This is a genomic window from Corynebacterium sp. HMSC062A03, assembly GCF_001811145.1.
GTDB classification, from domain to species: Bacteria; Actinomycetota; Actinomycetes; order Mycobacteriales; family Mycobacteriaceae; genus Corynebacterium; species Corynebacterium aurimucosum.
Window position 1 is genome coordinate 113,677 of record NZ_KV803647.1, and the last position, 89,581, is coordinate 203,257.

83 protein-coding genes and 1 riboswitch (1 of these 84 cut by a window edge) are annotated in these 89,581 nt (G+C 61.0%); of the genes, 57 read left to right on the forward strand and 26 right to left on the reverse strand.

Going from position 1 to position 89,581, the window contains the following annotated elements; genetic code table 11:
- The 13 genes from HMPREF2781_RS01515 to ffh all read left to right on the forward strand — a co-directional run.
- Positions 1-901: the 3' portion of an alanine/glycine:cation symporter family protein gene (locus HMPREF2781_RS01515; RefSeq protein ID WP_070562754.1), read on the forward strand. Its footprint begins 626 nt before the window's first position; 901 of the gene's 1,527 nt are visible here — the last part of the coding sequence; the start codon falls outside the window, past its left edge; its stop codon occupies positions 899-901.
- Positions 902-1,210, forward strand: a complete 309-nt coding sequence (locus HMPREF2781_RS01520; RefSeq protein ID WP_070445466.1) for an acylphosphatase — start codon at positions 902-904, stop codon at positions 1,208-1,210.
- A gap of 10 nt (positions 1,211-1,220) precedes the next feature.
- Positions 1,221-4,724 (forward strand): chromosome segregation protein SMC, encoded by a 3,504-nt coding sequence (gene smc / locus HMPREF2781_RS01525; protein ID WP_070643789.1) that lies wholly within the window; start codon positions 1,221-1,223, stop codon positions 4,722-4,724.
- Positions 4,725-4,798: 74 nt separating this feature from the next.
- A complete protein-coding gene (gene ftsY, locus HMPREF2781_RS01530; protein WP_070643905.1) occupies positions 4,799-6,661 on the forward strand; it encodes a signal recognition particle-docking protein FtsY in 1,863 nt (620 codons plus the stop codon).
- A 188-nt stretch (positions 6,662-6,849) separates the two neighbouring features.
- Entirely contained in the window at positions 6,850-9,831 is a 2,982-nt protein-coding gene (locus HMPREF2781_RS01535; RefSeq protein WP_070643792.1) for a DUF4040 family protein, read from the forward strand.
- Positions 9,828-10,265: a cation:proton antiporter subunit C gene (locus HMPREF2781_RS01540; protein ID WP_010190439.1), complete on the forward strand. Its 438-nt coding sequence runs from the start codon at positions 9,828-9,830 to the stop codon at positions 10,263-10,265. The genes HMPREF2781_RS01535 and HMPREF2781_RS01540 overlap by 4 nt, the downstream gene beginning before the upstream one ends.
- The gene (locus HMPREF2781_RS01545) at positions 10,266-11,807 is read left to right on the forward strand and encodes a monovalent cation/H+ antiporter subunit D family protein (protein WP_070445477.1); all 1,542 of its coding nucleotides are present in this window, start codon (positions 10,266-10,268) and stop codon (positions 11,805-11,807) included.
- Complete coding sequence (locus tag HMPREF2781_RS01550) at positions 11,808-12,362, forward strand: monovalent cation/H+ antiporter subunit E (protein WP_070643795.1); 555 nt, start codon at positions 11,808-11,810, stop codon at positions 12,360-12,362. It begins immediately after the preceding gene.
- A complete protein-coding gene (locus HMPREF2781_RS01555) occupies positions 12,359-12,649 on the forward strand; it encodes a cation:proton antiporter (protein WP_070445483.1) in 291 nt (96 codons plus the stop codon). The genes HMPREF2781_RS01550 and HMPREF2781_RS01555 overlap by 4 nt, the downstream gene beginning before the upstream one ends.
- Positions 12,650-12,653: 4 nt before the next feature.
- Positions 12,654-13,022 carry a Na+/H+ antiporter subunit G gene (locus HMPREF2781_RS01560; protein WP_070445486.1) on the forward strand — a complete coding sequence of 123 codons (369 nt, stop codon included), beginning with the start codon at positions 12,654-12,656 and terminating at the stop codon, positions 13,020-13,022.
- A 127-nt stretch (positions 13,023-13,149) separates the two neighbouring features.
- Complete coding sequence (locus tag HMPREF2781_RS01565) at positions 13,150-13,488, forward strand: P-II family nitrogen regulator (RefSeq protein WP_070445489.1); 339 nt, start codon at positions 13,150-13,152, stop codon at positions 13,486-13,488.
- 2 nt (positions 13,489-13,490) lie between these two features.
- A complete protein-coding gene (locus tag HMPREF2781_RS01570; protein ID WP_070643798.1) occupies positions 13,491-15,590 on the forward strand; it encodes a [protein-PII] uridylyltransferase in 2,100 nt (699 codons plus the stop codon).
- 50 nt (positions 15,591-15,640) lie between these two features.
- Positions 15,641-17,245: a signal recognition particle protein gene (ffh, locus tag HMPREF2781_RS01575; RefSeq protein ID WP_070445495.1), complete on the forward strand. Its 1,605-nt coding sequence runs from the start codon at positions 15,641-15,643 to the stop codon at positions 17,243-17,245.
- A 65-nt stretch (positions 17,246-17,310) separates the two neighbouring features.
- On the opposite strand, the gene HMPREF2781_RS01580 is transcribed toward ffh, so the two are convergent.
- Positions 17,311-19,563: an acyltransferase family protein gene (locus tag HMPREF2781_RS01580; protein ID WP_070643801.1), complete on the reverse strand. Its 2,253-nt coding sequence runs from the start codon at positions 19,561-19,563 to the stop codon at positions 17,311-17,313.
- Between the two features lie 294 nt (positions 19,564-19,857).
- Here HMPREF2781_RS01580 and rpsP point away from each other — a divergent pair, with 294 nt between their 5' ends.
- Positions 19,858-20,382, forward strand: a complete 525-nt coding sequence (rpsP, locus tag HMPREF2781_RS01585) for a 30S ribosomal protein S16 (RefSeq protein WP_070445501.1) — start codon at positions 19,858-19,860, stop codon at positions 20,380-20,382.
- A 59-nt stretch (positions 20,383-20,441) separates the two neighbouring features.
- Here rpsP and HMPREF2781_RS01590 read toward each other — a convergent pair whose 3' ends face one another.
- Positions 20,442-21,107 (reverse strand): TetR/AcrR family transcriptional regulator, encoded by a 666-nt coding sequence (locus tag HMPREF2781_RS01590; RefSeq protein WP_070643804.1) that lies wholly within the window; start codon positions 21,105-21,107, stop codon positions 20,442-20,444.
- 23 nt (positions 21,108-21,130) lie between these two features.
- A complete protein-coding gene (locus tag HMPREF2781_RS01595) occupies positions 21,131-21,529 on the reverse strand; it encodes a cupin domain-containing protein (RefSeq protein ID WP_070445506.1) in 399 nt (132 codons plus the stop codon).
- A 33-nt stretch (positions 21,530-21,562) separates the two neighbouring features.
- Here HMPREF2781_RS01595 and rimM point away from each other — a divergent pair, with 33 nt between their 5' ends.
- From rimM to HMPREF2781_RS01615, 4 genes are read left to right on the forward strand one after another with little or no spacing between them, the layout of a single operon-like run.
- The gene (gene rimM / locus HMPREF2781_RS01600; RefSeq protein WP_070643806.1) at positions 21,563-22,063 is read left to right on the forward strand and encodes a ribosome maturation factor RimM; all 501 of its coding nucleotides are present in this window, start codon (positions 21,563-21,565) and stop codon (positions 22,061-22,063) included.
- Positions 22,060-22,902: a tRNA (guanosine(37)-N1)-methyltransferase TrmD gene (gene trmD / locus HMPREF2781_RS01605; RefSeq protein WP_070643809.1), complete on the forward strand. Its 843-nt coding sequence runs from the start codon at positions 22,060-22,062 to the stop codon at positions 22,900-22,902. The genes rimM and trmD overlap by 4 nt, the downstream gene beginning before the upstream one ends.
- Position 22,903: 1 nt before the next feature.
- Complete coding sequence (locus HMPREF2781_RS01610; RefSeq protein ID WP_070445512.1) at positions 22,904-23,272, forward strand: hypothetical protein; 369 nt, start codon at positions 22,904-22,906, stop codon at positions 23,270-23,272.
- 40 nt (positions 23,273-23,312) lie between these two features.
- Positions 23,313-25,604, forward strand: coding sequence for a Tex family protein (locus tag HMPREF2781_RS01615; RefSeq protein ID WP_070643810.1), 2,292 nt, complete (start codon positions 23,313-23,315; stop codon positions 25,602-25,604).
- 258 nt (positions 25,605-25,862) lie between these two features.
- On the opposite strand, the gene HMPREF2781_RS01620 is transcribed toward HMPREF2781_RS01615, so the two are convergent.
- Positions 25,863-27,002 carry an HNH endonuclease signature motif containing protein gene (locus HMPREF2781_RS01620; RefSeq protein WP_070445519.1) on the reverse strand — a complete coding sequence of 380 codons (1,140 nt, stop codon included), beginning with the start codon at positions 27,000-27,002 and terminating at the stop codon, positions 25,863-25,865.
- A 329-nt stretch (positions 27,003-27,331) separates the two neighbouring features.
- Between HMPREF2781_RS01620 and HMPREF2781_RS01625 the strand changes: the two genes are divergently transcribed.
- A complete protein-coding gene (locus HMPREF2781_RS01625) occupies positions 27,332-29,497 on the forward strand; it encodes a YhgE/Pip domain-containing protein (RefSeq protein WP_070643813.1) in 2,166 nt (721 codons plus the stop codon).
- Here HMPREF2781_RS01625 and HMPREF2781_RS01630 read toward each other — a convergent pair.
- The 6 genes from HMPREF2781_RS01630 to thiC form a co-directional block, all read right to left on the reverse strand.
- Positions 29,494-30,552: a ThiF family adenylyltransferase gene (locus HMPREF2781_RS01630; protein WP_070643815.1), complete on the reverse strand. Its 1,059-nt coding sequence runs from the start codon at positions 30,550-30,552 to the stop codon at positions 29,494-29,496. The two genes, HMPREF2781_RS01625 and HMPREF2781_RS01630, sit on opposite strands and share 4 nt — an antisense overlap.
- A 35-nt stretch (positions 30,553-30,587) precedes the next feature.
- Positions 30,588-31,367, reverse strand: coding sequence for a thiazole synthase (locus HMPREF2781_RS01635; protein WP_070643818.1), 780 nt, complete (start codon positions 31,365-31,367; stop codon positions 30,588-30,590).
- Positions 31,368-31,565 (reverse strand): sulfur carrier protein ThiS, encoded by a 198-nt coding sequence (gene thiS / locus HMPREF2781_RS01640; protein ID WP_070445530.1) that lies wholly within the window; start codon positions 31,563-31,565, stop codon positions 31,368-31,370. It lies immediately after the preceding gene.
- A complete protein-coding gene (thiO, locus tag HMPREF2781_RS01645; protein WP_070643820.1) occupies positions 31,562-32,707 on the reverse strand; it encodes a glycine oxidase ThiO in 1,146 nt (381 codons plus the stop codon). The genes thiS and thiO overlap by 4 nt, the downstream gene beginning before the upstream one ends.
- Complete coding sequence (locus HMPREF2781_RS01650) at positions 32,704-33,354, reverse strand: thiamine phosphate synthase (protein ID WP_070445538.1); 651 nt, start codon at positions 33,352-33,354, stop codon at positions 32,704-32,706. The genes thiO and HMPREF2781_RS01650 overlap by 4 nt, the downstream gene beginning before the upstream one ends.
- A complete protein-coding gene (gene thiC / locus HMPREF2781_RS01655; RefSeq protein WP_070445541.1) occupies positions 33,347-35,149 on the reverse strand; it encodes a phosphomethylpyrimidine synthase ThiC in 1,803 nt (600 codons plus the stop codon). Before thiC ends, HMPREF2781_RS01650 begins: the two co-directional genes overlap by 8 nt.
- A riboswitch (TPP riboswitch) is annotated at positions 35,145-35,259 on the reverse strand. Its footprint overlaps the gene before it by 5 nt.
- 173 nt (positions 35,260-35,432) lie before the next feature.
- Between thiC and rplS the strand changes: the two genes are divergently transcribed.
- From rplS to HMPREF2781_RS01700, 9 genes are all read left to right on the forward strand, one after another.
- Positions 35,433-35,777, forward strand: a complete 345-nt coding sequence (gene rplS, locus HMPREF2781_RS01660; protein ID WP_010190405.1) for a 50S ribosomal protein L19 — start codon at positions 35,433-35,435, stop codon at positions 35,775-35,777.
- A 234-nt stretch (positions 35,778-36,011) separates the two neighbouring features.
- A complete protein-coding gene (gene lepB / locus HMPREF2781_RS01665; RefSeq protein ID WP_236659254.1) occupies positions 36,012-36,707 on the forward strand; it encodes a signal peptidase I in 696 nt (231 codons plus the stop codon).
- Entirely contained in the window at positions 36,685-37,386 is a 702-nt protein-coding gene (lepB, locus tag HMPREF2781_RS01670; RefSeq protein WP_070520044.1) for a signal peptidase I, read from the forward strand. The genes lepB (HMPREF2781_RS01665) and lepB (HMPREF2781_RS01670) overlap by 23 nt, the downstream gene beginning before the upstream one ends.
- Positions 37,387-37,391: 5 nt before the next feature.
- A complete protein-coding gene (locus HMPREF2781_RS01675) occupies positions 37,392-38,033 on the forward strand; it encodes a ribonuclease HII (protein WP_070643822.1) in 642 nt (213 codons plus the stop codon).
- Between the two features lie 87 nt (positions 38,034-38,120).
- Complete coding sequence (locus HMPREF2781_RS01680) at positions 38,121-38,426, forward strand: DUF2469 domain-containing protein (protein ID WP_005528899.1); 306 nt, start codon at positions 38,121-38,123, stop codon at positions 38,424-38,426.
- Between the two features lie 209 nt (positions 38,427-38,635).
- Positions 38,636-39,073 carry a YraN family protein gene (locus HMPREF2781_RS01685; RefSeq protein ID WP_070643825.1) on the forward strand — a complete coding sequence of 146 codons (438 nt, stop codon included), beginning with the start codon at positions 38,636-38,638 and terminating at the stop codon, positions 39,071-39,073.
- Positions 39,060-40,583 (forward strand): YifB family Mg chelatase-like AAA ATPase, encoded by a 1,524-nt coding sequence (locus HMPREF2781_RS01690; protein WP_070643828.1) that lies wholly within the window; start codon positions 39,060-39,062, stop codon positions 40,581-40,583. Before HMPREF2781_RS01685 ends, HMPREF2781_RS01690 begins: the two co-directional genes overlap by 14 nt.
- Positions 40,580-41,758 (forward strand): DNA-processing protein DprA, encoded by a 1,179-nt coding sequence (gene dprA, locus HMPREF2781_RS01695; protein ID WP_070445558.1) that lies wholly within the window; start codon positions 40,580-40,582, stop codon positions 41,756-41,758. The genes HMPREF2781_RS01690 and dprA overlap by 4 nt, the downstream gene beginning before the upstream one ends.
- A gap of 15 nt (positions 41,759-41,773) precedes the next feature.
- Positions 41,774-42,685: a tyrosine recombinase XerC gene (locus HMPREF2781_RS01700; protein WP_070445561.1), complete on the forward strand. Its 912-nt coding sequence runs from the start codon at positions 41,774-41,776 to the stop codon at positions 42,683-42,685.
- Here HMPREF2781_RS01700 and HMPREF2781_RS01705 read toward each other — a convergent pair.
- Entirely contained in the window at positions 42,648-43,154 is a 507-nt protein-coding gene (locus HMPREF2781_RS01705; RefSeq protein ID WP_070445564.1) for a M23 family metallopeptidase, read from the reverse strand. The genes HMPREF2781_RS01700 and HMPREF2781_RS01705 overlap by 38 nt on opposite strands.
- Positions 43,155-43,548: 394 nt before the next feature.
- Between HMPREF2781_RS01705 and rpsB the strand changes: the two genes are divergently transcribed.
- From rpsB to HMPREF2781_RS01730, 5 genes are all read left to right on the forward strand, one after another.
- Entirely contained in the window at positions 43,549-44,376 is an 828-nt protein-coding gene (gene rpsB / locus HMPREF2781_RS01710) for a 30S ribosomal protein S2 (RefSeq protein WP_010190382.1), read from the forward strand.
- 248 nt (positions 44,377-44,624) lie between these two features.
- Positions 44,625-45,437 (forward strand): translation elongation factor Ts, encoded by an 813-nt coding sequence (tsf, locus tag HMPREF2781_RS01715; RefSeq protein WP_070643830.1) that lies wholly within the window; start codon positions 44,625-44,627, stop codon positions 45,435-45,437.
- A 243-nt stretch (positions 45,438-45,680) separates the two neighbouring features.
- Complete coding sequence (pyrH, locus tag HMPREF2781_RS01720; protein ID WP_010190380.1) at positions 45,681-46,418, forward strand: UMP kinase; 738 nt, start codon at positions 45,681-45,683, stop codon at positions 46,416-46,418.
- A 70-nt stretch (positions 46,419-46,488) separates the two neighbouring features.
- Positions 46,489-47,046, forward strand: coding sequence for a ribosome recycling factor (frr, locus tag HMPREF2781_RS01725; RefSeq protein ID WP_010190379.1), 558 nt, complete (start codon positions 46,489-46,491; stop codon positions 47,044-47,046).
- Positions 47,047-47,176: 130 nt separating this feature from the next.
- A complete protein-coding gene (locus HMPREF2781_RS01730) occupies positions 47,177-48,031 on the forward strand; it encodes a phosphatidate cytidylyltransferase (RefSeq protein WP_174878629.1) in 855 nt (284 codons plus the stop codon).
- A 2-nt stretch (positions 48,032-48,033) separates the two neighbouring features.
- On the opposite strand, the gene HMPREF2781_RS01735 is transcribed toward HMPREF2781_RS01730, so the two are convergent.
- Positions 48,034-48,438, reverse strand: a complete 405-nt coding sequence (locus HMPREF2781_RS01735) for a LapA family protein (RefSeq protein WP_070643833.1) — start codon at positions 48,436-48,438, stop codon at positions 48,034-48,036.
- A 93-nt stretch (positions 48,439-48,531) separates the two neighbouring features.
- On the opposite strand from HMPREF2781_RS01735, the gene rlmN reads away from it, so the two are divergent.
- From rlmN to HMPREF2781_RS01750, 3 genes are all read left to right on the forward strand, one after another.
- A complete protein-coding gene (rlmN, locus tag HMPREF2781_RS01740; protein WP_070643908.1) occupies positions 48,532-49,638 on the forward strand; it encodes a dual-specificity RNA methyltransferase RlmN in 1,107 nt (368 codons plus the stop codon).
- A gap of 71 nt (positions 49,639-49,709) precedes the next feature.
- Positions 49,710-50,531 carry an ABC transporter ATP-binding protein gene (locus tag HMPREF2781_RS01745; protein ID WP_070643836.1) on the forward strand — a complete coding sequence of 274 codons (822 nt, stop codon included), beginning with the start codon at positions 49,710-49,712 and terminating at the stop codon, positions 50,529-50,531.
- Positions 50,528-52,117, forward strand: coding sequence for an ABC transporter permease (locus tag HMPREF2781_RS01750; RefSeq protein ID WP_070643838.1), 1,590 nt, complete (start codon positions 50,528-50,530; stop codon positions 52,115-52,117). The genes HMPREF2781_RS01745 and HMPREF2781_RS01750 overlap by 4 nt, the downstream gene beginning before the upstream one ends.
- 89 nt (positions 52,118-52,206) lie before the next feature.
- Here the strand turns inward: HMPREF2781_RS01750 and HMPREF2781_RS01755 are convergent, their stop codons facing one another.
- A complete protein-coding gene (locus HMPREF2781_RS01755) occupies positions 52,207-52,656 on the reverse strand; it encodes a DUF2631 domain-containing protein (RefSeq protein WP_070520063.1) in 450 nt (149 codons plus the stop codon).
- A gap of 192 nt (positions 52,657-52,848) precedes the next feature.
- Here HMPREF2781_RS01755 and dxr point away from each other — a divergent pair, with 192 nt between their 5' ends.
- The 5 genes from dxr (at position 52,849) to map (ending at position 59,327) form a co-directional block, all read left to right on the forward strand.
- The gene (dxr, locus tag HMPREF2781_RS01760; protein WP_070643841.1) at positions 52,849-54,015 is read left to right on the forward strand and encodes a 1-deoxy-D-xylulose-5-phosphate reductoisomerase; all 1,167 of its coding nucleotides are present in this window, start codon (positions 52,849-52,851) and stop codon (positions 54,013-54,015) included.
- Positions 54,016-54,030: 15 nt separating this feature from the next.
- A complete protein-coding gene (locus tag HMPREF2781_RS01765; RefSeq protein ID WP_070643843.1) occupies positions 54,031-55,239 on the forward strand; it encodes a M50 family metallopeptidase in 1,209 nt (402 codons plus the stop codon).
- Positions 55,240-55,316: 77 nt separating this feature from the next.
- Positions 55,317-56,480, forward strand: coding sequence for a flavodoxin-dependent (E)-4-hydroxy-3-methylbut-2-enyl-diphosphate synthase (gene ispG, locus HMPREF2781_RS01770; protein ID WP_070445607.1), 1,164 nt, complete (start codon positions 55,317-55,319; stop codon positions 56,478-56,480).
- A gap of 57 nt (positions 56,481-56,537) precedes the next feature.
- Positions 56,538-58,388: a penicillin-binding transpeptidase domain-containing protein gene (locus HMPREF2781_RS01775; RefSeq protein ID WP_070643846.1), complete on the forward strand. Its 1,851-nt coding sequence runs from the start codon at positions 56,538-56,540 to the stop codon at positions 58,386-58,388.
- 69 nt (positions 58,389-58,457) lie between these two features.
- Positions 58,458-59,327 carry a type I methionyl aminopeptidase gene (gene map, locus HMPREF2781_RS01780; RefSeq protein ID WP_070527034.1) on the forward strand — a complete coding sequence of 290 codons (870 nt, stop codon included), beginning with the start codon at positions 58,458-58,460 and terminating at the stop codon, positions 59,325-59,327.
- Between the two features lie 122 nt (positions 59,328-59,449).
- Here map and HMPREF2781_RS12680 read toward each other — a convergent pair whose 3' ends face one another.
- The 6 genes from HMPREF2781_RS12680 to HMPREF2781_RS01810 form a co-directional block, all read right to left on the reverse strand.
- Positions 59,450-59,884, reverse strand: coding sequence for a hypothetical protein (locus HMPREF2781_RS12680; protein WP_236659257.1), 435 nt, complete (start codon positions 59,882-59,884; stop codon positions 59,450-59,452).
- A 48-nt stretch (positions 59,885-59,932) separates the two neighbouring features.
- Positions 59,933-60,286 (reverse strand): hypothetical protein, encoded by a 354-nt coding sequence (locus HMPREF2781_RS01790; RefSeq protein ID WP_070643849.1) that lies wholly within the window; start codon positions 60,284-60,286, stop codon positions 59,933-59,935.
- Positions 60,287-60,590: 304 nt separating this feature from the next.
- The gene (locus HMPREF2781_RS01795; protein WP_070445619.1) at positions 60,591-60,989 is read right to left on the reverse strand and encodes a hypothetical protein; all 399 of its coding nucleotides are present in this window, start codon (positions 60,987-60,989) and stop codon (positions 60,591-60,593) included.
- A gap of 41 nt (positions 60,990-61,030) precedes the next feature.
- Positions 61,031-61,468: a hypothetical protein gene (locus HMPREF2781_RS01800; RefSeq protein ID WP_070445621.1), complete on the reverse strand. Its 438-nt coding sequence runs from the start codon at positions 61,466-61,468 to the stop codon at positions 61,031-61,033.
- Between the two features lie 341 nt (positions 61,469-61,809).
- Positions 61,810-63,195: a mycothione reductase gene (gene mtr, locus HMPREF2781_RS01805; protein ID WP_070643852.1), complete on the reverse strand. Its 1,386-nt coding sequence runs from the start codon at positions 63,193-63,195 to the stop codon at positions 61,810-61,812.
- 56 nt (positions 63,196-63,251) lie between these two features.
- Positions 63,252-64,253 carry an alpha/beta hydrolase gene (locus HMPREF2781_RS01810; protein ID WP_070643855.1) on the reverse strand — a complete coding sequence of 334 codons (1,002 nt, stop codon included), beginning with the start codon at positions 64,251-64,253 and terminating at the stop codon, positions 63,252-63,254.
- A 301-nt stretch (positions 64,254-64,554) separates the two neighbouring features.
- On the opposite strand from HMPREF2781_RS01810, the gene mqo reads away from it, so the two are divergent.
- The gene (gene mqo / locus HMPREF2781_RS01815) at positions 64,555-66,057 is read left to right on the forward strand and encodes a malate dehydrogenase (quinone) (RefSeq protein WP_070643858.1); all 1,503 of its coding nucleotides are present in this window, start codon (positions 64,555-64,557) and stop codon (positions 66,055-66,057) included.
- A 299-nt stretch (positions 66,058-66,356) separates the two neighbouring features.
- Here mqo and HMPREF2781_RS01820 read toward each other — a convergent pair whose 3' ends face one another.
- Both HMPREF2781_RS01820 and HMPREF2781_RS01825 read right to left on the reverse strand, forming a co-directional pair.
- Positions 66,357-67,745: a protein adenylyltransferase SelO family protein gene (locus HMPREF2781_RS01820; protein ID WP_070643860.1), complete on the reverse strand. Its 1,389-nt coding sequence runs from the start codon at positions 67,743-67,745 to the stop codon at positions 66,357-66,359.
- Positions 67,738-68,553, reverse strand: a complete 816-nt coding sequence (locus HMPREF2781_RS01825; protein ID WP_070643863.1) for a PhzF family phenazine biosynthesis protein — start codon at positions 68,551-68,553, stop codon at positions 67,738-67,740. Before HMPREF2781_RS01825 ends, HMPREF2781_RS01820 begins: the two co-directional genes overlap by 8 nt.
- A gap of 51 nt (positions 68,554-68,604) precedes the next feature.
- Between HMPREF2781_RS01825 and HMPREF2781_RS01830 the strand changes: the two genes are divergently transcribed.
- A complete protein-coding gene (locus tag HMPREF2781_RS01830; protein ID WP_210385988.1) occupies positions 68,605-69,918 on the forward strand; it encodes a DUF4921 family protein in 1,314 nt (437 codons plus the stop codon).
- A gap of 79 nt (positions 69,919-69,997) precedes the next feature.
- Here HMPREF2781_RS01830 and yaaA read toward each other — a convergent pair whose 3' ends face one another.
- A complete protein-coding gene (gene yaaA / locus HMPREF2781_RS01835) occupies positions 69,998-70,720 on the reverse strand; it encodes a peroxide stress protein YaaA (protein ID WP_070643866.1) in 723 nt (240 codons plus the stop codon).
- A gap of 32 nt (positions 70,721-70,752) precedes the next feature.
- On the opposite strand from yaaA, the gene HMPREF2781_RS01840 reads away from it, so the two are divergent.
- Positions 70,753-72,522, forward strand: a complete 1,770-nt coding sequence (locus HMPREF2781_RS01840; RefSeq protein WP_070445637.1) for a proline--tRNA ligase — start codon at positions 70,753-70,755, stop codon at positions 72,520-72,522.
- Here HMPREF2781_RS01840 and HMPREF2781_RS01845 read toward each other — a convergent pair.
- Positions 72,519-73,358: a hypothetical protein gene (locus HMPREF2781_RS01845; protein WP_070643869.1), complete on the reverse strand. Its 840-nt coding sequence runs from the start codon at positions 73,356-73,358 to the stop codon at positions 72,519-72,521. The genes HMPREF2781_RS01840 and HMPREF2781_RS01845 overlap by 4 nt on opposite strands.
- A gap of 37 nt (positions 73,359-73,395) precedes the next feature.
- On the opposite strand from HMPREF2781_RS01845, the gene rimP reads away from it, so the two are divergent.
- The 9 genes from rimP to HMPREF2781_RS01885 all read left to right on the forward strand — a co-directional run bounded on the left by rimP (position 73,396) and on the right by HMPREF2781_RS01885 (position 82,616).
- Entirely contained in the window at positions 73,396-73,962 is a 567-nt protein-coding gene (gene rimP, locus HMPREF2781_RS01850) for a ribosome maturation factor RimP (protein ID WP_070445646.1), read from the forward strand.
- Between the two features lie 3 nt (positions 73,963-73,965).
- On the forward strand, positions 73,966-74,982 hold the full coding sequence (nusA, locus tag HMPREF2781_RS01855) for a transcription termination factor NusA (RefSeq protein WP_070445649.1): 1,017 nt from the start codon (positions 73,966-73,968) through the stop codon (positions 74,980-74,982).
- A 120-nt stretch (positions 74,983-75,102) separates the two neighbouring features.
- Positions 75,103-75,438 carry a YlxR family protein gene (locus HMPREF2781_RS12105; protein ID WP_083276446.1) on the forward strand — a complete coding sequence of 112 codons (336 nt, stop codon included), beginning with the start codon at positions 75,103-75,105 and terminating at the stop codon, positions 75,436-75,438.
- Positions 75,439-75,547: 109 nt separating this feature from the next.
- Positions 75,548-78,247 (forward strand): translation initiation factor IF-2, encoded by a 2,700-nt coding sequence (gene infB / locus HMPREF2781_RS01860; protein ID WP_070643871.1) that lies wholly within the window; start codon positions 75,548-75,550, stop codon positions 78,245-78,247.
- A 130-nt stretch (positions 78,248-78,377) separates the two neighbouring features.
- A complete protein-coding gene (gene rbfA / locus HMPREF2781_RS01865; protein ID WP_070527081.1) occupies positions 78,378-78,821 on the forward strand; it encodes a 30S ribosome-binding factor RbfA in 444 nt (147 codons plus the stop codon).
- The gene (locus HMPREF2781_RS01870; RefSeq protein WP_070643874.1) at positions 78,822-79,784 is read left to right on the forward strand and encodes a DHH family phosphoesterase; all 963 of its coding nucleotides are present in this window, start codon (positions 78,822-78,824) and stop codon (positions 79,782-79,784) included.
- Positions 79,785-81,083, forward strand: a complete 1,299-nt coding sequence (locus HMPREF2781_RS01875; RefSeq protein ID WP_070643877.1) for an MATE family efflux transporter — start codon at positions 79,785-79,787, stop codon at positions 81,081-81,083.
- A gap of 44 nt (positions 81,084-81,127) precedes the next feature.
- Positions 81,128-81,949, forward strand: coding sequence for a metallophosphoesterase family protein (locus HMPREF2781_RS01880; protein WP_070643879.1), 822 nt, complete (start codon positions 81,128-81,130; stop codon positions 81,947-81,949).
- Positions 81,942-82,616 carry a 4'-phosphopantetheinyl transferase family protein gene (locus tag HMPREF2781_RS01885; RefSeq protein ID WP_070643882.1) on the forward strand — a complete coding sequence of 225 codons (675 nt, stop codon included), beginning with the start codon at positions 81,942-81,944 and terminating at the stop codon, positions 82,614-82,616. Before HMPREF2781_RS01880 ends, HMPREF2781_RS01885 begins: the two co-directional genes overlap by 8 nt.
- A gap of 9 nt (positions 82,617-82,625) precedes the next feature.
- On the opposite strand, the gene truB is transcribed toward HMPREF2781_RS01885, so the two are convergent.
- Positions 82,626-83,519: a tRNA pseudouridine(55) synthase TruB gene (gene truB / locus HMPREF2781_RS01890; protein WP_070445674.1), complete on the reverse strand. Its 894-nt coding sequence runs from the start codon at positions 83,517-83,519 to the stop codon at positions 82,626-82,628.
- Positions 83,520-83,556: 37 nt separating this feature from the next.
- Between truB and HMPREF2781_RS01895 the strand changes: the two genes are divergently transcribed.
- The 4 genes from HMPREF2781_RS01895 (at position 83,557) to HMPREF2781_RS01910 (ending at position 88,215) form a co-directional block, all read left to right on the forward strand.
- Entirely contained in the window at positions 83,557-84,537 is a 981-nt protein-coding gene (locus HMPREF2781_RS01895) for a bifunctional riboflavin kinase/FAD synthetase (protein ID WP_070643885.1), read from the forward strand.
- A complete protein-coding gene (locus tag HMPREF2781_RS01900) occupies positions 84,538-85,455 on the forward strand; it encodes a nucleoside hydrolase (protein WP_070643887.1) in 918 nt (305 codons plus the stop codon).
- Positions 85,456-85,534: 79 nt separating this feature from the next.
- The gene (gene rpsO / locus HMPREF2781_RS01905) at positions 85,535-85,804 is read left to right on the forward strand and encodes a 30S ribosomal protein S15 (protein ID WP_010190317.1); all 270 of its coding nucleotides are present in this window, start codon (positions 85,535-85,537) and stop codon (positions 85,802-85,804) included.
- A gap of 140 nt (positions 85,805-85,944) precedes the next feature.
- A complete protein-coding gene (locus tag HMPREF2781_RS01910; RefSeq protein ID WP_070643891.1) occupies positions 85,945-88,215 on the forward strand; it encodes a polyribonucleotide nucleotidyltransferase in 2,271 nt (756 codons plus the stop codon).
- Between the two features lie 96 nt (positions 88,216-88,311).
- Here the strand turns inward: HMPREF2781_RS01910 and HMPREF2781_RS01915 are convergent, their stop codons facing one another.
- Positions 88,312-88,914, reverse strand: coding sequence for an AMIN domain-containing protein (locus tag HMPREF2781_RS01915; RefSeq protein ID WP_246821747.1), 603 nt, complete (start codon positions 88,912-88,914; stop codon positions 88,312-88,314).
- A gap of 67 nt (positions 88,915-88,981) precedes the next feature.
- The gene (locus HMPREF2781_RS01920) at positions 88,982-89,371 is read right to left on the reverse strand and encodes a VOC family protein (RefSeq protein WP_070445691.1); all 390 of its coding nucleotides are present in this window, start codon (positions 89,369-89,371) and stop codon (positions 88,982-88,984) included.
- Positions 89,372-89,581 lie beyond the last annotated feature (210 nt).

Below are 89,581 nucleotides of genomic sequence, written 5' to 3' on the forward strand. Positions count from 1 at the left end.
TGGCGTGCAGCGCATCGCCTCGATGACCCAGTTTATCGTGCCGTTTATGGCGGGCGCCTATCTCATCTTGGGTCTCATCGTCGTTATTGTGAACTTTGACAAGGTGCCAGACATGGTCGTCTCGATCGTGGGCTCTGCCTTTGGCTTCCGGGAAGCTGCCGGTGCCACCGTGGGCATGGCGATGCTGAAAGGTATCCAGCGTGGTTTGTTCTCCAACGAAGCGGGCGAAGGTTCGGCGCCGAACGCTGCAGCGACGGCGACGGTGTCCCACCCCGTTAAGCAGGGCCTGGTGCAGACCCTCGGCGTGTACTTCGACACCCTGGTGGTGTGTACAATTACCGCCTTCATCATTCTCTTGGGCACCGATTTCGAGCGTTTCGGCTCTGATGCGATTGAGGGCGTGACGCTGACCCAGAATGCGCTCTCCGGCGTGGTGGGTGAGTGGGGCATCCACTTCGTCACCTTCATCCTGTTCTTCCTGGCTTTCTCCTCGATTCTGGGCAACTACTACCTTGCCGAGTCCAACGTGGAGTACCTCTCCGGGAAGAAGTGGGTGCTGTGGACTTTCCGTCTCATCGTTCTGGCCTTTGTTTTCTACGGTGCGGTGGCCCCGCTAGGTACCGTGTTCGACCTGGCCGATACCGGCGCTGCCATCATGGTTCTGCTCAACGTGTGCGCCATCGTGCCGCTGTCTGGCGTGGCTATCAAGCTGCTGAAGAACTACAACGAGCAGCGCCGCAAGGGCCTGGATCCCGTCTTCCACCGTGATATGCTGCCGGAACTGCACAACGTCGAGTGCTGGGATGGTACGGATCCGGTCACGCGCCGCAGCGCGGAGGACCGTCGCCGTCTCGATCACGAATTTGACTTGAGCGACCGCACAAACTTGAGGGAGTATTAGATGGCAGACACGGCAGCAGCCTCTGCAGGCCATGAACGCCTCACAGCTTTCGTTCTTGGACACGTCCAAGGCGTGGGCTTTCGCTGGTGGACGCGTTCCCGCGCCCTCGAACTAGGGCTGGCTGGGCACGCGACGAACCTCCAGGACGGACGCGTCCAGGTGGTTGCTGAAGGCCCGCGTGCTGACTGCGAGAAGTTGCTGGCCTTGCTGCGTGAAGAACCGTCGACCACCCACCGTCCAGGCGTGGTGAACGCCGTGGTGGAGCAGTGGGCCGCCCCGCGCGGTGAGTCGGGCTTCATCGAGCGCTAAACTTATTCGAATGCACCTCAAATCGCTCACGCTCAAAGGATTCAAGTCCTTCGCGTCCGCGACGAACCTGAAATTCGAGCCCGGTATCTGCGCCGTGGTGGGCCCGAATGGCTCGGGTAAATCAAACGTCGTCGATGCGCTCGCGTGGGTCATGGGTGAAGGCAGCGCCAAGACACTGCGCGGCGGCAAGATGCAGGACGTCATTTTTGCCGGTGCCGGGGACCGCAAGGCCCTCGGCCGCGCAGAGGTCACACTGACGATTGACAATTCCGATGGTGCCTTGCCCATCGAGTATTCAGAGGTTTCCGTCACCCGCCGCATGTTCCGGGATGGCGCGAGCGAATATGAGATCAATGGGGCGAAAGCGCGCCTCATGGATATCCAAGAGCTGCTGTCTGATTCCGGCATTGGCCGGGAGATGCACATTATCGTGGGCCAGGGAAAATTGGCGGAGATTCTGGAATCCCGCCCGGAAGATCGCCGCGCCTATATCGAAGAAGCCGCGGGCGTGCTCAAACACCGCCGCCGCAAAGAAAAAGCGCAGCGCAAGCTGACGGGCATGCAGGCCAATCTGGATCGCCTGCAGGACTTGACCGATGAGCTGGGCAAACAGCTCAAGCCGCTGGCGCGCCAAGCGGAGGCCGCCCAACGTGCAGCCACTGTGCAAGCGGATTTGCGCGATGCCCGCCTGCGCCTTGCTGGTGACCGTGTGGTGCGGTTGCGCGCGACATTCGATGACGCTGAGAAACGCGCGGCGGTGCTCGCCGAGCAGGTCGAGGAAGTGACAGCCCAGCTGGAAGAGGCGACCGAGATCCAGCTTGAGGTAGAGGCCGAGTTGGGGGATGTCACGCCGCGCGCGGAGGCCGCGCAGAAGCTGTGGTTCGAGTTATCGACCCTCAGCGAGCGAATCTCTGCCACGCAGCGCATCGCGGCCGAGCGCGCCAGCAACGTTGGCTCACAGGTGGCCTACGCGGGCCAGGATCCGGAGGAGCTCGAGGCACGTGCCCAGCGAGCCGATGAGGAGCACGAAGAGTTGCTGGCCGTGGCCGAAGAGGCTGCAGAGCGCTTGGAATCTATCCGGGAGGAAGTGGCCGAGCGCCGGGAAGCCTTCGAGGCTGCTGATAAAGAACACATGGCGCAACTGCGCGCCATTGCGGATCGCCGTGAAGGCGTGGTTCGCCTCATCGCCGCCGAGGAGAACTTGGCGGGTCAGGTCAGCTCCGCGGAGTCTGAGTTAGCGCGTCAGGAAGAGACTTTAGCGAATACGAAGTCGCGCACTAGGGGAGCGCAGGCGGAAGCCGATGAGGTGGCGGACAAGCTGGAGCACTTGGCTGCCGAGCGTGAGCCGCTGGAGGAAGCGCATGTGCGCGCGGCCAGCGAATCTGCCGCGGCCGATAAACGCTTGGAGCAGCTGCGTGATGCCCAGCGGGAGCACGAGCGTAGCGTCTATAGTTTGCGCGCTCGGATCGATACCCTTGGCCAGACCGTTCCGGAAGCACTCGAGCTGGGGGAGGGATTCAAACCTCTCGCAGAGTTCATTTCTACTCGCTATGAGACAGCCGTCGCGGCAGCACTCGGTTCCTTTGCAGAGGCCCAAGCCGGCGCGGTGAGCGGGGACATCGTGCGCGATTTGGCGCAGGCGAGCCGCACGCCGCTGATCGACGTCGCTGCGGAACCCACCGGTTCAGCCTGGCGCCTTGACGCGGACTTGCCCTCCGGGGCGAGCTGGCTGCTGGATCACATGGTCTTGGTGCCGGAAGTATCGGCGGCGGTGACGCGGTTGCTCTCCGACGTGGTCCTGGTTGATGACTATGGCGCGGCCCGTGAACTTATTGCGGAGGATCCGCGCTTGCGTGCTGTGACCTCTGAGGGCCTACTCGTCGGCGAAGGCTGGGTGGAGGCAGGAACAGGCGCCGTCTCCACCGTTGAGGTAAGCGGCCAGATTGCGGAGGCCGAGCAACAACTGGAATTAGCCACTCATGAGTTGGAGGAGCTATCCGGCACCCTAGAAGGCGCGAAGCTAGCGGCGGACGATGCACGCGTGGGTGCGGCGAGCGCCAAGGCCGCACTGCGGGAGCACGATCACGAACTCGAAGCGTGGAAGCGCGATCACCAGCGCTTGCTCAAGCAGTACGAGGCAAACAAGGCTGAGCATGAAAAAGCCGCCGCCCGTGCCACGGATATCGAGGTGCAGTTGGCCCGCCTGCGCGAAGAATTGGCGGAGGCGCGTGACCGCTTGTCGCGCGTGGACGCTGAAGAGCAGGCTGATGAACCCTCCTCGGTGGAACGCGATGCTGCCTCGACGGCTCTGGAACAGGTCAAGGCCATGGAGGTAGAGGCCCAGATGGCGGCCCGCAGTGCGGAGGAAAAGGTCGGCCAAGCAGCGGGCAGGAGAGAGGCCCTGCGGCGCCAAGCCCAGCACGAACGCCAGGCCAAAGCCCGCCACGACCAGGCGATGGCCCGCCGGCAAGCACAGGCGCGGTTGGCGGAGGCTGTCGACAAGCATGCCCAAGATTTGGCTGCCCGGACCGCGCAGGCACTCGAGCGGGCCGCCGAGGAACGCGATGAGCTGGTCACCCAGCGCGGTGTACTGCAGGGGCGTGCGCAATCGGCGAAGCAAGCGGTCTCGTCGACCCGCCAGCAGCTTGATCGCCTGACCGACTCCGCGCATAACTCTGAGATTGCCCGCAGCCAGGCCCAAGTGCGGGTGGATGAGGCCGAGGGCAAGATCGTGGAGCAGCTCGGCATTGCTATTCCCGACCTGCTCAAGGAGTACACACCGGGTGAGGACTTCGATCGCTCCGCCGAAACCAAGCGGTTGAAGCAAGCCGAGAAGGACCTCAACTCCTTGGGCAAGGTCAACCCGCTGGCCTTGGAGGAGTACAAGGCTCTGGAGGAGCGCTATAGTTTCCTGTCCACGCAATTAGATGACGTGATTCAGGCCCGCAAGGATCTGACTGGCGTTATCGAAGATGTGGATGCGCAAATCTTGCAGCTGTTCACGGATGCCTGGCATGACGTGGAAGCGGAGTTTCCCAAGGTCTTCCAGACGCTGTTCCCGGGCGGCGAGGGTCGTCTCATCCTCACGGAGCCGGATGACATGCTGGCCACCGGCATCGAGGTGGAGGCCCGCCCGCCGGGTAAGAAGGTGAAGCGCTTGTCACTGCTCTCAGGCGGAGAGAAGTCCTTGACGGCCCTAGCCATGCTCGTGGCGATTTTCCGTGCGCGTCCCTCACCGTTCTACGTCATGGATGAGGTGGAAGCCGCGCTTGACGACGTCAACCTGCGCCGCCTCATCGCACTTTTCGAGGAGCTGCGTAAGGATTCTCAGCTCATCGTCATTACCCACCAGAAGCCGACGATGGACGTGGCCAACGTGCTCTATGGAGTGACGATGCGCGGCGATGGCGTGACGCGCGTGATTTCGCAGCGCATGTCCCGTGCTGGTGAGGCGCCGGGCACAGCACAGGCGGCGGAGGACGCCACACGTCTCGGCGTGGATGCCCCGCGCTAGGGTGGGGTTTGCGCCCAGCACTTTTCACCCTCCTTATCGTGCCGGATGTGGACAACCCTGGCACTATGGAGGGCATGAATACTACTTTTATGTGGATTGCGATAGCAGTCATCGTCCTGATTCTGCTCGTGGTCTTGTTCGTTGTCTTGGGCAAGAAGCGCGGCGAGTCAAAGAAGGTTTCCTTTGATAAGCCCGTGGAGGAGCCTAAGGAGCTGACCCAGCAACAGAAGTCCGGCAACTACCAGGCCAAGTCTGGTTTTAATTTTGCCCCTGCTGGCGGCGGCGCTACCAAGGAACCTGTGCCTGCAGCTAAGACTGAGGAGCCCGCACCGGCTGAGCCCAAAGCTCAGCCGCAAGCGGAGAAGAAGTCTGAGCAGCGTGATGCCACCGAGTTAGCGAACGCTCAGCTCAAGGATGAAGAGGAGACACCGAAGGCAGCGAAGCCTGCGGCGGAACCGACGCCTGAGGCAGAGCCGAAGTCTCAGGCAGAGCCGAAGCCGGAACCCGTCGCAGACGCGAAGCCGGTGAGCGCGCCGGAACCGGCTGCACAGAAGGAGCCGGCAAAGGTAGAAGAAGAGAAAGATTCTTCCGCTGGCGTTGTCGCGGCAGGTGCCGCGGGCGCTGCAGCCGCTGGTGCTGCCGTATCCGGTGCCGCTGCTGTTGATAAGGATGAAGCGGACACGGAGGAAACTGTCCCGGCCAGCGAACCGGAGACTGCTGAACCGGAGCCGGTAGCCGAAGCCCCGAAGGTAAAGGAGGAGACTCCGGAGGAACCTGAGGTTCCGGCTGAGGAGGAGCCTTCCGTCCAGTCTGAGGCCGACGAAGAAACAGCGGCAGAGGCAGAAGAAGTAGAAGCCGATGCCGATGCAGAGGCAGAGGAGGCTGCCGCGGCGGCGGGGGCCCAGGCGGCGTCGGCAAGCGCGGCACTTGAAGCTGAGCCGGAGGAGCTAGAGGTATCCGACGACGCTGAGGTGGTTGAGGCTCCGGCAGCCCAGCCGCAGGAGGATATTGCGCCGGCTGCCGGCCGCTTGGGCAAGCTGCGCGGGCGTCTGTCGCGCTCGCAAAACGCCATCGGCCAGGGCCTCATGGGTATTCTCTCCGCTGGTGATCTGGATGATGATGCATGGGAGGACATCGAAGACACCCTCATCATGGCGGATTTGGGTACGAAGTCCACGATGCAGGTCACTGATTCTCTGCGTGAGAAGATTGCGGAGCGCGGAGTGAGCTCTGAGGCGGAAGCGCGGGCGATGCTGCGCGAAGCCCTCATCGAGGTGGGCCACCCGGAGATGGACCGCTCCATCAAGGCCATGCCGAACGATGGCAAGCCAGCCGTCATCATGGTCGTCGGCGTCAATGGCACCGGCAAGACCACCACGACCGGCAAGCTGGCCCGCGTGCTCGTTTCGATGGGCCACAACGTCTTGCTCGGCGCGGCGGATACCTTCCGTGCAGCGGCTGCTGACCAGCTGGAGACCTGGGGCCGCCGCGTGGGCGCTACCACCGTGCGCGGCAAGGAAGGCGCGGACCCGGCTTCCGTGGCCTTCGACGCAGTGGCCGCTGGCGTTGACCAAGGCGTGGACGTCGTTCTCGTTGACACCGCTGGCCGTTTGCACACCTCCGTGGACCTCATGGACCAGTTGGGCAAGGTCAAGCGCGTAGTAGAGAAGAAGACGGACGTCGATGAGGTCCTGCTCGTCTTGGACGCGACAGTGGGGCAGAACGGCCTGACCCAGGCCCGCATCTTCCGCGATGTCGTCGACATCACCGGCGTTGTCCTGACCAAGCTCGATGGCACAGCTAAGGGAGGCATCGTCTTCCAGGTACAGGAGGAACTCGGCGTGCCGGTCAAGCTCGTGGGCCTCGGCGAGGGCGCAGATGACCTCGCACCGTTTGAGGTTGAAGGCTTCGTTGATGCCTTGCTGGGGGAGAAGTAGGACCTTATAGATCCCTGGGCTAGACCTAAGTTCTTTCGAGACGCAGCGCCTCCTTTGCGGGGCGCTTTCGTCATCTTCGTCCCATTAAAAATGTGCTTTGGGGGAGGTCACAATGGTAGTCTAGGACAGTCCTGTCTATGTGAGGCTGATTAAACAGCCCTAACAACGGTTCGTGAGGCTACTCTTTCGTGACACTCTTGTATGTCGTCCTCCTCGCAGCTGTCGCAGTGGCGCTAGCACCAGTAGCCGTCAAGGTTGCTGATCGCGCAGCCGGCTACCCGCTAGTCGGCATTTTTATTATCGCCGCGGCACTGTTGGCTAAAGAATTTCCGGCACTGGCCCGTGGCGAAGAACTGTCCTATTCCGTGACGTGGGTGCGTGATGTCATCACGCCAGGCGTCGACGTTAATCTCGCCTTCCGGGGCGATGCGCTGGGCATCTTCTTTGCCATGTTGGCTCTCGTCATCGGCGCAGTGGTGTTCACCTACTCTGCGGCCTACCTGCCCAAAGGCAAAGGCAACGTCAGTTTTTATGTGCTGATGACAGCGTTTACACTGTCGATTCTCCTGCTCGTGCTGGCTAACGACGTCGTGGTGCTCTTCCTGGCTTGGGAGCTGGTATCGCTGGCGTCCTTCATGCTCATCGCGCGCAGCGGTAAGTCCGGCGAGGCCGGTTCGCAGCGCACGCTGATCCTCACCTTCATCGGCGGCCTTACCTTGCTCACGGGCGTGGCGATTGCCGCAACCGCAGCGGGGACGACGAACCTTGAGGGTATCTTGGCCTCTGATGTGTGGGCTGAGCGCCCGGGCTTAACCACCGGGGTTGCCATTCTCATAGCGGCCTCGGCGTTTACCAAGTCCGCGCAGTTCCCCTTCCACTTCTGGCTGCCGGAGGCCATGGCGGCTGCCACGCCGGTCTCGGCCTTCCTGCATGCGGCAGCAGTGGTTAAGGCCGGCGTTTACTTGTTGATTCGTTTCTCCACCATCTTCCATGATGTTGCGGCGTGGAACTGGCTGCTTATCGTCGCCGGTATGGGTACCGCCGTGATGTCGGCGGTCTTTGCCGTGCAGAAGACGGACCTGAAGAAGCTGACCGCTTATTCCACCGTGTCCCACCTGGGATGGATTGTGGCCACGATTGGCGTTGGCACCCCCTTCGCCATCGCGGCGGCGCTCGTGCACACGCTGGCGCACGCGCTGTTTAAGTCCTCCATCTTCATGCTCATTGGCGTCATCGACCACGAGGCCGGTTCCCGCGATATCCGCCGCCTCGGTGTGTTGTGGAACAAGATGCCGTGGACCTTTGGCTCCATGCTCATTGGTGCCGCCTCCATGGCGGCGGTCCCGCCGCTGTTCGGCTTCGTGTCGAAGGAAGGAATGCTCACCGCCTTCGAGGAAGCTCCAATCGGTTCAACTGGCCAGGTGCTGCTGCTCATCATCGCCGGTGTGGGTGCGTTCTTCACGTTTACCTACTCCGCCAAGATCGTCTTCGGTGCCTTCTTCGATGGCCCGCGCAACATGTCGCATGTTCATGAGGCGCCGGTGAGGCTGTGGCTGCCCGCGGCGTTGCCCGGTGTGATGTCGGTGCCAATTATCTTCGTCATGGGAGTGCTCAATAAGCCACTCGATAACATCGTGGCGGCCATCGGCATGGAGGGCCATTCCCACCTCGCGCTGTGGCACGGCCTGAACGTCCCGCTGCTTATTTCTGTGGTGGTGCTTATCGCTGGCATCATCGCGTTGTTCTTCCGCGGGCCGCTGTGGACCGCGATGGAGGAGCGCCAGCTCCTACCGCGCACCGGTAACCAAATCCTGAAGTGGATTCAGGACGTGTGCGCAGCTTTCGGCCGTTTCGTTGGCCGCATGTCCGATACCCACAACCCGTCGAAGCTGATCCTGCCGATCATCCTCCTAGTCATCATCCTTGCGGGCTCCGCTCTGGTGTCCACGGGTGTCGATGGTGTGGCTCTCAACCCGCGTGTGGACGGCCTTGATAATCCGTGGGACCTGCTGCCGCTGGGAATCGTGGCGCTGTCCATGTTTGGTTTGGTGCGTACACGCAACCGCCTCACAGGTGCAGTAATGATTGGTACCGCGGGAACCGGCGTGACTTTACAGATGTTCCTTCTCGGCGCACCCGACGTGGCCCTGACCCAGTTCACGGTGGAGGCGCTGTCCGTCATCGTCATGATGATGGTCCTGCGCTACCTGCCGGAGAAGTTCCACCCCGTGCAGGACACCAACCGCAAGGTGGGCTCCATCGTCGTAGCCGTGCTCGCCGGGCTCACCGCATTCCTGGGCGTGTGGGCACTGATGGGGCGCCACGAACGCTCGGACCTGGCCATGTGGTACCTCAACAACGCTCCGGATATTACTGGTGGCGACAACGTAGTGGCCACCATCATCGTGGAGTTCCGTGCACTCGATACCCTGGGCGAGCTGTCAGTGCTGGGCATGGCCGCTGTGGTTATCGCTGCGGTCACCTCGACGCTGCCGCGCTTCCCGTTCACCTCCGGCACACGCCCGGCTCCGTTCGGCCAGTCGCAGCTCAACTCGGTGCCGCTGCGCAAGGGTATTGCTGTGGCCATCCCGATCTTGGTGGTCATGTCCTTCATCGTCTTCTACCGCGGCCACCAGGCTTCCGGCGGCGGCTTCCCGGCGGCACTCATCATGGGTGCGGCCATCGGCTTGACCTACCTCTCGCGCGGTACCGATGAGATTGTCTTTGGTCGCATGACCCCGATTCACCTCACCGGCGTGGGCATCATTGTGGCGCTGGTGGCTGGCTTCATCGGCTACATCCCGACGTCGCATAGCTCCGGTGGTTTCCTCACTGCCATCCATGGCCACGCCCTGGGGCAGCACTGGACGACGTCGCTCATCTTCGACCTGGGCATCTACCTCGCGGTGCTGGGCATGCTCACCATGGCCATCAATGCTTTGGGTGGCTACCTGCGTCCAGGCACTGAGCGGGACTTCTTGCCGTGGGTTCACGATGATGATTCCGCGTTGCCGAATACCCCGCGCGTGGTGCTGGAGGATGTCGACGACCCGTACCCCGAATCCATCAACCCGTCTTCGGACCCACTGGCGCTGCTCAATGACTCCGAGGCACGCCGCCGCGCGTCCTCGCCTCACTACACTCCGGCTAAAGAGGAGAAGAACTCATGATCCTCGCACTGACCATTGCTTTGCTCATCGGTAGCGCCGTCTACCTCATCCAGCAGCGCGGCCTCGTGCACATCGTGCTGGGCATGATGGCCTTCGGCCACGGAGCTAACCTCATGCTCTTGGCCACCGGCGTGTACTCCTATCGCGGAGAGTCCTTTCCATCGCAGGTGGGCATGGACCAGATGGCGGACCCGCTGCCGCAGGCCTTTGTGCTTACCGCCGTGGTGATTTCCATGGCTACCTCGACCATCCTGCTGACCATGGCGGCGATGGGCGCGAACGACGACACGGACGTCGTTGAGCCGGTGGATGACAACACCATTGACCACGCTTTCTCCACGCTGGGACGAGACACCCAGAACCGGGAGATTCTGGAGCGCTCGGCCAACAAGATGGATCGTTTGAAAGAACTCGAACAAGAGGAGGACAACTAGATGTATGACACCGTAAGCGCCCTCCTCCCGCTCTTCCCGGCGGTTCCCCTCGTATCGGCGGCGCTGGCGCTTCTTGCGCCATGGCACCGCGTGCGCGATGCCATCATGCTCATCGTTCCGGGCGTGGGTATCTTCGCTTCCTTTGCACTGTTGCTTTACACCATGAACAACGGTGTGGTGGCGCACAGCGTGGGCAACTACGTGGGCAACGCAGGTATTGCCTTCGCGGCCGATACCTTCTCAGCACTGATGCTCATCACGACGATGATCGTGGCCTTCGGCGCCAACTGGTTCGCCATCGTGGGCGGTGAGACCAAGTCGCGCTACTACCCATCGCTGACGCTTATCTTGATCACCGGCGTGTGCGGCGCCCTGCTCACCGCTGATCTCTTTAACTTCTTCGTGTTCATCGAGGTCATGCTGCTGCCCTCCTATGGCCTCATCACCATGTCCGGTACCTGGTCACGCTTGGCTGCCGGCCGCGCCTTCGTGTTGGTGAACTTGTTCGCCTCCACGCTTTTGGTGGTTGGCGTGGGCTATATCTACTCAGTGGCTGGCGTAGTTAACTTGGCGGCGCTGACAGGTGCTGCCGCCGGTAGCGGTCCGGTGACGGTGGCTTCCGGCATCATCGTTATCGCCATCGCCGCGAAGGCTGGCGTGTTCCCCGTGCAATCCTGGCTGCCGCGTACCTACCCGGGCACGTCGGCTGCGGTCATGGGACTCTTCTCGGGCCTGCACACCAAGGTCGCGGTGTACATGCTCTACCGCCTGTGGGTGCAGCTGTTCGATATGGACCAGCGCTGGGGAACGCTCATCATCGTCATCATGATCATCTCCATGGTGGTGGGCTCCTTCGGTGGTTTGGCTGAGAACTCCATCCGCCGCGTGCTGGGCTACCAGATGCTCAACGGTATGCCCTTCATCCTGGTGATGATGGCCTTCACCACCCACGATGCCCAGCGCGCGCTGGCCGCCGGAATCCTGTACACGATTCACCACATGCTCACGGTAGGCTCCCTCATCTTGGCTTCTGGTGCTATCGAGGAGACGTACGGTACGGGCAGGCTCAACAAGCTTTCTGGCTTGGCGCGCCGTGATCCCATCATCGCGTGGATCTTCGCCGCAGGTGCCTTCTCCGTCGTGGGCTTCCCACCCTTCTCCGGCATGTGGGGCAAAGTCCTCATCGTCGCGGAAGTCGCGCGCACCGGCGGGGCATGGGCATGGACCGTCATCGCGGTGATTATCATCGCCTCCTTCGCCGCGTTCCTAGCCATGCTGCGCGTGTGGCGCCGCGTCTTCTGGGGCAAGGATTTGCCCAAGGAGAAGGTGCCCGATGAGCTGGTGATCCGTAAGAAGCTGATGGCGCCCTCGGCAGCGTTGATCCTGGGTTCGCTGACCATGTTCATTCTCTCCGGTCCGGTCATCAGCGTCACGATGGAAGCCTCAGCGGACTTGTTGGATACGGAGGCTTATGCAGACGCAGTGCTTGGCGACGACCCCGTAGCCTTACCCGACATCGATTCCCTTCAGGAGGGCCGTTAAATGAAGTCTGCAGTGCATGCCGTTGTCTACGCGCTATGGCTGATCAAGGAAATCTTTGTCGCGGGTTTCTCGCTCGCCGCGGAATCCTTCAAGCCGCAGAATAGCTACCGCCCGGTAGTGGTGCGGTACCCCTTGCGCGTGACCAGCGCGTGGGAGATCTTCTGGTTCACCTCGTCCATTACCGCGACCCCAGGTACCTTGTCCTTGGGCTTGCGCGAGCCGATTGCAGAAGGCCTGCCGCGTATCGTGCTGGTTCAAGCGGTCATGGGGGATGACCCAGCCAGCATTATGGAAGATCTGGCGGATATGGAGGAGCGCCTCGCCCCGCAGGTGAAAGGGATTGACTATGGCGTTCCTGGGCAGGGTCCCACCAAGGAGCTCGCCTCTACGTTCTACGAGTATCCGCTGGATACACTGGGCCGCCATATGCGCGCACCCGATATCGCGAAGGCGGACGATACCCCGCTTGCCGCGCACGATGTGGAGAAGTATTCCGTGTGGCCCCTGCGCCAGGTTGCGCAGAACAAGGATGCCCGAAAGGATGATAAGAAATGATTGATTTTTCCTCGATGAGCGCCTTTCAATGGGTAGTCTTTGTCTGTATTTTCCTCATCGGCGCATCGGTGTGCGCGGCGTTGGTTTTGGCCTTGCGCTCCCGTGATGAGCTCACCCGCACCGTGATGAGTGACATGGTCTTCTACGGCATGTTGTGCATGTATATTTCGTGGTCCATGACTAATCACGCGTCCATCGTCTATGACATCGCCATGCTCGCGGCTATTGCGGCCGGCGTGCTGCCGACGTTGTCGATGGCCCGCATCATCTCGAAGGGCAGGAGGTAAGACCATGACTATCCCGGAGATTATCGCCTCGATTCTGTTGGTCGTGGCCACGGTCTTGGTCATTGCGACCGCTATTGCCTTGTGGCGTGCGCCTGATGCATTGACCCGCGTTAACCTGTTGGGGCCGACGGTCGGCTTGGCCGTCCCGCTGCTGCTTGTGGCGAAGGTAGTCGTGGATTTTGCCGAGAACGGGTTTTCCCTGTGGTCGCTGATCAAGGTCATGATCGCGTGTTTCGGCGTGTGGATCATCGCCTCGGTGGGCTCCTTCTACATGGGACGCTCCATCTACGGTGTGACCGTCACTGACGTGAAGTACGCCAAGCGTATGCGCAAGAGTGCACAGACCGTTGAGGCCTCTGAGGAGGAGGTTTAGCGCGAACTTTGGAAGTTCGTCTATGGCGCATGGGGCTTCGCACCGCCGCCACACCCACGACGCTAGGATGAATCCTGCACCAACCGTCCAGCCGCGGGTCGACACCGCCGGAGCTAAGGAGTAACAGATGAAGCTCATCACTGCCATCGTCAAACCGTTCACGCTGCCGGACATCCGTGAGGCCTTGGAGCAGCACGACGTGCACGGCCTGACCGTGACCGAGACCCAGGGTTTCGGCCAGCAGCGCGGCCACAGCGAGGTCTACCGTGGCGCCGAGTATGCCACCGACTTCGTGCCCAAGGTCAAGCTGGAGGTAGTCACTTCCGACGAGCAGGTGGAGGATATCCTTTCTGCCATCGTTGACGCCGCCTATACCGGAAAGATCGGTGACGGCAAGATCTGGATTACTCCTGTTGAGGATGTCATCCGCGTGCGCACCGGCGAGCGCGGCGAGGCAGCCCTGTAGAAGTGTCTACGGCCGCTCAACTGCGTGAGGACGCCTATACCTCGGCGATAGAGCTCACGCAGTCTTTGCAGCTTCCGTCCGGCTGTGCGCTTGCCGCTACGGGTTCTTTCGCCCGCCGGGCGATGACCCCTTTTTCGGATCTTGACCTCATCCTCCTTCACCCGGATGATACGGAGCTGCCCGAAGATGTGGTCGCTGAAATCTGGTACCCCATCTGGGATGCCAAATACCGGCTCGATTATGCGGTGCGGACCCCCAGCGAATTTGGCGCTATCGCTGGTTCCGATCCCGCCGCCGGCTTCGCGCAGCTGGATCTGGCCTTCGTTGCCGGCGACAAGCAGCTCGTGGACTCCACCCGCGCCCAGGTCTATGCCTCGTGGCGACGCCTACTGCAGAGCAACTTCGACGCTTTCGTCGACCTCGCCATTACTCGCTGGCGCCGTTCTGGCACCCTGGCCACGATGACCCATCCGGATATTAAAAATGGGCGCGGCGGCCTGCGCGATATCCAATTCCTGCGGGCGCTCGCCCTTGGCAACCTCGCGGATGCCCCAGCACTTGAGGAGGAGCAGGCCTTGCTTCTCGACGTCCGCACGCTCCTTCACGTCACCGCCCGGCGGCACCGCGATGTTCTCGACCCTGAGTTCGCCGCGGAGATCGCCCACGAGCTTGGTTTCGCCGACCGCTATGACTTGTCCGCGGCCGTGGTCACCGCGGCTACCGCGGTAGATAGAGCCGTGGAGAGGGCATTGGCGACTGCCCGGGGAGTCGTATCCAAACGCAGCCACAACCGCACACGTAAGCCCCTCGATATTGGGGTGGTTGATGCCGGAGGCGAGATCCGCCTCGCTCGTACCGCGGACTTGGATGAGCCGTGGCTGCTCTTGCGCGTGGCCGCCGCAGCAGCACGCTCGGGCAGAAGCGTTCCGCCCCATGTCTGGGAGCAGCTGCGCGAGTTACCGGAGCTGCCCGAACGCTGGCCCGCCGCTGCGACGGATGCATTCTTTAGTTTATTGTCCTCGCCGCTCAATACCCCGCGCCTCATTCAGGAGATGGATGCTCACGGCTTGTGGGAGCGGCTCGTCCCAGAGTGGGAACACATCCGAGGGCTGCTGCCGCGCGAGCGCACGCACGCTCATACCGTGGACTACCATTCCATCCTTACCGTCGCGCGCTGTGCAGAAGCACGCACCTCCGTAGCGAGGCCCGATCTGCTGCTCTTGGTGGGGCTCTACCACGATATCGGGAAAGGATATGGTCGCCCGCACGAGCTGGTGGGGGCGGAGATGGTGGCGCGTGCCGCGGCCAAGCTTGGCCTCGACCTGGCGGATCGCTCCCGCGTGCAAACCGTGGTCGCTGAGCACACCACTCTGGCGCGCATCGTCTCCCGTACCGATCCTGTATCCGATGAAGCCCGTGACGAGCTCCTCGAAGCCGTGCGCTATGACTACCTGACTCTAGCGCTCCTCGTCGTACTCGCCCGCACCGATGCTGAATCCACCGGTCCCGGCGTGTGGAACCGCAGGCTGGAGAAAGGAATCGATGCGGTCAGCGGCCGCGCTTTTGCACAGCTAGAAGCTCTGCATCCAGTTCGGCCTCTGGTGGCTGCCGACCGCGACATTGGACTGCGCCACAACCCCGAGGATGACAGCTTTACCGTCCTGTGGCGTGGCAGCTATCAGAGGGAGGCCGTGCGTGCGTTGGCACTTATCGCCGCGTTGGGCTGGAACATCCTCTCCTCGCGCCTCGTGCGCACTGAGGAGGGCTACGCCGGTGAATTTGATATTCGCGCGCTTCACGGTGCCATTGACCTCGCGACGGTAGAGGAGCGCCTCGTGCAGTCCTATAAATCAGGGACCTATACCGTGCTGCCTGATTTCGTACCGGGACCGGCGACGGCGATGTGGACTGGGGGAGTCTTCGAGGTTCGCATCGATGACTACCCGGGTACCCTCGGCCACGTGCTCGCGCTGCTTCCGGAGTGCGAGTGGCTATCTACCACCACGCCGGGTGCCACGATGGTGCTTCATGCCGTGCCGCTTGGCGACATCCTCCGCGCGACGCTAGTCCGGAATGTGACCCAAGCACTGGTCAACGGCTAAGCTGGGGAAGTTATAAATTTATCCACGATAGTTGAGGGAGCACTTTTAACGTGTTTGAGTCTTTGTCTGACCGCTTGCAATCAGCCCTGTCCGGCCTGCGCGGCAAGGGCAAGCTGACCGAGGCGGACATCAATGCCACAGCACGCGAAATCCGTCTGGCGTTGCTGGAGGCGGACGTCTCGCTCAACGTCGTGCGCGGCTTTATTAAGCGCATTAAGGAACGCGCAGCAGGCGCCGAGGTCTCCGAGGCACTGAACCCGGCGCAGCAGGTAGTCAAGATCGTCAACGAGGAGCTCATCGAGATTCTCGGCGGCGAGACCCGTCGCCTAAACCTGGCGAAGAACCCGCCGACGGTCATCATGCTCGCCGGCCTCCAGGGTGCTGGTAAGACCACCTTGGCGGGCAAGCTTTCTAAGCATCTGGCCTCCAAGGGACACACCCCGATGCTGGTGGCCTGTGACCTTCAGCGCCCGGGCGCGGTGCAGCAGCTGCAGATCGTTGGCGAGCGCGCGGGAGTCGATGTCTACGCTCCGGATCCGGGTACCTCCCTGGATTCCCACGAGCATGAGATGGGAACCTCCCATGGGGATCCGGTGGACGTCGCCAAGCGCGGTATCGAAGAGGCCAAGCGCACCCAGCACGATATCGTCATCATCGATACCGCCGGCCGTCTCGGCATCGATGAGACCCTGATGACGCAGGCGCGCAACATCCGCGATGCCGTCAATCCGGACGAAGTCCTCTTCGTCATTGACTCGATGATCGGTCAAGACGCCGTGCAGACCGCCGAGGCCTTCCGCGATGGCGTGGACTTCACCGGTGTCGTCCTGACCAAGCTGGACGGTGACGCCCGCGGTGGTGCGGCACTGTCCATTCGTGAGGTCACGGGCAAGCCCATCATGTTCGCCTCCACCGGTGAGAAACTCGAGGATTTCGATGTCTTCCACCCGGAGCGCATGTCCTCGCGCATTCTGGGCATGGGTGACCTGCTGACACTTATTGAGCAGGCGGAGTCCAAGCTGGATCAGTCTAAGGCGGAGGAAGCCGCCAAGAAGATGGGCTCCGGCGAGATGACGCTCAATGACTTCTTGGACATGATGCTCATGGTGCGCAACCTGGGCCCGATGGGCAACCTGCTCAAGATGATGCCCGGCGGCAACAAGATGAACCAGATCGCCGATATGGTCGACGAAAAGCAGCTTGACCGCATCCAAGCCATTATCCGCGGTATGACGCCGGAGGAGCGGGAAAACCCGAAAATTCTCAACGCTTCACGTCGTAAGCGCATTGCCCTCGGTTCTGGCGTGAGCGTGTCTGACGTCAACCAGCTCATTGAGCGCTTCACCGAAGCCAAGAAGATGATGTCGCAGATGGCCGGCCGTTTTGGCATGCCAGGCATGGGCGGTGGGCGTTCCGCTACCAAGAAGAAGCCGAAGGGCCGCAAGGGCAAGAACGGCAAGCGTAAGCCGCCGAAGCGTCGTGGTGGCGGCGGTATGCCGGGGATGGGCGGCGGAATGCCGTCGATGCAAGAACTGCAGAAGATGCAGGAACAGCTCGGCGGCGGCATGCCCGGGCTGGGAGATATCAAGATGCCGAAGGGCATGGAGAATATCGATCTCAACAACCTGGACTTTGGGCAGGGCAAAAAGAAATAACCGAAGAATGCTGCTGCATTCTTCGCTAGTAAGGGCCGGCGCTAAAAGCGCCGGCCCTTGTCGTTCTAAATGGCTTTATCTGCCGGATATGCAGGATAGGGGATAGGCTCCGCCGGTGTGGTCGGAGGCGTCTCAGCGGACTGAGGCACTATGGGGCTGTCCGTCGGGATCTGCGGGGGCTGCTGCTGCACCGTCTCGCCCTTGAGGAAGGGGGTGATGGCTTCACGGATGAGCGGGATGGCCGAATCCGCGAAAGCCTTGGTGAAGTGGTGCATATCGCGGTACACCATGATATTGCCGATGATGACCGGGCAATCGCCGTTGGCATCGCAGAACCACGTCGAGGTGTCCACGGCCAGCATGTTCTTGTACTGGGAGAGGACTTCGGCGCCGGGGTCATAGGGAGCGTAGACCTCTTCGAAGCGCATGCCGCATCCGAGAGAATCCTGGGTGGCTACGTAGCACTCATCAAACTGGAGGCCATTGCCGTGCTCATCGAATCCCCACGGGTTATCACGGAAACCCAAGAAGGGAATATCGTGCTTGGCCAATTCGTCCCAGAAGGCCTTATAGCCGGGCGGGACGGCGTCTGGGCCGTGACCCAAGGGCTGGCCGGGTCGCGTTGAATTAGAGACCACGAGGGCCGGGTCCGCATCGATAATGCGCTTGACCACTTCCTTGCTCCACTCGGCACAGGAAGGCTTCACACTCAGTTCATCGCCGAGCTCGATGGGGCAACCCACGCGGGTGAGCGGAACCAGCTTGAAACCCATCTCGCGGCCCAAGTGATCCAAGGCCGAAGAATACTGCTCCGCGTGCGAACCGCCCACCAGGTAGACCTCGACATCGGAGTTGACATCACCGAAGATGCACGGCGTCACGCCGTCCTTCTGGGTCTCGATGAAGTAGTCCGTTGGCTCTTGCTCCGGGATGAAGCACCAGTTGTCGGCGACTGGCGGCTGAATGCCGCGCGCGAGAATCGGGTCAGGCTTGATCTCTACGTTCTCAGGCGGCGTGATGTTCTCGACGAAGGTCGTCGCTCCTGGGTAGAGCTTCGGGTCGAGCATTTCGTGGTTCGCTTCCTGCAGGCTGCGCAGCCACAGCGGTTGAACGGCCACGAGCGCAACGGTGCAGGCGGCAACGAGGACTCCGCCAACGCCCCGCAGAGCGCCGGTGCGAGTGCGAAGGTCGGCGAGGCCGCGGTGGACGGGGAGGTCGTCGGCAAGCGGGCGTTTGCGGTGCTGGCGCAGGGGCTTCTCGACGAAACGATGCGTCAGGTCCGCCAAGCCCAGCGACACCATGATGATGATGGCCCCGAGCCACCACGGAGGGGTGTCAAGGCCGAGGGCAGCGATGGAAATGATGAGCAGCGGCCAATGCCACAGGTAGAGCGGGTAGGCGATATCACCGAGCCAGCGAGAAACCCGGGTGGTGAGCACCCGTGAGAAAGACCCGCCGGAACCAATGATGATGAGTACTGCACCGCCGATGGGCAGAAGAGACAGCGGCCCAGGGAAGGCCAAGCTATCGGAAATAAGCAGGCCGGTACCAGCCAGAGCCGCCAAGCCGAGAGCCGTGGCGAGGTTGGACAGGCGCTGCGGCATGCGCAGGTGCGAACCATAGATGACGAGCACCGCGCCCAAAGTTAGCTCCCAGGCGCGCGACCATGTGGAATAGTAGTTTTCCGGGGTGCCAAAGAGGCCGTCGCGGGATGCATAGGCAAAAGAAACGACGGTGACTACGAGGAGAATCGGGCCAGCGATGGAATTAATGGAAGAGAAATGCTGTTCTCGTAGGCCCGTGTTCTTGGGGCGCAGGCGCATGAAAGCGGCCAGGCCGAGAGCGAAGAAGATACCCAGCAGGTAGAACTGGCCCTGCACAGCCATGGACCACATGTGCTGCAGTGGTGACGTTGTTGCTGAAGCGGCGGCGTAGTCAGCGTTCTGCCGTGCTAATTCCCAGTTCTGGTAGTAGAAGACCGTCGCAGTGATCTGCTTGGTGAGCTCCGTGTTTAAAAGCTTCGGGGCGAAGAGCCGGACAAGCACATAGCTCACGCCGATGACGAGCACGAGGGAAGGCACCAGCCGGCGGAGCGTGCGCCAGATGGGCCACCACGGGTTCAAGGAGGCATTCGGCCGTGCGGCATAGCGCAGCTGCGAGCCTAAGAAGAAGTATCCAGAAAGCAGGAGGAAGACATCGACGCCACCTGAGACACGACCAACGAAGACGTGGTACAGAACAACCAAGGCGATCGCGATGCCGCGGAGGCCGTCAAGGTCGTAACGGTAGCGGAATGTAGAGGGGGCTTGTTTATTCATAAAAAGAGGAGTGTGTGGCGTCGAAATAACCGCATTACAGACTACCCCCTTCGCGGGGTAAGGCCTAACTCTGCAAGAGCTAAGGGGGATTTCCTATCTTGTGTGGGTTCCGCTAAAGTTGGTGGGGTTGTTCACGCACAGCGTGGAGGACACATAAAACTTCATCTCTGCGTAACGCCGGTACCGCCTACGGACGGCCGGCACGTCACGCGCAGGATAAATCCAAGGGTTGAACCGGCGCGCCACCAAGCGGCGCGTGTCTGAACTGCCCGGTGACTAGAAAAGGAGCCAATCATGGCCGTTAAGATCAAGCTGCAGCGTATGGGCAAGATCCGCAACGCTGAGTACCGCGTTATCGTCGCTGATGCACGCACCCGCCGCTCCGGCAAGGCTATCGAGAACATCGGTATCTACCAGCCGAAGCAGGAGCCGTCCCTGATCCAGATCGATTCCGAGCGCGCTCAGTACTGGCTGGGTGTCGGCGCGCAGCCGACCGAGCCGGTTCTCGCACTGCTCAAGGTGACCGGTGACTGGCAGAAGTTCAAGGGTCTGCCGGGCGCAGAGGGCACCCTGAAGGTTGCTGAGGAGAAGCCGTCCAAGCTGGACCTCTTCAACGCTGCTCTGGCTGAGGCCAACAACGGCCCGACCATCGAGGCCATCACCGAGAAGAAGCGCAAGGCCAAGGAAGAGGCTGAGGCTAAGGCTGCCGCCGAGAAGGCTGCTGAGGAAGCCGCTGCCGCTGAGGCTGCTAAGGCCGAGGAAGAGGCCGCTAAGGCTGAAGAGGCCGACTCCGCTGAGGCTGAGGAGTCCGCAGAGTAATTTCTACTCGGCTAAAAGATTATCCCCGCTGACCTGTCGGTCGCGGGGATTTTTAGTGCTTAGGATCGCCTGGGGTGGTGCGCTTCCAAGGGATTGTCGAAGTCCAAGCCGCGGACAGCGGAGGCTATGACCGATTGCGCCAAGGTTTCCACCTTTTCCTCCGGTAGCGACCTCAAATGACCGCTGAGGCACAAGACTGTGAAACCGTGCACAGTGGACCAGCCGGCCAGGCAATTCTGCATCATGTGTTGCTTACTGGGTTCCTGTCCGATGGAGCGCGCATACTGCTCCATGTAGCCGTAAAAATTGAATGTGGCCTGCACGCGTAGGTCCTCGCCGGGGCCCTCGGCCGCGGCCGCGAGTCCAGCTGGAATATCAAAACCGCTCGTGGCCATCATGCACTCGAAGAAGTTCTGCTCCTCCAAGGCGTAGTGGTAGTAGGCAAAACCAGCCGCCATCATCTTGTCGACGATGGTGCCTTCCGTCTCTTCGAAGGCCTCGCTGAGCTTGGTAATGAGTTCGTAGGTGGCGACGTCCGCGACGGCATCGAGAAGCGCGGCTTGATCCTTGAAGTGGCGGTAGGCGGCAGTAGGGGAGACACCGACCGCGCGCGTTGCGGCGCGAATCGTCACCGCCTCCGGTCCTCCCTCTCGGCCAAGCTTGATGGCCTCCTGGAGGATCTCTTCATGCAAATTTCCATGGTGATACGGCTTCGAACTACTCACACTATAAGAATAGTACTAAAAGTCTATACATTCGCGCTAGTGTGTGGTGTCAACATGGTGAGCAGCATGAGTGCAGGTTCCTCGCTACATGTCACCGCATGCGGCACGTACGCCGGAAGGTGCACTATGCGTCCGGGAGCGAGCACCTCATCCTGTTCCTCGCAACTAAAAATCACCGATCCCCGGAGCACCTGCACGGTGATGGGGTGTGCGGCCTTGTGATCAGGTAGGTCTTGTCCCGGCAGGAATGAAAAGAGGATGAGGTTTGCGCCGTCGGCACTGAGGACCCTCTTAACGGCTGGTCTGGGGCGTGTGGGGTGCGGCTCGGGGGCCTCATCGAGCAGATTCAGCGTTGCGAGGGCGGCGCTGTTGTGGGAGGCGTCGCCAAAGGTGGTTGCATCATTGATGGGAAGCTCAGTCATGCCGCCCCAGCGTAGCCCGTTAAGCTAGCAGGCATGGAACTACTCATTGGTCGCGTGGTGAAATCCCACGGCATTAAAGGCGAGGTCTCCGTCGAGGTGACCACCGATTCCCCTGAGACCCGATTCGCCGTCGGCGAGGTCCTTCACGGTAAGCAAGGTAAGAAGGAACATGAGCTCACCATTGCAGCGGTGCGCGCCCACAAGGGACGCCTGCTCATCACGTTTAAGGAAATCCCAGACCGCACGGCCGCGGATTCCCTGCGTGGCACCCAGTTCTTCGCCGAACCCCTGGATGACCCAGAAGACGACGGCTTCTATGACCACGAGTTGGAAGGCCTGCGCGTCCTCCTTGATGGCAAAGAGGTAGGTGAGGTGACCGGCGTGACGCACGGCCCCACGCAGTCCCTGCTGGAAGTCACGCTCACCGAAGGCAAAGAAGCGCTCGTGCCCTTCGTGGAGGAGATCGTGCCGGAGATCGATCTGGAGGCGGGGACCTGTACCATCACCCCGCCGGAAGGGTTGCTCGACCTATGAGGATTGACGTTCTCACCATTTTTCCGGAGTATCTCGACCCGCTGCGCCATGCATTGCTGGGCAAGGCCATCGAGCAGGGCAAGCTCGCGGTGGGCGTGCATGACCTGCGCCAGTGGGCCACCGACGTGCATAAATCCGTTGACGATTCCCCTTATGGGGGCGGCCCTGGCATGGTGATGAAGCCTGAGGTGTGGGGGCCGGCGCTTGACGACGTCTCCTCCGGCATCGCCTCCACCCAGGACCTGCAGAGCGCCCTGCCACACCTGGGCAAACCGCGCCACGACGATATCCATGGCGTTGAGGCGCGCTCCTATGGCGAAAGCGAGAATTCGGACAAACCTCTGCTTATCGTGCCGACGCCCGCGGGAGAGCCTTTTACTCAGGCCGATGCGCAAGCTTGGTCCGCGGAGGAGCATATTGTGTTTGCGTGCGGGCGCTACGAGGGCATCGACCAGCGCGTCGTCGACGATGCGCAGCACCGTTACCGCGTACGTGAGGTCTCCATTGGCGACTACGTGCTCATCGGCGGCGAGGTAGCTGTTCTCGTCATTGCTGAAGCCGTCGTGCGCCTCATTCCTGGTGTGTTGGGGAACCGGCGCTCGCACGAAGAAGATTCCTTCTCCGATGGCCTGCTGGAGGGGCCCAGCTACACCAAGCCGCGCGAGTGGCGCGGCCTTCAGGTTCCGGACGTGCTGACCTCCGGTGACCACGCCCGTGTGGACCGGTGGCGCCGCGAGCAGTCGCTGGCGCGGACGTGGCAGCGCCGCCCAGAGTTGCTGGATGCAGCGGAGCTAAGTGACGCCGATCGCGCCTACCTGGAAACCTTAAAGGAGGATTGAGATGGACGTGAGCACTGACTTGTCAATACTTATGACCGAAGCTGAATGGAACAAGGTCCTCGAAGGTATGCCGCAGCGTTTGCGTGAAGGCGGAGTCGAGCCACAGGACATCAACGCCGAGGTCGTGTCATTTACCTGCGAACCCGACAACATTCTGGTCAACGAGTACATGGATAAGCACGGTCAGCCACCGGTGGGTGAGCACGTGTGGAGGGTCATCGTCAACGGCTCTTCAGATTTACCGCTGACGAAGGTCACCGCGGCCGTCGCGGACTGTTTGCCGCCGCACACATTGTGGTACGGGACCTCAGAGATTGGTCACACCGAGTTTGGGCTGGGCACTTCCTGCGCGTGGCAGGGCGGGGTATAGGGTGAGAAGGTCTTAAGTCCCCGACCCATAAAGAGGTTTTGTGAATATCGCAGCCACCATCGCTGGAGAGCTAGGCGTCAAAGAGCAGTTTGTCGAAGCCGCCCTCAAGCTCATGGCGGAGGGTAACACCGTTCCGTTCATCGCCCGTTACCGCAAGGAAGCCACCGGCGGGCTGGATGACTCGCAGCTGCGTATCATCGAGGAACGCTCGACCTACCTGCGGGAACTGGAGGAGCGCAAGGAAACGGTGCTCGCCGCGATTGAGGAGCAAGGCAAGCTGACCGACGAGTTGCGTGCCCTCATTCAAGGCTGCGAGACCAAGGCGCGCCTGGAGGATCTGTACCTGCCGTATAAGAAGCGCCGCAAGACCAAGGCGGATATCGCGCGCGAGGCAGGACTTGAGCCGCTGACGGACAAACTCATTGAGAATCCTTCGGCGGATCCGGCCGAGCTGGCAGGGGAGTACCTCACTGAAGGCTTCGAGGAAGCGAAGAAAGCCCTCGAGGGTGCTCGCGCTATCTTGGTGGACCGTTTTGCACTGGACGCGGACCTCGTCGGCGAAGTGCGCGAGCGCATGTACACCAGCGGTTCCATGAATGCCGGTGTGGTGGAAGGCAAGGAAACCGAGGGCGCGAAGTTCAAGGACTACTTCGAGTTCTCTGAGCCTTTCGACAAGCTTCCCTCGCACCGCATCCTGGCGCTGTTGCGTGGTGAGAACGAAGGCGTGCTGCAGCTCAACCTCGATGCCGGCGATGACGCCATGTATGAGGGCATGATTGCGGAGCGCTTCGACTTGGACGTTGCCACCTCACGCTGGCTTGCCGACGCCGTCCACTGGGGCTGGCGCACCAAACTCTCCATCTCCTCGGGCCTCGACGTGCGCATGCGTCTCAAGGAGAAGGCCGAGGAAGGAGCGCTCAAGGTCTTCGCTACCAACTTGCGCGATGTTCTGCTGGCCGCCCCGGCGGGCCAGCGCGCGACGCTGGGCTTGGACCCGGGTTACCGTAATGGCGTCAAGTGCGCGGTCGTCGACCCGACGGGCAAGGTCCTTGCCACCACCATCGTCTACCCGCACCAGCCGCAGCAGAAGTGGGCTGAGGCGGTGAGGGAGTTGGCGTCGTTAAGCGCGGCTCATTCGGTGGACCTCATGGCGATTGGTAATGGCACCGCTTCGCGTGAGACGGAGAAGCTCGCCGGTGAAGTCGCGGACCTCATCGCGCAGGCGGGTGGGAAGCGGCCGAACCCGGTCGTGGTCTCGGAAGCCGGTGCATCGGTGTATTCGGCTTCGCAGCTGGCGGCCGATGAGTTCCCCGACATAGACGTCTCCCTGCGCGGCGCGGTGTCCATCGCGCGCCGCCTGCAGGACCCGCTGGCGGAGCTGGTGAAGATTGACCCGAAGGCCATCGGCGTGGGGCAGTACCAACACGATGTCAACCAGGTGGCGCTCGCCCGCACCCTCGATGGTGTGGTGGAGGATGCCGTGAATGGCGTCGGCGTGGACCTTAATACCGCCTCGGCTCCGTTGCTGGAGCGCGTGGCCGGAGTGAACTCCACGATTGCGGCCAACATCGTGGCCTATCGCGATGAGAATGGCACGTTTGCTTCACGCAAGGAGCTGAAGAAGGTGCCGCGCTTGGGGCCGAAGGCCTTCGAACAGGCGGCTGGCTTCTTGCGCATCAATGGAGGTAAGGACCCGCTCGATGCCTCGGCCGTGCACCCGGAGGCTTACCCGGTGGTGGCGCGCATCGCGGAGAAGACCGGGCTGGGGGTTTCGGAGCTCATCGGCAATTCGCGCGTGTTGACGAAGCTGTCGCCGGCGGACTTTGCTGACGATACCTTCGGTGTGCCGACGGTGACGGATATCATTGCGGAGCTGGACAAACCTGGCCGCGACCCGCGCCCAGAATTCAAGACGGCTACCTTCAAGGAAGGCGTAGACAAGGTCTCGGACTTGAAACCGGGCATGATTCTGGAGGGCACCGTGACCAACGTTGCGGCCTTTGGTGCCTTCATCGACGTTGGCGTGCACCAGGACGGGCTTGTGCATGTGTCCGCGATGAGCCACAAGTTCGTCTCTGACCCGCATGATGTGGTCCGTTCGGGCCAAGTGGTGAAGGTCAAGGTCATGGAGGTCGACGTGGAGCGCCAGCGCATTGGTTTGTCGCTGCGGCTTGACGACGAACCCGGCCAGCCCGCCCCCAAGCGCCGCAACGGCGGCGGGCGTTCCGAGGGGCGAGGCGGCCGTTCCGGCCGGCGCAACGGAGGGCGTGGCCGCGCGGACCGCGGCGGCGGTGGCTCGATGGCCGATGCCCTCAAGAAAGCCGGCTTTTAAAGCTCATCTAGTCACGCGCCACAAACCCCTGACCGTTCAAACGGTTGGGAGTTTGTGAGTTTTTCGGCGGGCTGTTCTGCACGGACGGTGCATTGGACACGCCCGTGGGATGGAGCGATCGCCAAAGACGCGGAAGGCCTCAAGAAATCTGAGGTTTCCGCGTGGCGCAGGGCTGAGTCCGCCGTGTTAAGAGGACATTCCGTGCTGGTGGGGAGCCGGTTCGGGGTGTGGACGTGTGCGGCTAAGCTGCCGCGAAGACTATCCGGGCGGCGACACAGTGCTGGGTGGTGATGGGTGTGGGTCCGGCGGATCGGGTGGTTGGCCTGGAGGAGTGCGCGTCGGGCTCGTGGCCTGCCGGTTTATGGCTTCTTGGTAGGCCGGCTGCCCGGTAATCGGTGTTCCCCAGGGCGGGATATAGTCAACGGGTCCTCTCAGCCGAAAGACATAGCCTCGGCCGGTTGGGCTGGTGGGGTCATCGTCGTTAATACCGTTGTGATAAGCGCACAACATGGTCAGGTTGGGTGGGTTGGTTTCTCCGCCCGCCTGCCAAGGGATGATGTGGTGGACCTGGCAGTAGTCCGCCGGTTTATTGCAGTCTTCGATAGCACAGGTGGGGTGCTCCGCGCTGGCCATGATACGTTGCTCGAGGCTGGCAAAGCGCGAAAGTCGGTGCAGCCACACCGGGCCGATAGTGGGGTGGACCAGTGTGGCGTAGCCAGTTTCGGCGAACTTGTAGGTGAGAAACTCCGCGCCGCTCATGCGCCCGCCGTTGGTGAGCTCGAGTTCGATGTCATCGCCGTCATGACGGACGATTTTGTCGAGCTCATCGAGTGTTATCACGACGTTCGTTCCCACCGCCGGCCGAGAGCCCACACCTTCTTTAAAGAAGACTTGACGGGTGGCGTCCAGGAGGTCAGTGGGGTTAATGGACTCCAAGGTGCTACGCATGGTGGAGATGTTCAGCGCGGAGTCGGTAACCGTGAGTGAGTGCGGGCCGTTCTTGCGGTAGGTAAGGCGCACCCCAGGCGACGGCACGCGTTTCGGTTTGAGTTCCTTCAAACGTTCCGCCGCCACTGAAGGAATCCGTTCTGAAGGCGTGGATGCAAGTGTTACGCGCACATTCCAGACGTCGAGTTGCTTCTTCAGTTTGGCGGCGTAGGACTCAATGAGGCTTAGTGTGGCCAGGTCGTGGCCTTGGCGTCGGGCTGCTTGGCGGGCGGTGCGCTGCTTGCCGGTGAAGCGGGTATCGCCGAAATAGATGGCATGAAGTGACGCCAGCTCTGCCGCATCGCCGCGTGAGGCGCCCAGCGCGCGCAAGCTTTCGGGTGTGCTGGTTGCTGCTTCCACCAGCGCAATCCCCGAGTTACGAAGGCGGATGTAGGTCTCAATATCCCCCATGGGCACAGAGCCTAAAACAGGCCTTAAGGCCTCGCAACCGGAGGGGGGGAAACGCCCTGTTCATGTGCCTTGTAACTCGGAGCTCACACGGGAGTAACTAGCACCCACACGGCCAAACGCAGTCACCAGGTCGTGATTCGGAGCTCGCACGGGAGTAACGGCATGGGGTGCAATGACACGAATAGCCATAAGTTTACAGAGCCAACATATTAGGTGGTATGTTTGGTGAAACAAATGAACTAGTGGTCCCGCTTATCGTTGTACTTCCTCTGAAAGTCCTGGGCAGAAGGCTATAAGCGGGCCAGAGCTAAAACCATGAGGAGGCGGGAATGCGCCGTGAGACGGAAGAAAGCCGGAAGAATACTTCTTCGCCTGGCAAGGCAGCTAAGGGGAGCGCAGCAGGCCACGACAGTGAGGCGATGGGGTGGCACCGCGTCCTCGATTGGCGCCCCACGAGTACCTTGTCGCGCGTGCTCATCGTTTTCCTTCTCGTAGCACCCATCGTCATCGCGGGCACCATGATGTGGGCCATGTGGGACCCCTCTAAGTACATGCGCAACATTGATTTGGCGGTGGTGAATGAGGACGCGGGCGTCGAGAAGCAGGGCACCTACACTAACTACGGCGATCAGGTTGTGGAAGGCCTAATGGAGACGCAGTACCTGAACTTTGCCGAAGTCAGCAAGGGCGACGGGGATGAGGGGCTGCTCAAGGGCATATATCTCATGGTCGTGACCATCCCGAAGAACTTCTCCGAGCAGGCCGTCACCATCATCAGCGATAAACCGGTCAAGCCGGAGATTCACTTCGCCACCAATGATTACTACGGCACGAATGGCTCGGTGATTTCTTCCAGCCTCATCCCGCAGGTGCAGACCAGCGTGGAGAATGCGATTTCCAAGAAATACGCCGACCAGGTTATTGAGGGGCTGAATAAACTCAGCGATGGTCTGGGAACCGCGGCCGAGGGCGCCGGCCGTCTCGATGAGGGTGCGGGCAAATTGCAGGAAGGCGGCGGGCGCGCGGTCGAGGGAATCGCCAAGTTGGACGCCGGCGCGGGCGATCTCAACAACGGTACGGGCCAGCTGCTGGACGGCACGAACCGCCTGAATGACGGAGTAGGGCGCCTCAGCGATGGTGCCGCGCAGCTCGATGATGGCGCCGCGCAGCTTGCCGACGGCTCCGACAAACTGCTCGCCGGAACCGGCCGCCTAGCGGATGGCGCGGGCCAGATCGATGGCGGCGTCAACCAACTGACGGGCATGCTCATCCCGGTGCTCAAGCAGGCGCAGGCCGTAGCTCCAGCGCTGCTGCAACTTGTCGACGTCCTCCGTGGCCTCGGCATGCACCAGCAAGCCGACCAACTCTATTCCCTGGTCTCGAAGCTGGACCCGGCCGCCAGTGGAAACATGGTGGCGCAACTGGAAAAGCTCTCTGACGGCACCGGTCAGCTCTACTACAACCTGTCCGATCCCAACTCGGAGTACCTCGGCGGCATGATGGCCCTCAATGACGGTGCGCACCGCTTGTCCGATGGCTCGCAGCAGTTGCGCGCGGGTGTTGGCGAGCTGGGCGACGGTGCCGCCCAGCTGCAGGATGGTGCTTCCCGCTTGCATGAGGGCACCGGTACGTTGAAGGACGGCACGAGCCAGCTGGCAGCCGGTGGTACGGAGCTGAAGGATGGCATGGACCAGCTCAAGGCGGGCTCCAATGAGTTGGCTACCAAGCTTGCCGACGGTGCCGCCAAAGCCCCCTCCATTAGCCAGCCGGATACGTCCGCACAGAACATGGCCGTGCCCATCAACTTCACCTCCTCCAACCTTCACCCCGTACAGACGGTGGTCAGCCCGGTTGACCCGACCGAGAAGAACATCACGGGTGGCGCCTCGCTGCTTTTCGTGCTGGTCTTCGGCTTCCTTGTGATGCTGCTTCTGGCGATGACGCTGCCGTATTACCTGGGCCGTCGCGGCGAGTCAGTCACGAGCCCGGTACGTGGCATCCTCGCGGCCTTCGGCGTGGTGGCGGGCCTGAACTTCTTGGTCTTGGCCTTCATGGGCTTGATGTCCTCCACCATGGGCTGGAGTCCTGCCAGCTGGCCGATGATGTTGTTAGTCATCGCCGCCATCGCGGCCGTGGGTGCGGCGACCTACCAGTTCTTCCTCGTAACCTTCGGCCGCAAGATTGGTGCCGTCTTCGCAGTCGGTGCTTTTGCCCTAGGCGTCATGGTCTTCGGCGGCGTGTGGCCCGTGGCCGCCATTCCACGCCCGCTGAGTTTGCTGCATCCTTTCCACCCGATGTCCTATGCGAAAAACGCCTTTACCCGCGCTACCGACGGCATCCACGATGGGACGTTCTGGGCCGGTATCGCGGTGCTGTTCATCGTGACTGCTTTGGCACTGGTGGCCTCTTGCGTGATTTTCCGGGCCCGCCACCATGGCACTGCGCGCATCCTCGACGAGCATCTCTTCCACAGGCCGGCGGTGGCTGGTGCCTAGAAATCGTGTGCTGCGAGCCCACCGGGCAGGTTGCGCAATTCGATGCCCATGTCCGCGGCGAGATCGGCGTAGCGCAGGACAAAGCCAGCACTGCGCCCACCGGAGGCGCAGGCCACGTAGACCAGTTCGGATGCGCAGGCGGATAGTGCTCGGCGCACGGAATCATCATCGGTGACGGTATGCCAGGGCAGTGTCACCGCGGCATAAGGAAAGTTGGGCTCCTCGGAGATATCGAGGAGGGCAGCGCGGCCGGTGACAAGCTCCGGCGGCGGGGTGTGCCGGCCAGGTAGGGCAGTAACGAGGGGGCGGTCGGGATCGGCGCCCACCCGCAGTGTGCGGAAGCTACCGGGGAGCGCGTCGTAGGAGGTTACGCGCCCGACCATGTCCCGATGATCTGGGAGTGCGCCGAGTATGGCGACCGCCGCGGTGGCCATGAGCCCCGCGATGACCGATGTCGTAGCCCCCAGGACCCCCGCTGTGGAGCACTCGAGCGCCTCGCCACTAGGCGGGGCGGGGAAGAGATCGCGAAAGCCCACCCCGCGCCCGTCAGCACATGCATTCCCGGAGTGCCACAGCGCGGCTTGCCCGCCGTAGCGCAGCACGGTTCCCCAGGCCAGTGGGGTAGAGGTGAGCTCGCAGGCATCAGCGACGAGATACTTCGTATCGAAGGTATCTGAGCCGTCGAGGACGAGGTCGGCCTCGGAACACAGGTCGAGGACGGTGGAGGAGCCGAGGCGTTCTTTAAGCGCGGTGATGGTGAGCTCGGGGGCAAGCTCGCGGGCGCGCGCGGCGGCTACCTCGGCCTTGGGCTTGCCGAGGTCCCCTACACCAAACAGCACCTGCCTGTGCAGGTTGCTGATATCGACGGTATCGGAATCAATAATCGTGATTCGCCCGATGCCAGCCGCCGCCAGCTGCTGGAGGGCCGGGCAGCCCAGCCCACCGGCGCCCACGACGAGCACGTGCGCGGCATTGAGGCGCTCCTGGGCCGCGTCACCGAATCCGGGGAGAAGGCGTTGGCGCGCGGTGCGGGCGAGTTCATCTTTGCTGAGCATAGGTTCCTTTTGCGGCGGCGATCAATGCCACAGGTCTAGAGAACGTGGTCGGCCCAGGAGGCCAGGCCCTCAAAGGTGGAGGAAGCCTGGGCGTGCTCGCGCTGCGGGATGCGCCCTGCACTCCGGGCTAGGCGGCCGGCTTCGACGGCGTGGCGCATGGCGGTGGCCATGGCCTCGGGATCCTGGCAGCGGTTGACCGCGCTGGCGAGAAGCACGCCGGAGCAGCCCAGCTCCATGGCGAGGGTGGCGTCGGAGGCGGTGCCGATGCCGGCGTCGACAAGCACGGGCACCGAGGCACGTGAGCAGATGAGCTCGAGGTTGTGGGGATTGAGGATTCCCAGACCAGTGCCGATGGGGGCTCCGAGAGGCATGACGGCTGCCGCTCCGGCGTCTTCGAGGCGCTGGGCGGCTACGGGATCGTCGCTGGTGTAGGCCAGGACGGTGAACCCTTCGGCGCTCAGCAGCTCGGTGGCGTCGAGGGTTTCCACGACATCGGGCAGCAGCGTATGTTCGTCGGCGATGACCTCGACCTTGACCCAGGAGGTCCCCAGCGCCTCGCGGGCCATGCGGGCGGTGAGCACGGCCTCGCGCGCGGTGCGACACCCGGCGGTGTTGGGGAGTGGGGCGATGTCCAACCGGCGCAGCAGATCGAAGACACTCTCACCATCACGGGTACCAGCGTGGCGGCGCATGGCCACGGTAGTCAGCTCGGTTCCGGAGGCGACGAGCGCGCGCTCCAGGGCGTCGTGGCTCGTGGCCCCACCGGTGCCCATGATGAGGTGGGAAGAAAAGGTGGTCTCGGCGATGGTGAGCATTTAACCTCCTTGGACTGCGGTGAGGATTTCCACGGTTGCGCCTTCAGTGAGTGGGGTGGACTCCCACTGCGAGCGGGGTACGACTTGTTCGGACACGGCCACGGCGGTGCCGTCGGCGGCGATGTTCTGCTCGTCCAACAATTCGGTGATGGTCGTCGCTGAGGTGTCAGTGGGCTGGCCGTTGAGGATGAGGATCATGGCTGCTCCTTGAGGTGACGTAGAGGATCACAAGCGGTGAGATCGATGCTGGATTCGGTGCCTTCGATGAGCTCGCGTGTACAGCGCGCGGCCAGGGCCGTGAGCAGAATGCCGTGGCGGAAATAGCCGGTGGAGATGACGAGCTTGTCGCTGACGCGGCCGAGGTACGGCAAATCGTCTGGCGTGCCGGGGCGGGCACCCGCGCTGGCCTCGAGGAATTCGCACTCTTCGACGGCGGGCAGCACACGGATGGCGTCGCGAAGCAGCGCGTAGACACCGCCGGCCTGGGCCGTAGCAAGAGTGTCCTCGCGGGTTGTAGCGCCAACCGCCAAGGTGCCGTCGCCGCGGGGGATGAGGTAGATGGGGCGGTCCTCCACGAAGCCGCGCACCACGCGGGTGAGCAGAGGCTGGAGCTCGTCCGGTACGCGCAGGCGCAGGATATCGCCGTATACCGGGCGCAGGTGTAGCGGAGATTCTTCGAGCCCGGCTGATGCAGCCCACTCGATGTCGCGTGCTCCCAGGCCTGCAGCGAGTACCACCTGTTCAGCTTCGAACTCGCCGACGGCCGTGGTGACCATGCCCGTGTCAGCATTGATCGACTGTGCTGCCGTGCGGAAGAAACGCACACCGAGTGCTTGGGCTGCGCTGAGCAGTGCAGCTGTCCACTGGCGGGGGAAAACCTGCGTGTCACCCGGAATACTCACCGCAGCAGCCAGACGTGGCGAGAGCAAAGGTTCGGCGCGCCGGGCTTCGCGCACGGTGATGCGCTCGACCTCCATGCCGTGGAGGGATTGATAGTCAGCCAGCTCGGTGAGGTGCTGAGCATCCGCACGGTCAGCGGCGACGACGAGGGTACCTTCGGCGCGGTAGCCAGTTGGGACCTCGGTGTGCTGAGCCACGAGATCGATAAGCTTCGGGTACCACGCGCCGGAGGCACGCATCAGTGGGAAGAGTGGATCCTGTTGGTAGACCACCTCCGCGGCGGGGGCGAGCATGCCCCCGGCATAGTGCGAAGCCCCAGAGGCCGGTGCCGGGTCCAAGACAGTGACCTTAAAGCCCCGCGCGGCCAACTCCACGGCGGTGGCCAGACCGATGACGCCCGCGCCGACGACGATGACTGAAGAATCAGAGCTAGTACTCATCGCGCACCTTCGTCAAAACCGGACAGCAGCGCGCGGCAATAAGCTTCTGGGTCCTCGGCATTCATGATGCCGCGCACGACGGCTAGTCCGGCCACACCAGTTGCCGCAAGATCGGCTGCATCCTCAGCGGTGACATCCCCGATGGCTACGAGTGGCACGCGGGAGAGCTTCACCAATTCCGGGTAGGCGTGAAGTCCTAAAGGCGTGCGGCCGGAGTCCTTCGTCGGAGTCGCGCGGAACGGGCCGCAACCGATGTAGTCAATGACATCTGCGACGTCATTGGCGGCCTCGACCAATTCGCGGGTGCCGGTGGTCAGACCGATAATCGCGTCCGGACCCAACAACGCGCGGGCAGCGGCGACGGGTAGATCATCTTGGCCGACATGCACGCCATGCACCGGCTCGCCGGCGTGGCGTAGGGCGGCGGCGACGTCTACGCGGTCGTCGATAAGCACGCGTGTTTCTGGGTTAGCCTTCGCCACCGCGCGGGCCACGTCGCGGCCTAAATAGAAAAGGTCGCGGGCAGAAATTGGCTTGGAGCGCACCTGCACGACCCCGGCACCGCCTCGCGCTGCTGCCGCAGCGATGCGCACGATCTCCGCAGGCGTGCCCGCGCCCGTGACGAAGTAGCAGCGAAGATCAGGCATGCGCGGTTTCTTCCTCCTGATAGAGCTGCGAACCTTGGGCCTTGAACTCTTCCGACATCTGTTTCTCACCGGCACGGGCAGCTGCCACGACCTCCGGATCAACGGCGTCCTTACCCGGAAAACTTGGCATACCAAGGGAGTCGGAGAAGGTATCCCGGATGTCCTGGCTGATGCGCATAGAGCAGAACTTCGGGCCGCACATGGAACAGAAGTGGGCGGTCTTCGCCGGCTCCGCAGGCAGGGTCTCATCGTGGTAGGCCTGCGCGGTGTCTGGGTCGAGGGAGAGCGCGAACTGGTCGTGCCAGCGGAATTCGAAGCGGGCCTTACTCATCGCATCATCCCAAGCGCGCGCACCTGGGTGGCCCTTGGCCACGTCGGCTGCATGGGCCGCAAGCTTGTAGGTAATCACGCCGGTCTTCACATCATCGCGGTTGGGAAGCCCCAAGTGTTCCTTCGGCGTGACGTAGCACAGCATGGCCGTACCACCCATGGCGATGTGTGCCGCACCAATGGCGGAGGTGATGTGGTCATAGCCCGGTGCGATATCCGTAACCAGCGGGCCCAGCGTGTAGAAGGGAGCATCCGAGGCCCAGTCCTGCTCGAGCTCGTTGTTTTCCTGAATCATGTTGAGCGGGACGTGTCCTGGGCCTTCCACCATGACCTGGACGTCATACTCCCAGGCGCGCCGGGTGAGCTCACCGATGGTTTTGAGTTCAGCGAATTGGGCGGTGTCGTTAGCATCCGCCAAGGAGCCGGGGCGCAGACCATCGCCGAGGGAGAAAGCGACGTCGTAGCGCGCGAAAATCTCACAGAGTTCGTCGAAGTTCTCGTAGAGGAAGGACTCCTTGTGGTGCGCCAGGCACCAGCCTGCCATGATGGAGCCGCCGCGGGAAACAATGCCGGTGACGCGGTTCGTGGTCAGCGGCACGTAGGGCAAAAGCACGCCGGCGTGCACGGTCATGTAGTCCACGCCCTGCTCGCACTGTTCGATGACGGTATCGCGGAAAATCTCCCATGTCAGGTCTTCCGCGACACCATTGACCTTCTCCAGCGCCTGGTAGATGGGCACGGTGCCGATAGGAACCGGAGAGTTGCGCAGGATCCACTCGCGGGTGGTGTGGATGTCGTCACCGGTGGAGAGGTCCATGACGGTATCCGCGCCCCAGCGGGTGGCCCAGCGTAGCTTGGATACCTCCTCGGCGATGGAGGAGGTCACCGCGGAGTTGCCAATATTGGCGTTGATTTTGGTGAGGAACTTCCGACCGATGATCATCGGCTCCGACTCGGGGTGGTTGACGTTATTAGGCAGGATGGCGCGGCCACGGGCGATTTCGGAGCGCACGAACTCTGGGTCGCAGTGCTCGCGTAGGGCCACGAACTCCATCTCCTTGGTGATGATGCCCTGGCGCGCATAGTGCATCTGGGTAACGCGTTTGCCTTCCTTAGAACGCAGCGGTTGGCGACGCTCCCCCTTCCACTCCTGGGAAGCCGCACCGCGGCGCTCGGCCGAGCGGCCATCGTCAGCGAGGTTGCGTGCGCGGCCCTCATATTCCTCAACGTCCCCGCGCTCCGCAATCCATTCGGCGCGCAGTGCCGGCAGACCGACTTCGGGCTCACACTCCGGGCCACGTGTGCGGTAGATACGGAAGGGCTCATTGGGGCCGGTAGGGGAATCATCCAGCTGGATCTCGGTCTCCGGTACCTCCAGGCCATTCTCCCGGATGGGGGAGTAGGAGTGCTTGGGGTGGATCTCGCCGGAGTTGGTGGACTGGATGGGGTTATGGGTAGCCGTCATGGCTGCTCCTCTCTTCCTTCGCTGGTGCTAACCAGACAGGTTCGAACGGTGCAGGCGCGGTATCAGCGCCACTCTCAGCCCACTTCCCGTGGGCACCCGTGGGGTATCAGTGCGCCACCCACCTTAGAGCCCGCAATGAGGAGATGTCAGGCGTTTGACGGAATTTGTTCTTCCGGGGTGGGGTGTGGAAAGATGACGATGTTCTGTGTAATAGGCACGAACCGGTCAGCTGCCGCGAGGTGGCGCTAGGGTCCTCTGTCTTAAACTGAAAAGGAAAACACCAATGGCAAACCTCATTGACAAGGTTGATGCAGCTTCGCTGCGCGACGATATCCCGTCCTTCCGCCCGGGCGATACCCTCGACGTCAACGTCAAGGTCATCGAGGGCACCACCGAGCGTACCCAGCTCTTCAAGGGTGTCTGCATCCGCCGTCAGGGCGACGGCATCCGCGAGACCTTCACCGTGCGTAAGGTCTCCTTCGGCATCGGCGTTGAGCGTACCTTCCCGGTTCACTCCCCGAACATTGCCTCCATCGAGGTAGTCCGCCGCGGCCGTGTCCGCCGCGCCAAGCTGTACTACCTGCGCGACCTGCGCGGCAAGAAGGCCCGCATCAAGGAGCGCCGCTAATTTACAGCGCATCACAGCCCTTCGCCTTTATCCTCACCGCGAGGAAAGGCGAAGGGCTTTCCTTTTGCCTTCTCCTTTTAGCGTGCGCCGCGCGGGGCCACAAGGCCCGTGAGGGCAAGACACATTGCTAGGATTTAGCCCGTGGAAAAAGAAAACGACATTACTGAAAGTTCCCAGGGGGTTGGGAGAGAGGCGTCGGAAAGCGCGGCGCCCCCAGCTGAAGAAAAGAAGCAGATGCCCTGGTTGCTGGAGACTGCCCTCGTAGTGGTCTCCGTGCTCGCAGTCGTCGGCATTTTCCAGAACTTTGTAGGCCGGCAGTACGTGATCCCCTCCGGCTCCATGGAGCCGACATTGCATGGTTGCGAAGGCTGCAATAACGACCGGATCTTTACCGAAAAGGTTTCCTACTACGGCGATAAGAGCCCGGAACCCGGTGATGTCGTGGTATTCAAGGGCACCCCGGACTGGGATAGCAACTGGGTGTCCCCGCGTTCCGATAACCCAGTGATCCACCGCATTCAGGATGCCCTGAGCTATGTGTCGCTCACCCCGCCCGATGAGAACACTCTGGTCAAGCGCGTTGTTGCCACCGGTGGCCAGACGGTGTCCTGCCAAGAAGGGGATCCGGCAGTCATGGTGGACGGCAAGCCCATTGAACAGGATTATGTGCAGGATCCACCGACCTATCGCGTTGATGAAACCACCGGTTCCTATGCCTGCGGCGGCGCGTACTTTGGCCCCGTGACCGTGCCGGAGGGCAATATCTGGGTGATGGGAGATAATCGCACGGCCTCCGCGGACTCGCGCTATCACATGCAGGATGAGTACCAAGGAACAATCCCCCTGGAGAATGTTCGCGGCAAGGTCATGTTCATCTTCTTCCCCTTCAACCGTATTGGTGGAGTCGATGACCCGGACATCCAGTCCTAGAGTTCGCGATGTTCTTTCGGCGCTGGCTGTCACCTTCGTGGCGCTGGCGTTGATTCAGGCCTTCGTGGGAAGGCTATATCTCATCCCGTCTTCTTCCATGGAGCCCACCCTGCATGGCTGCCCGGGGTGTACGAATGACCGCATTGCGGTGCAGAAGGTGAGCTATTACTTCAGCGATCCGCGCCCGGGAGAGGTTGTGGTCTTTGCCGGTCCGGAATCGTGGAACACGTCTTTTGAGGTCAAGCGTTCCCACAATGTGTTTCTCCGCGGCATCCAAAATATGGCGGCTGTTGTGGGGCTGGCTCCCAACGGCGATAACATTCTGGTCAAACGGGTCATTGCCACCGGGGGTCAGACCGTGTCGTGCCAGGAGGGCGATCCGGCCGTCATGGTGGACGGCCAACCCACCAACCAGGACTTTGTCCTCGATCCGCCGGAGATACCCGTCGATGAGCGGGTGGGATCGCAGGCCTGTGGCGGCGCGTACTTTGGGCCCGTCACCGTTCCCGAGGGGCACCTGTGGGTGATGGGGGACAACCGCACAAACTCTTTGGATTCGCGCGCGCACCTAGGCGATAAGCTCCAGGGCACCGTTCCAGTGGAGAACGTGCGCGGGAAGGTCGCTGCCGTGGTGGTTCCGATTAGCCGTGCGCACACTATCGAGGACATGCCCCTCTAACCGCTATGCGCCGTCTAAAACAGAAGAGAACCTATGAGGTCGCGCTCTCCAAAGCAGGGTTGGGGCCTGTTGCCGGGGTGGATGAAGCTGGGCGCGGAGCTTGCTGCGGGCCAATAACCATCGCCGCGTGTATTTTGCCGGATCGCATCCTGCCCGGCTTGGAGCGGCTTGATGATTCGAAGAAGCTCACGCCGGCGGCCCGGGAAAAGTTGGAGCCGGTGATCAAACGCCGTGCGCTGGCCTGGTCAGTGGTGCACATAGGCGCGAAGGATATCGATGCCTTTGGCATTCAGCATGCCAACCTGTCAGGAATGCGCCGTGCGGTGGCGCAGCTGGGGATCCGCCCGGGCTATGTGCTGAGCGACGCCCTCTTCGTCCCCGGCCTGCCCACCCCGCAGCTGCCGATCATCGCCGGCGATACCGCCGCACGTTGCATCGCTGCGGCTAGTGTTTTGGCCAAAGTTTCCCGGGACCGTCTCATGGTGGATGTGGCGAAGCACTACCCAGGCTATGCTCTGGAAACCCATAAGGGCTATGGCACAGCTGTGCATCAGGAGGCCATCGCCCAGCTGGGGGCGACGCCTGAGCACCGTATGAGCTATCGCAATGTTGCTGAAGCTCATGCACGATTCCTCGCGCGCGCCTGAAGGCTTAGGCAGCAAGTGCGAACTAAGCTTGTGCTCAATCTGTGACACCGTGACCCCGGGTAATTGTGAGCGAAGGAGAAGCACACCGTGAGCGCTGAGGAACTCGATAACTACGAGGCTGAAGTCGAGCTGTCGCTGTACCGCGAATATCGCGATGTGGTCAGCCAATTCTCCTATGTGGTAGAAACCGAACGCAGGTTTTACCTGGCCAATGCGGTGGAGCTTATCCCGCATACCTCCGGCCCGGATGTCTACTATGAGGTCCGCATGTCGGATGCCTGGGTGTGGGACATGTACCGCTCGGCGCGCTTTGTGCGCTATGTCCGTGTGATCACCTACAAGGACGTCAATATTGAGGAGCTGGACAAGCCGGACTTTGTTCTCCCTGAATAGAGTTCTAGGTAAAGGAGTGCGGGGAAACACTATCGAGGTGACCCCGGACTAGTTATCCACAGATTTGCGGTGGCGAGGGAAGAAGCCCTCGCCACCGGACTGTTGTGTGGGGTGTTCTGGAAGTGCCGTAAGGGGTGTGCGGCACGGGGATTTTCTTGTGTCGTGCTTACGGCGTGTTGTGTACACGTTCAATTCCAAGGAGCACCATAGTGACAAGAAATCTAGCAGCCTCTCTGCATTCACCGACCGTGGGGCAGACCATTCGCCCCGCGGATGCACTAGGAAAAGCAGGGGAGAAATTCGCTGCTGACTTTTACCGCGCACGCGGGGCGCAGGTTATCGCCGCAAACGTTCACTACCGCGTGGGCGAGCTCGATCTCGTTGTGCGCGAGAGCGATGGGACCATTGTCTTTTGCGAAGTTAAGACTCGGGCTACCCGCAACTTTGGAGTCGCAGAGGCGGTAACCCCACGCAAGCTAAAGCGCCTGCGCAAAGCAGCCGCGCAGTGGCTGAGTACTGTGCGGAGCGAAAACCAGACATTAAGCAAGGTTCGTTTTGATGTGCTTGGACTCGTGGCCAACGGGGCACACTCTGGGGAAGCCTTCGAAGTGGAATATTTCCAGGGAGTTGATCATGGCTCTCGGTAGATGCGACACGATAGCGCTAGATGGAGTCCTGGCCCGGGTGGTCACAGTGGAGGCCAACGTTGGCCCCGGACTTCCCGGAGTTCACGTTGTGGGCCTGGGGGATGCAGCGATCTCCGAGTCGCGAGACCGCATCCGCACCGCGGTGAGCAATTCGCATTTGCCATGGCCTAAGACGAAGGTTGTGGTGTCCATGTCACCGGCGTCGCTTCCTAAAGCCGGGGCGCACTTTGACCTCCCGATGGCCTTGGCAATCTTAGCGGCCGGGCAGAGTGAGAAGTGTCGGCTCAGCGGGGCGCTCGTCCTCGGCGAGCTGGGATTGGACGGGCACGTGCGCCCAGTTTCTGGCATCATCCCGGCGATCCTGGCCGCGCGCTCGCAAGGCTATGACACCCTCATCATTCCTGTGGGAAATGCGGCCGAGGCGGCATTGGTGCCCGGAATGACAGTCCTCGTGGCCGAAACCCTGTGGGATGCTTTTGCCTGGGCGTGCGGGAGGGATTGTCTGCCGGATGCACATCTCATCGCACACGCGGCAGCGCCTGCCCGCGAACAGGTCGCAGACTTCAGCGAAGTCGCTGGCCAGAAAGAAGCCAAGTGGGCGGCGGAAGTCGCTGCCGCCGGGGGTCACCACGTGATGATGGTGGGACCGCCCGGCTCTGGAAAGTCGATGATTGCCTCGCGCTTGCCGGGCATTCTGCCGCGCTTGAGCATGGAGCAGGCGGTAGAAGCCACAGCCATCCACTCGGTGGCCGGGGACGTTGGTACCGCCGTTTCTCGCGCTCCCTTCATCGCACCGCATGCTTCGGTAACAAGGGCCGCGCTGATCGGTGGCGGCTCGGGGCGCCCGCGGCCAGGCGCGGTGAGCCTAGCCCACCATGGTGTGCTCTTCCTCGATGAAGTCAGTGAGGTTCCAGCGCAGGTTCTCGATAGTCTGCGCGCCCCTTTAGAAGAAGGACAGGTGCGCCTGACGCGAGCGAGCAGAGAAGTCATCTTCCCCGCACAATTCCAACTGGTACTAGCCGCGAACCCCTGCCGGTGTGGTGCCGAAGAACCAGCGCGCTGCGAGTGCCGTGCGGCAGACAGAATGAATTATCTGTCGAACCTTTCAGGGCCGCTGCGGGACCGCCTCGACATCATCGTGTCGCTATCGGGGCAATCCGCAGTGCTTCATGCCGAAGGGGAGGAAAGCTCAGCGGATATAGCGCAGCGCGTGGCTGCCGCCCGGGAACGGATGAAAGCGCGCTGGGAGGCTGACGGGTTGGGGAGCGTGGTCAATGGTGCCGTGTCCGCTTCCTATTTGAGGCGCCACCGCCCGGCGGCGGAGTCTGCGATGATTATGCTTGCTGCCTATCTAGCGGAAGGTGAGCTGAGCCAACGCGGAGTAGATCGGGTACTGCGTCTGGCATGGACCTTGGCAGACCTCGACGGCTCCGCACGCCCCGAGCTGGACCATGTCAGTCGGGCGTTGGATCTCCGCGGCGCCGGAACCATCGAAAGGCTGGCAGCATGAGCGAGCTCAATCTATCGAGTACCCGGCACACGTGGGCCTACCTTAACCGCGTTGTGGAGGGCCCCTCACCAACCCTCCACGGGCTGCTGAGTCAGTACCCGGCTGAGGAGATCGCCCGGGGAATCTACAAGGGCGAGGAATGGATCGGCCCCTTGCGGCAGGCGACGGCTTCGCGGCGCGATTGGCTGCGGCAAGAAGAAGACCTCGCCGCCGCGGAAGCGGTGGGGGCTCGACTGATCACACCCGCGGATGCGGAGTGGCCGGGAGAAGAGTTATCGCGAGCCTTTGGCTTCTACCACCAAGGAATGGTGGAAGCCCCAGCAACATTTGATGACCAAGCGTTTCCTCCTCACAGCCTGTGGGTCCGTGGAGGCAACCTGCGCGAAACGGTATCCCAATCGGTGGCGCTGGTGGGGACGCGTGCGGTGAGCCGATATGGCTGGGAAGCCGGCTCACTTCTGGCTAGCGGCCTTGCCTCCCACCAATGGACTGTGGTTTCCGGCGGGGCGGTGGGTGTCGATACAGCAGTCCACGAAGCCGCGCTGGATGCAGGAGGCCTAACGGTAGCAGTAGCGGCCTGCGGCATCGACATTTCTTACCCAGCGCGCAATGCAAGGCTCTTTGACAGAATCGCTGAGAAGGGATGCATCGTGTCAGAGTTCGCGCCGGGCACGCGGCCACAGCGTTTTCGCTTTCTATCCCGCAACCGCCTTGTGGCGGCGATGACGAGCGGTACCGTGGTGGTCGAAGCCGGATTCCGCTCTGGTGCGCTCAACACGTTGAACTGGGCGGAAGCACTGGGCAGGGTTGCCATGGCAGTGCCAGGACCCATCACCACATCTGGGTCCTTGGGTTGCCATCAACGCATCCAGGATGGGCGGGCTCAGTTGGTGGCCTCTGCGGATGAAGTACGGGGTTTGGTTGGCAAGGCGGGCGAGGTGGACGTGGCCGGCCAATACGAACTGGAGTTTCAGCCGACTGCGGTGCAGCGTCTGTCCCGCAATGAGCTTCGGGTATATGACTCCACTCCGCCGGAAAGCGCGGAGGAAGGCGCGAGCGCAGAAGATATCGCGGCGGCCGCAGGAATGCGAGTGGCGTTGACTATTCACCTGCTCGTAGCTATGCAAAAGATGGGGGTGATCACCCGCTCGGGCGCGATGTGGCAGCGCACCTGAGTACACTCATGAGACATGAGTGGTGAAAGTGGCAGTAGCGAGCGGCACGTGGGGGGACAGCTGGAGGAAGCGATCGAGGATTTCGCAGAATACCAGCGCATCGTTCGCGGCCGCTCCGAAGCGACCGTCCGCGGCTATTGCTCTGACTTGCGCCTGTTGGCAACGGACGTCCCGGAATTCGCAGCATTTACTCTGAACTCACTGCGCGAATGGTTGGCCCACGCCGTTGCTGAAGGCAAGTCCCGCTCCACCCTGGCGCGCCGCACCGCCGCGGTGCGCGCTTTTTCCACGTGGGCCGCGCGCGAAGGCTATTTACAATCGGATGTGGCGCAGCGCCTCGCCACGCCCAAGGTAGGCAAGCACCTGCCCACCGTGATGTCACCCACCGCAGCGGGGGAGTTGATGGGCAATGCCGTCTCCACCGATGAGGTCCACTTCTTACGCGATAGCGCCATGCTTGAATTTCTCTACGCCACCGGTGTGCGTGTGGCTGAGCTCGTCGGCCTCGACGTCGGCGATATCGACCTGTCCCGCCGCACTGCCCGCGTGACCGGTAAGGGCAATAAACAGCGCGTTGTCCCTTTCGGGGATGCAGCTCATGATGCGCTCTGCGCTTGGCTGAAGACAGGGCGCCCCGAGCTTGCTGGCGATACGGAAGCGGTGTTTGTGGGCACGCGCGGCGGGCGCATCGACGCGCGTCAGGTCCGCCGCGTCGTCGAACGCGCCGCCCAAGTGACGGGGACACCGGGGTTAACCCCGCACGGTTTGCGCCACTCGGCGGCTACGCATTTGCTCGAGGGTGGAGCGGATCTGCGCATCGTGCAAGAGCTGCTTGGTCACTCGTCGCTGCAGACCACGCAGGTCTACACTCACGTCTCCGCCCAGCGCCTTAAGGACGTCTACGCTCGCTCCCACCCGCGGGCTTGAGGCGAATGACAGGTTCGCCGAGGAGATCCAGTGGGTTGATGTAGTCCTCGCGGCCTTCAATCGCGCCCCAGTGCAGCCCCGGATAGCCATCCACGGACGGCGCGAGCGTTCCGATGATGTCTCCTTCCTGCACCTGGTCACCTTTCTTAACCCGCGCAAACACCGGTTGATAGGTGGTGCGCAGACCGTTGCCATGAGCAATCGAAAGGGCCGGTTTGCCCGCTATGGCGCCGGCGAAATACACAACGCCGTCGCCAGCGGCACGCACCTTACCGCCGACGGGTAGGTCCAGATCCACACCGCGATGCCCGGCCATCCACCGCTTCTCAGGAGGTTCGAAGCCGCGCAAGACACGCGAAGCAACCGGTTCCCCAGTGGTGGGGTCGACGAAGGCGGCGGCAAGGGGGACGTCGCCAAGCGCAGCCCAGAGGCATAGCAGGGCAGATAAACAAAGTAGACGGTGACGCATGACCTCAAGCCTGCGCGTGAGCGCGGCCCGAGGGAAGAGCGTGCGGTCGACCTGTGGATAATGCGTTAAAGAAGTAACCCATGGTGCGCCAGGGGAAAGTTTCGTGTGGCTGTCAACAAATCGGCGGCGATTAAACAGTCGCGCCGTTTGGAATCAGCGCGTGTGCAGTACTAAGCTAGCCCACAGCAGTCTGTGTTTAATGCCCGGAAGGGTTCCGCATGGATTGACTACGCGCGGCGAAGTAGTCGCTTCCTGGGTTAAGGAAGGGACAGTCCGTGGTTGACGTGGTCCCCAGGACAATGGGGTGTTAGCCAGGGCCTTCGTTGCTAGGGTGCGGAATAAAACACCGCACAATCTTGCAAAACCGAAACAATATATAGAAAGCGAGCGAAACATGGCAGTCGTAACCATGCGCGAGCTCCTCGACGCTGGCGTCCACTTCGGTCACCAGACCCGTCGCTGGAACCCGAAGATGAAGCGCTTCATCTTCACCGACCGTAACGGCATCTACATCATCGACCTGCAGCAGACGCTGACCTACATCGATGAGGCCTTCGAGTTCGTCAAGGAAACCGTCGCACACGGCGGCACCATCCTCTTCGTTGGTACTAAGAAGCAGGCTCAGGAAGCCGTTGCTGAAGAGGCTTCCCGCGTTGGTATGCCGTACGTGAACCACCGCTGGCTCGGCGGTATGCTCACCAACTTCCAGACTGTCTCCAAGCGCCTGAAGCGCATGAAGGAGCTGCAGGCTATGGATGCAGCTGAGGACGGCTACAAGGGCCGCACCAAGAAGGAAGTTCTGATGCTGACCCGTGAGCGCACCAAGCTGGAGCGCGTCCTGGGCGGTATCTCCGATATGACCAAGGCTCCGTCCGCACTGTGGATTGTTGACACCAACAAGGAGCACATCGCGGTCAAGGAAGCTCAGAAGCTTAACATCCCGGTCGTTGCCATCCTGGACACCAACTGTGATCCGGATGAGGTTGACTTCCCGATTCCGGGCAACGACGACGCTATCCGCGCCACCAAGCTGCTCTCCGGCATCATCGCCACCGCTGTGGACGAGGGCAAGAAGGCCCGCGAGGAGCGCCAGCTTGCTCAGGCCAAGGAAGCTGCCGGCGACACCGCTGAGAAGGACGCCCGCGACGCTGCTGAGGCTGCCGCTGCGTCTGACCCGGCTTCCGCAGAGAAGTCTGAGGACGCCGAGAAGTCCGCAGAGTAATCTGCATACCTTAAGCCCCCGTACCGCACGGCCCACAGTGTCCGCGGCGATGGGGGCTTTTTCTCACGTGTTTTTCTTAGCCCGTTAAGGCACGTGACACACTAGAGGGTTGAAACACCACGCAGAGGTTTCCCTCCGCTGGGGGAGTGGGCGAAAAACTACCACCCCCTCAACGCGACGTGGTGGTAGTGATTCGGCTACGCTGTTTCAACGAATACCGTTTAATTCCAAGGAGGATCGCTCCAACTATGGCGAACTACACTGCTGCAGACGTAAAGGCATTGCGTGAGGCCACCGGCGCCGGCATGCTCGATTGCAAGAAGGCTCTCGACGAGTCCCAGGGTGACTACGACAAGGCCGTTGAGTACCTGCGCATCAAGGGCGCAAAGAACGTGTCCAAGCGCGCTGAGCGTGAGGCTACCGAGGGCCTGATCGCCGTGTCCGGCAACACGATGGTGGAAATCAACTGCGAGACCGACTTCGTGGCCAAGAACGAGGCTTTCAAGTCCTTCGCTACCAAGATCGCTGAGGCTGCCGGTGAGGCCAAGGTCAACTCCGGTGAGGAGCTCAACAACCTGGAGATCGACGGCAAGAAGGTTTCCGAGGTCGTTGACGAAGAGTCCGCAAAGACCGGCGAGAAGCTGCAGGCTCGTCGCGCTGTCACCATCGAGGGTGACAACGTAGCTGTGTACCTGCACCAGCGTTCCGCTGACCTGCCGCCGGCAGTGGGTGTCCTGGTGTCCTACGAGGGCAACGCAGAGGGCGCTCACGCAGTCGCACTGCAGATTGCAGCAATGAACGCTGAGTACCTCACCCGCGAGGACGTTCCGGCTGAGATCGTGGAGAAGGAGCGCGAGATCGCTGAGGCCACCACCCGCGAGGAGGGCAAGCCAGAGGCAGCCCTGCCGAAGATCGTGGAAGGCCGCCTCAACGGCTTCTACAAGTCCGTGGTTCTGCTGGAGCAGGCTGCTCTGTCTGACTCCAAGAAGACCGTCAAGCAGGTCGCAGATGAGGCCGGCACCACCATCACCGGCTTCATCCGCTACGAGGTTGGCGCCTAAGCTTTGTGAGGTCATGCAGTCAGGGCACAGTGCCCGGTGACTGCGAGTACTCCCTCCTCCTCTTTCTCCCCAGGGCTGCGTGCTCGGTGGAAGAAACTTGGGGGAGGGAGTTCGCCGTTTTGTCCCCGCCCCTGAGGGTGGGGGCCGCACGCAGCTGAATATATGACAGCGCCTTCCTATGGTTAAGATGGAACAGAATTATTCAAGCGCTTAACTGAAGCGTCGCCATGCGTGAAGGAGACGATGAAGACCGTGACTACCCCTGAACCGAAGCGAACCGGATACAAGCGAGTCATGCTCAAACTGGGCGGTGAGATGTTCGGCGGTGGAAAGGTCGGCATCGATCCTGATGTTGTAGAAAATGTTGCCCGCCAAATCGCCGAGGTGGCGAAGCAGGGGACTGAAATCGCCGTCGTTATCGGTGGCGGTAACTTCTTCCGCGGTGCCGAGCTTTCGCAGCGTGGCATGGACCGCGCCCGCTCTGACTACATGGGCATGCTGGGCACCGTCATGAACTCCCTGGCGCTGCAGGACTTCCTCAAGCAGCAAGGCATTGACTGCCGCGTGCAGACTTCCATCAACATGGCGCAGATTGCGGAGCCTTATCTGCCGCTGCGCGCCGACCGCCACCTGGAGAAGGGCCGCGTAGTTATCTTCGGTGCCGGTATGGGCATGCCGTATTTCTCCACCGACACCACCGCCGCGCAGCGCGCCCTGGAGATCGGTGCGGAGGTCCTCTTCCTGGCCAAGGCTGTCGACGGCGTCTACTCCGCCGACCCGCGCACCAACCCGGACGCGGAGCTGTACTCCGAAATCACCCCGCGCGAAGTCATTGAGAAGAACCTTAAGGTGGCTGATGCCACAGCATTCAGTCTGTGCATGGACAACAACATGCCGATTTTGGTCTTCAATCTTCTCACGGAAGGCAATATCAAGCGCGCTGTCAACGGCGAGCAGATCGGCACGCTGGTCCAGTCCTAGTACAAATAGGCCGCGACCTGCTAAATTCTTTCCCAGTACTTTTGACTATTTCAAGGGAGTTGTAACCCTCATGATCGACGAGATCCAGCTCGAAGCTGAAGAGCACATGACCGCTTCGGTTGAGCACACCCGCGAGCAGCTGCTCACCATCCGCACTGGCCGTGCCAATCCGGCTATGTTTAACGGCCTGGTTGCTGAGTACTACGGTGTGCCGACCCCGATTACCCAGATGGCCACCATCTCGGTCCCAGAGCCGCGCATGCTGCTTATCAAGCCTTATGAGCAGTCCGTGATGAACGAGATTGAGAACGCAATCCGTAACTCGGATCTGGGCGTGAACCCGACCAATGACGGCCAGGTGCTGCGCGTGACCATCCCGCAGCTCACTGAGGAACGTCGCCGCGACATGGTCAAGATGGCCAAGAGCAAGGGCGAAGATGGCAAGATTGCTATCCGCAACATCCGCCGCCGCGCCATGGAGCAGCTTAAGAAGCTGCAGAAGGATGGTGACGCCGGCGAGGACGAGGTTATCGCTGCCGAGAAGGAGATGGAAAAGATTACCTCCGGCTACATCGAGCAGGTGGACAAGCTCGTCGCCAATAAGGAAGAGGAGCTCATGGAGGTCTAGCCTCCGCACTTTTAGAGCTTTGATTTGCCGCCGCGCCAGGCACCGGCCAGCACGGCGGTCTTTTCTGTGTAGAGCCAGACCACCCACGATGAGATGAGGAGCATGCGTGAGCACTGAGCACTCGAGTCGGATGCCCAAACCCAAGAATTCTGCGGGGCGAGACATGCCCGCGGCAATTGCCGTCGGCGTCGGCCTAGGCGCGCTCGTCGTCTTCGCGGTGTGGGCTGGGCCTCTTGTGTGGTACCTCGTCGTCGCTGCCGCGGTGGGCTTGGGCATGTGGGAAGTGCTGACTCGGTTGCGGGAGCACTCCTACTATGTCCCACGCACCCTGCTGATCGTTCTCGGCCAGGCAATGCTCTGGGTCTCGTGGTTTCTTAATGCCCCGGGCCTTGTTGCGGTGTATGTGGTCGCGGTCCTAGCCCTCATGTTTGGGCGCCTCTTCCATAACGGCAGGCACCGCCCGCCAATTAACTATCTTCGCGATATGTCGATGGGTATCTTCGTGCTGACGTGGATCCCCTTGTTCGGCACGTTTGCCGCGATGCTCTCACGGGTGGAAACGCCGTTTGCTTCGGGGGCGGCGTCGATTGTCGTGTTTATGCTCTGCGTGGTCGCCTCAGACACCGGTGGTTTCATCGCCGGCGTGATGTTTGGCTCGCACCCCATGGCACCTGCGGTGAGCCCTAAAAAATCGTGGGAAGGCTTTGCCGGCTCCGTAGTCTTCGGCACCCTGACCGGTGCGCTTTCTTTCGCATTCCTTCTTCACCACAAGCCGTGGGTAGGCGCGCTGATGGGCTTGGGGCTGGTTTTCTGCGCCACTCTCGGTGACTTAGTGGAATCCCAGTTCAAGCGCGAACTGGGAATCAAAGATATGTCCGCCTTGCTGCCGGGGCACGGCGGCATCATGGACCGTTTGGACGGCATGCTGCCCTCCGCGATGGTGACCTGGGTGGCGATGAGCTTCCTCACCACCCTTGCACCTTAGGTTTAGCGGCGAGCCTGCTTGCGTACCTGGCGGCGCAGCTCGAACATGCGCCAGCCGCCGACGAGGGCCATGATAAGGGCACCGGCGATGGCGCAGATGAGGTAGGTGACGCCCGCCGGGAACTGGACGGACCAGTTAAGGAAGTTCAGCGGTACCTGGTGTTGGTTCTGCAGGATGAAGATGATGAGGACGATGAGCAGCAGGAAGCCCACGATCAGGGCAATCCACGTGCTGGCAGCGAAGGAGCCCTTCACCTTGCCTTCATTCTTGTTCTCATAATCCGGCGTGGTTGGAACTGGCTCTACTGAGCCTTCGGTGGCGGGGGCTTCCGCGGTGTAATCAGTCAGCGGCTCCTCAGCCGGGGTGGTGGTACGGAATTCCTCAGGGGAGTTTTCTGGATTCGTCATGTATCTATTAAATAGGGTGAGATGTCACTTTCGCCACTCCAGCAGAGCTTAGATTGGATAATGTGGCCGAAAACGTGGAAAATGGGCTCTACCATGGCTGAACCACTGAAACTGAATTTCTCCGCTCCGCGCCGCGGGTTACCCCCGAAGCACTTCGCGGACTTGACCCAGGCCGAGCGCATTGAGGTGCTCGCGGAACTTGGCCTGCCCAAGTTCCGGGCAAAGCAGCTGGCCAAGCACTACTACGTCCACCACACCGCCGATGTTTCCGAGATGACGGATATCCCGGCCGCCGCCCGCGAGGCGGTCCAGGAGCGTTTGTTCCCCACGCTCATGGAGCCCATTCGGCAAACCTCCACCGACGATGGGGAAACCACCAAGTCCCTGTGGCGTTTGCACGATGGCACCCTGTTGGAGTCCGTGCTCATGCGCTACCCAGGTCGCGCCACCCTGTGTATCTCCTCCCAGGCTGGCTGCGGCATGGCCTGCCCATTCTGCGCCACCGGCCAGGGAGGTTTGGATCGCAACCTGTCCACCGCGGAAATCGTGGAGCAGTTTAGGCACGCTGCTCGCCTCATGGAAGAAGAAGGCGGGCGCCTAAGCAACGTTGTCTTCATGGGTATGGGCGAGCCGCTGGCCAACTACAAGCGCGTGGTCCATGCAGTGCGCCAGATAACCGGCTCTGACCTCACCGGTTTCGGCCTTTCCCAGCGCAATGTCACGGTGTCCACGGTCGGCTTGGCACCGGCCATCCGTAAGCTCGCGGATGAGGATTTATCCTGCACCCTCGCAGTCTCCCTGCACACCCCGGACGACGAACTGCGCGATACCCTCGTGCCGGTTAACAACCGCTGGCCGGTTGAAGAAGTGCTCGATGCTGCTAAGTACTACGCCGATAAGTCCGGCCGCCGCGTGTCCATCGAGTATGCGTTGATCCGCGATAAGAACGATCAGGATTTCCGCGCCGACATGCTGGGCCGGAAGCTGCATGCGGCACTGGGCTCTAAGGTCCACGTCAACGTCATTCCGCTCAACCCCACACCGGGCTCGGAGTGGGACGCTGCCCCGAAGGCGCGCCAGGACGAGTTCGTTCGCCGCGTCATCGCGCAAGGCGTGCCGTGCACCGTGCGCGATACCAAGGGGGATGAAATCGCTGCGGCTTGTGGCCAGCTTGCCGCTGATGAGCGCGAGACCGCTTAAGGGCTTTGCTTACAGTTTCCTAACGATAGTTTTGCCGGAGGACAAAGCATTAATGGTTCTTGATACCGTTAATGCTTATGACTCATCCTTATCGAGAGGACTTAGCCGTTGATCCGCGCACCCAAGCTCTGGCTGTGCGCGATCTGCGCAAGTCCTTTGGTTCTCAGATCGCTGTCAATAGCCTCAACCTGGATGTTCCACGCGGATCCATCTACGGGATAGTGGGGCCCAACGGTGCGGGCAAGACCACGATGCTGACCATGGCCTGTGGTCTCCAGCGCCCCGATTCGGGCCAGAGCTTCATTGCCGGTCACAATGTGTGGGATGAGCCCATTCCCGCCAAGCAGGCCATGGGGTTGCTCATGGATGGGGCACCGGTCTTTGATCGCCTCACGGGCGTGGAGTATTTGCACTTCCTCGGTGCTTTGCACAAACTGGAGCGCACCGAGTCGCTGCGCCGTGCACAGGAGCTTCTCGACGCCCTCTCCCTCTCCGATGCCGCCGATAAGCGCATCGCGGATTATTCCGCCGGCATGACCAAGAAGATCCTCTTGGCGGGAGCCGTCCTGCACAACCCAGAGGTGCTCATCTTGGATGAGCCGCTGGAAGCAGTGGATCCGGTCTCTGGACGCCTCATCCAGCAGATGCTGCGCGCTTATGCCTCGCGTGGTGGCACGGTTATTTTGTCTTCACACGTTATGGAGCTCGTCGAGGGGCTGTGTGACCACGTGGCCATCATCAACGGCGGCCAAGTTATCACCGCAGGCCACGTGGATGATGTTCGACAGGGTCAAAGTCTCAGCGATCTGTTCATCGCGGCCGTTGGGGGACGGGACCTGGACGCCTCGAAGTTTGGATGGCTGCGCTCGCAAGCGGCGGGTGATAGCGAATGACATCCACTCTGTTCAGGCTTCACCGCACCCTGTGGTGGCGCAGTGTTGCCTCCAACCCGTCGACGCTCATCATGGGGCTTATGATGCTGGTTTACGGTGCAATCGGCCTCTTTTCGCTCGCATTCATGGTGTATTCCGATATCACCGCCCCGGGCAACGGTTACCAAGCGCTGACTGTTGGGGTGGCTGGCGGCATGCTCATCTACGTACTCCTCGCTCTCTTTATGCCGGCGGGGGAGAACCAGCTGAGCCCGACAACTCTGGGAGCGCTCCCGCTGTCGCCCCGCGAGGTCCTTCCAGGCCTCCTCTTCTCTAGTCTGCTGACCACCCGCGCCATCATGTCGGTCGTCTTTTCCCTGGTGTATGCGATCATCGGAAGTGTTTTTCTAATTCTGACGGGGCCAGGGTGGGCTGCAGTGCCCTTCGTCGTCGGCATGGTTTTATCGTGCGCGACGACCATCATCTTCGGCGAATGCCTTGGTCAAGTGGCCTCCGCCATCGCAGATTCCCAGAAATCCCGCACCCAAATTGCGGCAATGGTGGTTATGGGCCTCCTGGTCTTTGGCATGCTGCAGGCGCAGAGCGTTCTGGAGTCCTTGCCGCCGCTTCACACCGTGGGCGCGATCAGCGCCTGGACACCGTTTGGTGCTGGGGTGGGGTGGGCGCTCGCGCTTGCCGACGGCCACTTCCTCACCGCCCTAGCCCAACTACTGATCGCGGCGGCCAGCCTTGGCCTGCTGGGCTGGGTGTGGTCGCGCCAGATATCCAGCCTCATGCGCAATCCGGGAGCGGGTGGTGACGTAGCCAGCGAGGTGACAGAAAAGGGGGTATCCAAGTTGGAGTTGGGCGCGTGGTCTTATTCCAGCCCTGCGGCGATGGAATATACCCGCGCGTTGCGTTATCTCACCCGTGATAAACGGCAAACAGGCATGCTGTACATGATGCCTCTGTTTGGTGTGCTGACGCTTTATCAGTTGTGGAGAGGCGATGATTTCACCGCCTATTTCATGCTGTGCTTTAGCGCAATCGTGCTCTCTTCGCTCTTGGCTAATGATTATGGTTTCGATGGGCCATCGAATTGGGTCCACATGGTGGCGCCGGTTGCCCCACGCACCATCCTTCATGCGCGCCACCTCGCACACGTGACTATTCCTTTTCTTGGGTTCGTTCTGCTTGCCGTAGTGGTTCTTGTCTTTAGTGAGAACTTCACCTTGGGCTTGTTGTGCACAGCTGTGGCCGTAGGCGTGTTTATCTCTACGGCGGCGGTGGGCTTGGGCCTGACCGTGCTGAACCCTTATCCCTTGTCCGCTCCTGGGCAGAACCGGTGGAACGATAAGTCTGGCTATTCTGCTGGTGCTTTTCTCACTGCGTTTGTCGGCATGTTGTTGGTGTGGGTGCCCGCGCTTCCCGGCATTGTGATCTCTGTCCTCGCTTACGAGCGAGGTGGGTCGCTGTTGTTTGTCGCAATGATAGTTTCGCTGCTGGTTCCCGCTCTTGTCTACGCCGGTGTCTGGCGGTTCGCCGGAAACAGGGCACAAGAGCGGACGCCGGAAATCTATGCCACGGTGAATCGCTATGTGAGTTAGGGGGCAGGACAGATAGAAAAAGCTCCCTCTCCTACCAGTTCAAACCTTGAACTGGTAGGAGAGGGAGCTTCGTTTAAAGCGAAGAAGCTTTAGTTGGTCACCGGCTTGGCAGCGTGGCGGCCTTCGGAAACACCGCGGAGGTGAGCAACGCGGGAGGGCTCAATGTTGAGGGCGCGCAGCTCATCATCGGTCAGGGAGGCGTAGACGTTGTGAACAGTCTTCTGCTCATATGCCCAGTCCGGCTCCTCGTGGCCTACCGGCTTGTTACGGGCGGTCAGGGTGCGTACCTGGGAGAGCTTTGGCTGCAGAGCGTAAATGACCAAACCAAGGGCAATCAGGATTGCCAGGGCGAAGAGCCAAATCGTCTCCACGTGGCCCTTGTGGTTACCAAAGTTATAAGCAAGCAGGAACACGACGGACGTCCAACCAGCGATCTGTACGCCCGAGCGGCTGATGCGGGACCAGCCAAAACCTGCGGACGGGACGTCATCGGTGGATACGCCGTCGAAAACCTGCGATGCCGGCTTGTGGGAAGACACTTGCTCTCCTTTGCGTGTACATGCAGCTCACCCTGCTTAGAACTAATTGATTCGAGCGAGCGCACGAAAAATGCCAGTTATTCTGTGTAGTAGTTTAAATGATCCTGCCGATAACCGCGATTAAACACCCCCGACTATCGCTAGTGCAGCGCTCACGACTCTTGCTAGGGTTGACCGGCTAGGGTTGACAGGGTGAATACCCAACGCATTCTTATTCTCGGCTCTACTGGCTCGATTGGCACCCAGGCTCTGGACGTTATCGCGGATAACCCAGATAAGTTCACGGTCGTGGGTATCGCCGCCGGCGGTTCTAACCCACAGCTCGTCATCGAGCAGGCTCGTGCCCTCAACCTTTCGTTTGACCACGTGGCCGTCGCCAAGCCCGATGCGGCACGCACCGTTTCCGACGCCCTCGGTGGCACCGTGCTCTCGGGTCCAGACTCTGCCGAGGAGCTGGTCAAGGCGGTGGACGCCGATAAGGTCCTCAACGCGCTTGTGGGCTCCATGGGCTTGGCCTCCACCATCGCCACCTTGGAGAAGGGCGAACTATTGGCGTTGGCGAACAAAGAATCCCTCGTTGCCGGTGGTTCCATCGTGACCCGCTTGGCGGGGGAGGGCCAGATCATCCCGGTGGATTCCGAACATTCCGCCATGGCGCAGTGCCTGCGCGCAGGAAGCGGCGTGGAGCTTGAGCGCCTCGTACTCACCGCCTCCGGTGGTCCTTTCCGCGGGTGGGGACGCGAGGAGATGTGGGATGTCACCCCACAGCAGGCAGCACAGCACCCGACGTGGTCGATGGGGCAGATGAACACCCTGAATTCGGCGACTTTGGTGAATAAGGGGCTGGAGCTCATCGAGGCGACGCTGCTTTTCGACGTCCACCCGGACCTCATTGACGTCACCGTCCACCCCCAATCCATCGTGCATTCCATGGCCACCTTCACCGATGGCTGCACGATTGCACAATGCTCCCCGCCGTCGATGAAGCTCCCGATCTCCTTGGCACTGGACTGGCCGCACCGCGTGCCAGGCGCGCAGCCGGCGCTGGACTTTTCCACCGCGCATGAGTGGCGCTTCGAGCCGCTCGATGACGAAGCCTTCCCGGCCGTCCGCCTTGCCCGTGAGGTGGCCGCTGCCGGAGGCACCCACGCTGCCGTATATAACGCCGCGAACGAGGAGGCAGCAGCTGCTTTCCTGGCGGGCCGTATTCACTTCCCGGAAATTGTGGACGTGGTTAGCCACGTCGTGGGGCAGGCCTCAGAGTTTGCTGGTGTACCCTCTAGCGTCGATGATGTCCTCGCCGTGGAAGGTGAGGCCCGCCGTCGCGCTAATGCGATGGTGGATTCGCTCGCTCGTTAGAAAGCCCCCTAGTTTATGGCACATGTCCTCGGTATAGTCCTCTTCGCCTTGGGGATCGGCATCACCGTTGCCTTGCACGAGGCAGGCCACATGCTTACTGCCCGCGCTTTCGGTATGCGGGTGCGACGCTACTTTATTGGCTTTGGGCCGCGCGTCGCCTCTTTTAGGCGTGGCCACACCGAGTATGGCCTTGCAGCTTTTCCGGTAGGTGGCTTTTGCGATATCGCGGGCATGACGGCGCAGGATGAATTCCTCACGGAGGAAGAAGCGCCCTATGCCATGTACAAGAAGCCGGCGTGGCAGCGGATCATCGTGCTGGCCGGTGGTATCACAGTCAACCTGCTGTTGGGATTCATTATCCTGTTGATGATCGCAATGACCACGGGCTTGCCCAACCCAGACGCGGATGTTCGCCCGCGCGTAGGGGAGGTGTCCTGTGCCGCGAATCAGAATGCCGAGGGCGAATTAGAACCCTGCCAGGGGCTGGGCCCAGCCGGCGAAGCGGGTGTGGAACCAGGGGATATCGTTGTCGCGCTCAACGACGAAACGATGGACTCCTTCGCGCAGCTTCGCGATACCGTCATGAACTACCCCGGTGACACCGTCACCCTTACGGTCGAGCGGGATGGTGCACCGCGTGATTTCGATATCACGCTTGCAACAGTGACCCGGCTCAACGCGGAGGGGCAGCTGGTGAAGGTCGGCGCCATCGGCATGACCAACCAGATTATCGATATCAGGGAGACCTACTCCTTTGTCGACGCTATCCCGGCCACCGCTCGTTATTCGGGAAATGCCTTGAACGCCACCGTCCAGGGCATCGCCCAATTCCCGGCAAAGATTCCGGGTGTGGTGGCTTCTATCTTCGGGCAGGAGCGTGATGTCAACGGGCCCATGTCTGTGGTGGGTGCCTCCCGCGTGGGCGGCGAGCTGGTGGAGCGCAGTCTGTGGTCCTCCTTCTTTATGATGCTGGCCACCCTCAATTTCTTCCTCGCGCTGTTCAACCTCATTCCGCTTCCGCCTTTTGACGGCGGTCACATCGCCGTCATTTTCTACGAGAAGATTCGTGATGCCCTGCGCCGTCTTATGGGCAAGGAACCGAAGGGGCCGGCGGATTACACCAAGCTCATGCCGGTGACCTATGTGCTGGCTTTTGTTCTGATGGCGGTGGGTGCGCTCATCATGATTGCGGACGTGGTCAACCCAATTCGGCTGTTTGGCTAGTGATCTAGCTGCCTGCTCCCGCTGTCGTGCGCGGTGCTAGAGTAGGGGCGTTAAAACCCAATTAGCAAGGAGCACACATGTCGACCCCTATTGGTCTTGGTATTCCCGACGGCCCACCTCCCACCTTGGCGCCGCGCCGCAAGACGCGTCAGCTCATGGTTGGCCAGGTTGGCGTGGGCTCTGACCACCCCATCTCCGTGCAGTCGATGACCACGACGAAGACGCATGACGTCAACGCCACCCTTCAGCAGATTGCTCAGCTGACCGCCAGTGGCTGCGATATCGTTCGCGTGGCTTGTCCGAAGACGGTGGATGCGGAGGCTTTGCCGGCAATTGCGCAGAAGTCTCCGATCCCGGTGATTGCCGATATTCACTTCCAGCCCAAGTACATCTTCGCCGCCATCGATGCCGGCTGTGCCGCTGTCCGCGTCAACCCGGGCAACATCAAGGAATTTGATGGCCGCGTCAAGGAGGTAGCAAAGGCAGCCGGCGATGCTGGTATTCCGATTCGCATTGGCGTTAACGCAGGCTCCCTGGACAAGCGCATCATGGAAAAGTACGGCAAGGCTACCCCGGAGGCTCTCGTTGAGTCTGCACTGTGGGAGGCTGGCCTCTTCGAGGAGCACGGCTATGGCGATATCGCCATTTCCGTGAAGCACAATGACCCGGTCGTCATGGTGGAGGCCTACCGCCAGCTCGCCGCTCAGTGTGACTACCCACTGCACCTCGGTGTTACTGAGGCCGGCCCCGCATTCCAGGGCACCATCAAGTCTTCGGTCGCTTTCGGCGCCCTTCTTGCCGAAGGCATCGGTGACACCATCCGCGTGTCCTTGTCGGCGGATCCGGTCGAGGAGATCAAGGTCGGCGACCAGATTCTGCAGTCCCTCAACTTGCGCCCGCGCAAGCTGGAGATTGTCTCCTGCCCGTCCTGTGGTCGCGCACAGGTGGACGTCTACAAGCTGGCTAACGAGGTCACCGAGGGCCTCGACGGTATGGAGTTCCCGCTGCGCGTGGCCGTCATGGGCTGCGTGGTGAACGGTCCGGGCGAGGCCCGCGACGCTGACCTTGGCGTAGCTTCCGGTAACGGCAAGGGCCAGATCTTCGTTAAGGGTGAGGTCATCAAGACCGTTCCTGAATCCAAGATTGTGGAAACGCTCATCGAAGAGGCAATGCGTCTGGCAGAAGAGCAGGGCTTGGAAGCCGTGGAAGGCGCCAAGGCTGAGGTTCGCGTTACCAAGTAGTCCACCTGCGGTGTGGGGCGGCCGTCAGGCCGCCCTTGGCTGCTACGCTGCCCAATCATGAAGAAGTTCGTGGCGCTGCTCGGTGCGGCAAGCATCGCGGCGTCGTCCTTGGTGGGATGTACCCCCAAGCCGGTGTCCGCACGCCCAGTTGCTGAGCAATTCCTAGAAGACATGGAAACCCGCAACAATGAGGACTTGGCGCAGCTTGTTGATGACAGCACCACCGCCACGAACACTCTCGACGCAACCTTCGCGGGCCTGCAAGCAGAGGGCCTCGACGTTGAATTGACCGACGTTGAACAGGAGGAAGCCAAGGCGACTGCGCACTATTCAGTGACGTGGGCCCTGCCGCGCAATCGTTCCTTGCGCTATGACACGTCCATGGCCTTGACGCGCAAGGATAAGGATTGGACCGTGCGCTGGCAGCCCAGCATCATTCATCCCGATCTCGGCGCGCACCAGCATCTTGAGCTGCGTTCGATCGCGCCGAAGCGCGCAGGCGTTGTCTCCTCCGATGGGGTGGAACTCATGTCTCCGGGCTTGCAATACCGGCTCGTCGTCGACACCGACGCCGTCGACGATCCCCGCCCCGTCGCCGCGAAAGTATCCGGCGCGCTGAGCCAGGCGCACCGGGAGGATGATTCCTTCCCCGAAATTGATTCCGGAGAGCTTGCCAAGAATCTTGAAGAGGTTGATGGCGCTTATTCGGTCACCATGCTCAATGAGGCTCAGGCAGCGCGGCTGCGCCCAGTCCTGGAGAACCAGAAGGGGATTCGCTTTAACGAGGAACCGGCGCTCATTACGCGCGATACTGGTTTGGCCCCAGATATCCTCGCCCGCGTGCGTTCCCTGGTCTCCGAAGACGTAGACGGCAAGAATGGTTGGTCCGTCTCGGTAGTCAACGAGCACGGCGCCGCGCTTTCCGACGTCGAGTATCACGAACCCGAGGCAGCCCCTTCCGTCAAAGTTTCGCTGGACTACGACGTCCAGCGTGCCGCTCAAGAAGCGGTCAATCTGCGCCCCGAGTACGAGGCCATGATCGTGGCCATGCGCCCCTCGACGGGCGAGATACTTGCTGTGGCCCAAACTCCAGAAGCGGATAAGAAGGGCGATATTGCCCTCCAAGGACAGTTCCCTCCCGGATCGGTGTTTAAGATCATTACGGCCTCGGCGGGCGTCGACAAGCAAGGCCTTTCGCCAGACTCCATCGTGCCGTGCCCCGGAACCATGGACCTGTATGGGCGAACCGTGACCAACTACAACGGTTTCTCCCTCGGCTCTGTGCCGCTGCGCCAAGCCTTCGCGCAATCTTGTAACACCACCTTCGCGCAGATCTCGACGGACCTGCCGAAGGGAGAGCTGCGCGATGTGGGCAAGCAATATGGCTTAGGCATCGACTATGAGGTGCCGGGGCTGTCGACGCTTACCGGCTCCGTCCCCGAGGGCGAGACTCCTCTGGAGCGCACGGAAGCTGGCTATGGTCAGGGCCTGGACCTTGTGTCTCCCTTTGGCATGGCCCTTGTCTCTTCGACAGTTGCGGCAGGCAAGACCCCGACGCCAACGCTCATCGAGTCACGCGAAACCAAGGTTTCCGAGGAGGTCCCCGCGCCCAGCGAGGAAACCCTGGCTCACGTGCGTGACATGATGCGCCAAGTAGTGGCGAGCGGTACCGCCGCAGGAATGCAGGCCCAGGGGACCGTCTACGGCAAGACCGGTGAGGCGGAAATCAACGGCGGCTCGCACGCCTGGTTCACCGGATTCCGGGATGATGACATTGCGTTCGCAACACTCGTCGTTTTGGGTGGTGGCTCGACGATTTCGGTCAACATCACCGATAATTTCTTGCAGCGTCTGGACGCCCTCCGCGCGGAAGGCCACGGCGAGGTTGCTCCCGCACGAGAGCAGTAGCGCGCGCTCATAAGCGCGCCCATGGTGCTCTTTGTCGGGTACTGGGGAAGAGGGCTACCATGAGTAGTTATGACTAAGCGCGCGATGCTGAAACAAGAAAAAGATACCCCAATCCGCAAGGTACCGAAGGATATTGAGCGCCCCGAGTACGTGTGGAAGGACACGGTCCAGGAAGCTCAGGGCGAGCCATTCGTGCAGACCCCGGAGGTTATTGAGGCCATGCGTGAGGCCTCCCGGATTGCCGCCAACGCCCTTCAGGAGGCGGGAAAGGCTGTGGCTCCCGGTGTGACCACGGATGAGATTGACCGCGTTGCGCACGAGTACATGTGTGACCACGGCGCATACCCGTCGACGCTGGGATACCTGGGTTTCCCGAAATCCTGCTGTGTTTCCCTCAATGAGATTGTCTGCCACGGCATCCCGGATACCACGGTGATTGAGGACGGTGACATTGTCAATATCGATGTCACTGCGTTCAAGAATGGTGTCCACGGCGATACCAACGCTACTTTCCTTGCCGGCAACGTCACCGAGGAACACAAGTTGCTGGTAGAGCGCACCAAGGAAGCGATGATGCGCGGCATTAAGGCCGCTAAGCCGGGCCGTGAGATTAACGTCATCGGACGCGTCATCGAGTCTTATGCTCACCGTTTCGGCTACAACGTGGTCACTGACTTTACCGGGCACGGCGTAGGCCCTACTTTCCACAACGGGTTGGTTGTGCTGCACTACGATTCCATGACCTACCGAGACATCCTCGAGCCCGGAATGACCTTGACCATCGAGCCGATGATTAACCTGGGCTCGCTGGATTATGAGATTTGGGATAACGGCTGGACCGTCCAGAACACGGATGGAAAGTTCACCGCCCAGTTCGAGCACACCATCGTGATCACCGATGACGGCAACGAGATCCTCACCCTGCCGGATGAGGCCTAGCGTTTAAGCGCAGGCGTTTAAGCGCTAGGCGCCTAAACATTGCCAAAAAGAAACAAAGCCCTCCACCTCCCGTGCGGTACACGGTGGGGCGGAGGGCTTTGTACTGCCAGTAAAAGCGTGAACTAGAAAGAGACGTTCTTGATGGCCTGGCCAACGTAGTCCGGGATGTTGCCGGAGTACACAGCGTAGTTGTAGGCAGCAACAGCGGAGGAAACAGCAGCAGCGGCAACCATAGCGATGGTGCCACCACGCCAGAGGTCCAGCCACTGCGGAACCTGGGACGGGTTCTTGGTGGAGCCGAAGGCGTCAGCACCATTACCGGTGATGTTGCCGTCGGTCACGCCGCCCAGCTTGGAGGAAAGGGAGCCCTCGCCCTCAGAAGAGAGTGCGGAAGACATCTCGGAGGAAGTAGCATCCTTCTTGAGCTCCTCCTGAACCTGCGCGTCGGTCAGGCCGGAGCCCTCAACGGCCTCAGCGGCGGAAGCAACAGTGGTGCCAGCGAAGGCGACGGTGACGGCGGTTGCAGCAGCAACGGCGGCGGTGCGGAATTTACGCATCTTGAGAAAAGCCTTTCAAAAAGTGGGTTAGAAGGGGGAAGGGGAGAACTACATGCCGAACTTGAGGTAGTTCAGTGCCGGGCCAACCAGACCACCGGCGATGGTGATGATGGTGGCGACGATGCCGATGCCAGCCAAGGCCTGTGCCCACTTCGGCTCGGTGGAGATAGAAGAGTTCTGGCCGAAGATGTTCTGACCGTTGGCTTCCTTCTCAGCCTCGAGCGCCTTGCCCAGTGCGGAGGAGCCGCCTGCCTTCTGGGTGCCCTGCTGCTCACCAGCGGATGCGGAAGAGTTGGAAGTGGAATCGTTGCTGCTGCCCTCTGCAGCGGCAGCAACGGTGGTGCCGCCGAATGCAACAGCGAGAGCGGTAACACCGGCAATGGTGGCCTTGCGAATGCGCATAGTGTGAATCCTTTTAAACCTCGTAGGAACTGGAGTAACTATAGGGTGCCCCAAGTCACTTGAGCGATTCTAGCGTAAACATTGACAGGATTCACTGGAACGGCACCACTCTTAGATGTTTACTTGAGGCCGCCAAATCCCCCTGTCGGGCACACCACTGTAGCAATTCACTCAGCAATTATTAAGAGAGTTAGAGTATCTCCACAGTTCATCGGTGCCTAGGCATGCAAAAGCGCCCACCCCCACGATGCGAGGATGGGCGCTAATGAAGTGCGCTGAGTCAGTCAGCGTACCCGCAACTTAATTAGCGGCGGAAAATCGGGTCCAGCACGTGTGCCGGAACGATGTTGTTGTACACAGCGAAGTTGTAGGCAGCGAACAGGGCGCCTGCAATTGCGGTGCCGAGGGCAGCGTAGGTGCCGCCACGCCAGATCTCAGCCCACTGCGGGTTATCCTCGGCGCGCTTCTTGCCGAAGAGGTCCTCGCCGGTGACCTTCCTGTCCTTCTCGGTAGCGGTGCCCCACTTGGAGGACAGGGTCTCGTCGGAGTCGTCTTCCTTGACCTTGTCGTATGCGGAGGACAGGTTGGAAGAGGAGGTGTTCTCGGTCTCGTTGTCCTCTGCAGCGAAGGCAACGGAGGTGCCGGCGAAAGCAACGGAAGCGGCGGTTGCAGCGGCAACGGCAGCGGTGCGGAAGTTACGCATGAAATTTAAACCTTTCGGAAAAAGTGTGTAAGGGAGACGTCTTAGAAGGACGGGCCGTGGACGAAGAAGTTGTACACAACGCCGATGAAGCCAGCTACGGAAGCGATGGCGCTAGCGATGCCCAGGCCGTAGAAAGCCTTGGCCCAAGCCGGCTGGTCGCCGAGAGTGGTGCACTCTTCCTCGGTCTCGTCAGCATCGCAGTTCTCGTGCTTGGAGGAGCCGAAGATGGCGCGGCCGTCAGCCGCAGTGCCCTTGTTGTCGTTCTCATTAACGTAGAACCAGTCACCAATCTTGGAGGACAGGGAAGCCTCGGAGTTGGTGTTGTCCTCAGCGGAGGAGGAGCCGTTGTCGGTGGAAGCGGAAGAGTTGGTGTTCTCCTGAGCGGAGCCGTTGGCGTCCTCAGCGAAAGCGACGGTGGAGCCGCCGAAAGCAACAGCGAGAGCAGTAGCGCCGGCGATGGCTGCATTGCGGATACGCATATCAAAAGTCCTTAGAGTCGTACGTGCAAAGCCTCCAGAGTAGGAGGCTTTGATTTACAGGGATAGGGATTATTTTGGTATCCCCAAAACACACTGAGCCGGTAGAGAGTATCGGCTCGTTCCGGTGTCTGTAATTAACCTAGCCAACGGTCAGGCAAAATGCACGTCAGTTTGAGTCTTCTTTTAAGCCCTCACGGCTATCACCCCCAAAATGGGTGAAATTCTGAAAGGGTGCTGACAGATGTTGTTGGTGTTAAAAAGTGCTTGTAGTGCGATTCAGGGCTTTTGGTGAAATTAGTTTAATCGCAATGTGAAAAAGATCACTCAATCCGATGTAACTTTCACTCCTGCCACTCTAGTCCCAAAACTGCGTTTTCCACTACTTCTGGCAGTGCCGGGTGGATCCAGTATTGCGAGCGAGCGAACTCGCGTATATCAAGGTCGTAGACCATGGCAGTGATCAACTGCTGTATAAGAGTGGACGCTTGTGGGCCCATGATGTGGGCGCCGAGGAGCTTGCCGGTGGCACGATCGGCCACGAGCTTGCAGATGCCTGTTGAGTCTTCCATAGCCCATCCATAGGCAACGTCGCCAAAGTTCTGCACCTTCACCGTGACGTCATAGCCCTCTTCGCGGGCTTGTGCCTCAGTAAGTCCCACCGTCGCAATTTGCGGGTGGGTGAAAATGGCAGCGGGGATGTGCTCGTGCGGCATGGGACGGAGGTCTTCAGGATGCAACAGATTGTGCTGTACCGCTCGTTGCTCCGCATTGGCTACGTGCTTGAGCATGTAAGGAGAGGAGACATCGCCGAGCGCCCACACGCCCTCGCAGGTCGTGCGACCAAACTCGTCGACCTTGATGCGCCCGTCCTCGTGCATTTCAATACCGCTGGTAGAAAGATCCATCTGATCGCCGTTGGGCTGGCGGCCGGTGGCCACGAGGATGGCTTCCGCCTCCACGACATCACCGCTATCCAAGGTTAGGCGTACACCGTCTGCGGTTTCCTCTAGTGCTGTGGCGGTGCCAATGCGGACGTCGAAACGCTCGCGTGCGATGTCGTTGAACCGGGAGCTTAAGTCTTCGTCAAGGAACCGGAGGAACTTCTCCGAGCGGTTGACCACGGTCACTTCCGTCCCCAGGCCGTCGAAGACGTGGGCAAATTCCATGGCGATGTAGCCGCCACCGACCACGATGAGGCTACGCGGCTGCTTCTCAAGCCGCATGATGTCCTCGTTGGTGTGGACCGGCACGGAAGAGCTGGCATAGGGTTCGGGCAGTACAGGGCTTGAGCCGGTAGCAATAACAATATTGTCACCGGTGATGATGTCATCGCCCGCTTGCAGGGTTTTCGGTCCGATGAACCGAGCATGTTGATCAAAGACTGTAATATTCGGCGTTTCCTCGCCACGGCGGTACTCTTCGCCGCCGCGGGCGATCTGATCGATGCGGTTGTGGAATACGCGCTCGACAATGCCGTCCCAATCCACAGCATCCACGTGGGCGCTGAGCCCAAGACGGGTTGCCTCGCGCGCGGCGAGTGCCACGTCGGCAGCGTAGACGTACATCTTCGTTGGGATGCAGCCCACGTTGAGACAGGTTCCGCCGAAGGTTCCCTTTTCGATGATGGCGATGGATTTATCGTCGAACTCAGGGGAGGGGATTGAATTTCCCGACCCAGTGCCGATGATGACGAGGTCAAAGTGCTGTGCGGAAGTCATGCCGACCATTCTAGAGGCTGCCTAGCCGCAACCCGTGCAGGCCGAAAAGCGCGAGGTGGGCGAGTCTAATCCGTCTCAAGAGGGGCCACGGCGCGCAACCATTCCGCGGCGGTGGAGAATGCTTCCTGCAGCGGCTCGGGGCGGGAAAGAAAGAGATCGTGGCGCCCATTATTTACAACGTGGAGCGTGTAACGGGCGCTGAGCTCCTTGGCCCATCGCTGGCTCTGGCGTACGTCCACAACAACATCGGCGGTGTTAGAGGATTCGCTATAAGGCTGATTGAGTTCGGAGCGTCCTGAAGTCATGGTCAGCAGCGGGAGTCCCATGTTGATGCGGCCGGAATGGATCGCGTCGAAGCCATGGAAGACCGCTGCTACCCAGCCCAGGTATTTCGGGTGCCCGCCCAGTGGCTTGAGGCGACGGTCGAAATCCCAGTCGCCCTGCTCCTCGGCATGGATAGATTCCCCGTAGGCAGTGAGATCGCCTCCGGGAATCGGGAATTTTGGGGCGATGGCAGCGCCGGCATAGATGACGTGCTTGAGCACCTCATAAGTCTTATCCGCCGTTCCCATCATGGCCAACCAGGGGCTGTTGAAGACGACACCGGAGATGCGGGTGAAGTGTTCGCGGTCCTGGCGGCGAAGGCGATCAAGCCAGAGTGCGATGATGGTGCCGGCGGTGGAGTGGCCCATGATGACGACACGCTGGTTGGGGAGGGCGTCGAGAGCCGCGTTGAGGTCGGTGTCGTAATACTTCATATCGCTGATGTAATGCCAGGTTTGGCCGTCCCTCCGGGAGCGCCCGCACTTGCGCAAGTCGAGAGCATAAAAGGCATAGCCGAGCTCATAGAAATAGCGCGCTACGTGATCGTGGAAGAAGTAATCCGTCATGCCATGGACCCACACCAAGGCGGGGCGGTCATCGTGGGCATCCGTGTCGGGACAGTAGCGCACGAGCGTCGCGCACACATCGCCCTCGCCATCAGGGTCGGCGCCGAGTTCAAGGGTGGCGGCTTGGAAATCGGGCCCGAGGAGATCTGTTGACCATTCGAGTTCGTCATATGTCATGGAGCTCATGATAGGCCGTACAGCCAGGTGCGTCCGTCGGGGCGGAGCGCTAGCCACAGTTGTCCTGCACCACAAAAGGGGTAGTGGTTTCATATTCGGGCATTTATTTTCCCAGGAATGCCTATTTCTCATTTAGGGGCGTAAAGTGGAATTAATGCTTGACGGACCTCTCGTAGGGGAGGTCTGTATGCCGGTTTGCTTCCTAGCATCGTCGAGCGCTTTCTCACCGCGCCCTGTGTACCCACATGCGCAGGGCACTTGACCACAACGAATACATCGACTCAAAGAGGTAATAAGTACAGTGTCCTCCGATAAGAAGACAGCACAAGTAGTAGACGAGGTTGAGGTCGCACTCATTGGTGCAGGTATTATGAGCGCCACCCTCGGCGCCATGCTGCGTGAGCTCGAGCCCAGCTGGACGCAGATGGTCTTCGAGCGTTTGGACGGCCCTGCGCTTGAGTCCTCTTCCCCGTGGAACAATGCCGGTACCGGCCACTCCGCGCTGTGCGAGCTGAACTACACCCCAGAAAAGAACGGCCGCATTGATGTTTCCAAGGCTATGAATATCAATGAGAAGTTCCAGGTTTCTCGCCAGTTCTGGTCCCACCAGCTCAACAACGGCATCCTGACGGACCCGAAGGCCTTCATCAACCCGGTTCCGCATGTGTCCTTTGCACAGGGCTCCATCCAGGTGGATTACCTGAAGCGCCGCTTCGACGCGCTGAAGGATAACCACATGTTCCCGAACATGCAGTTCAGCGACGATGACGCCACCTTCCAGGAGAAGCTGCCCCTGATGTCCCAGGGCCGTGACTTCAACTCCCAGAAGGTTGCCATCTCGTGGACCGATGCGGGCACCGACGTCAGCTTTGGCGCCCTGGCTAAGCAGTTCTTCACTGCGGCTAAGGCTGCCGGCACCGAGATCCGTTATGGCCACGAGGTCGTTGATATCAAGCGTGAAGGTTCCAAGTGGCGCGTGGTGGCAAAGAACCTCCACACCGGTGACTACCAGGCTGTCCACGCCAAGTTTGTTTTCGTTGGTGCCGGCGGTTACGCACTCGACCTGTTGCGCAAGGCTGGTGTCCGTGAGGTTTCTGGTTTCGCCGGTTTCCCGGTTTCGGGCCTGTGGCTGCGCTCCAAGAACCCGGAGCTGGTCAAGCAGCACCACGCAAAGGTTTATGGCAAGGCTGCTGTGGGCGCTCCGCCGATGTCCGTGCCGCACCTGGACACCCGTGTCATCGACGGTGAAGAAGGCCTGCTGTTTGGTCCCTACGGCGGCTGGTCCCCGAAGTTCCTGAAGAAGGGCTCCTACCTGGACCTGTTCAAGTCCATCCGTCCGGACAACATCACCTCTTACCTGGGCGTGGCAGCACAGGAGTTTGGTCTGACCAAGTACCTGGTCACTGAGGTTCTCAAGGACTTCGATAAGCGCGTTGAAACCCTGAAGGAATACGTCCCGAGCGCTGACCCGGCTGATTGGGAGACTGTTATCGCCGGCCAGCGTGTCCAGGTGATTAAGCCAGCGGGTGCACCGCAGTTCGGCTCCTTGGAGTTCGGCACCACCCTCATCAACAACCCAGAAGGCAGCATCGCTGGTCTGCTTGGCGCTTCCCCGGGTGCTTCCATCACCCCAGCCATCATGATTGAGCTACTGGAGCGCTGCTTCGGTGAGAACATGATTCAGTGGGGCGACAAGATCCAGGAGATGATTCCTTCCTATGGAACTAAGCTGTCCAAGGACAAGAAGCTCTACAACGAGATGTGGGAGTACACGCAGAAGACTCTGCAGCTGGACACCAAGTAATCTCGCTCTTCGCCCCGTCGGCGATTCCCTCGCAGGTAATTCTCAGTAATTGGCAGGAAGCGTTCAGTGCACCGGAACGCTTCACCAAGGACAGCGCCCCATAATGATGGTGTGCGTTTGAGAGAGCGCATGCGAGAGAGATAGAGAGAACCCCAGCCACGCGGGGCGGTCGGCCTGAGAAACCGACCGGGAGCGTGGCAGTGAAAGATAGAGACGCACCGCCGCCCCGAGACTCCGTTTCCTTTCCTACGGAGACCTCGGGGCGGTGGTGTGTTTGCTTCTGTTTGCGCTCGTGGTTCTTAGGTTCCGCAGTAGGTGAGATAGCCTTCGGCACCGCCGGGCTGCTCATACTCCGGCGCAGCATCAAAAGGATGCGTGGTGGCGTGCAGAAGACGGGCGAACTCTTCGGCATCGCCCAGAGCGCTTTCGACCAGCCGCGGCCGAGGAATCACGCGCGGCACGGTTCGCTCGAGCAGCACAGCGTCGGGGCCACTTGCGCAGTAGGCATCAACGAAACGTCTATCCTTGAGGAGTTCATAGGCCGCCGCAGGCTCGCCCGCCGCGGCACTGACAAGGCTGTGGTTGGCTTGTGTGAGGTCCGGGGCGGCCTGCACGAGGGCAGCGTTGTAATCCTGGAAAAGCTCTTCGGGCATCTGTAGGCAGCGCTGTGCTTCCTGGTGACGCGCTCTCTCATAACGCTCGCCAAAGGTATCAATGGCCTCTTGAGCCCAGGTGAGGGCGGTGTCAGGGGAGTCGTCGATAAGCGGAAGCAGTGACTCCGCCAATCGCGCAAGGTTCCAGCTCAACATGTCGGGCTGGCGCCCAAAGCGGTAGCGTCCCTGCGTATCGATAGAGCTAAACCAGGTGTTGGGGTCATAGCTTTCCATGAACGCGCAGGGGCCATAGTCAATGGTTTCGCCCGATAACGTGGTGTTATCGGTGTTCATTACGCCGTGAATGAAGCCCAGCTGCATCCACCCGGCGACCGTCGCGGCTTGTGTCTCCACGACGCGCGTGAACAGCTCCCGGAAGTCGGCGCCGGGGTAGTGGCGTTCACTGGTGTAGGCGGCAAGGCGCTGCAGTAGCCCAGGCACCTGCGAGTGCGTGGCGAAGTGGAAGGAACCGACACGAATGTGGCTCGCGGCCACCCGCACGAGAACCCCTGCCTCTTCCACCATCTGGCGCTGGATGGGGCGACCGGTGGCGAGCACCGCCAGCGACCGAGTGGTGGGCACACCTAGGGCATGCATCGACTCGGAGAAGAGATACTCACGCAGCATTGAGCGCAGCGTGCCGCGCCCATCAGAGCCATAGCGTGAGTAGGGAGTCAGCCCCGTGCCCTTGGCATGCAGATCCCACAGGCCCGTGGGGTTGTGAGCGGCGGTGGGGCCGGTGACTTCGCCCAAGAGGAGGGCGCGGCCGTCACCCATTGCCGGGTTATACTGCCCGAACTGAAAGCCCGCGTAGGCCATCGCGTGCGGAGTGACTGCTCCACGGCCAAGGAGGAACTCTATTCCGTCCTCGCTGCGCAGCCAGTCTGGGTCGAGGCCGAGCTCGGCGGCTAGGTGCTCATTGAGCGCCACGATTCGTGGAGCTGGCTGTTCTTCCCCGCGGCTTGCCGTGACCATCTGTGGCAGGCGTTGGGCAAAATCATTGTGCAGCTCAAAAGGCAGGGGCTTTTTAGTCATCGCGGGACCCCAGGGTTCCGCGCACGCGAATGTGGACGTTGCCGCCAACCCAGAGCTCGTCCCCGTCATCGTCGATAAAGACGCGGCCATCGCGTCCTATTTGGCTGCCTTGTGCCGCGGTATAGCGGGCAGGAACGGCGCCCTTGGCACGGAGGAACTGGGCGGCTCCGCCATTGAAGGAACCGGTGACGGGGTCCTCGAATTGCCCGGTGATAGCGCGAACCTCGTATGCCGGCTCCGTATCCCCGGTGAGGCCGACCACGCCGACCTTGACGCCGGGGGTGGGTGTGGGGCGAAGCTTCCGCACGGTTTCAGCAGATTCGAGCTGGACCAAGCGCCAGCCAGGCCCGTTGTCCACCCAGCCGGAGTCAACCATGCTCTCTTCATCGATTCCGAGTACGGCGGCTGCTTCGGAGCGCTCGGCCTCACTGAGCTCCCCGTGGCGCAGTAAGGGCGGGGTAGCGAAGGCGAAACGGCCCTCTTCCTGGCGCACGGTTACTAACCCGACACCGCATTCCTGAATCAGGGTCCCGCTCTTTCCTAATAGCTCCGCCGCGACGCGCGCACTGCCCAGCGTGGGGTGACCGGCGAAGGGGAACTCTTCGTACGGGGTGAAGATTCGTACGCGGTAGTCCGCGCCAGGATCTGTAGGTGAGCACAGGAAGGTCGTCTCAGAGAAATTGGTCCAGTGTGCGATACGCTGCATTTCTTCGGTGCTCAAACCATCGGCATCCGCAACCACGGCGAGGGGATTACCGGTAAACGGCCCAGTGGCGAAGACATCTACTTCAAAGAATCGGTGCTGCATGAGGCCTAAGTCTAGTCGCACCGGCGGGTGGGGAGGTCTACGCTGGGCAGCATGAGCGAAGCACTTTTTAGCCGCGTCGAACCTATCCAGACCATGGCGGATGGGACCGTCAAACAGGTCAACCCTTTCTCCGGAACAGAGGTGTGGACGGTGCCGGGACGTGGAAACCGTCCGCTTGCGCATCCGGCGAAAGACCCGCAGCCGCTGGGGCCCGATGCCTTGACGCACAGCTGTGCTTTTTGCTCCGGGCGCATGTTGGATACCCCGCCGGAAAAGTCCCGCATCTTGGCCTCGGGGGAGATTCAACGCGGCCTTTTTCCCCACGAGCTGGATAACTCCCAGCCGCTGTTTCGCCGCGTTCCGAACCTTTTTGAAATCGTGTCTTATGACTATTGGCACGAGAACTATGGCTTCACCATGGACCCAGACCTGGCTCAGCACAAGGAGAAGTACGAAGGCGACGAGGCTGGGCGCCTGCACGTACTTAACGTGGTGCGCACCAAACTCAAGGCGGCGGGCAAGGATACCGCGCTGGACGACGATTCTCTGCTCGCTCTCGCCGATGGTTTCTTCGGCGGCGGACATGATGTCATTATCTCCTCACGGCACTTCGTGGATGGGGCCGTCGATGATAGTCAGCTAGCCTCCTCCGGCACGCTGAGCCCCGATGAGCACTTCCTGCTGACAACGTTCACTGCGGAATCGACGCGCGAGCTCTACCAGCGCAACCGCTATGCCTCCTATGTCGCTGTATTTCAGAACTGGCTGGCACCGGCGGGCGCGTCCTTCGATCACTTGCATAAGCAGCTCGTCGCGATTGACGCCCTGGGCATGGCCGCTCACCAGGAAAATGCGATTCTGCGTGCGCACCCCAACATGTACAACGACTGGGCTGTGGGCTATGCGGCAAAGCGCAACCTCGTCATCGCAGAAAATGATTATGCGGTGCTCTTCGCCGGATTTGGCCACCGCTATCCCACACTGGAGATCTTCTCCAAGTCACCGCGCTGTGAACCGTGGGAACAGAACCCGGAGGAAGTACGTGGAATGTCGGATCTGATTCACGCGGCCCACGCCGCGGTGGGGCCGGACGTGGCCTGCAATGAAGAATGGCACCACCGTCCGCCCAGCGTGGACCTGCCTCAGCCGTGGCGCGTCATGCTCAAGCTCAGGGTATCGACCTTGGCTGGCTTTGAGGGCGGCACGAAGGTCTACATCAACACCATTGATCCGTGGGGTTTGCGTGATCGCGTCGTGGACGCCATGTTCCGCCTTCGCGAGCGCGGAAAGATTGCTTCCGGCATCTCTATCGCCACTGAGTGCGAGCTCAAGCGCAATAGTTTGCGCTATAACCCATTGGTTTGAATGGCCCCGCTTCGCCTGAGCCAGATAAATAGATAAATAGATAAATCGGCGGGCGTAGATAAATTGATAAATAGATAAATCAGACCACGAGCACCAGCTCGGTGCCGCGCAGTTCGGTGCTCATGCCCGACTCTTGGGCTACGCGGGCGGCATCCTCGAGAGTGGAGACGCTCTCGCCCTTGAGAGCGAGTACGCGAGCGAGCTCCCCCTTGTAGTGCTTGTTGAAGTGAGAGACCACCTTGCGGGAGCCATCCTCTTGCACTGACTCCACGCGCACGGTGGCGGCGTCCTTGAGCTTGCCCAGCTGCTGATAGGTGCCCGAGCGCATATCGATGAGGAACTCGTCAGCGTCGACAAGCGCGCGTAGCTCATCCGTGATCGCCGTACCCCACTGAGACTTCAGCGTCCGCCCGCCCAGCTTCGTGCCACCGGAAAGACGGTAGTGCGGGATAGAGTCATCGGCGCGCAGCAACCCAAAGAGCGCATCACCCACGGCTAGGTACTTGCGTGCTTCTGGAGGGAGGGTGGGGGCGTCGAGGGCGTCGTAGAGCACGCCGGTGAAACGCTCCAGCGCGGGCATGGTGGGGGAGGAAGCCAACTCGTGGTTGGACTCGGCTTCCCCACGCAACTTCTCAGAGAGCTTGAGCACGTCCAGCGCTTCATCGACGTCGAGGGACGACAACTCTGCAGCAATTTCTCGGCGGATCGGGTTCAGCGCGGGAAAGGAAAGCTCGTCCCAGTTCAGGGCCGCGCCGCTGCCGCCGTGTGCTTTGGTCTCAGAAGGAGGGAGGATGATCAGCATGGCTACATGCTAGCGATGTAGACTGAGCAACCATGATTACACGTCTTTCTGAGCTTTTCCTCCGCACTCTTCGTGAGGATCCGGCTGATGCCGAAGTCCCCAGCCACAAGCTTCTCGTTCGCGCAGGTTATGTGCGCCGTGTCGCGCCGGGTGTGTACACCTGGCTGCCACTGGGGCTGCGTGCCATGCGCAAGATTGAAGACGTTATCCGTCAGGAGATGAACGCCATCGGCGGCCAGGAGATGCTCTTCCCGGCGCTGCTGCCGCGCGAGCCTTATGAGGAGTCGAACCGCTGGACGGAATACGGCGATAATCTGTTCCGTCTGAAGGACCGCAAGGGTGCGGACATGCTGCTGGGCCCGACCCACGAGGAGATGTTCACCACCGCGGTGAAGGATATGTACTCCTCCTACAAGGACTTCCCGGTCACGCTGTACCAGATCCAGACGAAGTACCGCGATGAGGAGCGCCCGCGTGCGGGCGTGCTGCGCGGCCGCGAGTTCACCATGAAGGATTCCTATTCCTTCGACATGACGGATGAGGGGCTCGATGAGTCCTATGCCCGCCACCGCAAGGCCTACCAGAACATCTTTGACCGCCTAGAGATCGATTACGCGATTTGCAAGGCCACTTCTGGTGCGATGGGCGGTTCGGCCTCCGAGGAATTCCTTGCCGTGTCTGAGGTAGGCGAAGATACCTTCGTGCGCGCCACCGAGGGCGATTACGCTGCCAACGTGGAGGCCGTGGTCACTCAGGCTCCGGAGGAAATCCCCTTCGACGGCCTGCCGGAGGCACAGGAGCATGAGACTCCGAAATCCGAGACCATTGAGTCTCTGGTGGAGTGGGCTAAGGGCGCCGGCATTACTGTCGACGGCCGCGAAGTCACCGCCGCGGACACCCTCAAGTGCATGATGATCAAGGTGGCCGCCCCCGCAGCCACGGAAGAAGAGAAGGAATGGGAGCTGGCCGCCGTCCTCATTCCGGGCGACCGCGAGCTGGATGAAAAGCGCCTCGAGGCCTCGCTGGAGCCGGCCGAGTTTGAGCTCGCCGGTGAGGGGGATTTCAAGAAGAACTCCTTCCTGGTCAAGGGCTATGTCGGGCCGCGTGTCCTGAATGCCCACGACGTGAAGATTTATGCTGACCCGCGCGTGGTTTCTGGTACCTCCTGGATTACCGGTGCGGATGCCCCGCAGCGCCACGTCATCGGACTGGTGGCCGGCCGTGACTTCACTGTGGATGAGTTCATCGAGGCCGCCGAGGTCAAGGAAGGGGACCCGGCACCCAATGGTCAGGGCACTCTGACTCTGGAGCGCGGCATTGAGCTTGGCCACATTTTCCAGCTGGGCCGCAAGTACACCGAGGCTTTCGACGTACAGATTCTGGATGAGAACGGCAAGCGCGCCGTGCCGACCATGGGTTCCTACGGCATTGGTGTTACGCGCATGCTCGCCGTGCTGGCAGAGCAGCGCCACGATGAGAAGGGCCTCAACTGGCCGGTGGCCGTGGCCCCGTACCAGGTGCACGTGGCCGTAGCGAACAAGGACGCCGCTGCCCTGGAGGCAGGTCAGAAGCTGGTGGAGGATCTGGATCGCGCAGGCATCGAGGTGCTTTACGACGACCGCCCCAAAGTCTCCCCGGGCGTGAAGTTCAAGGATGCTGAGCTTTTGGGTATGCCGTTCATCGCCATCCTGGGCCGCGCTTTCGCTGATGGCATCATTGAGCTGCGCATCCGCGGCGGCGAGACTCGTGAAGTTCCCGCCGATCAGATCGTGGAGACCCTCACGGAACTCATCCGCGGCTAGGCAGCATGAAAGCGGTGCGATTGCGCCGCAACCGTGATAAGCCAGTGCTGCCACGGGGTTGCCGGTGCCGCCGTGATGGCCGCATTGGTCCACTTCAGCGTGTCGTTATGTGCGACCTCGTCGATGAATGCGCGCGCTGAGTCGGCGTCCTTTGGCAGGCTACCTGCCGGTGAATCGTATGCGGGCGCGGGCTGCGGCACGGGACCGAGCTTTTCCAGTTGCAGCTGAAGTTGCAGGATTCTGTCCTCGTGAATGCGCAGAAGCTCATCGACATGATCTTCTTGGTCGGGGGACACATAGGAGCGCGCGAAATCGAGGGCATAGACCTGCTGATATTCCCATTTTAGGAGCTCGACTCCGAGTTCACGGTCCTGTTCTGTGAGTTCGGGAGCGTCTGCCAGCTCCTCGTTCTTCCACGCGTTAAGCGCAATGGCTTGTGTCAGAACAAGGGCGCGGGATTCTTCAGGAACGTTGCTGATGTTCTCTTCGGAGAATGAGGAGGCGGCGTCAAACACGGCGGAGACGTCCGCGGAATCCTGCGGGGCAACGTCACGGTCGACCGCACAGGAGCGTGGAGTCTCTCCTTCCTCATCGCGTCCGCATAGTCGCTCGATTTCTTCATAGAGCTGCTCAGCTTGCTCTGCGCGCAAGGCAGCGGCATCCGCATCAAGTTCTTCCAAGGCGAGAGCATCCGCACTGGCGGTTTGAGCAAGCGAGGTGAGGGAGGGGTCCGCGTGGGGGCCAAAATAATCCACGATCGCGTCGGTGGCTTGGCAGCCGCCCATCCAGGGGGCAGCGCACACAAGCAGGGTGGGGACAACTACTCGGCGGTTCACGCGATAGACCCTACCCGGGTGACCTAGTCTAGAGCGCATGGCATTCCCAACACCCGCGCAACTAACCGAAATTCTGCAGCCTGTCGCCGCCGCACGCGGCCTCGACATCGAAGACGTGAAGACCACGCGAGCTGGTAAGAAATCTCAGGTCATCATTCGCATCGATGGCGATGAGCGCCCGAGCTCCGATCTCATAGAAGAACTATCGCAGGAGATTTCCGAGCTTTTCGATGCCCAAGAGGAAGCGGGCACCCTCAACTTTGGCGCGGGCTACACCTTGGAGGTGTCGACGCCAGGTGTGGACTTCCCGCTGAGCGCCCCGCGCCATTGGCGCCGCAACCAAGGAAGGCTGGTCGGATATGCGCTTGTCGAGGAACCTGGAACCACTCGCGTCGCGCGCATCGGCGCCCTGTCTGAGGACGAAGAATCCGTGGCGCTTATCACGACGGTGAAGAAGGAGGTGCGTTACCAGATCGAACGATTGGAAAACTTGAGCCGTGCAGTGGTAGAAATTGAATTTGCTCAGCCTTCAGCCATGGAGCTGGAGGCGGCTATGCAGACGTTCGACTTCGCCGAGCAGAACTCGGCAACCCGAGAGGACTAACAAGTGAATATTGACCTAGAGGCACTCCGCACGATTCAGCGCGAGCGCGGCGTCCCTGTGAAGGACCTGCTCGAAGCTATCGCGGGTGCCCTTTTGTATTCCTACCTGGACCACCGTGCAGAATCCGCTGAGACAAAGGCGGAAGGTACGAAGTCGCGCGTAGACATCGACGCCGACAGCGGCGCCGTCACTGTCATCGTGACCGAAAGTGATCCGGAGACCGGAGAGGTCATCAGCGAATACGACGACACCCCGGACAACTTTGGGCGCATCGGCGCGCAGGCGGTCCGCGATGCCATTCTGCGCAAGTTGCGCGAGAACGAGGCTGAGCGAACCTATGATTCCTATTCTGAGCTGACCGGAACGGTAGTGTCGGGCGTCGTCCAGCGCGATATCCACGCCAACAAGCGCGGCGTCGTTGTGGTGCAGTTGGGCACCGAACACGATTCCCAGGATGCTTTCCTGTTGCCTGCTGAGCAGCTGCCAGGGGAGAAGCTCGAGCACGGTGACCGCGTCAAGGCCTATGTCGTGGGCGTGAACCGCAACGGCGCTAAGGTGCAGATCACGCTGTCGCGTACTCACCCCGAGCTGGTTCGCGGTCTCTTTGAGCTGGAGGTCCCGGAGGTTGCCGACGGTGCGGTCGAGATTATCGCCATTGCCCGCGAGGCTGGCCACCGCTCCAAGATCTCCGTTCGCGGCCACGCCAAGGGCCTCAACGCCAAGGGTGCGTGTATCGGCCCGAAGGGTTCTCGTGTCAGCAACGTGATGCGTGAACTCGGTGGTGAGAAGATTGACATCATCGACTTCAACGAAGACCCAGCTGTTTACGTGGGCAATGCTCTCGCCCCGTCGAAGGTCGTGCGCGTAGAAATCCTCGACGAGGAAGCGCAGGTGGCCAAGGTAACCGTGCCGGATTACCAGCTTTCGCTCGCTATCGGCAAGGAAGGCCAGAACGCACGCCTCGCAGCACGCCTGACCGGATGGAAGATTGATATTCACTCCGACGCCGCTCGGGACTAGCTTTCCGAGCAGCCTGCGGTGGAATTAAAGGTTTGGCCTATTTTCGCGTAGACTAGACAACGGCCCACATGCAGGAATGCTGTGGCGTAGCAGCAATAGCGATATGACCTAAGGAGTTGGATGTCTCGAGGACAGCGTCTCCGCACCTGTATCGCTACGCGTCAAAAGCATCCCGACACGGAACTGCTGAGGGTTGTCGCCGATAAGGGTGATCCCACAGGATGCCGTGTTGTTCCGGATCCCGGCCGACGCCTTCCCGGAAGGGGAGCGTGGATAAGGCCTGATCTGGAAGCAGTAGAGCTGGCGGAGCGGACCCGTGCCTTCAGGCGCGCGCTCCGATTGTCCACAGACGTGGACACAGGTCACGTACGTGAGTACCTCGCTGCCACGCAGCAGGTGCAGTCGGCGGGCAACAGCCCGTGCGACCCAGAGTTAAAAAGGAAGACCGAACACTGATGAGCGCACAACCATGAAGCAGCATCAGCGATGAAAGTCCATAGCCATTAACTAGGGGTCAGGCCGTATTCCGCGGCCTTGGCTCCTAGAAAGATTAAAGAGGAGACAAGTGCCCGGAAAGCTACGTGTACACGAGTTGGCAAAGCAGCTCGGCGTAACCAGCAAGGAACTACTCGCCACGCTGAAGGAACAAGGCGAGTTCGTCAAGACCGCATCCTCGACCATCGAACCCCCGGTGATCAAGAAGATGCGCGCTCACTACGAAGCTAAGGGTGGCGAGGACAAGGCAGCGGAGAAGAACGCGCCAGCAGCCACCCCAGCTTCTGCTGCCAAGAAACCGGCAGAAAAGAAGCCTGCCGCCGCGGCAAAGCCAGGCCCGAAGCCAAGCGCTGCCCCCAAGCCGGGCGGTGCACCGAAGCCGGGCGGTGCACCGAAGCCGGGTGCCGCACCGAAGCCGGGTGCCGCACCGAAGCCTGGAGCACAGCGCAAGAACACCGAGAAGGGTGGCGAGCGCGCTGTCACTCCGCGCAGCATGCCGAAGCCTGGTGGCACCCGCCGCGTGGCTAATAACCCGTTCTCCACGGGTAGCTCCAGCGATCGTCCGAGCCCCGGACCTCGCCCAGGCGGCACCAAGGGACAGCGCTCCGCTGGCAAGCCCGGTGATAACCGTGGCGGCAAGGGCGGCGCACGCCCGCAGGGCGATGGCAACCGTAGCGGTGGACGTCGTCCTTCGCCGGCAATGATGCCTTCGCACCCGAACCCGGCCAGCATGCCGTCGAAGGCCGCTGGTAGTGGCGGCGGTGGTCGTGGTCGCGGCGGCCGCGGTGGCGGCCCCGGCCGCGGTGGTCCTGGCCACGGTGGTTTCCGTGGACGCGGCGGTCGTCGCGGTGGCACCGCTGGTGCATTCGGCCGTCCGGGTGGTGCGCCGCGTCGCGGTAAGAAGTCGAAGCGTCAGAAGCGCCATGAGTTTGAAGAGCAGCAGAAGCATGAGGTAGGCGGCGTACGTCTGCCTGACGGCGGCGGTAAGGTCGTGCGCCTGCGTCGCGGTGCTTCCCTGGCTGACTTCGCTGAGAAGATTGGTGCAGATCCTGCAGCATTGGTGCAGGCGCTGTTCAACCTCGGTGAGATGGTGACTGCTACGGCTTCTGTCTCCGAAGACACCCTGCAGCTGCTGGGTTCGGAGATTAATTACGAGGTCCAGGTCGTCTCCCCAGAGGATGAGGACCGCGAACTGCTCGAGTCTTTCGACCTGCAGTTCGGCGAGGACGAGGGTGACGAAGAGGCACTTGAGAAGCGCCCGCCAGTGGTTACTGTGATGGGTCACGTCGACCACGGTAAGACTCGCCTTCTGGACACCATTCGTAAGACCAACGAGGGGGCCGGCGAGGCCGGTGGCATTACCCAGGGCATCGGCGCCTACCAAACTACGGTGGACCTGGAGGATGGTCCTCGCACCATCACCTTCCTGGATACCCCGGGTCACGAGGCCTTCACCGCCATGCGTGCCCGCGGTGCTAAGTCCACCGACTTGGCCATCCTGGTCGTTGCCGCCGATGACGGCGTGATGCCGCAGACCATCGAGGCAATCAACCACGCGAAGGCAGCAGACATCCCTGTGGTTGTCGCAGTCAACAAGATTGATAAGCCGGAGGCTTCCCCGGACAAGATCCGTGGTCAGCTCACTGAATACGGACTGGTTCCGGAAGAGTACGGTGGCGACACGATGTTCGTGGATATCTCCGCGAAGAACAACATCAACATTGATGATCTGCTTGAAGCCGTCATCCTGACAGCGGACGCTGCCTTGGAGCTCACCGCTAACCCGGACATGGATGCACAGGGCTCTGCCATCGAGGCCCACCTCGACCGCGGCCGCGGTCCGGTGGCTACGGTCATCATCCAGCGCGGTACGCTGCGCATTGGTGATTCCATCGTGGTTGGTGATGCACACGGACGTGTGCGCCGCATGCTCGATGAATTCGGTCACGATGTGGAAGAGGCCGGCCCGTCCCGCCCGGTCCAGGTGCAGGGGCTCAATGGTGTGCCAGGCGCCGGCGACAACCTCCTAGTTGTTGAGGATGACCGCGTGGCACGCCAGATTGCTGCACAGCGCGATGCCCGCAAGCGTTCTGCTCTGCAGGCGAAGGCTCGCAAGCGCGTCTCCCTCGAGGACCTGGATGCAGTGCTCAAGGAAACCTCGACGCTCAACCTCATCCTCAAGGGCGACAACGCAGGTTCCGTGGAGGCCCTCGAAGATGCCCTGTTGGACATTGAGATCGACGACGAGGTACAGCTCAACATCATCGACCGTGGTGTGGGTGCGGTGACGCAGACCAACGTCTCCCTGGCTGCGGCTTCGGACGCCATCATCATCGCTTTCAACGTCCGCGCTGAGGGCAAGGCCACCGAGGAAGCCAACGCTGAGGGCGTCGATATCCGCTACTACACGGTGATCTACCGCGCCATCGAAGAGGTTGAGGCAGCTCTGAAGGGCATGCTCAAGCCCATCTACGAGGAGCGAGACACCGGTGCGGCAGAAATCCGCGCGCTGTTCAAGTCCTCCGCCGTTGGCACCATCGCCGGTTGTATGGTCACGGAGGGCAAGGTCAAGCGCAATGGCAAGGTGCGCCTGGTCCGCGACGGAAACGTCATTACCTCCGATGCCAAGATCGAGTCCCTGCGTCACGAGAAGGATGACGCAAACGAGATCAACGCCGGCTACGAGTGCGGTATGGTTCTGTCCTACCCGGATATTCAGGTAGGCGATATCATCCAGGCCTACGAAGAGGTCGAGGTCCCGCGCGACTAAGCGCAGGAAACCTCAGGTAGTGAAGCCCAGCCAGGAAAGATTCTGGCTGGGCTTTCCTCATTTCAGCCGAAAGGTGCAGAATCGGTATCCTAGACTAGTTGCCAGTAACCGTACGTAAAGGAGCTTCACTATGGTTGATCACGCACGCGCCGCACGCATGGCAAAGCGCATTCAGACAATCGTTGCCAGCGCAATTGAGCGCCAAATCAAGGATCGCCGCCTTGAGCTGGTGACAATCACGGATGCCCGGGTCACGGGTGATCTCCACGATGCCACCGTGTTCTACACGGTGCGTGGTACGGATATCGAGACCGAGCCAGATTATGATCAAGCGGCCGAAGCCCTCACCAGGGCCAAGGGGCAATTGCGCAAGATTGTGGGTGATGAGCTCTCCGTTCGCTTTACACCGACGCTGTCTTTTGAGCTTGATACCGTCCCCGAGGCTTCCGCGCACATGGAGGAACTGCTCGCCCGCGCCCGTGCACGCGATGCGGAGTTAGCGAAGCTGAAGGAAGGTGCACAGCCCGCAGGCGACGCGAACCCGTACAAGACCTCGGATGAGGAAGAGGACTAAGTGTCGCGAACCAATTACGAAGCCGCAGTGGATGCGCTGGTGCAAGCCAGCAGCATTTGCATCATCACGCACTTGCGCCCAGACGCCGACGCGGTCGGCTCGGCAGCCGCCCTTACCCTGGCGCTCCGCCAGCGCGGGAAACAAACCCGCACCGTGATTGGCCAACGCCGTGACATTTCAGCCAACCTGTTTTCCATCCCCACGGTGGATGAGATTGAGTTGGTGGATGAGCTTCCACAAGGATATGACCTCTATGTCACTGTGGACTGCGGCTCGATAGATCGGACGGGTTCGGTGGCCCGGGAGATCGAAGACATGGCCGCCGTGGGCCGCGTCCTGTGCATCGACCACCACGCCTCCAACGATGGTTTTGGAGCCATCAATGTGGTGGATCCGGTATGTGAGTCCACCACGGTGGTGCTGCTGGACATTCTGGACAGGCTGTCCATCCAGATCGATCGCGTCATCGCGCATTGCCTGTACGCGGGCCTAGTCACCGATACCGGTAATTTCCGGTGGGGGCGCCCAGCCATGCATGATATCGCTGCGCGCCTGATGCTCTATGGTCTCGACACCAAGCAGATTGCGCTGGAACTCATGGATTCCAGCACGGCCGATGACCTGCAGATGATTGGACGCGTGCTCTCAGGCCTCAGGATTGAGGAAGCAGGGGAGCACCGCCTCGCTGTTCTCTTCGTCCCGCATGAGGAGGTCAGCACCCACGCCGATTCCGCGATTGAATCTTTCGTCGATTATGTCCGGGCCTTGAAAGGCACTGACATCGGAGTGGTCTTCAAGGAACAGGCGCCCGAAATGTGGGCGGTGTCCTTGCGCTCCTCCGCCGTCAACTGTGCGGAAGTGGCCCTCACCTTCGGCGGCGGCGGGCATATTCCAGCCGCAGGTTATACTGCGCACGGAAGGCCCGAAGAGGTTATAGCACAGCTGGTAGGTGCGTTGTCCTAGATGGCTTCCGAGCAACCAGTGAAGGTTTCTGCCGCTGAGGTCTTCCGCCTCGCCGTCCCCGCTCTGGGCGTTCTGGCGGCCATGCCGCTGTATCTATTGCTGGATACCGCGGTCGTAGGCCGTTTAGGGGCGGAGGATCTGGCCTCGCTTGGCGCAGCGGCCACACTCCATTCGGTGGTTACCACCCAATTAACCTTTCTGTCTTATGGCACGACCGCGCGTGCATCACGGCTGTTCGGCGCGGGGAAGCGCGAGGAGGCCGTCGCCGAGGGCGTGCAGGCAACGTGGGTTGCCGTGGGTGTTGGGCTGGTGCTCGCCGTCATCATGTGGCTCTTTGCCGGCGTCTTTGCCACCTGGTTGACAGGTAACCCGGATACTGCGCGAGGGACTGCACAGTGGTTGCGGATTGCCGCCGTCGCTATTCCTTTTACCCTCATCAACATGGCCGGCAACGGCTGGATGCGCGGTGTTCACAACACCCGCAAGCCCCTTTACTTCACCCTTGCAGGTATGGTTCCCGGCGCCATCGCGGTGCCTATTTTCGTGCACTTCTGGGGTCTACCGGGCTCCGCTCTGGCCACGGTGCTGGGCATGGGGATCATCGCGGCGTTCTTCGTGGCGGAGCTGCGCCGCGAGCATACCGGCTCGTGGGAGATTCGCTGGAGCGTGGTTCGTCGGCAGCTCGTGCTGGGGCGTGACCTCATCGTGCGTTCGCTGAGCTTCCAAGTGGCGTTTCTGTCAGCGGCGGCCGTGGCCTCACGTATCGGCACTGCGCAGCTCGCCGCGCATCAAATCATGATGCAGATGTGGAACTTCCTATCCCTCGTTCTGGATTCCCTCGCGATCGCTGCCCAAGCCTTGACCGGCGCGGCATTGGGAGCGGGCTCAGCGCGCTATGCCCGCACGGTAGGAACCAAGGTGACGCTCTACTCGACGTCCTTCTCCCTCGCACTGGCAGCGGTATTGGGCCTTGGCTCCGCCTTTATCCCACGGATATTCACCACGAGCCCGGAGGTCCTAGAGGTCATCTCCGGCCCCTGGTGGGTTATGACTTTCCTCGTCATTATCGGCGGCGTTGTCTTCGCTTTGGACGGCGTCCTTCTGGGTGCTGGGGACGCAGCCTTTCTCCGCACGCTGACCCTCGCGTCAGTGCTTCTCGGCTTCCTGCCCGGGGTCTGGTTGGCCTTTGTTTTCGGCACCGGCCTGACCGGGGTGTGGGGCGGTATTGCCGCATTCATCCTCATCCGCATGGTGGGCGTGGTTGGGCGCTTTTACTCCATGCGGTGGGCACGGGTCTAAGCCTGTGGTACAAGTAGAAGGACTGTTCGTGCGAAGGAGGCGCTATGACCACTCTGTGGGCCGTCTCTGATCTCCATGCAGCGGTACGCGTGAACGGGGACCGCATTGATGAACTTGTCCCGCCGAATCCCAACGATTGGTTGATTGTTGCGGGAGACGTCGCCGAACGCATTGATCTGGTGATTAACACCCTGGCGCGCCTAAAGAACCGCTACGCTACGGTCATTTGGGCACCTGGCAACCATGAGCTTTTTTCTCGGTCACAGGACGTTTACCAGGGACGCTCGAAATACGATCGCCTCGTTGAAGGCTGCCGGGAAATCGGCGTGATTACCCCAGAGGATCCGTTTCCGGTATTCGGAGGCGTCACCGTGGTCCCGCTGTTTACGCTCTACGATTACAGCTTCCGTCCACCAGGCACCACGGTGGAACAGGCGCTTGCGAGTGCGAAGGAGAAGCAGATCGTCATGACCGATGAATTTGCCATCGCCCCCTTCGTCGATGTGCGCGCGTGGTGCTGGGACCGCCTGGCTTATTCGATCAAGCGGCTGTCACGGGTCGAGGGCGAAACGGTTCTTATCAACCACTGGCCGCTGGTACAGGAGCCGACTCTCTACTTGCGTTGGCCCGAAGTGGCCTTGTGGTGCGGCACCCGCCACACGCGCTCCTGGCCGCGGCGCTATAACGCTAAGGCTGTGATCTATGGCCACCTCCACATGCCTAATCGCGCCAACATCGATGGGGTAGACCACATCGAGGTGTCCCTGGGCTATCCGCGTGAGTGGCAGGCGCACGGTGGTCTTCAGCCGTGGCCGTACCCAGTGCTTACCATCGACGAGAAGACAGGGAGGGCCGAGCATGCTTGAACCTTCTCTCTTCCCGGAATCAGCTCGTTTTTGCTATGTGCGCACGGATGAGTCGATGACCAATCTTCTCAATTATCATCATCTCTCCCCGGAAGAGCGCTCCGTGGTCTCCCAAGCCGTGGACGTGCGCAAATCCGAGTTCGGGGATGCGCGCTGGTGCGCCCACCAGGCCTTGAAGGAGCTCAACTACATGGGAGACGAGCCGATTCTGCGCGGCGAGCGCGGCATGCCGCTGTGGCCGGAGGGCTATACCGGATCGATGACGCACACCGAAGGTTTGCGCGCAGCCGTGGCAGCTCCTGCCACGCACGTGCGCTCCATGGGGCTCGACGCCGAACCAGCGGAGCCCCTGCCGGAACACGTGCTGACGATGATCGCTCGGCCGGGGGAGATGCCGCAGTTGGCTCAGTTGCAAGCGGCGGGTATTTCCTGTCCGGACCGCCTGTTGTTCTGCGCCAAGGAGGCCACCTACAAGACGTGGTTCCCCATGACCCGGCGCTGGCTGGATTTTGACCAAGCCGAAATCGATTTACGCCTCGATGGCACTCTGGTGTCCTACCTCTTGGCGCGGCCGACCCCAGTGCCTTTCATCACTGGGCACTGGATCATCCGAGATGGCTATGTCATCGTCGCCACCGCTGTCCCTGCGCTCAACTTTGACCGCTAAATCAGGCAGTTATAGCGTCGAGGGGCGCGCGACGAAAACCGTGGCTAAGCGCTTTCCTTTTTCCTTGATCAAGGCAATCGACCGTCCCTGCGGGTCGACGGCCGCGTACGTGCCTTTCAACCCACGCGGCTCCAGCCACTTACCCATGGCCAAAGCTTGGGCCTCATCATCGGTGACGTCCACAACCGGATAGCTGCGAGCGAGCGCCTCGTCGAGGCTTAAGGACAACTCCGGGGAGTCTTCGAGGGCGTCGAGAGGGAGGGCGTCGTCAAGCGTGAAAGGGCCCACTTCCGTGCGGCGCAGCGCGGTAAGGTGTCCGCCGACGCCGAGGGCCTCGCCCAAATCCCGAGCCAACGAGCGGATATAGGTTCCCGAAGAACACGCCACTGAGACGTCGAGGTCGATGAACTCACCCTCGCGGCGCGTAGCGAGAATATCGAAGCGGCTGACCGTTACTGGCCGAGCCGGAAGCTCGACCTCTTCACCTGACCGCACCCTTTCATGCGCGCGCTTGCCATCCACTTTGATGGCGGAGACCGCTGCTGGGCGCTGCATAATATCGCCGGTCAAGGCAGCAATTTCTCGCGCAATGGCGGAATCCTCCACTGCGGTTGCCGGTTTGCCCCACGTTGCTTCCCCCTCCGCGTCGTCGGTGTGGGTTGCCATGCCAAGACGAATCGTTGCGTCATAGGCCTTGGTGGAGGCCACCATGTGGGCAAGAAACTTGGTGCCGCGCTCGATGCCTACGACGAGCACTCCAGTAGCCATCGGATCAAGCGTGCCTGCGTGCCCCACCTTGCGGGTGCGGAAGAAGCGGCGCAGTTTTCCCACGACGTCGTGCGAGGTCATGCCGGCGGGTTTGTCGACGACCACGAGGCCGGAACGTTCGAGCGGATCAGTCATGCCCTGCAGTCTAGGGCACCGGCCGCAGTGGGATAGCATGGTGCCCGTGGATATTTGGTACGGAATCGATAGCATCCCCACTGACCTTGGCCCGACCTCGGTGACAATTGGTGTCTTCGACGGCCTGCACCGCGGGCACCAACAGCTCGTGAGGAAGGCCGTTGAGCACGCACACAGACATGGACAGCGCGCGGTCATGGTGACCTTCGATCCGCACCCAGTCTCCGTATTCTTGCCGGAGCGCGCTCCTCTCTCCGTGATTACTTTCGAGCGCCGCATGCAGCTGGCGGAAGAAATGGGCATCGAGGCCGTGCTCGTCATCGACTTCACCGAAGAACTCCGGGGCGTCGAGCCGCGCGACTATGTGACGGATCTCCTGGTGGAGCGTTTGCACACAGAGCACGTCGTGGTGGGGGAGAACTTCACCTTTGGCGCGGGCGCGTCCGGCACCGCGGAGGCGCTGGCGGAATTCGGCGCCGAGCTCGGCTTCGACGTTGACATCGTGCCCTTGCTTGACGACGACGGTGAGCGCATCTGCTCCACCAACATCCGCGCCGCTCTTGCCAAGGGCGATATTGCGCGCGCGAATTGGGCGCTGGGGCGTCATTTCACGGTGACTGGGCCCGTTGTGCGTGGTGCAGGACGTGGTGGAAAGGAGCTTGGTTTCCCAACCGCCAACCAGTATTTCCCGGAATCCGTCGCCATTCCAGCCGATGGCGTCTACGCGGGCTGGTTCGTGGTTGAGCCCACCGGCGCCCCTCTGGAAGGTGACATGGAGCCCGGCGTTCCCTATCCCGCAGCCATTTCGGTAGGCACCAACCCTACCTTTGGTGACGAGGAGCGTTCGGTGGAGTCCTTCGTGCTGGACCGCGACGCTGACCTCTACGGCCACGAAGCCACCGTGCATTTCGTCGACCACGTGCGTGACATGGAAAAATTCAACTCCGTGGAGGAACTCCTGACAGCTATGGAACGTGACGTTGCCCGAGTTCGTGAAATTCTTGCCCGCGAGGTTTAAATGAAGATCATCCTCGACCTTGATACCGGAATTGATGACGCCCTTGCGCTCGCCTATGCTTTAGCGCACCCCGATCTCGAGCTGATCGGGGTTACGGGTACCTATGGAAACGTTCCGGTGGCGTTGGGCGTGCGTAACTCGCTGGCGTTGCTCGAGCTTCTCGACGCCGAGGATGTCCCCGTCTTCATCGGTCCGACGCGGCCGGGCTTTAGCGTTGCTCCCATTTCTGCTTTCATCCATGGCCGCAATGGCCTTGGGGAAGTACTTCTGCCTCCGCCGCGCCGCAAGGCATACGAGGACGCAGTGGGCTTTCTTATCCGTTCGGTCCGTGAGCATGGCGAGGATCTGGTTATCGTGCCGACGGGGCCGTCGACAAGCATTGCAGCCGCCATGCGCAAAGACCCGGACTTTGCCCGCAACGCCCGCATCGTGATGATGGGTGGGGCGCTGACCGTACCCGGGAACGTCACTCCTTATGCCGAGGCCAACGTTTTCCAAGATCCCCAAGCCACGGACTATGTATTCCGCCATGCTCAGGACCTCACGATGGTGGGGCTCGATGTCACGCTGCGCGCGTTGCTCACCAGGGAGCACACGAAGCAATGGCGCGGTACACCCACTGGTCGTATCTATGCAGACATCGTGGACTACTACATTCGCGCCTATAAGACGACCTCTCCGCACCTTGGCGGTTGCGGGCTCCACGACCCTTTAGCGGTAGCTGTGGCTGCCGATCCCTCGCTGGTCACCTGCCTCGACCTCAATCTGCGGTGTGAGGATAGTGGCCGCACAATCGGTGACCCGGAGCGTTTGGATAACCCCACCACCCGCGTGGCCGTTGCGGTGGATGACGCGCGCTTTGTTGATGATTTGATGTCGAAGCTCGGTAGCCTCTATACTTCTACTTCGGCTTGCTGACTGCGGTCCACAGTAGTCACGGGCAGCGCCTCATGGCGCAACATTTCATGTGGACTGAAATACAATAGGAGATTTTTTCATGGCTTTGAGCACCGAGAAGAAGGCTGAAATCCTCAAGGAGTACGGCCTGCACGAGACCGATACCGGTTCCCCGGAGGCACAGGTTGCGCTGCTGACTTCCCGCATCAACAACCTGACCGAGCACCTCAAGGATCACAAGCACGATCACCACTCCCGTCGTGGTCTGCTGCTCATGGTTGGTCGCCGTCGTGGCCTGCTGAAGTACCTGGCTGCTAACGACGTTGACCGTTACCGCGACCTGATTTCTCGCCTGGGTCTGCGCCGCTAAGCGCTTAACTTTTGGCCCCCGCACCTTGTGTGCGGGGGTTTTCTGATCTCATCTGCTAAAATTCTTGGGCGTTGTCAGAAAACATCGAAGAAGAGGCGGCACCGAAGATCGCCATGACAGCTCCAAGGAGAGTTATATCCATGAGCGCTAAGAACGCTAAAAAGCAACCGAACAATTCCGTCGAGTTTCTTATCGACGACGATTACGGCATCACCGAGGCCATCGCCACCCTGGACAACGGCGATTTCGGCACTCGCACCATCCGTTTTGAGACGGGCCAGCTGGCTCGCCAGGCCGGTGGCTCCGTGACCACTTACCTGGACGAGGACACCATGCTGCTGTCCACGACCACCGCTTCTAACCAGCCGCGCGAAGGCTTCGACTTCTTCCCGCTGACCGTGGACGTCGAGGAGCGCATGTATGCCGCGGGTAAAATCCCGGGTTCCTTCTTCCGCCGCGAGGGGCGCCCTTCCACCGAAGCTATCCTGGCCTGCCGCCTCATCGACCGCCCGCTGCGCCCAACCTTCGTGAAGGGCTTGCGCAACGAGGTTCAGGTTGTTGTCACGGTCCTCTCCATGGACCCGGAGGAGTACTACGATGTCGTTGCCATCAACGGCGCTTCCGCCTCCACCCAGCTCTCTGGCCTGCCGGTATCCGGCCCGGTGGGCGGCGTGCGCATGGCACTGATTGCTGATGATAAGCACCCGAAGGGCCAGTGGGTGGCCTTCCCGAATAACGAGCAGCACGAGCGTGCCCTCTTCGAGATGGTCGTTGCCGGCCGCATCGTGAAGAAGGGCCGCAAGGACGACGTAGCCATCATGATGGTCGAGGCCGGCGCTGGTGTGAACGTAGCCGAGCGCATCAAGGAAGGCGCACCGGCTCCGCAGGAGTCCACCGTGGCTGAGGGCTTGGAGGCTGCGAAGCCTTTCATCAAGTCCCTGTGTGAAGCGCAGGCAGGTCTGGCGGAGCGTGCAGCTAAGGAGACACAGGAGTTCCCGCTCTTCCCGCCCTACGGTGATGATGTTTACGCGGCCGTCGAAAAGGCAGCCTCCAAGAAGTTGGAGAAGCTCCTCACTATCCCGGGTAAGCAGGACCGCGACGACGCCACTAATGAGTACATGGAGCAGGTCGAGGCTAAGCTCATCGAAGACTTTGATGACCTCGACGAGACCGATGCATCCAAGCAGATCCGCAACGCCTTCAACGCCGTGATGAAGGACATCGTGCGCACCAAGATCCTCACCGAGGGCTTCCGGATCGATGGCCGTGGTGTGACCGATATCCGTGACCTCGGCGTGGAGGTTGATCTGATCCCGCGTGCACACGGCTCCTCTCTCTTCGAGCGTGGCGAGACCCAGATCCTGGGTGTGACCACCCTGGACATGCTGAAGATGGAGCAGCAGATCGATTCTTTGACCCCAGTGGAGTCCAAGCGCTACATGCACCACTACAACTTCCCGCCGTACTCCACCGGCGAGACCGGCCGCGTAGGTTCCCCGAAGCGCCGCGAGATTGGTCACGGTGCGCTGGCTGAGCGCGCGTTGCTGCCGGTGATCCCGTCCCGTGAGGACTACCCCTACGCCATTCGCCAGGTGTCTGAGGCCCTTGGTTCCAACGGTTCTACCTCCATGGGCTCCGTCTGTGCGTCCACCCTGTCCCTCTACAACGCGGGCGTTCCGCTGAAGGCTCCGGTGGCGGGTATCGCCATGGGTTTGGTCTCGGGCGAAGTCAACGGCAAGGAAAAGTTCGTGGCGCTGACCGATATTCTCGGCGCTGAGGATGCCTTCGGCGATATGGACTTCAAGGTTGCCGGTACATCCGAGTTCATCACCGCCCTGCAGCTGGATACCAAGCTGGATGGCATTCCTTCGCACGTGCTTGCCGACGCCCTCGAACAGGCCCGCGACGCCCGTGCCGCCATCCTCGACACGATGTCTGAGGTCATCGAGGGTCCAGACGAGATGTCTGGCCTGGCTCCGCGCATTACCTCGGTGACTATCCCGGTGAACAAGATTGGTGAGCTCATTGGTCCGAAGGGCAAGACTATCAACGCCATTACTGAGGAAACTGGCGCCGATGTCTCCATCGAGGAAGACGGCACTGTGTATATCTCTGCCGCTACCGGTGAAGCAGCTGACGCTGCGATCGACCGCGTGAATAGCATCGCTAACCCGCAGCTGCCGAAGGTGGGTGAGCGTTTCCTTGGCACCGTGGTGAAGACCGTGGCTTTTGGTGCCTTCGTTTCCCTGACTCCGGGTCGTGACGGCCTCGTACACATCTCGAAGCTCGGTGGCGACGAGCGCATTGAGAAGGTCGAGGACGTCGTCAATGTTGGCGATAAGATTCAGGTCGAAATTGCCGACATTGATAATCGCGGCAAAATCTCCCTGGTTCCGGTTGAGGAGGACTAATCCTCGGACTAGCTAGGACCACTAGGACCTCCTAGATCAAGGGCCCTGTAACCCAGAAATTAGCTGGGGACAGGGCCCTTATCGTTTCACCACACGTCAAACCTGGAAGTCGAGAACTAGGCGTTTAGGGTCCTCCAGGAAAGTCACTGAGTACGGTGTCTTCTTCTGTAGTCCAATGATCAATTGGGTTTGTGCCTCGAATGAGGTCGTGTATACGACTTCGCTCACCACACCAGTACCGGGAGTAGTTCCTGGCTTCATATACCTTTCTTCGAGATCGGGTGTGGAAGGCCACGGAGTTCCTTCGACCCCCAGATTGAGAAAAGTGCTTCCCTTTACTTCGACTGGATGACCTGATGCCTGCTGACGAGGATCGTCGGTATAGGCGGTGAACCAGCCGGGCTCACCTTCTCCCTCGAGGTCAACCACCACCCGCGTGAAACCGTCGTGAGCACCTACGCGCACGCCCGTCGGAATGAGGCCGCCCAACCGATCTGGCATGTGGTGTTGGTCATCAATCGCAGCCGTCCCCATACCCGCAAAGGCAGCAACATTGGCATCCTGTTGTGAGAGAGCATTCTGCGTGTCACTGGACGGCGGCTCCGGCCCATCGATAGCAGCGGAGCTAGACGGAATTGCACTGAACTGCGGTGCCGGAGTCGTGTCTGACCCACGCTCCGCGCATGCAGTTAGAGGCATTACGCATAGGGCGCTAACGGCTGCGATGATAGCGACGGAAGAAGGTAAGTGTGACATTCTTTATTCTCTATTTCTTGAGCTGTACCAGTTGGATGAGGTTGCCTACGGTGTCATCGAAGACGGCGATGATGGAGGGGCCGACGTCGGTCGGCACCATAGTGAAATGCACTCCCTTTTCAGTGAGCTCGCTATATTCTCGCTCCACGTCTGCGGATAGGAACTGGGTGACAGGGACACCGTCAGCCTTGAGTGCTGCTGCGTAGTCCTTGGCCGCGGAATGGGCCTTGGGCTCGAGCAGGAGCTCCATATCCCCTTGGCCTTCCGCATTGGTGACCGTGAGCCACCGAAAGTCTCCGTGGGTTACATCGTCCTTGACTCGAAAGCCGAGCGTATTGACATAGAAGTCGTGAGCGAGGGCAACATCATCGACGGGTACTGAGGCAATGTAGATCTGCATTCACTCCATCCTAACCGGCATGACTAAGTCCAGCCGGTCCCAATGGCAACAGTTGGGGCGAGCCTGACTGGGCTTCGGCAGTGCAGTCGTCGTCTGTGACGACGGTGGTTGTGTTCCTGGTTTCTTGGGTTCTTTCCTTTCTGCTGGATTGGTGTCGTCGTTTTATTCGACGGCGGGGTTTAGAAGGGGATGTCGTCGGTGCTGGCATCT

Coding starts and splice junctions, on each gene's coding strand:
- HMPREF2781_RS01520 (WP_070445466.1), top strand. CDS start 902: ATGGCAGACACGGCAGCAGCCTCTGCAGGCCATGAACGCCTCACAGCT.
- smc (WP_070643789.1), top strand. CDS start 1,221: ATGCACCTCAAATCGCTCACGCTCAAAGGATTCAAGTCCTTCGCGTCC.
- ftsY (WP_070643905.1), top strand. CDS start 4,799: ATGAATACTACTTTTATGTGGATTGCGATAGCAGTCATCGTCCTGATT.
- HMPREF2781_RS01540 (WP_010190439.1), top strand. CDS start 9,828: ATGATCCTCGCACTGACCATTGCTTTGCTCATCGGTAGCGCCGTCTAC.
- HMPREF2781_RS01545 (WP_070445477.1), top strand. CDS start 10,266: ATGTATGACACCGTAAGCGCCCTCCTCCCGCTCTTCCCGGCGGTTCCC.
- HMPREF2781_RS01550 (WP_070643795.1), top strand. CDS start 11,808: ATGAAGTCTGCAGTGCATGCCGTTGTCTACGCGCTATGGCTGATCAAG.
- HMPREF2781_RS01555 (WP_070445483.1), top strand. CDS start 12,359: ATGATTGATTTTTCCTCGATGAGCGCCTTTCAATGGGTAGTCTTTGTC.
- HMPREF2781_RS01560 (WP_070445486.1), top strand. CDS start 12,654: ATGACTATCCCGGAGATTATCGCCTCGATTCTGTTGGTCGTGGCCACG.
- HMPREF2781_RS01565 (WP_070445489.1), top strand. CDS start 13,150: ATGAAGCTCATCACTGCCATCGTCAAACCGTTCACGCTGCCGGACATC.
- HMPREF2781_RS01580 (WP_070643801.1), bottom strand. CDS start 19,563: ATGAATAAACAAGCCCCCTCTACATTCCGCTACCGTTACGACCTTGAC.
- rpsP (WP_070445501.1), top strand. CDS start 19,858: ATGGCCGTTAAGATCAAGCTGCAGCGTATGGGCAAGATCCGCAACGCT.
- HMPREF2781_RS01595 (WP_070445506.1), bottom strand. CDS start 21,529: ATGACTGAGCTTCCCATCAATGATGCAACCACCTTTGGCGACGCCTCC.
- rimM (WP_070643806.1), top strand. CDS start 21,563: ATGGAACTACTCATTGGTCGCGTGGTGAAATCCCACGGCATTAAAGGC.
- trmD (WP_070643809.1), top strand. CDS start 22,060: ATGAGGATTGACGTTCTCACCATTTTTCCGGAGTATCTCGACCCGCTG.
- HMPREF2781_RS01610 (WP_070445512.1), top strand. CDS start 22,904: ATGGACGTGAGCACTGACTTGTCAATACTTATGACCGAAGCTGAATGG.
- HMPREF2781_RS01620 (WP_070445519.1), bottom strand. CDS start 27,002: ATGGGGGATATTGAGACCTACATCCGCCTTCGTAACTCGGGGATTGCG.
- HMPREF2781_RS01625 (WP_070643813.1), top strand. CDS start 27,332: ATGCGCCGTGAGACGGAAGAAAGCCGGAAGAATACTTCTTCGCCTGGC.
- HMPREF2781_RS01630 (WP_070643815.1), bottom strand. CDS start 30,552: ATGCTCAGCAAAGATGAACTCGCCCGCACCGCGCGCCAACGCCTTCTC.
- HMPREF2781_RS01635 (WP_070643818.1), bottom strand. CDS start 31,367: ATGCTCACCATCGCCGAGACCACCTTTTCTTCCCACCTCATCATGGGC.
- thiS (WP_070445530.1), bottom strand. CDS start 31,565: ATGATCCTCATCCTCAACGGCCAGCCCACTGACACCTCAGCGACGACC.
- thiO (WP_070643820.1), bottom strand. CDS start 32,707: ATGAGTACTAGCTCTGATTCTTCAGTCATCGTCGTCGGCGCGGGCGTC.
- HMPREF2781_RS01650 (WP_070445538.1), bottom strand. CDS start 33,354: ATGCCTGATCTTCGCTGCTACTTCGTCACGGGCGCGGGCACGCCTGCG.
- thiC (WP_070445541.1), bottom strand. CDS start 35,149: ATGACGGCTACCCATAACCCCATCCAGTCCACCAACTCCGGCGAGATC.
- rplS (WP_010190405.1), top strand. CDS start 35,433: ATGGCAAACCTCATTGACAAGGTTGATGCAGCTTCGCTGCGCGACGAT.
- lepB (WP_236659254.1), top strand. CDS start 36,012: ATGCCCTGGTTGCTGGAGACTGCCCTCGTAGTGGTCTCCGTGCTCGCA.
- lepB (WP_070520044.1), top strand. CDS start 36,685: ATGACCCGGACATCCAGTCCTAGAGTTCGCGATGTTCTTTCGGCGCTG.
- HMPREF2781_RS01675 (WP_070643822.1), top strand. CDS start 37,392: ATGCGCCGTCTAAAACAGAAGAGAACCTATGAGGTCGCGCTCTCCAAA.
- HMPREF2781_RS01690 (WP_070643828.1), top strand. CDS start 39,060: ATGGCTCTCGGTAGATGCGACACGATAGCGCTAGATGGAGTCCTGGCC.
- dprA (WP_070445558.1), top strand. CDS start 40,580: ATGAGCGAGCTCAATCTATCGAGTACCCGGCACACGTGGGCCTACCTT.
- HMPREF2781_RS01700 (WP_070445561.1), top strand. CDS start 41,774: ATGAGTGGTGAAAGTGGCAGTAGCGAGCGGCACGTGGGGGGACAGCTG.
- HMPREF2781_RS01705 (WP_070445564.1), bottom strand. CDS start 43,154: ATGCGTCACCGTCTACTTTGTTTATCTGCCCTGCTATGCCTCTGGGCT.
- rpsB (WP_010190382.1), top strand. CDS start 43,549: ATGGCAGTCGTAACCATGCGCGAGCTCCTCGACGCTGGCGTCCACTTC.
- tsf (WP_070643830.1), top strand. CDS start 44,625: ATGGCGAACTACACTGCTGCAGACGTAAAGGCATTGCGTGAGGCCACC.
- pyrH (WP_010190380.1), top strand. CDS start 45,681: ATGAAGACCGTGACTACCCCTGAACCGAAGCGAACCGGATACAAGCGA.
- frr (WP_010190379.1), top strand. CDS start 46,489: ATGATCGACGAGATCCAGCTCGAAGCTGAAGAGCACATGACCGCTTCG.
- HMPREF2781_RS01730 (WP_174878629.1), top strand. CDS start 47,177: ATGCCCAAACCCAAGAATTCTGCGGGGCGAGACATGCCCGCGGCAATT.
- HMPREF2781_RS01735 (WP_070643833.1), bottom strand. CDS start 48,438: ATGACGAATCCAGAAAACTCCCCTGAGGAATTCCGTACCACCACCCCG.
- rlmN (WP_070643908.1), top strand. CDS start 48,532: ATGGCTGAACCACTGAAACTGAATTTCTCCGCTCCGCGCCGCGGGTTA.
- HMPREF2781_RS01745 (WP_070643836.1), top strand. CDS start 49,710: ATGCTTATGACTCATCCTTATCGAGAGGACTTAGCCGTTGATCCGCGC.
- HMPREF2781_RS01750 (WP_070643838.1), top strand. CDS start 50,528: ATGACATCCACTCTGTTCAGGCTTCACCGCACCCTGTGGTGGCGCAGT.
- HMPREF2781_RS01765 (WP_070643843.1), top strand. CDS start 54,031: ATGGCACATGTCCTCGGTATAGTCCTCTTCGCCTTGGGGATCGGCATC.
- ispG (WP_070445607.1), top strand. CDS start 55,317: ATGTCGACCCCTATTGGTCTTGGTATTCCCGACGGCCCACCTCCCACC.
- HMPREF2781_RS01775 (WP_070643846.1), top strand. CDS start 56,538: ATGAAGAAGTTCGTGGCGCTGCTCGGTGCGGCAAGCATCGCGGCGTCG.
- map (WP_070527034.1), top strand. CDS start 58,458: ATGACTAAGCGCGCGATGCTGAAACAAGAAAAAGATACCCCAATCCGC.
- HMPREF2781_RS12680 (WP_236659257.1), bottom strand. CDS start 59,884: ATGCGTAAATTCCGCACCGCCGCCGTTGCTGCTGCAACCGCCGTCACC.
- HMPREF2781_RS01790 (WP_070643849.1), bottom strand. CDS start 60,286: ATGCGCATTCGCAAGGCCACCATTGCCGGTGTTACCGCTCTCGCTGTT.
- HMPREF2781_RS01795 (WP_070445619.1), bottom strand. CDS start 60,989: ATGCGTAACTTCCGCACCGCTGCCGTTGCCGCTGCAACCGCCGCTTCC.
- HMPREF2781_RS01800 (WP_070445621.1), bottom strand. CDS start 61,468: ATGCGTATCCGCAATGCAGCCATCGCCGGCGCTACTGCTCTCGCTGTT.
- mtr (WP_070643852.1), bottom strand. CDS start 63,195: ATGGTCGGCATGACTTCCGCACAGCACTTTGACCTCGTCATCATCGGC.
- HMPREF2781_RS01810 (WP_070643855.1), bottom strand. CDS start 64,253: ATGACATATGACGAACTCGAATGGTCAACAGATCTCCTCGGGCCCGAT.
- HMPREF2781_RS01820 (WP_070643860.1), bottom strand. CDS start 67,745: ATGACTAAAAAGCCCCTGCCTTTTGAGCTGCACAATGATTTTGCCCAA.
- HMPREF2781_RS01825 (WP_070643863.1), bottom strand. CDS start 68,553: ATGCAGCACCGATTCTTTGAAGTAGATGTCTTCGCCACTGGGCCGTTT.
- HMPREF2781_RS01830 (WP_210385988.1), top strand. CDS start 68,605: ATGAGCGAAGCACTTTTTAGCCGCGTCGAACCTATCCAGACCATGGCG.
- yaaA (WP_070643866.1), bottom strand. CDS start 70,720: ATGCTGATCATCCTCCCTCCTTCTGAGACCAAAGCACACGGCGGCAGC.
- HMPREF2781_RS01840 (WP_070445637.1), top strand. CDS start 70,753: ATGATTACACGTCTTTCTGAGCTTTTCCTCCGCACTCTTCGTGAGGAT.
- rimP (WP_070445646.1), top strand. CDS start 73,396: ATGGCATTCCCAACACCCGCGCAACTAACCGAAATTCTGCAGCCTGTC.
- HMPREF2781_RS12105 (WP_083276446.1), top strand. CDS start 75,103: ATGTCTCGAGGACAGCGTCTCCGCACCTGTATCGCTACGCGTCAAAAG.
- rbfA (WP_070527081.1), top strand. CDS start 78,378: ATGGTTGATCACGCACGCGCCGCACGCATGGCAAAGCGCATTCAGACA.
- HMPREF2781_RS01875 (WP_070643877.1), top strand. CDS start 79,785: ATGGCTTCCGAGCAACCAGTGAAGGTTTCTGCCGCTGAGGTCTTCCGC.
- HMPREF2781_RS01880 (WP_070643879.1), top strand. CDS start 81,128: ATGACCACTCTGTGGGCCGTCTCTGATCTCCATGCAGCGGTACGCGTG.
- HMPREF2781_RS01885 (WP_070643882.1), top strand. CDS start 81,942: ATGCTTGAACCTTCTCTCTTCCCGGAATCAGCTCGTTTTTGCTATGTG.
- truB (WP_070445674.1), bottom strand. CDS start 83,519: ATGACTGATCCGCTCGAACGTTCCGGCCTCGTGGTCGTCGACAAACCC.
- HMPREF2781_RS01895 (WP_070643885.1), top strand. CDS start 83,557: ATGGTGCCCGTGGATATTTGGTACGGAATCGATAGCATCCCCACTGAC.
- HMPREF2781_RS01900 (WP_070643887.1), top strand. CDS start 84,538: ATGAAGATCATCCTCGACCTTGATACCGGAATTGATGACGCCCTTGCG.
- rpsO (WP_010190317.1), top strand. CDS start 85,535: ATGGCTTTGAGCACCGAGAAGAAGGCTGAAATCCTCAAGGAGTACGGC.
- HMPREF2781_RS01910 (WP_070643891.1), top strand. CDS start 85,945: ATGAGCGCTAAGAACGCTAAAAAGCAACCGAACAATTCCGTCGAGTTT.
- HMPREF2781_RS01915 (WP_246821747.1), bottom strand. CDS start 88,914: ATGCCTCTAACTGCATGCGCGGAGCGTGGGTCAGACACGACTCCGGCA.
- HMPREF2781_RS01920 (WP_070445691.1), bottom strand. CDS start 89,371: ATGCAGATCTACATTGCCTCAGTACCCGTCGATGATGTTGCCCTCGCT.